Genomic DNA, 94,071 nt, shown 5'->3' on the forward strand with positions numbered 1-94,071 from the left:
AGTGGGTGTCGGTGGACACACCGTAGATTTCCACGCCCAGCTTCTGGAACTCGGCGTAGTTGTCAGCAAGGTCACCCAGTTCGGTCGGGCAGACGAAGGTGAAGTCGGCCGGGTAGAAGAACACGACGGACCACTTGCCTTTCAGGTCGGCTTCGCTGACCTGGACGAATTCGCCATTGTGGAAAGCAGTGGCGTTGAACGGTTTGACCTGGCTGTTGATGATTGGCATGAGAGACGCTCCTTCATGGGTTGAATTCGGTTGACGGAGAGAATCCTAACCGCTGGTCCCCTCGAAGGCTCATTGGCAAAGCTCATGCTGGTGATTGGTTTTGGCTATAAGGCGGGATTATTAATAGAAGGGATTGGGCTGAGCAAAGGATTGCGAGGGCAAAATGCATCGCGGGGCAAGCCCGCTCCCACGCCAGGAGGTTTTCAGGCGTGGGAGCGGGCTTGCCCCGCGATCTGGGATAACGCGTATCAGCGGGTGACGGTGCGCATGGTCACGAACTCTTCGGCGGCGGTCGGGTGCACGCCGATGGTCTCGTCGAACTGCTGCTTGGTCGCCCCTGCCTTCAGGGCGATCCCCAGGCCCTGGATGATCTCGCCAGCATCCGGCCCGACCATGTGGCAGCCCAGCACCTTGTCGGTGTCGGCATCGACCACCAGCTTCATCAGGGTCTTTTCCTGGATATCGGTCAGGGTCAGCTTCATCGCCCGGAAGCGGCTCTCGAAGATCTGCACCTTGTGCCCGGCGGCCAGCGCCTGCTCCTCGGTCAGGCCCACGGTGCCGATTGGCGGCTGGCTGAACACTGCGGTCGGAATGTTCTGGTAGTCGACCGTGCGGTACTGCTCGGGCTTGAACAGGCGGCGGGCCACGGCCATGCCTTCGGCCAGCGCCACCGGGGTCAGTTGCACGCGGCCGATCACGTCGCCGATGGCCAGGATCGACGGGGCGGTGGTCTGGTACTGCTGGTCCACGCGAATGTAACCGCGCTCGTCCAGCTCCACGCCGGTGTTCTCCAGGCCCAGGTTATCCAGCATCGGCCGACGGCCGGTGGCGTAGAACACGCAATCGGCGACCAGCTCGCGACCATCCTTGAGGGTGGCCTTGAGGCTGCCGTCCGCAAGCTTGTCGATACGCTGGATGTCGGCGTTGAATTGCAGGTCCATGCCGCGTTTTTCCAGTTCTTCCTTCAGGTGCGTGCGCACCGAGCCGTCGAAACCGCGCAGGAACAGATCGCCCCGATACAGCAGCGTGGTGTCGGCGCCCAGGCCCTGGAAGATCCCGGCGAACTCGACGGCGATGTAACCACCGCCCACCACCAGCACGCGTCGCGGCAGTTGCTTGAGGTAGAACGCCTCGTTGGACGTGATGGCCAGTTCCTTGCCCGGAATGTCCGGCACCTGCGGCCAGCCGCCGGTAGCGATGAGGATGTTGGCGGCACTGTAGCGCTGGCCCTCGACCTCCACCTCATTGGCGCCGGTGATGCGGGCGTGGCCCTGCAACAGGGTGACGCCGCTGTTGACCAGCAAGTTGCGGTAGATGCCGTTGAGGCGCTCGATCTCGCGGTTCTTGTTGGCGATCAGCGTGCCCCAGTCGAAGTGGCCCTCTTCCAGGGTCCAGCCGAAACCTGCAGCCTGTTCCAGTTCGTCGGCGACATGGGCGCCGTACACCAGCAGTTTCTTCGGTACGCAGCCGACATTGACGCAGGTGCCGCCGAGGTAGCGGCTCTCGGCCACCGCCACTTTTGCGCCGAAACCCGCAGCAAAACGCGCCGCGCGCACACCGCCGGAACCGGCGCCAATCACGAACAGATCAAAATCGTAAGCCATGTATTCAGTCTCCTGGGCAGGCGCCCAGCATAGCGCCGTTGGCCGCCGCAAACAAAAAAGCCACCCGAAGGTGGCTTTTTACAACGCCGGGGACTCAGTAAGCCTTGCCGGTCTTGTAGAAGTTCTCGAAGCAGAAGTTGGTCGCCTCGATGTAGCCTTCGGCGCCACCGCAGTCGAAACGCTTGCCCTTGAACTTGTAGGCGATGACGCAGCCGTCCTGGGCCTGCTTCATCAGGGCGTCGGTGATCTGGATTTCACCGCCCTTGCCCGGCTCGGTTTCTTCGATCAGCTTGAAGATGTCCGGGGTCATGATGTAGCGACCGATGATCGCCAGGTTCGACGGTGCATCTTCAGGCTTTGGCTTCTCGACCATGTTGCGTACGCGGTACAGGTCGTCACCAATCAGGTCACCGGCGATCACGCCGTACTTGCTGGTTTCCTGAGGGTCGACTTCCATGATCGCCACGATGGTGCAGCGGTACTGCTTGTACAGCTTGACCATCTGCTTGAGTACGCCGTCACCTTCGAGGTTGACGCACAGGTCGTCGGCCAGCACCACGGCGAACGGCTCGTCGCCGATCAGCGGACGACCGGTGAGGATCGCGTGACCCAGGCCTTTCATCTCGGTCTGGCGGGTGTAGGAGAACGAGCACTCGTCGAGCAGACGACGGATGCCGACCAGGTATTTCTCCTTGTCGGTACCCTTGATCTGGTTTTCCAGCTCGTAGCTGATGTCGAAGTGGTCTTCCAGGGCACGCTTGCCACGGCCGGTGACGATGGAGATCTCGTTGAGGCCGGCGTCCAGCGCTTCTTCAACGCCATACTGGATCAGTGGCTTGTTGACCACCGGCAGCATTTCCTTGGGCATGGCTTTGGTAGCGGGCAGGAAGCGGGTGCCGTAACCGGCTGCCGGGAACAAGCATTTCTTGATCATATACGTCCTTAACAAGGGCTTTGCGTACGAAATTCGGCGCAGTCTAATCAGGCGGCGGTCACCTTACAATGCCCCCCGCGCTGGCCGATGCCATCATAGAGACATTCCAGTGTAGATAGTTCCGCCAGGCCGTGAATTTCAGGCGACCGGCGACATCATCGCGGGGCGGGCCCGACCCCACGATCGTCCCTTGCTGGGCGTGGGAGCGGGCTTGCCCCGCGAGGGTTTCAGCTCAACCGCCGATCCCCTGCCCGATCAACACGCCATCAACTTTCTGCCCGTACAGGTTGACCCCGTCGTTGGCATGGAACTTAAGCCGGGTCTTCTCGATCGAGCCTTCGACCAGCCGCGGATCCTGCGGCCGCTCATGGCGGTTGATCCACGCCGCCACGTCCCACGCCTGCTGGTCGCTCAGGCTGCCGGGCTTGCCCAGTGGCATGTTGTATTTGATGAACGACGCCGCAGTATTGATCCGGTGCATGCCGGCGCCCCAGTTGTAGGAGTCCTTGCCCCACAGCGGCGGCATCACGTACTCCCCGGCCACCTTCTGCCCTTCGCCATTGCCGCCGTGGCAGATCGCGCATTGCTCGTCGTACACCTGCTTGCCGCGCTTGAAGTCGTAACCGCCTTCGGGCTTGGGCACTTCCGGGTAGCCGCGACCGGCAATCTCCACACCGGTCGGGGCCTGGGTCGACAGCCAGTAGGCGTAAACGCTCAAGGCGGTCATCTGCGGGCTGTCGGCCGCCGGCGGCTTGCCGTTCATGCTGAAGGTAAAGCAGCCCTGGATACGCTCGGCGAAGGTGTTGACCTTGTCGTTCTTCTTGCGATACGCCGGATACATCGGGTAGGCGCCCCACAGCGGCGCGGAATGCGCCAGGCGCCCCTGGTCAAGGTGGCAGTTGCTGCAATTCATGCCGTTACCGACCGCTTCGGGCATCAGCCGGCGGGTATCGACAAACAGGGCGTGGCCTTCACGAATCATCTTGCCGAAGGCGTTGTCCGGGATCGCGCTTTCCGCAGGTGGCACGAACTGCGGGGCAGCCTGCACACCCGGGACCTTGAGCTGGGACTGGTCTTCCATGGCAATGGGCGCGGCCTGGGCAGTGCCCATGGCCACCAGCAGCAGGGTTGGCATCAGGACTTTCATGGCTTGACCTCCTGGCTGGCCGGTTGGGCGAAGTAGTCGGCGACCGCCTTGACCTCGGCATCGGTCATCGCCTTGGCCACGTTGACCATCAACTGGTTGGGATCATTGCTGCGACTGCCATCGCGCCAGGCGTTGAGTTGCGCCACCAGGTAAGCGGCGGGTTGTCCGGCCAGTGGCGGGAAGTGCTCACCGACGCCACTGCCGCCCGGGCCGTGGCACTGCACGCAACCAGGTATCAGTCGACTCCAGTCGCCGTAGACGGCCAGACGGGTCACCGGATCGTTGGCAATCTGCTGGCGGCGCGTGTCCGCCGCGGCATCGGCCGGCAGCTTGGCCAGGTAGGCGCTGACCGCCTCGATCTCGGCATCGTCCAGGGCCTTGGCCAACGGTTCCATCACCGCCTGCTTGCGGCTGCCGTTACGAAAGTCATGCAATTGCTTGCTGAGATAGCCGGCAGGCAGGCCGGCAAGACGGGGAAAACCGGCGGCGGCGATACCCTTGCCGTCCGGACCATGGCAGCCCAGGCAGGCCATGGCGGCGGGGTTCTGCCCGCCCTGGTTGAAGATTTTCTGGCCATCGGCAGCGTGCGCCGAGGGCCAGGCCAAGATCAGCAGGCTGCCGATCACGACATGGCTCAGGGGTTTCATCACGGAGGCTCCATTTCCTTGTTATAAGCTTAGGCTTAAACGATATAAGCCCAGAAATACTAGGCCTATTCCCCGACGTGCGACAACGTGTCACCGGGAAGGAAAGTGGCAAACCGCCAGCTAATTGCCGATTAACTGAGCTGGATCAAGAACCGGAGATGCACTGGGTCGCCGAGGTGCGCACATCACCCAGGCGCAGCGGGAAGTTGTTCAACCGCTCGTACACCTTGATCGCGCTGCCACTGCCGCGCTTGTCGATATCGAGCAGCGCCGCAGGGCCGACGCCGGCCGACACCTTCTGCGGCACGGTCAGGCGCAAGCCATCGCCACGCACCTCTTCCTGCAAGGGATCACGCGTATCGGCCAGCTTGCGCTTGACGCAGTCGGCATACTCGCGCGGCGTCTTGCCGGAGATCACATCCAGCGTCGCGTGGGACTGCTCGAGCTCCGTCACGCTGACACAGCCACCCAACGTCAGCGCCACCGCTGCTGCTACCCATTTCATCTACATCGTCTCCAGCTTCTTCAAAGTCATCCTCTGACCACATCCAGGCGGTTTTGCTCCCACGTCTGGCAGAAATCTCCTTGGCTTGGCCAGCCCGGGCGCAAGTGTAACCTCACATCGTGGTATCTTTCGCGTTTGCTGAACCAATCCTTGCGGAGCACCCCATGAAATTCGTACACCAGCGCGAGCACCTGAACGAGGACGACATCGTCGTCATCGAGTGCTCCCAGCGCTGCAACATCCGCCTGATGAACGACGCCAACTTCCGCAGCTTCAAGAATGGCGGGCGCCACACCTACCACGGTGGTCACTTCGAGCGCTTCCCGGCGAAGATCACCGTGCCCAGCACCGGTTTCTGGAACATCACCATCGATACCGTGACCACTCGCCCGATCTCGGTGACGCGCAAGCCGGCCCTCAGCCACAAGATCAAGATCATCCGTCGCTCGTCGTCGAAACTCGGATAACACTCGGATAGCCGCATGACCCAGACCATCAAGTACGTGATCAAGTACAAGCTCGACGGTGAACGCCGCTGGGACTTCGCCCTGATGCCCGATGCCTCCCTCGGGCAGGCGCAGCAAGCCCTGCGCAAGATCCACGGCGACGACGCCGACAAGATCAGCGACATTCAGGTCAGCAAGGCCTTGTAACCACGCCGCACGCCCCGCACTCAAGGAGTCGCCCATGAGCCCCTGGCAAGACCGCCGCATCCTCGACCTGCTGGGTATCGAGTTGCCCATTCTCCAGGCGCCCATGGCCGGCGCCAGCGGTTCGGCCATGGCCATTGCCGTGGGCAACGCCGGTGGCCTGGGCGCCCTGCCCTGCGCCATGCTCACCGCCGAACAGGTGCGCGGCGAGATCGAGGCCTTTCGTGCCGCCTGCCAGGGCCCGCTCAACCTGAACTTCTTCTGTCACCAGCCGCCGGCGCCCGACCCCGAGCGCGACGCCCGCTGGAAGCAGGCGCTCAAGCCCTATTACGAGGAAGTCGGCGCGGACTTCGAGGCGCCAACGCCGGTGTCCAATCGTGCGCCCTTCGACGAACAGAGCTGCCGGCTGGTGGAGGAACTGCGCCCAGAGGTGATCAGCTTCCACTTCGGTCTGCCGACGCCCGAGCTGCTGCGGCGAGTCAAGGCGAGCGGGGCCAAGGTGCTGTCCAGCGCCACCACGGTGGAGGAAGCACTGTGGCTGGAGCAGCACGGCTGCGACGCGATCATCGCCATGGGCTACGAGGCCGGCGGCCATCGCGGCATGTTCCTCGGCAGCGACATCACCAGCCAGATCGGTACCTTCGCCCTGGTGCCCCAGGTGGTCGATGCGGTGCAGGTGCCGGTGATCGCGGCGGGCGGTGTCGGCGATCATCGCGGTCTGGTCGCCGCCCTGGCCCTGGGCGCTTCGGCGGTACAGGTGGGCACCGCCTACCTGTTCTGCCCCGAGGCCAAGGTGTCCCCGGCGCACCGCCACGCCCTGGACAGCGCGCCCGCCAGCGATACCGCCCTGACCAACCTGTTCACCGGTCGTCCGGCCCGCGGCATCAACAACCGCCTGATGCGCGAACTGGGGCCGATGAGTCCCCTCGCCCCACGCTTCCCGCTGGCCGGCGGCGCGCTGATGCCACTGCGGGCGATCACCGATCCACAGGGCAACGCCGACTTCAGCAACCTGTGGTCGGGACAGGCGCTGCGCCTCGGGCGGCATATGCCGGCGGGCGACCTGACTCGGGCCATTGCCGGGCAGACAGCAAAAAGCTGACCCATAGATCAGGAAATATTCGGACACCCTCTTCCCGACGGATGGCGTATCGCTATATAGTTCAAGCCATAACGATAACCCGCCGTCCCTAGGAGCCGTTTGCATGCGTATTCGCCTGTCCCACCTGGCCTTCAGTGCCCTGGCCACCCTGATCACCGTCAATGCCGCCCAGGCCGATGAAGTCCAGGTCGCTGTAGCGGCCAACTTTACAGCGCCGATCCAGGCCATCGCCAAGGACTTCGAAAAGGACACCGGCCACAAGCTGGTCGCCGCCTTTGGCGCCACCGGCCAGTTCTACGCACAGATCAAGAACGGCGCACCGTTCGAAGTGTTCCTCGCCGCCGACGACAGCACTCCGGCCAAGCTCGAGCAGGAAAAAGAGATCGTCGCCGGCTCGCGCTTCACCTACGCCATCGGCACCCTGGCGCTGTGGTCGGCCAAGCCGGGCTACGTAGACGCCAAGGGCGAAGTGCTGAAGAAGAACGAATACAAGCACCTGTCCATCGCCAACCCCAAGGCCGCGCCCTACGGCCTGGCCGCCACCCAGGTGCTGGACAAGCTGAAGCTGACCGAGGCCACCAAGGCGAAGATCGTCGAAGGCCAGAACATCACCCAGGCCTTCCAGTTCGTGTCCACCGGCAATGCCGAGCTGGGCTTCGTCGCCCTGTCGCAGATCTACAAGGACGGCAAGGTCAGCGAAGGCTCCGCCTGGATCGTGCCCGCCGACTTGCATGACCCGATCCGCCAGGACGCGGTGATCCTCAACAAAGGCAAGGACAACCCGGCCGCCAAGGCCCTGGTCGACTACCTCAAGGGTCCTAAGGCCGCCGCGGTGATCAAGTCCTACGGCTATGAGCTCTGATGCCGCTCGACGCCAGTGACCTGGGCGCGATCTGGCTGACCATCAAGCTGGCCAGCCTGACCACCGCCATCCTCCTGGTGCTGGGCACGCCCATCGCCTGGTGGCTGGCGCGCACCCGCTCCTGGCTGCGCGGGCCGATCGGCGCGGTGGTGGCTCTGCCCCTGGTGCTGCCACCGACGGTGATCGGCTTCTACCTGCTGTTGGCCCTTGGCCCTCATGGCTGGATCGGCCAGGCCACCCAGGCCATGGGCCTGGGCAGCGTGGTGTTCAGCTTCACCGGGCTGGTGATCGGCTCGGTGGTGTACTCCATGCCCTTCGTGGTGCAGCCGTTGCAGAATGCCTTCGGTGCCATCGGCCAGCGCCCGCTGGAGGTGGCCGCCACCCTGCGCGCCAGCCCCTGGGACACCTTCATCCACGTGGTGCTGCCACTGGCGCGTCCCGGCTTCGTCACCGCCAGCATCCTCGGCTTCGCCCACACCGTGGGCGAGTTCGGCGTGGTGCTGATGATCGGCGGCAACATTCCCGACAAGACCCGCGTGGTCTCGGTGCAGATCTTCGATCACGTCGAGGCCATGGAATACAGCCAGGCGCACTGGCTGGCCGGGGCCATGCTGGCATTCTCGTTCCTGGTGCTGCTGATGCTCTATGCAGGCCGCCGTGGCAAGGCTGGCTGGAGCTGACATGAGTGCATCGATACAGGCGCGCCTGAAACTGGCGCGCGACGACTTCACCCTGGACGTCGACCTGAACCTGCCCGGACGCGGCATCAGCGCCCTGTTCGGCCACTCCGGCTCGGGCAAGACCTCGTGCCTGCGCTGCCTGGCCGGCCTGGAGCGAGCCACCAGCGCCTACATCGAGGTCAATGGCGAGGTCTGGGAGGACAGCGCACGCGGGCATTTCACCCCGCCGCACCAACGCCCGGTCGGCTACGTGTTCCAGGAAGCCAGCCTGTTCCCGCACCTGTCGGTGCGCGGCAACCTCGAGTTCGGCTGGCGCCGCATCGCCCCCGAGGCGCGCAAGATCAGCCAGGAACAGGCCTGCCAGCTGCTGGGCATCGGCCACCTGCTGGCGCGCAAGCCGGCGACCCTGTCCGGTGGCGAGGCGCAGCGGGTCGGCATCGCCCGGGCCCTGCTCAGCAGCCCACGGCTGTTGCTGATGGACGAACCGCTGGCCGCGCTCGACAGCGCGCGCAAGCGCGAGATCCTGCCGTACCTGGAGCGCCTGCACGACGAACTGGATATCCCGCTGATCTACGTCAGCCATGCCCAGGACGAAGTGGCGCGCCTGGCCGACCACCTGGTCCTGCTCGAACAGGGCAAGGCCGTGGCCAGCGGGCCGATCGGCCAGACCCTGGCGCGCCTCGACCTGCCCCTGGCCCAGGGCGAAGATGCCGGCGTGGTGCTCGAAGGCGTGGTGGTGGGCCACGACCCGCATTACCAGCTGTTCGAGCTGCGCCTGCCCGGCGGTGACGGCCAGTGCTTGCGCATCGCCCACCCCGGGCTGCACATGGGCAGCACCCTGCGCCTCAAGGTACAAGCCCGGGATGTCAGCCTGGCACTGACCGCAGACAGCGCCTCGAGCATCCTCAACCGCCTGCCGGTGCGGGTCCGCGAGTGCCGCCCGGCGGACAACCCGGCCCATGTGCTGGTCAGCCTGGATGCCGCCGGCAACGCCCTGCTGGCGCGCATCACCCGCTATTCGGCGGACCAGCTCGCGGTGCAGCCGGGCCAGATGCTGTGGGCGCAGATCAAGTCGGTGGCGCTGCTGGGTTGAGCAATGCAGCAACGGACGCTGTCCATTGCAGCAACAGTGCCCTTGATGGACCGCGCCCATGTCCGACTGCCCGCTGCCTGCCGCCCTGCACTACGTCGATGACAGCCAGCCCGGCCTGACCCGGCGGCGCTGGCGCGATGGTTTTCAGTATTTCGACGCCGGCAACCAGCGGGTACGCGATACCGACACCCTGGCGCGCATCGCCGCCCTGGTGATCCCGCCGGCCTACACCGATGTATGGATCTGCGCCGACCCGCAGGGGCACCTGCAGGCCACCGGACGGGATGCCCGGGGGCGCAAGCAGTACCGCTACCACGCGCAATGGCGCGAGCTGCGCGACCAGCACAAGTACGGACGCATGCTGGCCTTCGCCGAAACGCTGCCAAGGCTGCGCAAGCAACTGGACAGGTACCTTGCCTGCCCGGGGCTGGGCCGGGAGAAGGTCATGGCGCTGGTGATCAGCCTGCTCGACAGCACGCTGATCCGCATCGGCAACCGCCAGTACCTGCGTGACAACCGCTCCTACGGGCTGACCACGCTCAATACCCGCCATGTGCAGGTCAAGGGCAGCCGAATCCGCTTCCAGTTCCGCGGCAAGCGCGGGGTCGAGCACAACGTCACCCTGACCGACCGGCGTCTGGCCGGGCTGGTCAAGCGCTGCATGGAGCTGCCCGGCCAGGCCTTGTTCCAGTATCTGGACGACCAGGGCCAGCGCCATGGCATCGGCTCGACCGAGGTCAACCAGTTCCTCCAGCAACTGACCGGCGCCGATTTCACCGCCAAGGACTACCGCACCTGGGCCGGCAGCAGCCTGGCCCTGAGCCTGCTACGGCCACTGGCCTGGGAGCCGGATAGCGAAGCGCGGCGCCAGGTCGCCGACACCGTCCGCCAGGTGGCGGCGCGCCTGGGCAACACACCCGCGGTGTGCCGGCGCTGCTACATCCATCCCGCGGTTCTCGAACACTTCCAGCTCGGACGCCTGGCGGACCTGCCCCGCGCACGGGCGCGCAAGGGCCTGGAACTCGAGGAAGTGTCGCTGCTGCGCTTCCTCCAGGCCCTGCAGGGCCAGAACGATCATTGAGCCCCACTATTTAGTTCATCGAGCAGAGAAATTTCCCATATGGCGCCAAGCACCCTATCCTTGCCACCGAGCACCTTGGCCAGTGGAATGCGTAGCACCCCCACTGGCACCTGCAACTAAAGATCGATAACAGAATTTGTCTGTCGGGGAATTACTATCCGCCGAAAGCGTCTTTAATGAGAAGGAAGAGGGACAGGCTCCCACCGCAGACCATCAGGCTCGGCGGTTTTCTACATCACCAAGGAGAACTACATGCTGATACTCACACGCAAGGTTGGCGAAAGCATCGTCATCGACGACGACATCAAAGTCACCATTCTGGGCGTCAAGGGGATGCAGGTGAGGATCGGTATCGATGCACCGAAGGATGTCCAGGTGCACCGTGAAGAGATCTACAAGCGGATCCAGGCCGGCAGCCCGGCGCCGGAAAAGAGCAACGACGAGTAATCCCAAGCCAACGCATCATGCCGCACGGATGCGCCTGATCGATTGCCCGCCCATGCGGGGAGCCTCTCCCGAACCTCAGGTGCCGAGCAGCTCGCGCACCGTGGCGATCATTCGGTCCATGTCGAATGGCTTGTCGAACACCGCCGCGAACCTTCCGGGGCAGGCCCGACCCTGGCTGGCCTGGGCACCGCTCATGAGAATCACCGGCAAGTCCGCCAGCTGCAGCTCTTCACGAATTGCGTTGAGCAACTCCTCGCCATTGAGCACCGGCATCATGTAGTCGGTGATCACCAGGTCCACGCGCTTTTCTTTCAGGGCCTCCAGGGCCTTGCGCCCATTGCTGGCCTTTTCCACCAGGTAGCCCTCGTCCTCCAGGGCGAAACCCAGGATATCGGCGATCAGGTACTCGTCATCGACGATCAGGATGCTGTTCATCCCATCAGCGGTCTCCTGGCGTTGTCGCCGAGCCGCTGAGCACGCCGCTGGCGCCATCGAACGCCCGCGCCAGGCTGATGCCCTTCGGTCCCAGGCTCAACGCCTGCAGGGCCGGATCGTGGTCGCTGTCGCGCACCTTGATGATCGACAGGGCACGGTGCAGTTGTGCATCAAGCTCGGCGAAGCGCATGAGAATCAGGTTGTCGACGATGCTAGACAGGTCCGGGGCCGGCGCGGTGATTTCCGAACCGAAGATGTCGCGCATCTCCCAGGTCAGCAGCACCGTGACGCCGCGGGCGCGCAGCTCGCCGGTCAGCGCGCGGAAGAACGCGTTCAGGCGGGCAGGCTCCAGCGCCAGGCGGCCGAAGGCGCCCAGGCTGTCGATCACCACGCGCCGCGCACCCAATGCCTCGACCTGCGCCAGCAGACGGGCGCCGAGCTGGTCCAGCAGGCCTTCGGTGGTCGGCTGCCAGCTCAGTTGCACCGCCCCCTCGCGCTCCAGCGCCGGCAGCTCAAAGCCCAGTGCAGAAGCCTTCAAGCGCAGCCGCGCCGGCGTCTCGTAGAAACCGAAATGCAGGCCCGGCGCGGCCTTCGTCGAAGCGGCGAGAAACGCGATGCCCAAGGCCGTCTTGCCCACACCGGAGGGTCCCATCAGCAGGCTCACCGAGGCCTCGGCCAGCCCGCCACCGAGCATGCCGTCCAGGTCGGCGACCCCGGTGGCGACCCGCGCCAGGGTTTGCGCATCCTGCTGGCTGGGCCGACTGTAGAGCGCTTCGAGGCGCGGATAGACCTGCAACCCCGACTCATCGATCTGGCATTCGTGGCGCCCGGATAGCGCGCTGCTGCCGCGGGTCTTGCGCAGCTGGACATGCCGCACCGCGGTACTGCCGACCAAGTGCTCGCCCAGCTCGATCACGCCATCGACCATGGTGTGCTCGGGGCTGCCCTCCTCCAGCCGGGCACTGGTCAGCAACAGCACCGTGCAACCGGCGAACGCCGCATGCCCCTGCAGCTCGGAGACGAACTTCTTGGTGTCCAGGCTGGTTTCCGCCCGCGAGCGTGCGTTGAGCAGGCCATCGACGACCAGCAAGGTGGCCTGCTGCCGGGCAATCTCCTGGCGCAACAGCCTGACCACCGCATCCAGGCCATCCTGCTCCAGGGTGTCGAAGGCGCTGACGAACTGGATGCTGTCACCGACCAGCGCCGGGTCGAAGAAACTCAGCGTCGACAGGTACTGGAACAGGCGCTCATGGGACTCGCTGAGCAGGGTCGCCACCAGCACCCGGCCACCGTCGCGCACATGGTTGCAGGCCAGCTGGTTGGCGAGGATGGTCTTGCCCGAGCCCGGGTGCCCCTGGACGATGTAGGAGGCGCCGACCACCAGCCCGCCCTTGAGCAGCGCATCGAGCCCTTCGATGCCGGTGGCCAGTCGCTTGAGTTGCTCGACCATGGTCGTCTATCCCTCGCTCGCAGGCGTATCGTCGCCCGTTCGGGCGGGCAGGTACAGGCTCATGCAGGTGCCTTCGCCAGGGCGGCTGGACACGCTGATCGCGCCCTCACTCTGGCGGGCGAAACCATAGGCCTGGCTCAGCCCCAGGCCGGTGCCCTTGCCGAAGGCCTTGGTGGTGAAGAACGGCTCGAAGATGCGCGGCAACACCTGAGGGTCGATGCCCTGCCCGTCATCACGCACATCGAAACGCACGAAGTGCCCATGCAGCCCCTCCACCTCGCCGGCCAGGCGAACCCTTTCGACTGCCAGGTGGATTTGCCCGGTCGCCGCGATGGCGTCGCGGGCGTTGAACACCAGGTTGAGCAGGACCATCTGCAACTGCCCGGCGTCCACCTCGATCAGCGGCAGGTCCGGCTGCACCTGCGGCAGCAGTTCGATGTCCCTGGGCAGCGCGTGCTCCGCCAGCCCGCAGGTGGTGTCGACCATCTGGGCCGGGGCGATGCGGGTGATGCTCAGTTGCCGATGCCGGGCAAAACTGAGCAGTTGCTGGGTCAGTTGGGTACCGCGCTCGCCGGCATCAAGAATATGCTCGAGCAGGCGTCGTACCCGTGCCGGGTCCTGGCTGCCAGAGGCCAGCCGGGCAGAGCTGAGGATGATGGTCAGCAGATTGTTGAAGTCATGGGCCAGGCCGCCGGTCAACTGCCCCAGGGCCTCGAGCTTCTGCGCCTGGAACAGCTGCGCACGCATGGCGTCCAGTTGCAGGGCGGACTCGCGGCGGTCGGTGATGTCGCGGGTGACCTTGGCCAGGCCGATGACCTCGCCAGTTTCGTCACGGATCACATCCAGCGCCGCCAGCGCCCAGAACTGCGTACCGTCCTTGCGCACGCGCCAGCCCTCGTCCTGCACCTTGCCCTCTTCCAAGGCCTGGTGCAGCAGCTGTTGCGGACGGCCTTCGGCACGGTCCTGGTCAGTAAAGAACAACGAGAAATGCCGGCCGATCACCTCGTCGGCGCGATAACCCTTGATCCGCTGCGCACCCGCGTTCCACGACACCACATGGCCGGTCGGATCGAGCATGTAGATGGCGTAGTCCACCACTGCCTGGACCAACTGCTCGTAGCGCGCTTCGGGCATCACCGAATGGGTGGGGCGGTCTGTCGACACCATGCAAGCTCCACAAGCACCGCGAAAGGACATATTGAGCGTAGTCAAAAGTCCCGCCGACACAGCCCTTCAGGCGACGATCGTCAGTGCTCGCGCTCCACCACCGTCGGCACCAGCCGGCGCGGCATCGCCACCTTCAACAGCCACAACCCCAGCAGCAGGATCGACGCCCCGCCGCCCAATGCCAGCACGCGCTGTGGTTCTGGGTGCTCCTGATCGAGCCCGAGCATCAGCAGGTAGCCGCCCAGGCTCATGAAACCGGCGTACAAGAATGCCGCCAGCAGGCAGACAAGCAGGAACAGCAGACGCCAGAACAGCTTCGGGCGCACACGCCGGATTGCCTCTGGGTCGGGGGAACGCGATGACATGGCGATACAACCCGTTGGATCCAATGCCTGGACAGTGGCGTAATGGCGGCATCCTGTCAATTGACCTATAGTGGCTGCGCCCCGATTTCACAAGGAAGCGACATGACTTCGAACCTTCGCATGCAAGGCCTGCAGGACGACCTGGTGCGCAGCGCCGGCGAACTCGACCAACTGTGCCAGGCCCTGGATGGTCATGCGCGGTTCCTGCGCCACTCGATCCACCAGGCCGATGCCCAGGCCATGGACGGACATGTCGATGACCTGCACCACTCGGCCTGCGAGATGCGTGAAATCGCCCGTAGCATCAGGCCCTGAACCCTGTGGCCGGTTGACGCTCCTATAACAATGGGTTATAAAGCGCGCCTGATTGCCTGGGCCCTGCTGCTATGAAGCATGCCGGTCAATCGCGCGAGTGTGGTGGAATTGGTATACACAGCAGACTTAAAATCTGTCGGCGTGAGCCTTGCGGGTTCGAGTCCCGCCACTCGCACCATCTTCTGTCGATCGAGGCGCCCTTGCGGCGCCTTTTTCATGCCCGCCGGAAAACCGCCGCGCAGCTGCTAGAGTGGAACCTGTCACTGTCCACTGGAGCGCCGCCATGCGCTATAGCCTGCTCGACGGTCAACGCGACGTCATCCTGCTGCTCGCCCGCATCCTGCTGATGATCCTGTTCGTGCTCTCCGGCTGGAGCAAGCTGAGCGGTTTCGAAGGCACGGTCGGCTACATGACCTCTCTCGGCGCGCCCGCGCCCATGCTGGCGGCGGCCGTTGCCGTGATCATGGAGCTGCTGGTCGGCATCCTGCTGATCCTGGGCTTCTACACTCGCCCGCTGGCCCTGCTGTTCGCCCTGTTCGTGCTGGGCACCGCGCTGCTCGGGCACCCGTTCTGGAACATGGTCGAGCCCGAGCGCAGCGCCAACATGACCCAGTTCCTGAAGAACCTCGCCATTGTCGGCGGGTTGCTGCTGCTGGCCCTCACCGGCGCCGGGCGCTTCTCCCTCGACCGTCGCTGAACGCGACTGCGGTGATTTCAATCATCGCAGTCGTCGTGCCAGGCCGGATGGTCATCTTCATCATCGAAGTCGTCGAGTGACTCTTCGTCCTCCTCGACTTCGTCCAGCGCCCCGTAGGCGTCCGCCTCGGGGTCGAAGTCTTCGTGGAATTCAGGGTCGAGCAGGTGGTCGTGCTCGGGTTCGGGCAGATCGTCTTCGTCGTGCATCGCAGGCTCCGGTAACAACGGCACGCCTGTATAGGCGCATCGACGCGGGCGGTCAATCCTCGCGGCGCTTAACCCCGGCTTAACCGACAAGGCGCATGGTGCAGGCTCTCCCTTCAAAAACGTTCTTTGCCCGCCGCCCTGGCGGGCTTTTTTTGCCCGGCCCTCCCCCGCACCACTGAACCGCCCGTCATTTCAGCGCTCGCATGGGTGCAGGATCTTTTTCACCAAGGAGCTTTCCCCATGGCCGTGAACATCGACCAACTGATCATTACCACCCCGGTGCCCAAATCCGCTACCAACCCTGTGGCCCTGGAGGTCACCGGCGCCCAGGCCCTCGCCAGCCTGCCCCAGGTTGTGAGCCGGCTGAGCAGTGGCGCAGTGCGCATGACCGCCCCGACCAAGGGCGCATCGAGCAAGAGTACCCATCGAACCCGCTGCGAGTGGAAGGAGGCCACCTATTGGGCCATGAGCAGCGCCAGCCGACATTTCAGCCACCAGCGCATGGTGCTGGAGCAGGTCAACTCGGCACAGAAGGTGGTGATCGCGCAGCTGCATGTGAAAGACGACGACAGCCCGGCGATCAAGGTGTTCTGGAACAAGGGCAAGATCACCCTCGGCTTTCGCCGGGACTTCAACCAGGCGACGCCGACCAACAGCACCCTCCTCGTCGATGTACCCCTGGGCACACCCTTCGACATCACCCTCGAAGTCTCTGCGGCCAGGGCCGCGACGGTGACCGCTGCCTGCAACGGCCGCAGCGGCGACTCCGGCCTGCTGCAGATGACCTCGGGCTGGCGGGACCACACCTTCAACTTCCATGGCGGTGTCTACAACCAGGTAGACTTCAGCGATGACACCCCGTCCACGGATGCGTCTGTCTGCGTGATCAGCCAGCTGGAGCTGCTGCACCGTTAGAGGCTCGGGAGCCGTTGCCGGGGAACGTTCGCCGGACTTATGAAAAACTCAGTAACGTTTACTGCACGATTACCCGGATGGCCTTCACGAAATTCTGACAAACGCCCAGGCAGACTGACCTGGCTTCGATACGTTCTGTTCAACCCGCCTTTTTGGCGGGTTTTCTTTTTTGCGCTTTCCGTACAAACCAGAGCGCGCCAATTGACAACTTTTTCACCTCTGCCGTGCCAAGGTAATGACTCATCCGTGAAACACTTGGCCCGCCCTCCCCAGCGGGCCTTTTCTTTGCCTGCGCGCTAGTCGAAAGCGCCGTTGAGTACTTCGTAGATCACCCCCGTGGCGACTGCCACCAGAATCAGGTCGACACCCGCCTGCATCCATTCATAACCGTCATAACGCGGCAGCTGGCCCAGCAACCGGCCATCGAGCTTCTTGGCGATGCCTGGGGGCAACGGCTTGCCACGCGCCAGGTTCTTCTGGATGCCGGGAGGCAATGCAGGCCCCGGGCTCCAGTAGTCGCGGTGCCCACCCAGGATACCGAGCACATCGCCCCGGTCGATCACGGGACCGCCATGACCGCCATCGTGCTTGCCCGCCCCTTGGTTGCCATGGTTCTGCTGGGATTGCCCCTTGCCGTGCCCCTTGCCATTACCCGGGTCGGCGAAAGATATGCAGGGCGCCAGTACCAGTGCGATGGATGTCAGTGTGGCAATGACTGTGCGGCGTTTGCTCATCGCTGCTTGCCTCTGAAGATTGGGGTCTGTGCAATCCTAGACCATGACAACGACATGGGGCTTCGCCATGACCCTGCTTGAGCAATCAGGCCTATCGGCACCACGGCGGGCGCGCATATTACCGTTGCGACTTGGTAAAGTGGCATCCAGCCGGTATTGAAGGACCACAGGTCAAAGGAACGACATGCTGAAACTGCTCACCGACATAGCCTTCCTGTGCGCGGGGCTATTGCTACTGATCGCCCTCTTCTGGGCATGCACCTTCGAGCGCAATCGCTGGCGCGCAGCCTTCGAAGCAGACTTCACGACCAGGCTGGGCAACCTGGGTATCGACGGCTATGAACTGGTGGTCGACAACGTCACGCTGCCAACCCCCCATAGAGCTGCCGATGTGTACCGGATCTTCCACGATCTGAAGGGCAACTATTTTCTTTACATCAAGAACGGCTACGCTGCGGGAGCACTCAAGCCCTTGACCAGCGAGCGGGCGCTGCAGGCCGCGAAAATGAGTGGATACCCCTGCAAAGGTCCGCAGGTCTAGAGGGCGCTGGCTGTGCTGCAAAATCTGGCAACACTTGCCGGCCACCCCGTCGATGAAACTCAATGGGATTGATGCTGTCCCATTGCCATCGGTTACTGCCGAGGCCGTCCGATAGCGCTCACAGACGTGGCAAGGTCCACATCGCGAAGCGATCCTGAAACGGCCTCGATATCCCGGTTTACCGGCGCGCGCATCCCACCTGTCGAGGATGCCGCCCTCATTTTTCAAGGCTGAAAGAGCGAACCATGAAACAGAACATTCTCCTCGTTGCCGTCTGCGCCGCCCTGCTCCAGGCATGTGCCCCGGCTTCCACCTCCCATGAAGGGACGCCTTCCATGCCCGCCACTGCCGCATCCAGCGCCACCCAGCCCAACCTCTCGGCCTACTACTGGAACCTGGTAGCGGCCAACGATGCGTCGGGCAAGCCCATCACCGCCATGGCCCCAGGCATCGAGGGCAAACTGCGGTTGAACTTCGCCGAACGCAAGCTGAACATCAGCGGCGGCTGCAACAACCAGTTCGGCGGCTATTCCTACCAGGACGGCGTACTGAAGGTGCAATCACTGGCCTCGACCCTGAAGGCCTGCGACAAGCCCCTGATGGAACTGGACGCCCAGGTCGGGCGCCTGTTCAAGGGCGACCTGCGTACCACCCTATCCGACGATGCCGGGGAGCCGATGCTGCAACTGACCACCCAGGACGGCTCTGTGCTGAAGTTCCAGGGTGAAGCCACCCCGGAGACCCGCTACGGCAGCAAGGGCGAGATCAAGTTCCTGGAAGTGGCCGCCAAGACCGTCAAGTGCAGCCATCCACTGATCCCCAACTACCAGTGCCTGCAAGTGCGCGAGCGTCGCTATGACGACGCCGGCCTGCAGTTGGCGACCCAGGACAGCTGGCACCCGCTGTACCAGTCCATCGAGGGCTTCGAGCACCGTGACGGCGTGCGCACCGTGCTGCGCGTGAAGCAATACGAATGGAAGAACCCGCCGGCCGACGCCCCGTCGCAGGTCTATGTGCTGGACCTGGTGGTCGAGCAGGACGCTTCGGGCAAGTAATTGCCAGTCGGCGCAGGCCGCCCTGCAGCGGCCTGCGCCTGGAACCGACAGCGACCTCAGGTGAGCGCCGCGTTGACCTGCGCACTGTCGACGTATTGCTCCATGCTGACGATCTTGCCGTTGTTCAGCCGGTACAGGTGGGCAAAGGTAGCCGTCATCGCCTTCCCGGTCTTGCGATAGGTCCCCGAGTAAACGCCAAAGGCGGCAACTCGGTCGTCCTCGGCCACATAGGTATGCACCTTGGCCTGGTAGCCATCCCATTCGGTGGCCAGGCGATGGAACACACCCTCCATGATCGCCCGGGGGCCGACATAGGTACCGGCATAAGGGAAACCGGCCGCCTCGGTCCAGGTCACGTCCGCTGCCAGCGCCGCCAGCAGGTTCTGGCCATTCTGTTCGGCTGAGCCTTCGTACGAGGCTCGGATGATGTCCAGGTTGCTCTTGCTCATGGCTTTACCCCCACGTTCAGCTCGCGAATGAAGGCCTGAAGATCTGAAAAGATAGCGCTGGCAGGTAACAACTGCAGGGCATCGTCCGCTTCTTGCAGGACAAATGTCGGAACGCCTCGGCCGCCCACGCGACCCAGCAAGGCACGCCCCTGCCCCACACGATCGTCATTAGCCTGCAGCAAAGCCGAATCCGGGCGCGTCAGCCGCTCGGCGGCGGCATTCAAGCCCAGGTTCGCCAGCACAGCTGCCAACGTCTCCAGTCGAGTCACATCCAGGCCATCGACATAGCGCGCCGCCTGAATCGCCTTGAGCGCTTCGAACTCGCGCTCAGGCGCAGTCAGGTTCACTGCGCTGAGCGCCAGGGTAGACGGACCACTGTCGAACGCCTGAAGGCGGTCGGCGAGTACCTGGTCGCGATAGCGCTCACTGAAGACCTGCCCGGTCAGCCGCTCGATGCGTTGGTCGTTGCTCCAGGCGTAGGCCGCAAAGTCATCATCCATGGCGCGAGCACCGCTGCCGGAAAACAGCCCCGTCGGTATCAGGCGCAACGCGAGGCCCGTGGATTCGAGAACCCGAGGCAGCGGTCCTCCTGCACCGTAGCACCAGCCGCACAGTGGGTCGAAGAGGTAAACCAGGGTCTTGTTCATGGTGAAACGCCTTGAATGGAATGCCTCGAATCTTATAGCGAGCGAATTGACATTTAAACGCATACGAAATAAACACACTGTATGCTACAAACATACATTAAAGGATATATCAATGACCGGCGCTTCCAGCCTGAACAGGCTTGCGTACTTCACCGCAGTGGTCGAAACCGGCTCCTTCACCGCAGCAGCAGAGCGCCTCGGCATCACCAAGGCCGTGGTCAGCCAACAGGTAGCGCGGCTGGAAAGCGACTGTCGTACCACACTGCTGGTTCGCAGCACGCGCAAAGTCCGCACCACCGAGGCGGGCCAACAGTTCTATCACCGCTGTGCATTGATCCTCAAAGAAGCTGAAGAGGCTTTCGAGGAATTGTCCGAAGCGGCCAGCGAGCCGACGGGCACCCTACGCCTGACCGCCCCTTTCGATTACGGCATCGGTGTCGTGGTGCCGGCCATCACCGCATTCTCGCAGCGATATCCGCAGTGCAAGGTCGAGGCACACTTCAGCGACCAGACCCTGGACCTGGGCGCCAACGATCTGGACCTTTCCATTCGCGTTGGCTGGATTACCGAGCAACATCTGCAGGCCCGGCGAATCGGCGAGTTTGCGCAACGGTTGGTGGCCGGCCCTCAGTGGCAAGCGCGAGCGGACAAACTGCAGGCCCCAGCGGAGGTGGCCGAGTTGCCGATCGTGGCGAACCTGGCGCTGCGAGAACCGACCCGGTGGGTATTTGCCAAGGACGCCACGCAGCGCGAAACAGTGGAGATGAAAGCCAGCCTGTCGCTCAACGCCACCTTGGCGGTGCGCGAAGCCACGCTGCTCGGGGCCGGGCTATCGGTCCTTCCGGACTATGTGGCGGAACCAGACCTGCAAGCAGGCCGGCTGATCGAGGTCCTGCCGCAATGGTCGCTGCCCCGAGGCGAGATCCATGCGGTCTTCCCGACGGCTCGCTTTCGACCGGTCAAGGTGCGTGCATTCATCGAGCTTCTGGCAAGCCGCCTGGCTTAATGAGACGGCACAGACCATCAGGTCAGGGCACGCCCGCGCAGCCGCCGACAATGCTACGCTCCTGGGATCACAGCCATCCAAGGGAATGAAGATGAGCTTCGACTGGCATGCTGGACCGATCACCCGCGCCACCCCACTGGACCGGCACTACCGGAACACACAGAAGGTCCGGCGGTTCCTGGTCGGTGAATGTGGCGAGGCCTTCAAGTTCGACCGCGCCTTCATGGCCTGGATCAAGAGCGCAGCGCCTGCCACCATGGGGGAAGTTGCGGATGAATGGCTGCGCAGACGCGGCTGATCCAGGCCGCTTGCTGTCCCACGCTGGCCGCCCGTACCCCCACCCCGGATGCTACCCGGTAGCCGCCTTCAGGATTGGCCTTTTTTAGCGTGGAACGGCGCGAAGGTCATACCGAAGAACCAGCCGCCGATCATTGCCAGCCAGATCGATTTGTATCCCTCTACGTTGTAGGCGCACCAATAGTTGATCGCCGTAATCACAACGAAAATCGAGAAAAACTGCTTGCGGGAGTACCTGCTCAGGTAACGGGTGGCTGCGGCGTCCAGTTCTTTGAGCTTTTTCATTGCGTTTCATCCTTGAATAACCAGTAGAAGCTCACAGCGGATCTACCGGCGGTCGCACACTTTCCTTCGTGGCCCACGATTGTCCCAGATGGCGGGGCGACGAACAATTCGCAGGCATTAAAAAACCGCAGCCACAGATCTGCGGGGTTTTGCCAATCTTCCAGCTTGTCCGCCAATGGGCTTGCAGCGCTGGCACCCAACTGAACCAGTCTCGCCGCACGTCCAGGCATCCCCCGAAGGGCCACCCTGGCTGTGGCGAGCCTGAATCAGAAATGAAAAAGCCCAGCGCGACGGCTGGGCTCCATTACGCAAGGAGATAGAAGATCATGGAGTCCAGTAAGCAATCTTGCCGGCTGCACCAACAGCTACAAAATTGCCGTTGCCGTAGGCGACGCTCCGGATATCGGTTCCTGCGAAAGTGTTGGCTTGCTGAACCCAGCCGATCCCATCCTCGGAAACGGCTGTCTTGCCGCCGTCGCCGACAGCTACATACTTGCCATTACCGTAAGCAATGTCGCGGATGATGGTTCCACCGAAACTGGTATCTTCAACAGCAGTCCAGCTAAGCCCATCGGATGAATATGCCATCTTGCCATCCGCACCAACGATAAACATTTTCCCGTTGCAAAGCTTCATGGAAAGGATGGTGCTAGTGCCGAAGGTGCTGGTTCTGGTCGCGAATGATTGCGGATTACCCGTTGGCATCTTCACAGCGCTAAGCAGCTTCCCATTCGATCCCGCAATCAACACAAAAACGCCAATGACGTTGACGCAGTGCACAGTCTCGCTAGAAGTGAAGGTCGTAGTGCGCTCCACCGTGCCTGACCAATCCTCATAACGGGAAAAGACTTTACCGTTAGACCCAACCAGTATCCAGGTCGCGATGTCGCCGTAAATTGGCTGATAATACACAATGCCATGCAAGTCTACATACGCGCGAGCAGCTGCCGTAAGGTCTGTCCAATCATTTAAAGGGCGTGCAATGCTGCCGTGGACCACATTGCCGGATTGAGAAAGGCCTTGAAGCGTTGTCCCAAGACCGTTCCAGTACAGCTCGTTGAGGACCTTTCCGCTATCAGAGGTGACGGCGCCCTTGAGCTTGGTCCACGCTGTACCAGTTGCGTCTCCGCTGATGAGCTGAGTGGTTGTGGGAAGACCGTTGCCACCAGCCGCATAAAACTTGCCTTGCGCAAAAACCACGCGCCTAAGCATGCCGGTGTTCTCCACCGGGTCTACTTGAGTCCAAAGATCTTGCAGGGTTTGAGACGCCGAGTTTGCGTTATCCATTTTAAACTCCGTTACTGAGCTGATTTAAGTTCAGGCCTCTGTATTGGGCGTATGGCGCTCATGGGCGATGGTTCGAGACTCGAGGTCCTCTGGCGAAGATCAGGGGTGATGAGGTTTCACCAACCTCAGACCTGTCGCTGATGTAGGAAATTATGCCACACGAATACTGTATATTCAACCAGTATTTTGAGGTTTTTATTCAGTGAACTTCGACGCATCCACCGCGCTTGAGTGGATTCGCTGATCGACATGCTCCGGTGTACCGGAAAGAGGGAATCACCGAGCGCGTTTACCGTCGAGTCGGTGCGATCGCCAAGCCCTCGAAGGGTTGAAGTTTCGGAACTCCATGCCTTTTGTTTCGGAACTCTTGGCATTTTCTGCGCACAAAGAAAAACCCCGCAGACCTAGATCTGCGGGGTTTCGAATGGTGGAGGCCGAGGTCGGAATCGAACCGGCGTAGACGGATTTGCAATCCGGAGCATAACCACTTTGCTACTCGGCCTCAAAGTCGGAGTCAGCTTTCGCTATCTCCTTGAAACCGCTGGGCTTTTTCAAGTCAGCTGCGTTTCGATGGACGCCATTATGTCGGCATTCGATGCACCTTGCAACCCCCTTGAAGAAAAAAATCTTCAAGGGGTTCAAGGTGTTAGCGCAGACGCCCGAGTTTGCTCCACAAACCGACCAGGGTGTTCTCCACTGCCCCGCTGGCGGCCACGCCGATACGCTCCTGCAGGCTCTTGCGCTCGGCGAAGCGCAGGTGGAACACATTGGCCTCGCGGGCGCTGCGGCTCAGGTACTCGTCGCTGGTGCCCAGTTCGTCGACCAACTGGCGATTGAGCGCGGCGATGCCCAGCCAGACTTCGCCAGTGGCCACCTCGTCTATATGAAGCTGCGGGCGGTAGCGGGCGACGAAGTCCTTGAACAGCTGGTGGGTGATGTCCAGGTCTTCCTGGAACTTCTCCCGGCCCTTGTCGGTGTTCTCGCCGAACACGGTCAGGGTGCGCTTGTATTCGCCGGCGGTCAGAACCTCGAAATCGATGTCGTGCTTTTTCAGCAGGCGGTTGACGTTGGGCATCTGCGCCACCACGCCGATCGAGCCCAGCACCGCGAACGGCGCACTGACGATCTTCTCGCCGATGCAGGCCATCATGTAGCCGCCGCTGGCGGCAACCTTGTCGATGCAGATGGTCAGCGGGATACCGGCCTCGCGGATGCGCGCCAGTTGCGAAGCCGCCAGGCCGTAGCTGTGCACCATACCGCCGCCGCTCTCCAGACGCAGCACCACCTCGTCACGCGGGGTGGCCAGGGTCAGTAGTGCGGTGATCTCGTTGCGCAGGCTCTCGGTGGCCGAGGCCTTGATGTCGCCGTCGAAGTCGAGGACGAACACCCGGCGCTTGTCCTCGGGCTTTTTCTTCTGCTGTTTTTCCGCCTTGGCCTGCTGCTTGCGCAGGGCCTTGAGTTGGGCCTTGTCGAGCAGGCCCGACTCAAGGCGCTCGCGCAGCTCCTTGTAGAACTCGTTGAGACGGGTAACCTGCAATTGCCCGCCCGGCTTGCGCCGCCCTTTGCCACGCAGGCCGGCGATGGCCGACAGCACCACCAGGATGGCGATCACCAGGGTGGCGGTTTTGGCGAGAAAGCTTGCGTATTCGGCAAGAAACTCCACATTGACTCCTTGATAAACCAGCGCCGCAACGGCGCGAACTGGATGCAAGCATACCGGGGCGCCAGGGCCGCTGCCAGCCGGTGAAAATGCTGGCAACACAGTTCAAACGACCTTTTCAAACGCTTGTATGTTTTTTCGTTGACAGCCCGCCTGGGGCAACCTAACCTCGCAGCAACCTCCAACCGGGCCGGACTTCAACGTGGGCAATCTCTACCTGATCCGACATGGGCAAGCCTCCTTTGGTGCCGCCGACTACGACGTGCTCTCGCCGGTCGGCGAGCGTCAGAGCCAGGCACTGGGCGAGCACTTCGCCCAATTGGGCCTGCGCCTGGACCGTTGCGTGGCCGGCACCCTGCGGCGCCAGCAGGACACCGCCCGCCTGGCCCTCGACGCGCTGCAGGCCCATGGCGAAGCAGCCCCGGCCATAGAGACCGACGCGGCCTTCAATGAGTTCGACGCCGACGGCGTGATCCGCGCCCTGCTCCCGGCCCTGCTGCCCGAAGAGCCCGAGGCCCTGCATGTGCTGCGCAACGGCGCCCAGCACCGCGGCGAGTTCCAGCGCCTGTTCGCCCTGATGGTGCAGCGCTGGCACGACGGCGAACATGCCCACGACGAACACCTGGAAACCTGGCAGGCCTTCACCGGCCGGGTCGGCGATGGCCTGCGGCGCCTGCTCGACAGCGCGGCCAGCGGCGACAACATCGCCCTGTTCACCTCCGGCGGCACCATCGCCGCCCTGCTGCACCTGGTAAGCGGAATCACGCCGGCTCAGGCGTTCACCCTGAACTGGCAGATCATCAACACGTCGCTCAGCCACCTGAAGTTCCGTGGCCGCGACGTCACCCTGGCTTCCTTCAACAGCCAAGCCCATGTGCGGCTGTTGCGGTTGCCGGAGCTCGTCACCTACCGATGAGCCCGGTCTGTTGTGTCCCTGCGGACGCGAATATCACTTAACAAGGAATACACCATGAGCGATGTAGCTAAAGCCGTCGAGGCGATGAAGGCAAAATTCAACCCATCCGCTGCCGCCGGCCTGGACCTGGTGTTCGGCTTCAACATCACCGACGAAGACAAGCACTACGCCCTGCTGGTCAAGGACGGCACCTGCGAGATCCAGGAAGGCGAGAACGCCGATGCCAACTGCACCCTGGTGATGGACAGCGAAACCCTCAAGGGCATCGTCAGCGGTGACACCGACGGCATGCAGGCCTTCATGGGCGGCAAGCTGCGCGTCGAAGGCGACATGATGCTGTCGATGAAGCTCAGCGAGCTGTTCCCGTCCTGATCGGCGCGGCGAATCGCCAATGAAAAAACCGAAGCCTGACGGGCTTCGGTTTTTTTTTGCCCGCTGCAAGGCCCGCCCATCAGGGCCATTGATCGCCCGGCAACACCCAGGCCAATAAACGTCTGGCACGCTTGTACCAGCTTTGACAGGAAATTAGATTAGCCAATAGTCCTTGCTACTGATCATAAGGAAATCGCATGACGCTCACCGACCAGTCCACCCAGGTACGCCCCGGCGAAGAACTCGACGCGGCCGTCATCGATCCGTACCTCAAGGATCACATTCCCGGCCTCGCGGGCACGCCGAGCATCAGCCAGTTCCCCGGCGGCGCCTCCAACCTGACCTACCTGGTCAGCTATCCGGACCGGGAGTTCGTGCTGCGCCGCCCGCCATTCGGCCACAAGGCCAAGTCGGCCCACGACATGGGCCGTGAGTTTCGCATCCTCAACCAGCTCAACGCTGGCTTCCCCTATTGCCCCAAGGCCTACGTGCACTGCACCGACGAGTCGCTGATCGGCGGCGAGTTCTATGTAATGGAACGGGTCAACGGCATCATCCTGCGCTCGGACATCCCCGCCGAACTGGACCTGGACGCCGGCCGCACCGAAGCCCTGTGCAAGAGTTTCATCGACCGCCTGGTCGAGCTGCACCAGGTGGACTACCAGGCCTGCGGCCTGGCCGACCTGGGCAAGCCGGAAGGCTATGTGCAGCGCCAGGTCGAAGGCTGGGCCAGCCGCTACGAAAAAGCCCTGACCCCCGACGCGCCGCGCTGGGAGCAGGTGATCGCCTGGCTGCGCGAGAAGATGCCCGCCGACCATCCGCGCCCGGGCATCGTGCACAACGATTACCGCTTCGACAACGTCATCCTCGACAGCGCCAACCCGATGCGCATCATCGGCGTGCTGGACTGGGAGATGGCCACCATCGGCGACCCGCTGATGGACCTGGGCAACAGCCTGGCCTACTGGATCGAGGCCGGCGACCCGGCGCCGGTGCAACTGATGCGCCGCCAGCCGAGCAACGCCCCCGGCATGCTTACTCGCCAGCAGTTCGTCGACTACTACGCCGAGCGCGCCGGCATCCGCATCGACAACTTCGACTTCTATTATTGCTACGGCCTGTTCCGCCTGGCCGGCATCGTCCAGCAGATCTACTACCGCTTCTTCCACGGCCAGACCCAGGACAAGCGCTTCGCCCAGTTCATCCACATGAACCGGCTGCTGGAGCAGATGAGCCTGCAACTGATCGGCAAATCCAGCCTGTAACTTCGGCAGACAACAAGGAATACGCGCATGTCCAAGACCCACCTGTTCGACCTCGACGGCAAGATCGCCTTCGTTTCCGGCGCCAGCCGCGGCATCGGCGAAGCCATCGCCCACCTGCTGGCCCAGCAGGGCGCCCATGTGATCGTCTCCAGCCGCAAGCTCGACGGCTGCCAGCAGGTGGCCGAAGCGATCGTCGCCGCCGGCGGCAAGGCCACCGCGGTGGCCTGCCACATCGGCGAGATGGAGCAGATCCAGCAGGTGTTCGCCGGCATCCGCGAGCAGTTCGGCCGTCTCGATATCCTGGTCAACAACGCCGCCACCAACCCGCAGTTCTGCAATGTCCTGGACACCGACCTGGGGGCGTTCCAGAAGACCGTCGACGTCAACATCCGCGGCTACTTCTTCATGTCGGTGGAGGCCGGCAAGCTGATGCGCGAGCACGGCGGCGGCAGCATCATCAACGTGGCCTCGATCAATGGTGTCTCGCCCGGGCTGTTCCAGGGCATCTACTCGGTGACCAAGGCGGCGGTGATCAACATGACCAAGGTCTTCGCCAAGGAGTGCGCGCAGTTCGGCATCCGCTGCAACGCCCTGCTGCCGGGGCTGACCGACACCAAGTTCGCCTCGGCGCTGGTGAAGAACGACAGCATCCGCAACGCCGCGCTGCAACAAATCCCGCTCAAGCGCGTGGCCGACCCGAGCGAGATGGCCGGCGCGGTGCTGTACCTGGCCAGCGATGCCTCCAGCTATACCACCGGCACCGCGCTCAATGTCGATGGTGGGTTCCTGTCCTGATCCGGATCCACGCACGCCCTGTGTAGGAGCGGCCTTGTGCCGCGAAAGGGCTGCGCAGCAGCCCCAGGATTTCAGCGCTGATGCAAAGATCGCGGGGCTGCTTTGCAGCCCTTTCGCGGCACAAGGCCGCTCCTACAGGGATGGCGCAACCCGCGGATCTATCCCTTGATCGCCTGCAACGTATAGCTCAGCGGCAACCGCCACGGCGCCTCGTTCAGGCGCCACTCGCCGTCATCGCCCAGCGTCATCTGCCCCGGCAGCGCTTCCCAGGGGATGCTCTGGTGCTCCTCCAGGCCAGTGATGCGCAGGCCGTTGTTCAGCAGCGCGGTGATCACCTCGCCCAGGCCATGGTTCCACTCATGGGTTTCGGTCTGGGTCAGTGCCTGGTCGGTTTCGACATAAGTCTCGTCACTGTGCCACACCGTCGGCGCCTCGCGCTCGAAGTACGGGTACTCCAGTTGCAGGCAGTCCTGATGGTCCTCGTTCACGGCCATCAGCATCGGGTGGCCGTCGCGCAGGAACAACCGCCCGCCCGGCTTGAGCAACGTCGCCACGGTCTGCGCCCAGCGCTCGATGCTCGGCAGCCAGCACAGCGCGCCGATGCCGGTGTAGACCAGGTCGAAAGCTCCCGCCGGCAATACCTGCGCGGCCTGATAGACGTCCGATTCGACATAGGCGATGCCCGCCCCACAACGCTCGGCCAGCTGGCGCGCCTGGGCCAGGGACGCCGCAGAGAAATCCAGGCCGCAGACCTCGGCGCCCAGGCGCGCCAGCGACAGGGTGTCGGTGCCGATATGGCATTGCAGATGCACCGCGCGCAGGCCGTGGATATCGCCCAGGCGTGGCAGGTCGAAGCGCACCACCTCGGACAGGTGCCCGGGCTCGGCGACGAAGCGCTCGACCTCGTAGTCCCCGGAGGCAGCGTGCAAGGGTGCGCGCTCGTCCCAACTGGCGCGATTGAGTTCCAGTGATCGGCTCATAGCGGTGCTTCCCTGTCCTGAGTGAGTCAGGCGCCACGTTAACCGGCCCTCGCCAACCCGGCAACCACCCCGTCAACCAGAAGTTGACGGCTCGGGTATACTGCCCGCTTCGTGCCCGCCCAAGGATCCAGCGCCCATGACCGAAAACAGCTTCGCCTTTCGCCTCAAGGAACTGCTCGAACACCACAAGCTGACCCTGCAGGCCGTGGGCACGGCGCTGGGGATCTCGCGCACGGCGGTGCACAAGTGGACCCGCGGCGGCGAGATCGACTACGACAACCTGCGCCGCCTGGCCGACCTGCTCAAGGTCAACTGGATCTGGCTGCGCTACGGCGAGGAGGCCCTGCACAACGTGCAGCAGGCCGAGGTGGTCGAGCTGCCAATGACCGACGTGCGCCGCCGCTACACCGCCGAGATCATGGAAAGCGAGACGCGCATGAAGCTGGCCCAGGAAGGCGCGCGCATCGTCACCTGGGAATGGAACCTGGTCACCGACGAGGTGACCTACTCGCCCAACGTCGAGGCGGTGTATGGCTGGCCGCTGCGCCGCAACGAGGACTTCTGGGAACACATCCACGCCGATGACGCCCGCCACATGCAGGGCATGTATGCCCAGGCGGTGGCCGACGGCACCGGCTGCGAATGCGATTTTCGCATCACTCGCCCCGATGGCGGCCAGCGCTGGATCGCCTCGCGCGCCACGGTGCTGCGTGACAGCGTCGGGCGCCCGGTGAAGATGGTCGGCATCAGCATGGACAACACCGAGCGCAAGGTCGCCGAAGAAGAGCTGCGCCAGAGCGAGGCGCGTTTTCGCACCATCTTCGAACTGGCCTGGGGCGCGCTGGCCTATATCGACCCGGATGGCAGCTGGCAGCGGGTCAACGGCAGCTTCTGCGAGCTGCTGGGCTACCGCGAGGACGAACTGTACGGCACGACCTTCCAGCAGATCACCCACCCCGACGACCTGCCGGGCAACCTGGCGTTGCTGCAGCGCATGCTGGCCGGCGAGATCGAGCGTTACGAGGTGCAGAAGCGCGTGCGCCACAAGGACGGGCGCTATATCTGGGTACGGGCGCGCACCTCACTCGAACGTCGCGCCGACGGGCAGCCGGAGCATCTGATCAGCGTGTTCGAGGACATCACTGCCGAGCGGGCGGCAGGGTAAGCATCACAGCGCCCCCCTGTGGGAGCGGGTTTACCCGCGAAGAATCCGACGCGGTGCTTGGCACCGGCTACGCCGGTGTTCGCGGGCAAGCCAGCTCCCACAGGTATCGCGCCAGACTCCAAAAATTGAGCAAGACAGTTGCTCCCACAGGGTGTCGATTTGCCTGTTCTAGTCCTGCACTGGCCTGGCTTCAAGTTATAGACAGGTGGCCGCCGCCGCCCGGCGCTGCAACGCCACGCCGTCATTCTTCTGCGCGTAATAGTCCACCCGCGTGCCTCCCGCCTGGGCGTAGACATCGACGAACGACTCCGCCTCCCGGGTATACACCGTGAACCCACCCTGCTTGCGCGCCTCCAGGTAGCCGCTGGCATCGACCCCGAAGGTGGTCTCTTCCTGCCAGCTGAACTGGATGCACTGGGCGACCAGGTCGGGCGTCTTGTGCGAATCCAGGCGTGCGGTGGGCGAGCCGTTGCGCGCCGCTTCCATGGTCGACGATGCACAGCCCGCCAGCAGCAGCGCCACGGTGATCGGCAGAATTGCTCGCATGTTCCATCCTCGGGACAAAAAAGAAGCAGACTCTAGCACTGCCGGGCCGGCCGGGGAATCGCCGCTACCGCTCATCGCCGCCGCGATAAAAGTTTGCGCGGCAAAGAACCAAATCGATCGCCACAGGTCACAGGAGGTACCGCGTAAACCGTTGCGGATCAAGGACCTATAACGTGATGAAACGCCTTGCAAGCCTTTCGATGGTCGCCACCCTGCTGCTGCTCGGTGGCTGCTACAGCAACCACTACCACGACGATGACGACGGCTGGCGCGACCGTGACCGCGGCCACCGTCATCACCATCGCCACGACCGTGACGATGACGACCGCCAGTACCGTGACCGCTACTACCGCTGAAGCGTCTTTCAAACCCTGACTCGCCGCCAACCACGCGGCACCCTCCCCCTGATGATTCCCCTGAGGTTCACAACATGCGTCTGACTCTGCCTTCCCTCGCCCTCGGCCTGCTGCTCTGCCAGGGCGCCTTCGCCGGTGACGGCACCGCTGCCATCGGCGGCGGCCTGGGCGGTGCCCTGGGCAACGTCGTCGGCAAACAGATCGGCGGCAGCACCGGCGCGGCCATCGGCGCGGGCCTGGGCGGCGCGGCCGGCAGCGCGGTGGGCGCACGCAAGGGCAACCGTGCCGAAGCCGCCATCGGCGGTGGCCTGGGTTCGGCCGGCGGCTCGCTGATCGGCGGCAAGCTCGGCGGCTCCACCGGCTCGACCGTCGGCGCGGGCCTGGGCGGCGCGGCGGGCGGCGCGATCGGCAACCACATGGGCGACAACAACCGCAAGCACAAGCATCGCCACTAACAAGTAACACGGGCGAGCCTGCGGGCCTTGTGGGAGCGGGCTTGCCCCGCGATGGCGGCTGACCTGGCGGTGATGTTGTCCAGGCTGGCTTCATCGCGGGGCAAGCCCGCTCCCACAAAATTGGCTCCCACACATCCGCCCCCAAGCACTCTGCCATCGCGCACCTGGTCACCCCCCGGCAAAACACTGCAGCACGTCAACGACGCATTCGCGTCAAGCTGCCACACTAGGGCCATCGCCTTTCGTGCCCCTGTGTGAAGGAACATCCCCTCCCCATGAACCATGAGCTGCTCTGGGTCCTAGGCCTGCTGGCCGTCGTCGTCGTCCTGTTCATCATCAACCGCCCGCGCATGGACGTGGTCGCCCTGCTGGTGATCCTCGCGCTGCCGCTGTCCGGCATTCTCACCATCGAGCAGGCCCTGGCCGGTTTCAGCGATCCCAACGTGGTGCTGATCGCCGCGCTGTTCGTGATCGGTGAAGGGCTGGTGCGCACCGGCATCGCCTACCGCATAGGCGAATGGATGAGCGAGCGCGCCGGCAACAGCGAGGCGCGCCTGCTGGTGCTGCTGATGGTGGCAGTGGCCGGCCTGGGCTCGGTGATGAGCTCCACCGGCGTGGTGGCGATCTTCATCCCGGTGGTGCTGAGCATCGCCGCGCGCCTGCAGCTCTCGCCCAGCCGGCTGATGATGCCGCTGAGCTTCGCCGGCCTGATCAGCGGCATGCTCAGCCTGGTGGCGACCCCGCCGAACGTGGTGGTGCACAGCGAGCTGGTGCGCCACGGCGAAAGCGGCTTCGGCTTCTTCAGTTTCACGCCCTTCGGCCTGGTGGTGCTGGTGCTGGGCATCGGCTACATGCTGCTGACCCGCCATTGGCTCAACGGCGAGGTGCGCAAGGACGGTCGCGTCGAGAGCCGCCGCACCCTGCTCGACCTGGTGCTGGACTACAAGCTCAGCGGCCGCGAGCGGCGCCTGCGTATCCGCCCCCATTCGCCGCTGATCGGCCATACCCTGGGCGAGCTGGAGCTGCGCACCCGCCACGGCGCCAACGTGATCGGCATCGAGCGCCAGCACAAGTTCACCACCCGGGTGATCACCGCCGACTCCGGCACCCTGCTGCAACAAGACGACGTGCTGCTGCTCGACCTGTTCGCAAACCGCGACGACCTGCGCAGCCTGTGCCAGTCGATGCTGCTCGAGCCCCTGCACTTCAAGGCGGCCTATTTCATCGACCAGTCCCAGGAAGTGGGCATGGCCGAGATCTCGCTGCCTCCGGGCTCGCAACTGATCGGCAAGACCCTTCTCGAGCTGACCTTCCGCACCCGCTATGACCTCAACGTGGTCGGCCTGCGCCGCGACCAGCAGGCGATCGAAGGGCAGCTGGTGGAAGAAAAGCTGCGCCTGGGCGACACCCTGCTGGTGGTTGGTCCGTGGAAGGCAGTGCGCCAGCTGCAGGGCAAGCCCCGCGACTTCCTGGTGTTGAGCCTGCCGGCGGAGATCGACCAGGTCGCCCCGGCCCGCGCCCGCGCGCCCTACGCGCTGATCAGCCTGGCGGTGATGGTCGTGTTGATGGTCAGCGGCCTGGTACCCAACGTCATCGCCGCCTTGATCGGCTGCCTGCTGATGGGCGCCGGCCGGTGCATCGACATGAACAGCGCCTACCGCGCCATCCACTGGCAGAGCCTGGTGCTGATCGTCGGCATGCTGCCCTTCGCCCTGGCCCTGCAGAAGACCGGCGGCATTGACCTGGCCGTCGGCGCCTTGGTCAGTACCCTCGGCGGCGCCGGGCCGAGCGTGATCCTCGCCTGCCTGTTCGCCCTTACCGCGCTGATCGGCCTGTTCATCTCCAACACCGCGACGGCGGTGCTGATGGCCCCAGTAGCGGTCAGCACCGCGCAGCAGCTGGGCATGTCGCCCTACCCATTCGCCATGACCGTGGCCCTGGCGGCGTCGGCGGCGTTCATGACGCCGGTGTCGTCGCCGGTCAACACCCTGGTGCTGGGCCCCGGCCAGTATCGCTTCGCCGACTTCGTCAAAATCGGGGTGCCCTTCACCCTGCTGGTGATGCTGGTCACCGTGCTGATGGTGCCGTGGGTGTTCGGCTTGTAGTCGGCGGCACGATCCAGGCGATTTGCGGCGAATTGACATCAATTGGCGACTTGAAAGACACTCTCAGACTATCGTCCCAGGTGCCTACGGCCGTTTTCCTGGATTTCGTCTTCGCTTGCCGGTCGAACCCATGGTGTCACCAGCCCCGTCGCGCCTGCTGCCCCTGCTGAGCCTGTTCGGCCTGACCCTGGCCTTGACCCTGGCCGGCATCCTCGCCCGCCCCATCGAATCGCTGTCGCTGTTCTGGCCGGTGAACGCGGTGCTCGCCGGGGTGCTGCTGCGCAATCCGCGCCAGGCCACCCCCTCCGGCTTCGCCCTGATCTACCTGGCCATGGTGGGCGCCGACCTGGCCTGCGGCAGCGCCTGGAAGCCAGCCTTGTGGTTCAACCTGTGCAACCTCGGCGCCATCGTCAGCATCTGGTACCTGATGGCCCGCCTGCCACGCGTGCACCGACGCCTGCGCACGCCCCACGGCACCCTGTACCTGTTCGGCGCCTGCGCGGTCGGCGCCGTGGTCGCCGCCAGCCTGGCCTGCGTGATGGCCACGCCCTGGTTCGAACAATCGCTGCGCGCCACCTGGCTTGCCTGGTTCAGCGAGCAGTTCTCCACCAGCGTGCTGGTCCTGCCCGTGCTGCTCACCGCGCCCTCGCCACGCGCCCTGAGCGGCCACGGCAGCGCCAGCCAGCCGATCCGCCTGGCGCCGCTGCTGGTGCTGCTCGCCTCGCTGGCGGTCAGCATCGTCTTCGGCGGCCCCGGGGCCATCGCCTTCCCGATCGCCGCGCTGCTGTGGTGCGCGCTCAGCTACTCGCCATTCCTGGTGGCGCTGCTGGCGCTCACCGCCGGCAGCACGCTGATCGTCGCCGTAGCGCAGAACCTCATGCACTTCAGCATCCCGCAGAGCGAATCGGGGGTCACCACCCTGATGTCGGCGCGCCTGGGCATCGCCATGCTGGTGCTCGGCCCGCTGGTGCTGGCCTGTGTCAGCAGCGCCAACCGCAGCCTGATGGCGCGCCTGGCGCATCAGGCGACCATCGACCACCTCACTGGCACCCTGTCCCGCAGCGCCTTCATCCGCCGCGCCCACGCCCTGCTCGACAACCGCCGGCAAGCGCCGCTGACCTTGATGATGCTCGACATCGATCACTTCAAGACCATCAACGACCAGCATGGCCACGCGGTCGGCGACCAGGTGCTGCGCCAGTTCGCCATGACCCTGCAGGACCAGTTGCACGACGGCGAGCTGTTCGCCCGCCTGGGCGGCGAGGAATTCGTCATCGTCGTGCCGGGGCTGGCGCCGGAACTGGCCAGGTTCACCGCCGAGCGCCTGCGTCGGGCGGTACAGGACCAGCACATCGCGCAGCCCGGGCAGGCGCTGCGGATCACCGTGAGCATCGGAGTAAGCGGCTGCACCGCCGACACCCCGGCGCCCAGCCTCGACGAACTGCTGGCCAGCGCCGACCAGGCGCTCTACCGGGCCAAGGCCCAGGGTCGCAACCGGGTCGAACAGGCCGAGGGACAGCGCCAGGTGGTGTGACTCAGCCGGCCAGCAGGTCCCAGCTCAGCTTGGCGATCAGCACGCACAGCAGCACCAGGAACAGCCCACGCACGAACCCCGCACCCTTGCGCACCGCCAGCCAGGTGCCAGTCAGCGCGCCGAGGATGTTGAACAGCGCCATCGGCAGCGCAATGGCCCACAGCACATTGCCCGACGGAATGAAGAACACCAACGCCGCCAGGTTGGTGGCGATGTTGACCAGCTTCGCCGAAGCCGAGGCATGCAGGAAGTCCAGGGCGAAGAAGCGGATGAACAGGAAGATCAGGAAGCTGCCAGTGCCTGGGCCGAACAATCCGTCATAGAAGCCGATGGCGCCGCCGATCAACACCGCCAGGCACTGTTCCTTGCGGCCGATCGCCATGGGTTTGTGCAAGGTGCCGAAGTCCTTCTTGCAGAAGGTGTAGATGGCCATCAGCACGATCAGCACCAGCACCATCGGCCGCATCACGCTGGCCGGCACCAGCGACACGGTGGCCGCCCCGCAGAACGACATCACGAAGGCGCTCAGCGCCGCCGGCACGATCAGCCCCCAGTCCAGCTTGACCTTGCGAATGAACGAACGCGCCGCAAAGCTGGTGCCGCACACCGAGGCCAGTTTGTTGCTGCCCAGCAACGCCGCTGGCTGGGCGTTGGGCAGCACGTTGAACAGCGCCGGGATCTGGATCAAGCCGCCGCCCCCAACGGCGGCGTCGATCAGGCCAGCGGCGAAGGCAAACAGCGAAAGCAGGGCGATATCCATCATTTCCAGGGTCCGGGCGGTACAAAACAGGCTGCCAGACTAATCAAAGCGCCGCGCGTGTGTTGAAATGCCATATTGCGAAAACTGCAATAAGGATCCTCGTGATGGCACTGGACATGCTGCGTGAAATACAGGCCTTCGTCAGCGTCGCGCACAAGCGCAGCTTCGTCAGCGCCGCCCGTGCCCTGGGGCGCTCGCCCAGCGCGGTAACCCGGGCGGTGCAGGCCCTGGAGGATAACAGCGGCGCCAAGCTGTTCAACCGCAGCGCCAGCTCGGTATCGCTGACCGAAGCTGGCGAGCGACTGCTGCCCCACGCCGAACGCTTGCTGGATGTGCAACGGGATGCCGCCGACGAACTGGCGGCGCTGACCGGCGACGCCCAGGGCTGGATCCGCCTGGCTGCGCCCGAGGTGCTGGCCCAGCAAGTGCTGCCGGCGGTGCTGGCCGAGTTTGCCCGACGCCACCCCCACGTCACCCTCGACGTACAGTACGGCGACCAAGCCTTCGACCCGCTGCAAGGCAAGCTGGACTTCGTGATCCGCGGGGCCTTCCCGCAGTCCAGCGAGCTGATCGGCTATCCCCTATGGCGTTACCGCCGCCATCTCTACGCCAGCCCTCAGTACCTGGCATTGGCCGGCACACCGCAGGTGCTGGAAGACCTCGAGCGGCATACGCTGATCCTGCACACCGCGCCGCGCATCCTGAAGGCCTGGCATTTCAGCAAGGACGGACACATCGTCAGCCTGCGCCCGCGACCACGGCTGCGCCTGGGCTCGGGGGTGGCGGTGCTGCAAAGTACCCTGGCGGGGGCCGGTATCGCCCGGCTGGCGGATTGGCTGGGGGAGCCGGAGGTACGTGCCGGGCGCCTGGTGCGGGTCTGCCCCGACTACCACCTGACATCCAGCACCGGGCAGGACCCGCAGATGCACGCCGTGTACCCGGCCGGCGACCTGCCGGCGAAGGTCCGTGAGCTGCTGCAGACCCTGCGCGAGGCAGGCGCGCGGAGTGTTGAACAGCCCTGAACAGGGCTGCTCAATTTCTGCTCAATCTAACAGAGGCCCTGAAAACCATGGCCTGTAGCGCTTTATCCACAGACCTACCCACGATTTTTGTGGACAGTTTCTGCAAGCCTTGAAGGAATTTTTACAAGCGCAGCAAGGCCGCATTGGCCAGCTTGACCAACTCGATCCATTCGCTTGCGCTGATCACACCGGAACGCTCCAACTCTTCGGCACGGCGCAGTGCCTGATCGTAGTCCGCTTCGTGAAGGATGCCCTCACCGAGAAAACGACCGCGCCACTCCAGCATCGCTGCAGTGCCTTTCTTGCATTCCATAGTGTGTATTGTCTCCAAGGCAAGTAAACGGCCCGTGTGCCCGGGCCCTGGGATTGGGGGCGGGAGATTACACGAGCGACTTGTACTTGAGAACGACTTGCAGCTACCGCTTGTCTAGACGACTGCGGCCAGGAGGCGGGAAAAACTTGGGGAAGGGTCTGGCCCGCCATTGTGCCAGGCGGGCCGGGACAGGAAAAAGTTGCGGCTCAGCTTGGCGGAATGGTGCCCAGCAGGCCAATCATGATAGTCAGCAGCAGAAAACCACCCAGAAACAGCGCGAGCTTGCCCATCGGAACCTCTACAGTGTGATGACGTAACGGCGGGGCTGGCCGCTGCGGCAGTGCAGCGGGGCAGCCTGCCCAGCGCACACCGGGTTGGAAGGCTGGGCCTGGGTGTATTTTCCGGCAGCGGCTGATACGGTTACAGATTCAGGTTCGTGGAAAAAAAGCGGATCAGATGGTGATTCCTCCCATCGCGGGGCGCATACCTTGAGGCCAACGCGATCGGCGTGGGAGCGGGCTTGCCCCGCGATGACCTCCGCGCAGGCAACACACCTGTTACGGTCCGAAGCCCAGACAAGGAGAACTCCCGGAGATGACCGCGCTCGCCAGCAACGCCGCCCTGCTGATCATCGACATGCAGAACGGCATCAACCACCCTCGCCTGGGCCGTCGCAACAACCCCGAAGCCGAACAGCGCATCAATGAGCTGCTCGCCGCCTGGCGTGCAAGCACGCGTCCGGTGATACACGTGCGCCACATTTCCCGCGATCCGGATTCGGTGTTCTGGCCGGGCCAGCCCGGTTGCGAGTTCCAGCCCGCCTTCACCCCGCAGGCCAGCGAGACCGTGTTCGAAAAACACGTGCCCGACGCCTTCTGCAACAGTGGCCTTGAACGCTGGCTGCACCAGCGCGGCATCAGCCAGCTGGTCATCGTCGGCGTGATCACCAACAACTCGGTGGAGTCGACCGCACGCTCGGCGGGCAACCTGGGGTTCGATACGCTGGTGGTGCCCGATGCCTGCTACACCTTCGACCAGCACGACCTGCAGGGCCGACTGTGGCCGGCGGAAGACGTCCATGCCCTGGCCCTGGGCAACCTGGCCATGGACTATGCGCGGATTCTCGACAGCGCGGCCTTGCTGGCTGCGGTCTGATCTCAGTCCAGCTGGCGCAGCTTCGCCAGCGGTACCCAGCCCAGTTCCCCGTTGCCAGCCCGACGGCACCAGAGCCAGCCGTTCAGGGGGCGCAGGCCCTCCAGCGACTGGCCGGGGTCAACGTCCAGCTCATGGGCCGAATAGGCTTCCACCGCCCTGCCCCGGCCGACGCCAAGCCGCTCGATGAGCTGGCCGGGCACCCAGCCTGGCTCCTGGCCCTGGCAACTGCACAGGTACCAGTCCTCCCAGTGCTCGTCACCCTCGTAACGCTGGCCGATGTCCAGCAGCGTGCCTCGGGCGAAGGTGATGGGCGCAGGATACTCACTGCGGTGTGCGGCAATCACGACGTAGTTCACAGGCCTCTCCCTGGCTGCGAAAAGCGTCGATGCTAGTCGAAGGCCATTCAGAGCACCATGATCATTTCGTGCCAGGCCATGCCGCCATGATCGGAGGCCGACGGGCGTACATAGGCGTAGCCCATCCTCTCGTACAGCCCGACATGCCGCTCCTTGCACATCAGGTGAATGGTCGCCTTGCCGCGCTCGCGCATCTGTTCGACGAAACGCGCCATCAGCCGGCTGGCATGGCCCAGGCCCTGGTACGCAGGGTCGAGCACCACCGACATGATCACCACGTTGGGTGCCAGCGGATCATGCCCGACCAACTCCTTGAAGGCTTCGTCCGACATCACCACCTGGTCAGCGCAGCCGCTGTTGATGAAGCCGATCACCTGGCCATCGGCCTCCAGCACCAGGAAGCCCTCCGGGTACTGGGCGATGCGCGTGGCGATCTTCTCCCGGGTGGCGGCCTCGTCGCCTTCGTAGGCGCTGGTTTCGATCTGGTAGCAACGGTCCACGTCGGTTGCCGTGGCCTGGCGGAACATCGGGGTGCTCATGGGGCGGATCCGGATAGCGGGAAACAGGGGCGACATGCTAACGGAAGTCGTCGCCCAGCTGTATGCCCGCCATGCCAGTTAGACCGAACGGGTGATACCCCCATCGACCCGCAGGTTCTGCCCGGTGATATAGCCCGCGCCCTCGGAGGCCAGGAAGGCGACGGTGGCCGCGATCTCCTCGGCCTTGCCGTACCGCTCCATGGGAATCCGGCTACGGAATTCCGCTTTCTCCGGCAGGCTGTCGATAAAGCCCGGCAGCACGTTGTTCATGCGGATGTTCTCGGCCGCGTAACGGTCGGCGAACAGCTTGGTGAAGGCCGCGAGCCCGGCGCGGAATACCCCGGAGGTGGGGAACGCCGGATCCGGCTCGAAGGCGGCGAAGGTCGAGATGTTGATGATGGCGCCGCCGCCCTGGCGCTGCATGATCGGCGTCACCAGGCGGGTCGGGCGCACCACGTTGAGGAAGTACACCTCCATGCCACGGTGCCAGTCGTCGTCGCTCAGCTCGAGAACCGGCGCACGCGGGCCGTGGCCTGCGCTGTTCACCAGCACATCGACCCGCCCCCATTGCTGCATCACGGTATCCACCAGACGCTGCAGGTCTTCTACCGACTGGTTGGAGCCGGTCACGCCGATGCCACCCAGCTCGGCCGTCAGCGCCTCGCCCTTGCCGGACGACGACAAAATGGCCACCCTGAAGCCATCGGCGGCCAGCCGCCGCGCGGCCTCGGCCCCCATGCCACTGCCACCTGCGGTAATGATTGCGACTTTCTGCGAAGACATATGCTGCTCCTTCGGGGAGTTGATCAAGTAGGCCCATGAAGCCAGAATCCGGCTTATCGCACCAATCACAAATACTGGCAGCAGCCTGCAGGAAATCTACTGGATGAGCGCGCCCAAGCGACGCAACGCCCCCGCCATCGTCAACCACCTGGTGGCCTTCGAGGCCGCCGCCCGCCTGGGCAGCTTCCGTGCCGCCGCCGACGAACTGCACGTCACCCCCGGCGCCGTCGCCCAGCAGGTGCGCACCCTCGAGGACAAGCTCGGCCGCCCGCTGTTCGAGCGCCTGCCCCGAGGCCTGCGGCCCAACCCGGACGGCGCCGACTACCTGACCCGCGTGCGCCTGGCCCTGGACATCATCGAGGACGCCACCGGCGAACTGCTGGAGCGCGACAGCCAGCGCGATCCCCGGCAGATCCTGCTCAGCACCACCCCCGCCTTCGCCAGCCGCTGGTTGATCCCGCGCCTGGGCCTGCTGGCCCAGGCCCACCCGCCGGTGGCGCTGATGATCGATGCCTCCGACAGTACCCGCCCGTTGAGCGGCAAGGGCGCCGTGGACCTGGCGGTGCGCTGGGGAGCCCCGCCCTTCGCCGACGCCTATGCCCTGCCCCTGCTGCCCGGCGTGGCGGTGCCGGTGTGCGCGCCGGCATTGCGCGGTGAACACCCTTGGCGGCAAGCCGCGGATCTTGCGCAGCAGCCGCTGATCTCCGACAGCCACAACAACTGGAAGCGCTGGTTCGATCACTACGCGCTGCCCGGCACGCGCTTCAGCGGCCCGGTGTTCTCCCAGACCATCCTCGCCATCGAGGCCGCCGAGCAAGGCATGGGCATCGCCCTGGTGCCCCGCCTGCTGGTGGAAAATGCCCTCAAGGCCGGCACCCTGGTACTGGCCCTGAAAGGCCATGAACTGCACAGCGATGCAGGCTTCCATCTGCTCGCCGGGCATGCTCCGCAGGCAGGCTCAGCCGCCGAGCAGGTGGTGCGCTGGCTGCAGGCCCAGGCGAACGATGAAACCCACGGACGCCCAAATCTCAACACTCTGATGTAGCAAACTAGCGAGATCTGCGTGGGAGCGGGCTTGCCCCGCGATCACCGGCCTGGCCGGTGCCATCCACTGCATCCCGGGCCAAGCCCGCTCCCACGCCGATAGCTGAAACTGCTCACGAAGCCCTGCCCTTTTGTAGCTTTCTGTGTACCAACCGCCTCCCGATACACACGAACGCCCACCCCACCAGCACCCGACACACCCCGGACACAGCCACCTCCTTAACTACACGCCATCCCGCCCACACCGATGGCCCGCCAAGGAGATGCACCATGTTCGCCAGCGCCAACCGCCTCAACCGCTCAGCCCTGCTCGCCTGCGCCCTGCTGCCTCTGGCCCTGCTGACCACCACCCCCGGTCAGGCCGAGGAAACCCGCTCGCCTGCCGCAGCCCGCCAGTCCACCCCCTTCGGCCCGCTCAAGCATGTCCAGGCCGGCGTGCTGGACGTCGCCTACGTGGAACAAGGCCCCGCCGACGGCCCGGTAGTGATCCTCCTGCACGGCTGGCCCTACGACATCCACAGCTACGAGCAGGTGGCGCCGCAACTGGCCGCCCAGGGTTACCGGGTGCTGGTGCCCTACGCCCGCGGCTACGGCGACACCCGCTTCCTCTGCGCGAACACCCCGCGCAATGCCCAACCCGCCGCCCTGGCCAGCGACGTCATCGCCTTCATGGACGCCCTGGGGATCAAGCGCGCCGTGCTCGGCGGCTTCGACTGGGGCGCGCGCACCGCCGATATCGTCTCGGCCCTGTGGCCCGAGCGGGTCAAGGCGCTGGTGTCGGTCAGCGGCTACCTGATCAGCAGCCAGGAAGCCGCCAAGGCCCCGCTGCCGCCCAGCGCCGAACTGCAGTGGTGGTACCAGTACTACTTCGCCACCGAGCGCGGCCGCGCCGGCTACGACAGCAACCGCCACGCCTTCGCCCGGCTGATCTGGCAGACCGCCTCGCCGCAGTGGAAGTTCGACGACGCCACCTTCGAGCGCAGCGCCAAGGCCCTGGACAACCCCGACCAGGTCGCCATCACCGTGCACAACTACCGCTGGCGGCTCGGCCTGGCCCAGGGCGAGACCCGCTACGACCCGCTGGAGGCGAAGCTGGCCACCTTCCCCGCCATCGGCGTACCCACCATCGCCCTCGAAGGCGATGCCAACGGCGCGCCGCACCCACCGGCCGAGGCCTACGCCAAGCGCTTCACCGGCAAGTACGCCTACCGCCTGGTGAGCGGTGGCATCGGCCACAACCTGCCGCAGGAAGCGCCCGAGGCATTCGTCAAGGCCGTGGTGGATGCGGACCATCTGTAAGGGCAATTGCAACATATCGTTTCGGCAGCGCATGTCGGGTGCCGGGAGACGCGGATTGCCTCTGCAACCCGTCTGTTCCGTGGCAGGCCTTATACTCCGGGGCCTGCCGCAGAATGAGCGGACGCATGCCGAAACATTCACCCCGGCCATCCTGTAAGACGCCTCTTTTGTTGCTGTAGGACGTTTCTACGGGTTTGTGATCCGGTGTATGAATAATCAGTATTGGCTGGGGAATTGACCTGATACCGTCGAGCCTTTCCTACAACGGCACGGATGCCCACGGCCAGTGAGAACGACATGGACAACTACGACAGCTCGGCGCTTGGACTGCAGAAATGCCTGCTGAACCTGCGCCGGGATCATGCACGGATGAAAGCGTCGGGAGAGCTGGAAAGAGCAGCGATACTGGCGCAGGTAATTGGGCGGATGGAGCAGGGATTGAAGGAGGCCTCCCAGGGAAGGAAGCCCGAAACACTGCAGTGAAGTGATGCCAGCAAGATGGTGATGGATTTGCGGCTCGCCCTGGTGAGGCGCCGCAAGCCCATCGCGTACACCGCCCACGCTCAATATAAGACCCACTCCCTCATTTTTCGTCGCTACCCGCAGCATGACTGCCCCAAGCTCGCGCCCGCCCCCATCCCACGCCCAGCTCCAGTGCAACTTTCTAACCGAAAGGTCAGCTAAAACCCCGAGTTCGGCTTTTATTTCAAACACCTCTGGCAGGTTGGTACAGAGTATGCAAACGTTTGCTCAAAACAATTAAGCGAACAATCGCCGAAGCTTTCGCTCACCTCAGCCTCTCGGGGCTACCACCGCATGAACAAGGACTTTCAATGCGTCAACCTGCATCCCTGCGCCCAGCAGCTCGCTCCCCCCTGGCTGTCTCCTTGCTACTGGGCGCTGTTACGGGACTACTCAGCGTCACCACCCAGGCCCAGGAAAATCCCCCCAGCGAGTCAGCCCAGGGCGAGGCCCTGAGCCCGGCCGCCGCACCGGCCAAATCGGGGCCCTACCTGTCGAACTGGTACAACCAGAACTTCACCCTGATCGGCACCAAGGACATCAGTTTCGGCCCCCGCCCTGTCGACGATATCTACCTCGAATACGAGTACTTCGGCCGCAAGGGGCCGTTCGAGCTGTACGGCTACATCGACATCCCGAAGATCCTCGACATCGGCAACAGCCATGACAAAGGCGCGTGGGACCACGGCTCACCGCTGTTCATGGAGCACGAGCCGCGGATCTCCATCGACTACCTGGCCGGCCGCAGCCTGGCCGTCGGCCCGTTCAAGGAGTGGTACGTAGCCTTCGACTGGATCTACGACCACGGCAGCAACAGCGCCAACCGCGCCAACACCCTGTACAGCGGCCTGGGCACCGACATCGACACCCATTCGCGGGTCAATCTGTCGGCCAACTTCTACGGCCGCTACCAGTGGGAGAACTATGGCGCCAGCAACGAGTACTCGTGGGACGGCTACCGGGCCCAGCTCAAGTACATCGTGCCCCTCGGCAAGTTCGACAACGGCGCCTCGCTGACCTATATCGGCTTCACCAACTTCGATTTCGGCTCGGACCTGCACAAGAACAACCCCAACCGCACGGCCAATGCCACGGTATCCACCAACGTGCTGCTGTACGCCTTCACCCACCTGCGCTTCACCCTGGTGGGCCGCCATTTCCACAATGGCGGCAACTGGCAGGATGGCAGCCAGCTGAATTTCGGCGACGGCGATTTCCGCGGTAGGTCCGATGGCTGGGGGTATTACGCCGGGGTCGGCTACCAGTTCTGATCGCTTGCGCCATGGAGGCTTGCATGCACCCGATGCACCGTCTTTCCCTCGCCGCGGGCCTGGCCTGCGGCATCCTGCTCACCTCGACGGCCCAGGCCGGCGAGACGGCTGCGCCGCCGATCAGGCCCAAGGTGATGCTGATCGCCATGTTCGCCCCCGAGGCCCAGCACTGGATCGAGCGCCTGGAACTGAAGCAGGAGGTGCGTGTGCCGGGCCTGTCGGCGGAGTATCCGGTGATACGTTGCAACAGCCAGGATGTCTGCCTCCTGGTGACCGGCATGGGCCAGACCAACGCCGCGGCCTCGACCCTGGCACTGGCGCTGTCGCCGAAGTTCGACCTGCGCAAGAGCTACTTCCTGGTCGCGGGGATTGCCGGGATCAACCCGAAGCACGGGACCCTCGGCACCACCGCCTGGGCCCATTACCTGGTGGAGTTCGGCACCCAGTGGGAGCTGGACTCGCGGGATGCGCCCAAGGACTGGCCGACGGGCTACCTGGGGATCAACACCAAGGGCCCGAACGAGAAGCCGCCGCTGGACTACAAGACCGAGGTCTTCGAGCTCAATCCGAAGCTGCAGGCCAAGGCCTATGCCCTGTCACGCGGGGTGAGCCTGAGCGAGAGCAAGGAGTCGGCGGCCTGGCGGCTCAAGTACCCGATGGCACCGGCCAACCAGCCGCCGGTGGTGACCCGGTGTGACACCGTGGCGGGCAACACCTGGTTTTCCGGGACGCGCTTGAGTGAGCGGGCCGAGGTCTGGACTCGGTTGCTGACGGATAACAAAGGGGAGTACTGCACGACCCAGCAGGAAGATAACTCCACCTATGAAGCGCTGCTGCGGGCCAGTCGTGAAGGGTTGGTGGATGTGCAGCGGGTGGCGGTGGTGCGGGCGGGGTCTGACTTTGATCGGCCTGAACCGGGGGGCAGCGAGGTTGAGAACCTGCTCAAGTATGCCGACCAGGGCGGTTTTGTTCCGGCGCTGGAGAACCTCTATCGGACTGCCAATCCGCTGGTGCAGGAGATTCTGAAGAATTGGGCGGTTTGGGAGAAAGGGGTTCCGGAGGTTTGAGCATCACCCCAGGCCGGCTAGAAGGACGCTCTGGGGCTCGACTCAATAGCTTGCCCCAACCTACCGTCCTCAAGCCCAGTCCTTTCGAGGTCTTTGCGTTTTTTCGGATATGGCCGCTTCAATTCAAGATTGCCGGGGCCGCTTTGCAGCCCTTTCGCGGCACAAGGCCGCTCCTACAGGATGGCGCGGTCACCTGTAGGAGCGGCCTTGTGCCGCGAAAGGGTCGCAAAGCGACCCCGGCAAGTCCAAGTCGAACACCCATTCCCAACACCTTGAAAGAGCTGGTCCTCAAGCCCAAATGGTGGTCGCCCAACCCTTCCCTCTTTTGCATCTGCCGCTATCGCTTCCTGGATTCGGGAAAGGCCATAAGGCTCCACGCCTGGCGGTGGTGAACAACCACGCTCTCGCAACAAGGACGGCCAAGTCCGTGATAAGCGCAGTGATGCTGGCAAGCCTCGCGGTAAGTAACGCCAGACAGGGCAGCGGCGAAAAATGCCTGCTGCCCTCCTTCGACTCGCTGCACTGCCCGTCAGCGCCTCATTGTCTCCTGGTCGCCTCGGGCATGAGGCCGCCTATGAGGAAAACGGCTGCTGGCCCTATCAGCCAATCCACCGTCGCTCCTGAGCTGACTGCCGGAATCAAAAAAAACGCGGCTAACAGGCCTACACCTGCCCAGATGCGCCTGCGTGGCGTGAGCCACTCTCGGACCTTTTCCAACCTTCTGCCCACTGGCACTCACTCTCCTTGTTTGTTCTGCGGTGAAGCGAATCGCCTGCGGTGCTGCGAGGCACCAGCGAACCAAAATTGCTAGACACATCCACCCGGCGCCAACTCAAGCCTGAGCCACTCCAGGTACTCGAGAATCTCGGCATCGTTACGCTTGCAGTACGACCATTTTTGCTGCTTTGAAACCGAGATGAACCTCGCCTGCCTGAGGATCTCAAGGTGCCGGCTCGCTGTTGGCTGGGCGATACCCAGCGCACTTGCGATAAGGGTCATGCAGACACCGAACTCGACGGGGTCTGCCGACCATTGCTCGGCGAAGTGGTCACGAGGTGCTGCGAGCAGGCGAAGGATCACCATGCGAACCTCACTGCTCATCGCTTTCATCTGTATTGATCTGTCCATGCCTGCATCATATAGTCATTTAGCTAAATGACAATGTGAGGTGAGCCCATGTTGGATCTACCCTACGCATCGAGCATCGAAGGCAACACCGTCAGATGGGGAAAAACGGGGACAGGCGCGCCGCTGGTCGCCATCCATGGCACCCCCTTCTCTTCACAGGTATGGCGGCGCGTCATACCTCATCTCACTGACCGCAGAACCGTGTATTACTTCGACCTGGTTGGCTATGGCCTGTCTGAAATGAGAGAAGGCCAGGACGTTTCATTGGCGATTCAGAACAACGTCATGGCTGCGCTTTTCGAGGAATGGGGCATCGAGCGCCCTGAGGTCCTGGCCCATGACTTTGGAGGCGCGACAGCGCTGCGCGCTTACTACCTGAACGGTCTGCGCTATGCGTCCCTCACCATTTTCGATGCCGTAGCCCTGGCCCCCTGGGGCTCTCCTTTCGTTCAGCATGTCCGTCAACATGAGGCCGCCTTTGCCGGGATGCCCGACTACATGCACCGGGCGCTGCTGGCAGCCTATCTGCAAACCGCTGCGGCCAATCCCCTCAGTGACGAAGCCCTGCAAGCGTACAGCGCTCCATGGCTGGGGCCGATTGGCCAGGCGGCCTTCTACAGGCAGATCGCACAGATGGATCAGCGCTACACCGACGAAATCGAACCGCTCTACGGGAAGCTGGATTGCCCCGTATCGGTGCTTTGGGGCTCGGAGGACGCCTGGATTCCCTATTCCCAAGGGGAGCGTCTTGCTGGGCTTATCTCCCAACAGCCCTGCGTCCGAGTAGTGAACTCAGGCCACCTGATGCAGGAAGACATGCCGGAAGCGATTGTGGCGGCAGTCTTGAAGCAGCTTGGCCCCTGAGGCAGGTTCGCTGGACTGTCTGTATGTCCAAATTCCCAGCGGTCTGTGCCTATCGACAGAGCGATTTCATCGGTACGGTTCAGGCCTCACTGTTTCTGCGAGGTTGTCATGGAGCTGACAGCAATCCCGTTTGGTACTACGGACTGGTCAAAAATCGATCCTGTCGCCTATCCAGGTGAGAACGGTACGGCGTATTGGCGTACCTGTCTGTTTGGGGACGTTCGGGTTCGATGGGTTGAGTACACCCCAGGATATGTGGCCGATCATTGGTGCCGGAAGGGTCATATCCTGTTCTGCCTGGAAGGTCGGCTGGACACCGAGCTGGAGGATGGTCGGACTTTCACCCTGCAGCCGGGCATGAGCTATCAGGTGGGGGACAATGCGGAGGCGCACCGGTCGTCGACGGCTACTGGAGCCAAGCTCTTTATAGTGGACTGAGCCTGAACTATCTGGACTCAGACTCTACGCTTGCGCTTCGGTATGAACCCATCCGGCAACGCCGGGATTAGCTTGGGACGAAAGGATCGAAATCCCCAAGTAATTCCCGGGCAACGGGCACTGCGTACTCAAGCAGCTCCAAAGGAACGTCACGCTCGAACAGCGTCACCTCGAATCTGAGTGTCTCGTCGTTACGAAAGATCTCGAAAATGATCTGGTCGCCGCGGGTACACTCAAGCCCTAGGCCATCGTGGCCTAGCGTGACACAAGAGGCTGTGCAGAAATGGTACTCAACTCCATGAACAATCACGTGGGGTTCTCCTGAAAAACGGGAAAGTACCCGGAAACACTCCTGCTGTAACCCCCTTCTATATCACTGCGGCGATTTGGCTTTGAGGGAAAGCAAGCAGGGAAGCGAATGTCTGCCGAAGAGGGGCTTTTGTCAGCATCCCGCAATGGCAGGCACTTCGAAGTCGTATCGCTGACGCTTGCATCGCAGCTCTGATGTAGGCCACTCCATCAACGCCAGCCCGCTGCATGCGCCGGCTAGGGTTTCGGGCTTGCCAAGCCTTTCAGGTAAGTCAGCGCATCACTAAATCGCTGTGCTCGTTCCAGGCTACCGGTCCTGATTGAGCCAAGCTCTCTGCCGTCTTCGCCACGAATGACCACTGTGAAGCGGTTAGACCTGCCACGCTTCTGATAGATGGAGATTTCATCAATAGAGCTCAGATAGATGCGCCTGCTGGCGTCTTTGGTGACACTCCTGCTGCTCCCGGCAGCGATTGCGCCCGAACCTAGCGGTGCAGCAGAAGCAAAACCCGTAGCTTCAGAGATCACCCCGTCGGACAAAATGATGACCTTGTCGGTGATCAGCACGGACTGCGGCCGAAATTTCTTTCCGTAATCTTCGAAAAACGCTTGCTCGACGAAATCAACGGCGTGTTGACGATCATCGAAGTGTGCAGCAGATGGCGAGTAGATCAACCGCTGACTACCGCAGCCTGTCATTAGGAAGCCCAGAAGGATTACTGCACACAACTTGATTCCGTTCGACATGTGGCCCTCCGGCCCTGAAAAACAAGCCGAGGGTACGCGGGGTTTCATGAATTTTCCATATCCCGACCTGCCGGCGGCGACGGCAGGGGACAATCCATAAAAACTGGAACTCCTTCAGATGAAGAATTAGCCGAACTGAACGGTTACAAGACCAGAGAGTCTTGTGCTGCGGGCTCGAAGTCTGAGTTGAATAGGCCATGTCGGGAGCACTTATTCGTCACCAGAGTACGCCCGAGAGGAGCAGCAGCTTACGTTTCGCGGGTCGCCCCATAGTTCAGGCCTCCCGATTTTCTGGAATGCGATTCTTTTAAATTTCGCGGGTGCCTGAAAAAGGCTGGGCGATCGGTGGAGAACGGCCGAAGCTGCAGAAATTTTACCCCCCCCTTTCGACCGTTTTTTGACCGACTTTAGCCTCCTGATTGCGTCAAGTTCGGCGGCGAGCCTCCATGGCTTCACGCTCCGTTTTCGCCTTGTGGCAGTCGTGATTTATCGCCCGGAGATTGCCTGGATCGTCGGTTCAGCCGTGGTTTTTCGGCAAAATGTGGTCAACTTCCGATGCTGTAAGCCGTCTTCCACCACAGTTTTCCCACTGGCATAGGTACCCCCGGTGTACAGCTGAGGCTGGTACGCCACCAGCCACGCCAGGGCGGCGGCCCATAGGCCAGGGTCCTTGGTGAGCATGTTTGATATCTCGATTCCTCCCTTAGTGGGAGCAGTAAAGAAAAAACCCGCACAGGGCGGGGCTTCGTGGAAAGCTGTTTAAGCTATGGCGATAAGGGTCACATCAGCTTTCGATCTGACATCTTTAAAAGAAAGCTAATACCTGCCAATGCCGTCGGGGTAAAACCGCGTATTACCGAAGCCTCTGAGACTGGCAGATCCATGTCGAACAACTCGTCTTTTGACACCAGCTGAAAGGTTTCGAATAGGGCTTTCGCGTACAAGGCGTGCTGAGGGTCGGTATGCCGCCCAGGACAAACGTCATCAAGGTACTGCCCCACAGTTAGAGGGGCATTTTTCTGCACAAATTCGTACATATTGATCAGGTTATGCTTTGTGTTGCTACCGCTGTCGCGCGACATTTGAGAAAGCCTTATGTGAAGGAGACACTGCGGTCGACTGTACTCACTTACCTTGAGAACACACAAGCAAAAAGCCCCGCACGATGGCGGAGCTCACAGACACACACTCGTGGTCAGCCGATGCTGATCACCTTACGCATGGCGTCCAGCTGATCGTGGCCGCTCCAAGATAACTGATAATACGTTTCATCAGACTGGTCCCCGAAAGGCTCGACTTCTTCCTTAGCTACGAAGCCACCGATTTCGAGGATTTGCAGCTGGTACATGATTTCCTGGACCAGCACATCCTCCGCATCACTGTTATCCCAAACACCGCGCTTGGTACACAGTTCTTGCAGTATCTCAAGACGAGTCGGGCCGCAATCGGTGACAGTGGACTCAATGAACTGCAAAATATCGAAAACCAACTTCATGTCGCGCTTCATGGATAGCCTCAGGTCTGACGGGAGTGGATCTAACCAGGTCGACGATTAGCAAAAACCCCGGCACAGTGGCCGGGGCTGCATCAGAATGCTTGCACTTGAGACAGTTCGGCCCTGGAAAAGCTTCCAGTCGCGGGAGCGGAAAACTTCCAAGTCTCACCTGGACCAATATCCTGTCCGTGCGCGATGGTGTTGCCCACTACCTGACCGGCAGGGTTATACAGCTTGAATTTCACGAATACGTTCGCCAGCGTGGCGTTCGTATTGTTTCGCGCCAGGCCCTCTACCGCTGGATAGCCCGCCGCGTTCGAGACATTAAGCCCTGACACAGTGACCTTATCAGCTGCAACAGCAGAGAACGCGAACAGCGAAGCAGCAAAAGCAAGCACCTTGATCATAATGGGATCCAAAAAAAGTGGAGCCCTACCATCGCTTTCAGCCGTATCGATGTCAAGACGATAGCGCCATGCTGCTGTCACCTAACGCAAGAAGCCCCGGCTCAATGGCTCGGGGCTTCTCGGTGTCACTCTACGTTGCAAGCTGGACATGGCCACTGCCGAGTTCTACGAACTGATTGGTCACCCTGCCCCAACGCCCGAACCTCTGTTCCAGGCAGTCGCCAAGGGCAAGGCTTGGCACATCATCGAGATTACCACCGGCAAGACCAAGAGATTCTGCTTTAGCCACCGTGCGGCTATGCGCCTTATTGAGGCAATGGAAGCAGGCAAGCGAACCCTCATTTCTCGCACCACAGATTAACGGAGGTACTGTATAGCTCGACCGGCGCCGTCGCGAGAAGGCCGAGCGACTGCAGGAAGAAGATCTTCGCTTGAAGGTCTGACCAGGGACTAAACAGGCCCTGCTGGAACTGATGGAATGGGCTGGTATCGAGGAACAGGGCGAGGCGATGACGCTGATGATTCATCACCTGCATGCGCTGGCCCGGGCGGAGCGCTGCCGCTACTGACACCTCCGCGCCACGAAATCACGCTGTCACCGTCTGTGGTGCGGAAGCTCAAGAACTTCCGTCAGTACAAGTGATCAAAATATCTGATGTTGGGGGTCACGCTTGGACTCATTGAGCGTCCATAGGTCAGGATTGGTTCCTGTGGATAGGTGGATGCGGGTATCAACGCTACAAAGCTGACGAACCCTTTCTTCAGTCAAATTTGCATTGCTTGCGATAGCTCGGGTTGATCGGTAGTCCGGTGCCCCTGGGATCTTGGATTCACTCTCCAGCCATTGATAGATGGCCTGTGAATCTCTTCGATCTGACCAGAAACTGACGCCCTTCTGAACGGCAAGAACCACCAATGCTCCTACTGCACCGGAAAAAATCTCACTCCAAACCGACATAAACGACTCCTGAACCGCCCCATGCGGTTGCTATGGATTACCTCACTTCACCTGACGATTAAAAGTCGCTTTGCGAGAGCAACACGTTTCCAGCGCTGCCCGCCAGCACTTCTCCCTATTCAACGATAGCGCCTCCCCGGCGAGGGCGGCGCCACCATCCAAAGCCGCTTTGCTACAAAACTTGCATCCATGAAGGATTATTTTGAAGTGCCTCGTTGCACTCATCCCAGAATTGAATTAACGCCGCTTTCGCATCTTCTACGGTATCGAAAAGGCCAGATGGTATGGCTACTCCCCTCACCACATGATCAACTTCGATTCCGTATTGCTTTGCATCATGAAGGCGAATCACTCACGCACGGGTTCCCCGCCCCACATTGATGAATCCGTCAGCTTTGAATTCCGTGATGATTTCAACTACTTGGACCATCTCTACCCCCTTTGTTGGTAAGTGATGAAACTCTAGCATGTGCCAGAGAATTTCCCATGACCACAGCAATCGACCTGTTCGCCGGCCTCGGCGGATGGAGCAACGGCGGGGCGCTGCTCCCTCTGGGTCAACGGGGAGCTGACTCCAGTCGCCATCTTGCAGCTTGGAGCAGTTGCCCATTGAAGAGAGAAGTAAACTCAGGCCTAAGCATGATCGACTCAACTGTCAAATGCACCCTCCCCTCCCGCAGCAACTTTTTGAATCCATCTTGAAAATCTGGGGATTGAACCAGCTTTATCGACGCTTCAACCGGATGTTGCGCACGGTTCATGGCTTCCCACTTTTTAGGATGATAGCCGAACTCGTGACACTCGCGGATCGCCTCGAAGATGGCATCAGCAAAGGCTGCTCTTACCTGCTCCATGTAACACTCCTTTTTACCGAATCGATTGCTTCTGCGGCGACTAACATAAGGATTGTCAAGAGGCGCCTATTAACCAATCCATGGGTTTATAGTCACTTCTTGAGCTCGCCGTAGCCTCAATCTCATCAAACAAAGTACCGATAAAGATTCGCAAAGCATAATTGTCGTGACTTGTATTCAGACAACGCACACCATGTAGCGCGTGCCCTTCCTCAAATTTCACTCCACAAACCTGCCCATTATCTATATAGATGGGATTGCTCTTATACTTTAATACTTCGTGCGCACAAATTTTTTCAGCCAAATCACCAAAAGCAGATTCGAAACCAAATAAAGCACAAACTGGATAATAGCTCTGACCGTCATCAAGTTTGCCTGCGCTAGCCATTTTTAAGCCCATTGGGTTTTTCGGATCAAGAGCTGATACCAGCTTAGCGAACTGATCAAGCGACGACGTGTTCACGACACTCTTGACCTCTACCACGCGAAGCACCGAGTCCATTGGATATATGCCTCTCGCACCTCTCTCAAAAATCGGAGGCAGCGTACGCTTATCGAAAATTATTATATCGACCTGTGGACTCTGCCGACCCCACTTATCCACTACAACACCAGAGCCAAGCCCAAAGTGAGCAGGCAAAAATTGTTGTAGCAAGCTGACTACAAACGCCTCCCTAAAGCTTCCTTTCTCCCCGTTATGGCTAACATCCTTTGTCGCCAGAAAAAGAGACCTCAACTCATCAACCTTTGCCTTAAACATCACTTCAAACATAAGTTCACCACCGTCAATTTCTATGTATGAGAGTGGACCATAATTGAGGAGGAATTACCATGCCACAGAAAACCGTTCCAGCAACACCGAGATGCCGCGTGAGCTGACCCAAATGGCGGTAGTGCTTGATGGTGTGGACAGTCAGCCCACCGTACTGGTCGTCAAATCATAAAGAGAACACTTGCACTCCATTCGACTGTAACCCCTCTCCCCTCTATTCACTGCCGCGATATGGCGGCCAAGGAATCGTCATGCTTGAAGAAATCAAGCTGATCCAGCCGGCGTCGGTTGAGCGCGATGAGTACGGAATGTTCCAGCAACCCGACCTGCCCGACTTCGACGATGACGACGTCGAGAGATGCAAGGCCTGGGTCGCGCAACAGGGCCTGCAACTCGTCATGCGCCACCTTGAGACCGACGCGCCGGATGAGATCGTCGATCGTTACTTCGAGGCTGGCGAGCCTCATTGCGACTACTGGGAGCCAAACAATCCTGAGGGCGATGGCTGGTTTTGCCTGGCCATCCACGACACCGACGACGGCCCTGTTTGCTGGTGGGGGCGGCGCAAATAGTCGGGAAACCGACACCACAACCTCTTGACCATAGCATTCCAAAACCAACGAGGAAAACCTCATGAGGCAGTTTGCAGAGTTAATGCTTGCACTTGTACCGATCACATCCCGCAAGGCTAGAAATCGATTTCTCAGAGGCTGCGATCAGTGGGCTGGGCGCCTGTGGAAGAAGGGACTTATCAGTATCCAAGAGAGGCAGGCGCTGCGAAGCCGTATCGCTGATGCATGCATCGCATGCCTTGATGTAAACCATTCCATCAACTCCAGCCCGCTATATGCGGGCCTTGGGAGATTCAACCATGTTCATTCCCCTAGCCTACATGGCCTACCTGATCCGGAAGGCGCCGCGATGATCAACATCTTCAGAATCACCGATGAGGAGTGTTTCGAGATCATGCGAGCGGCCGACGAGGCCCAGACCTAAGACCTATCAGTTCAGTAGCAACCGACAGCCTTAGAAAACCCCTCGAAATATCGAAGAACAACAACATCACCATACCCCCACAACAGAGCACTAAGAATCAAAACAGATGTGATAAATACATTGCACCTCTTTACCACAACTCGAAGCTCAAGAATCATCTTGTTAAGCTCCTGACTAGCTGATGCATTATTCCAGTGAGAAAATTCGGCAGCAATGGAGTCCAGACGATGTTTCCCGAAGACAAGCAAAATAGTCATGACGGCTCCTGCTCTCGCCACTGAATCTGAATACTTATCAGGACAGAAAGTAAGCACCCCCGTCAATCCCAAAATAAAAACGACACAGGCCAACAAGCACATCAAAAATGCCAACCCTAATTCATATCCAATACGCACATCCCTCCCATTTATCGACCAGCCAAATGGATGAGCAAAAAATGAAATTAGTGCTTTAACTATAAACCCTAAGACCCACATAGCCCCTCACCAGAAACAATTGCAAGATAACCAATAAAAGAAACTCTTTACATCACCTCATGAAATCCTGGAATCCCACCACTAAAATAAAGGCAGCACGCACCAAAAACATGACCTTCAATACACAACAGTCGCAGAGACGCATACTTCCTTTATCGTTGACCTGGATCCTATCAGCATCTTCCCGGGCTTCTCAGAAAAAGAGGGCGAAAGAGCCAGCAGCTTAAGCCTTACGACGATTGCGCCTTAAACCGATAATCAGCAGGACAGCTCCGCTAACTATCATCGCTGCACCGCTATACCCAAAAGCAGGCTGCGCCATGGCTCCAGCTGCTGCGAAGCCAGCTCCGGTGGATAGCAATGGGATGGCTGCGTAGGTGAATGGGTTCCTGGCTGAATTACTCATTTCGATCCTCCTGACTGAGGATCCATCTAATCACATCCGGCTGGCAGCGCGACTTAGCCAAGCCAAGGGTCAGCCTTTCGAGGTGTTCGCCGAGAGGGATGCAGCGCCGATGAGATCGAGCGCCGCCCGCGCGGCGCATCGCGGGACAAGCCCGCTCCCACATCTGTTTCGGGCCAGTTATGCCTGTGCCGCCGCGGCTGTACGCCTTGGCGCATGCCTCAAGTCAGGTGAGACGGCTGCAGCGACCATGCGGAAGCAGCGTCGTGCAAACAGGGCGGACCAGGCAACGGCACAGGAGTGATTGGCCCGAAATAGATGTGGGAGCGGGCTTGTCCCGCGATGCGCCGCGCGGGCGGCGCTCGATCTTGAGAACGCTGCAAGGCTATCGCCAGGCACCTGCCCGCCCACATGCGATAAAAAGCCCCTCACCCGCCCCTCCAAGAACGCCCTCCCGGACAATTCCCAACCCCAAAAACGCAAAAAGCCCTGACAATGTCAGGGCTTCAAATATGGCGGAAGCGTAGAGATTCGAACTCTAGGATAGTTGCCCATCGACGGTTTTCAAGACCGTTGCCTTAAACCACTCGGCCACGCTTCCAGCTTGTTTTGCGGCGGCAATCATACCGTAATGTAACAAGCTGTCAAACTCTCTGTGTCGCGCCCTGCGACAGCTCTGATATGCTCTGCCTCATACGTTCCACTACCGCCGGTCCCGGACCGCGGTTTCACCCCAAAGGAGTGCGCCATGCGCGAACAGGATTACGCCGTCCAACACGGCCAGCAGGTCGAGCAGCAGGAGGTCAGCAAGGTCCTGCGTAACACGTACAGCCTGCTGGCCCTTACCCTCGCCTTCAGCGGCATCATGGCCTTCGTCGCCCAGCAGATGCGTGTCGGCTACCCGAACATCTTCGTGGTGCTGATCGGCTTCTACGGCCTGTTCTTCCTCACCAACAAGCTGCGTGACTCGGCCTGGGGCCTGGTGTCCACCTTCGCCCTCACCGGCTTCATGGGCTTCATCCTCGGCCCGATCCTCAACCGCTACCTGGGCATGGCCGGTGGCGCCGAAGTGGTCAGCTCGGCCTTCGCCATGACCGCCCTGGTGTTCGGCGGCCTGTCGGCCTACGTGCTGATCACCCGCAAGGACATGAGCTTCCTCAGCGGCTTCATCACCGCCGGCTTCTTCGTCCTGCTGGGTGCCGTGGTGGCCAGCTTCTTCTTCCAGATCAGCGGCCTGCAACTGGCGATCAGCGCTGGCTTCGTACTGTTCTCGTCGGTCTGCATCCTGTTCCAGACCAGCGCCATCATCCATGGCGGCGAGCGCAACTACATCATGGCCACCATCAGCCTGTACGTGTCGATCTACAACCTGTTCGTCAGCCTGCTGCAGCTGTTCGGCATCATGGGCCGCGACGACTGATCGAATCGGTCGACAGCGCCTCACAAAAAGCCCGCTTCGGCGGGCTTTTTCGTGCCTGCTGAACAGAGGCTTTACGGTCTTGGGGGGGCTCGGATGGGGCGCGACCGCGTTAGGGCCGCCAGGTGCTCGTCACAGCCCTTGCAGCGGCTGTGAGATCGAGCGCCGCGCGGGCGGCGCTCGATCTGATAGGCGCTGAAGCTCTAACGTCGAACACTTTGGAAGGCCTGACCGCAAAGCCGGCAAAGATTGACTTAAAAGTCAGCTTATTACCCCATTCCCCTTCGATTGTGCCGCCATCGTGCTTGCCTCTACCCCTATGGCCTTTCTGCCCGTAGAATGCGCTCCTTTTTTCTTCCGGGGCGGCATTTTCCCATGAGTTCACACGAACACGGCCCAGGCGCGGCGGCGCCTGCCAATGAACTGGTCCTTGGCCTCGAGGACAAGCCTCGCCTGCTGATCGGCCTGCTGGCGGCGCTGCAGCACCTGCTGGCGATCATCGTGCCGATCGTCACGCCGGGCCTGCTGATCTGCCAGGCGCTGGGCGTGTCGGCGCGTGACACCAACCTGATCGTGTCGATGTCGCTGGTGATCTCGGGTATCGCCACCTTCGTCCAGTGCAAGCGCTTCGGGCCGTTCGGCGCCGGGCTGCTGATCGTCCAGGGCACCAGCTTCAACTTCGTCGGCCCGCTGATCGCCGGCGGCGCGCTGATGGTCAAGCAGGGCACACCGGTCGAGAGCGTGATGGCGGCGATCTTCGGCGTGGTCATCGCCGGCTCGTTCGTGGAAATGGGCGTGTCACGCATCCTGCCCTTCGTCAAGCGCCTGATCACCCCGCTGGTGACCGGCATCGTCGTGCTGATGATCGGCCTGACCCTGATCAAGGTCGGCCTGATCAGCATGGGCGGCGGCTTCGGTGCCATGGCCAACGGCACCTTCGCCGATGGCGAGAACCTGCTGCTGTCAGGCGTGGTACTGGCGATCATCGTCATCCTCAACCGCATTCCGGTGGTGTGGATGCGCAGCTGCGCCATCGTCATCGCCCTGGCCGTGGGCTATGCCCTGGCCGGCTACCTGGGCCGCCTGGACTTCACCGGCATGCACCAGGCCGCGCTGTTCCAGGTGCCGACGCCGCTGCACTTCGGCCTGGGCTTCTCCTGGTCGCTGTTCATCCCGATGCTGGTGATCTACCTGGTCACCTCGCTGGAGGCCATCGGTGACGTGACCGCCACCAGCAAGGTCTCGCGCCAGCCGGTGGAAGGCCCGGTGTGGATGCAACGGATCAAGGGCGGGGTGCTGGTCAACGGCGCCAACTCGCTGCTGGCCGGCCTGTTCAACACCTTCCCCAGCTCGATCTTCGCCCAGAACAACGGCGTGATTCAGCTGACCGGCATCGCCAGCCGCCATATCGGCATCTGGATCGCCGCCATGCTGATCCTGCTGGGCCTGTTCCCCAGCGTCGCCGGGGTGATCCAGGCGGTGCCGGAGCCGGTGCTCGGTGGCGCGGCCATGGTGATGTTCGGCGCCGTGGCGGCCTCGGGCATCAATATCCTCGCCAGCACCCGCCTCGACCGCCGCGCCCTGCTGATCATCGCCGTGTCGCTGTCGCTGGGCCTGGGCGTGGCCCAGGTGCCGGAGTTCCTCGCACACATGCCGGCGGCGCTGCGCAACGTGCTGGAGTCGGGCGTCGCCACCGGCGGCATCTGTGCCCTGCTGCTCAACTGGTTCCTGCCCGAGGGCAAGGAACAGGCCTGAGCCGCGCCCGCCAGAGCACAAAGCCCGCGCCCACCAGCGCGGGCTTTTTGCTTTATCATGGCCGCATTCATTTGCACGAGCCTTCCATGAAATTCGCCATCGCGGTCTTTTCCCCGGCCCATGCGCCCTCCTCGCGCCGCGCCTTGCGCTTTGCCGAGGCGGTGCTGGCCGGCGGGCATGAAATCGCCCGATTGTTCTTCTACCAGGACGGGGTGCACAGCGCCTCGGCCAACATCGTCACGCCCCAGGACGAACTCGACGTGGCCGCGCAGTGGCGCGCCTTCGTCAGCGACCACCGCCTGGACGCCGTGGTGTGCATCGCCGCGGCCCTGCGCCGGGGCGTGCTCGACGACACCGAGGCCAACCGCTACCAGCGCCCGGCGGTGAACCTGCCGATGCCATGGGAGCTGTCCGGCCTGGGCCAGCTGCACGAAGCCGCGCAACTGGCCGACCGCCTGGTCTGCTTCGGAGGTGATTGAGATGGCCAAGTCCTTGCTGATCATTAGCCGCCAGGCGCCAGGGAGCGGCCCGTCCGCCCGCGAGGCGCTGGACATCGCCCTGGCCGGTGGCGCCTTCGACCTGCCGCTGGGCATGCTGTTCCTCGATGACGGTGTGTTCCAGCTCGCCGCCGGGCAGCAACCTGATGCCCTGCAGCAGAAGAACCTGACCGCCAACCTCCAGGCCCTGCCGATGTTCGGGGTCGAGGAACTGTTCGCCTGCGGCCACAGCCTGGCCCGTCGTGGGCTGGATGGCGACGCCCTGGCGCTGCCGGTCGAGGTGCTCGACGCAACCGCGCTGGCCGCGCTGATTGCCCGTTTCGACCAGGTGGTGACGCTCTGATGACGACCCTGCATGTAATCGCCCACTCGCCCTTCGGCGACGAGCGCCTGGCCAGCTGCCTGCGCCTGCTGGGCCCGCAAGACGCGCTGCTTTTGTGCGGCGACGCCACCTACGCGCTCAAGGCCGGCAGCGAGCCGTTCGCCGCCCTGCAGGCCGCCAACCTCGGCGCGCGCCTGTTCGCCCTCGACGAAGACCTGCAGGCCCGCGCCCTCGACAGCCAGTTGGCCGAGGCCGTGGACTACGCCGCCTTCGTCGCACTGTCCCTGCGCCACGACAAGGTCAACAGCTGGCTATGAGTACCCTGACTGTCGGCGATCGCCACATCGCCCTGGACAAGGACGGCTTCCTGGTCGAGCTGCAGGACTGGTCCCACGAAGTCGCCGAGGCCCTCGCCACGCGCGAAAGCATCGCCCTGACCGCGGACCACTGGGAAATCCTCGAGCTGCTGCGTCAGTTCTACCAGGAATACCAGCTGTCGCCGGCCACCCGTCCGCTGATCAAGTACACCGCGCTCAAGCTCGGGGCGGAAAAAGGCAACAGCCCGCACCTGAACCGCCTGTTCAATGGCACCCCCGCCAAACTCGCCGCCAAGCTTGCGGGCCTGCCCAAGCCGACCAACTGCATATGACCGAGCCACAGCTGAACGACGTCCACCCGCTGACCCTGGAAACCCCGGCCGAACACCCGTTCGCCGAATTCGTGCGCATCCTCGGCAAGGGCAAGCGCGGCGCCCGCGGCCTGACCCGCGAGGAGGCCCGCGCCGCCATGACCCTGCTGCTCGAAGGCAAGGTCGAAGACACCCAGCTGGGCGCCTTCCTGATGCTGCTGCGGCACAGGGAAGAAAGCGCCGAGGAGCTGGCCGGCTTCACCGAGGCCCTGCGCGCCCACCTGCAAGCGCCGCGCATCGCCGTCGACCTCGACTGGCCGAGCTACGCCGGCAAGAAGCGCCACCTGCCCTGGTACCTGCTGGCGGCCAAATGCCTGGCAGGCAACGGCGTGCGCATCCTGATGCACGGTGGTGGCGCCCATACGGCAGGAAGACTGTACACCGAGCAACTGCTCGACCTGCTGGACATCCCGCTCTGCCGTGACTGGACGGCCGTGGAGCAGTCCCTGGACAGTCGCCGGCTGGCCTTCTTCCCGTTGCAGGACTGGGCGCCGCAACTGCAACGCATGATCGACCTGCGCAACACCCTGGGCCTGCGCTCGCCCATCCACTCGCTGGCCCGGGTGCTCAACCCGCTTGCCGCCCGCTGCGGCCTGCAGAGCATCTTCCACCCCGGTTACCAGGCCGTGCACCGCGAAGCCAGCCGCCTGCTCGGCGATCATGTCGTGGTCATCAAGGGCGACGGTGGCGAGATCGAGGTCAACCCGGATGTCATCAGCCACCTGTACGGCACCTCGGCCGGCGAGGCCTGGGACGAAGAGTGGCCGGCGCTCAGCGCCCAGCGCCATGTGAAGCCGGCCAGCCTGCAGCCCGAGCACCTGCTGGCGGTGTGGCGCGGCGAGGCGCAGGACAGCTACGGCGAACTGGCCGTGGTCGCGACCATGGCCCTGGCCCTGCGCGGGCTCGGCCAGGAACGCGAGCAGGCGTTCGGCAATGCCCGCGCCTACTGGGCCGCCCGTAAAGACATCGAATAAACCGATAGGAATAGGGCAGTCTTTGCGCTATTTCTTCGAACGCTTTGCCCTAGACTGAGCTCCAACGACAAACGATTGTGTTTCGAGGAGCTCCGAGATGGGCCTTTTGATCGATGGCCGCTGGCATGACCAGTGGTACCAGAGCAGCAAGGACGGCGCCTTCCAGCGCGAGAACGCGCAGCGGCGCAACCCGCTGCCCGCCGCCGAGGCCGGCCGCTATCACCTGTACGTGTCGCTGGCCTGCCCGTGGGCGCACCGCACCCTGATTTTCCGCGCCATCAAGGGCCTGGAGCCATTGATCGATGTCTCGGTGGTCAGCTGGTTGATGGGCGAGCACGGCTGGACCTTCGACCAGCAGCAAGGCTCCAGTGGCGATCAACTGGATGCGCTGCAGTACCTGCACCAGCGCTACACCCAGGACGACCCGCACTACACCGGGCGAGTGACCGTGCCGGTGCTGTGGGACAAGCAGGAGAAACGCATCGTCAACAACGAGTCGGCCGAGATCATCCGCATCTTCAACAGCGCCTTCGACGAGCTGACCGGCAATACCCTGGACCTCTACCCCGAGCCGCTGCGGGCGACCATCGATGGGCTCAACGAGCGTATCTATCCGGCGGTGAACAACGGCGTGTACCGCGCCGGCTTCGCCACCTCGCAGGACGCCTACGAGACTGCCTTCGACGAGGTGTTCAATGAGCTGGATCATCTGGAGGGGCTGCTGGGTCGCCAGCGCTACCTGGCCGGCGAGTACCTGACCGAGGCCGATGTGCGCCTGTTCACCACGCTGGTGCGTTTCGACGCGGTGTACCACGGGCACTTCAAGTGCAACCTGCGCCGGTTGAGCGACTACCCGAACCTGTCCAACTGGCTGCGCGAGCTGTACCAGTGGCCGGGGGTGGCGGGCACGGTGAACATGGAGCATATCCAGAAGCACTATTACATGAGCCACAAGACCATCAACCCGAATGGGATCGTGCCCAAGGGGCCGTTGCAGGACTTTGGCTTGCCGCATGATCGGGAGCGGTTGTCGGGGAAAGGGATCTGGCAGGCTTGAGAAAGCCGGGGCTGCTTTGCAGCCCTTTCGCGGCACAAGGCCGCTCTTACAGAGGGTATGCGATCCCTGTAGGAGCGGCCTTGTGCCGCGAAAGGGCCGCAAAGCGGCCCCAGCAATTTCAGCTGTCCTGCGCCCCTTCAAACCACGCCAGCTTCTCGCGCAGCTGCACCACTTCCCCAACGATCACCAGGGTCGGCGCATGCACTTCATGCCGCGCCACCAGCTCCGGCAGGTCAGCCAGGGTACCGGTGAACACCCGCTGATTGCGCGTGGTCCCTTGCTGCACCAAGGCTGCCGGCGTGCTCGCCGCGCGACCATGGCGGATCAACTCGGCGCAGATGGTCGGCAACCCGACCAAACCCATGTAGAACACCAGGGTCTGGGCCGGCGCCACCAGGTCATCCCAGGGCAGGTTGCTGGTGCCATCCTTAAGGTGACCGGTAACGAAGCGCACCGATTGGGCGTAATCGCGGTGGGTCAGCGGAATCCCGCCATACGCGGAACAACCACTGGCCGCAGTGATGCCCGGCACCACCTGGAACGGAATACCCTCGTCAGCCAGCTCCTCGATCTCCTCGCCACCCCGACCGAAGATGAATGGATCGCCACCCTTGAGCCGCAGCACGCGCTTGCCCTGACGGGCCAGGTCGACCAGTAGCCGATTGATCTTGTCCTGTGGCACGGCGTGATCGGCGCGGCGCTTGCCGACATAGATACGCTCGGCGTCACGCCTGCACATCTCGATGATGGCCGGGGCCACCAGGCGGTCGTACAGCACCACGTCGGCCTGCTGCATCAGACGCAGGGCACGGAAGGTCAGCAGGTCCGGATCGCCCGGCCCCGCGCCCACCAGGTACACCTCGCCGCCCTGCTGCACCGGCGCGCCATCGACCATCGCCTGCAAAAGGCGCTCGGCCTCGGCGCCCTGCCCGGCCAGTTGGCGCTCGGCGACCGGGCCCTGGAACACACTCTCCCAGAAGCCACGGCGCTGGTTGACGTCCGGGTACAAGGCCTTGACCTTGTGCCGGAAACGCGCCGCCAGCCCGGCCAGCTCGCCGTAGGCGGACGGGATCCAGGCTTCCAGCTTGGCGCGGATCAAGCGCGCCAGCACCGGGGCGTCGCCACCGCTGGAGACCGCCACCACCAGGGGTGAACGGTCGACGATGGCGGGGAAGATCACCGTGCACAGGGCCGGGGCATCCACCACATTGACCGGCAGGCTGCGCGCCTGGGCCTCGGTCGAGACCTGGGCATTGAGCGCCGAGTCGTCGGTGGCCGCGATCACCAGGCGGCAGCCCTCCAGGTCACTCGCCTGGTAGCCACGCACCAGCACCTCGCCACCGCCCTCGCGTGCCAGCGCGGCCAGCTGGCCGTCGACCTCCGGCGCCACCACCCGCAGCGCGGCGCCGGCATCGGCCAGCAGGCGCGCCTTGCGCAAGGCGATCTCGCCGCCACCGACGACCAGCACCCGGCCGCCCTGCAGCTTATGGAAAAGCGGCAGGTAGTCCATTCAGCGAATGACCTCGACGCCACCCATGTACGGCTTGAGCACGTCCGGCACGCGGATCGAACCGTCGGCCTGCTGGTAGTTCTCCAGCACCGCCACCAGGGTCCGGCCGACAGCCAGGCCCGAACCGTTGAGGGTGTGTACCAGCTCCGGCTTGCCGGTTTCCGGGTTGCGCCAGCGGGCCTGCATGCGCCGCGCCTGGAAATCACCGCAGTTGGAGCAGGAGCTGATCTCGCGGTACTTGTCCTGGCTCGGCACCCACACTTCCAGGTCGTAGGTCTTCACCGCGCCGAAGCCCATGTCGCCGGTGCACAGCGCCAGAACGCGGTACGGCAGTTCCAGCAGCTGCAGCACGCGCTCGGCGTTGGCGGTAAGGCCTTCCAGGGCTTCCATGGATTTCGCCGGTTCGACGACCTGCACCATCTCGACCTTGTCGAACTGGTGCTGACGGATCATGCCGCGGGTGTCGCGGCCCGAGGCACCGGCTTCGCTGCGGAAGCACGGGGTGTGGGCGACCAACTTCAGCGGCAGCTGCTTGGCGTCGAGGATCTCGCCGGCCACCAGGTTGGTCAGCGACACTTCGGCGGTCGGGATCAGGTAGAAGTCGGCCTCGCCTTCGCGGCTGATCTTGAACAGGTCTTCCTCGAACTTCGGCAGCTGGCCGGTGCCCTGCAAGGCCGGAGCCTGCACCAGGTACGGGGTGTAGTGTTCCTCGTAGCCGTGCTCGCCGGTGTGCAGGTTGATCATGAACTGCGCCAGGGCGCGGTGCAGACGGGCGATCGGGCCGCGCAGCACGGCGAAGCGGGCGCCGGACAGCTTGGCCGCGGCCTCGAAGTCCAGGCCACCGCTGACTTCGCCCAGGGCGACGTGGTCCTTGATCTCGAAGTCGAAGGTGGTCGGGGTGCCCCAACGGCGCACTTCGACGTTGTCGTCTTCACTGGCACCGACCGGCACGCTGGCGTCCGGCAGGTTGGGGATGGTCAGCAGGATGCCGTCCAGCTCGGCCTGGATACCGTCCAGCTCGGTCTTGCCGGCGGCCAGCTCATTGGCCATGCGCTCGACGTCAGCCATCAGCGGCGCGATGTCCTCGCCCTTGGCTTTGGCCTGACCGATCGATTTGGAACGGGCGTTACGCTCGGCCTGCAGCTGCTCGGTGCGGGTCTGCACCGCCTTGCGGCGCTCTTCCAGCGATTCGATGCGCGCGACATCCAGGCTGAAGCCACGGGAGGCCAGGCGGTCCGCCACTTCCTGAAGTTGGCCGCGTAACAGTTTGGAATCGAGCATATCGTTCTCTCGTTATAAGTAGGTGTTGGTTCAGAATCGGGTCAGGGACAGGCCGGCCCAGGTCGCGAGCAGGCCGCCTACCACGCTGATAATGGTATAGCCCAAGGCCAGCGGGACCTGCCCGCTTTCCATCAGGCGCACGGTATCGAGCGAGAAGGAGGAAAAAGTGGTCAGGCCGCCGAGAAAGCCGACGATCAGCCCGGCGCGCAGCTCGACCGGCACCAGCGGCTTGTGCAGGAACAAGCCGTAGAGCAGGCCGATCAGCAGGCAGCCAACCAGGTTGACCGCCAGCGTACCGGCATAGAAGTGCCGTGGCCAGTGGGCCGCGACCCAGTTGGCGGTGGCGAAGCGCAGCAGCGTGCCGGCAACCCCGCCGGCGCTGACGGCAGCGATAAGTGCAATCACGGTTTTCTCCGCTGGCGGGGGCTGTTGCGGTCGAGCTCGGCCAGGTGCTTGAGCTTCTCGCCGATCTTCAGCTCAAGCCCTCGCGGCACCGGCTGGTAATACTGGCGCGGCTCGAGCTGCTCGGGGAAATAGTCCTCGCCGGCGGCGTAGGCATCCGGCTCGTCATGGGCGTAGCGGTACTCCTCGCCATAGCCCAGTTGCTTCATCAACTTGGTCGGCGCGTTGCGCAGGTGCAGCGGCACTTCCAGCGAGCCGTGCTCGGCGGCCTCGCGCATGGCCGCCTTGAAGCCCATGTACACCGCGTTGCTCTTCGGCGCGCAGGCAATGTAGGTGATGGCCTGGGCCACCGCCAGCTCGCCTTCAGGGCTGCCCAGGCGCTCCTGCACATCCCATGCCGCCAGGCACAGGCTCAGGGCGCGGGGGTCGGCGTTGCCGATGTCCTCGCTGGCCATGCGCACCACTCGGCGGGCGATGTACAGCGGGTCACAGCCGCCGTCGAGCATGCGCGCGTACCAGTACAGCGCGCCGTCCGGATTGGAGCCGCGCACCGATTTGTGCAGCGCGGAAATCTGGTCGTAGAAGGCCTCGCCACCCTTGTCGAAGCGCCGGCGGCTGTCGCCGAGCAGGCTCTGCAGCAGCTCGACGCCGATCTCGCCGCCGTCTTCGGCCAGGTCCGAGGCATTCTCGAGGAAGTTGAGCATGCGCCGGCCATCGCCGTCGGCGGCGGCCATGAGCATCTTGAACGCCTCATCGCCCACCCGCAGGTTGCGCTTGCCCAGGCCGCGCTCCTCGTTCAGGGCGCGATCGACCAATTTGCGCAGCGCGGCCTCGTCCAGGCTCTTGAGCACGTAGACCCGCGCCCGCGACAGCAGCGCGTTGTTCAGCTCGAACGACGGGTTCTCGGTAGTGGCGCCGATGAAGATCAGCGTGCCGTCCTCCACGTAGGGCAGGAAGGCGTCCTGTTGCGACTTGTTGAAGCGGTGCACCTCGTCGACGAACAGGATGGTGCGCCGGCCATACTGGCCGGCCTGCTGTTTCGCCACCTCGACCGCCTGGCGGATCTCCTTGACCCCGGCCAGCACCGCCGACACCGTTTCGAAGTGGGCGTCGCAGAACTGCGCCAGCAGCCGCGCCAGGGTGGTCTTGCCCACCCCAGGCGGCCCCCAGAAGATCATCGAGTGCAGCGCACCCTGCTCCAGCGCCTCGCGCAGCGGCTTGCCACGCGCCAGCAGGTGCTCCTGGCCGACGTACTCGCCCAGGTTGGACGGACGCAGGCGGGCGGCCAGGGGCTGGGCGACGGGTTCGCTTCGAAACAGGTCCATCACAGGCTCCGCTTACTCCTTGATGACGTCAGCGCCCTTGGGGATGTCGAACTGGAACTTGCTGTCCGGCACCGCCTGGTTGGCCTTGACGCCATTGAACAGGATGTTGGTGCGCTGGCCGACGCTGTCGATCAGCTGCATGTCATTGATCAGGCCCCTGCGGAACGACACGCGCAGCGAGTCGAACAGGGTGTCCTTGGTCTTGGGCTTCAAGGTGAAGTCCATCACTTCGCCCTGCTCCTTGGAGGTGATGTCGAAGCTCTGGCTGATCTTCGAAACATCGCCGGACAGCAGCAGCGCCGGGGTCTGGTTCAGGCGCACGTCGAGCTTCTTGACGGTGGCCTGCTCCAGGTCCGGGTCCCACAGGGTGACGTTCTTGCCGTCGGACACCACTACCTGCTCCTGGGGCGCATCGGTGTGCCAGTAGAACAGGCCCGGGCGCTTGACGGTCATCTTGCCGTTGGTCTCCTGCAGGCTTGTGCCGCCGGCATCCAGGGTCAGCTGGGAGAAATTGGCTTCGATGGTCTGCGACTTTTCCAGCAATTGCGTCAGGCGCTGGACGTCCTGTTCGCCGGCCTGGGCCGACAGGCTGGCCGTAGCCAGGGCAGAAACCAACAGCATGCGAATCGCGCGCATGGAAATCCTCATTGCACAGTGAAGGGGCCGGACGCCGTCAATGGTGCCCGGCAGGTTGTTCATCAGTCGCGCGGGCCGCCCGGGGCAATCACTTCCCGCGAGCCGTTGCTGTTCATCGGCGTGACCACGCCGGCCATCTCCATCGACTCGATCATCCGCGCGGCGCGGTTGTAGCCGATCTTGAGCTTGCGTTGTACCGCCGAGATCGACGCCCGGCGGCTTTCCAGCACGAACTGCACGGCTTCGTCGTAGAGCGCGTCGGCTTCCGGGTCGTCGCCATCGCCGCCGCCACCGCCGCCTTCGAAGCCACTGCCGGCCTCCTCGACGCCGTTGAGGATGTCATCGTTGTAGTCCGGCGCGCCGCGCAGCTTCCAGGCCTCGACCGTACGATGCACCTCGTCGTCGGAAACGAACGCGCCATGCACGCGGATCGGCAGGCTGGTGCCCGGCGGCATGTAGAGCATGTCACCGTGGCCGAGCAGCTGTTCGGCGCCGCCCTGGTCGATGATGGTCCGCGAGTCGATCTTGCTCGACACCTGGAACGCCATGCGGGTCGGGATGTTGGCCTTGATCAGGCCGGTGATCACGTCCACCGACGGGCGCTGGGTGGCCAGGATCAGGTGGATACCGGCGGCACGGGCCTTCTGGGCGATACGCGCGATCAGCTCTTCGACCTTCTTGCCGACGATCATCATCATGTCGGCGAATTCGTCGACCACCACCACGATGGTCGGCAGGGTCTTCAGCGCCGGCGGCTCGTCGTCCATGCTCTCGCGACGGTACAGCGGGTCGTGGATGATCTCGCCGGCTTCCTGGGCGTCCTTGATCTTGCGGTTGAAGCCCGCCAGGTTGCGCACGCCCATGGCCGCCATCAGCTTGTAACGGCGCTCCATCTCGGCCACGCTCCAGCGCAGGGCGTTGGCGGCGTCCTTCATGTCGGTGACCACCGGGCACAGCAGGTGCGGGATGCCTTCGTAGATAGACAGCTCGAGCATCTTCGGGTCGATCATGATCAACCGCGCGTCTTCCGGGCCCGATTTGAACAGGATCGACAGGATCATCGCGTTCACACCCACCGACTTACCGGAACCGGTGGTACCGGCCACCAGCAGGTGCGGCATCTTGGCCAGGTCGGTGATCACCGGCTTGCCGCCGATGTCATGGCCCAGGGCCAGGGTGACCGGCGACTTGTTCTCGTCGAACTGCGGCGACGACAGCACCTCGGAGAAGCGCACCATCTGGCGGTTCTCGTTGGGGATCTCGATACCCACGGTGGTCTTGCCGGGAATGACCTCGACCACGCGCACGCTGGTGACCGCCAGCGAGCGCGCCAGGTCCTTGGCCAGGTTGGCGATACGGCTGACCTTGACGCCTGCGGCCGGCTGGATCTCGTAGCGGGTGATCACCGGGCCCGGGTGGATCGAGTCGACCGCGACTTCCACGCCGAATTCCTTGAGCTTGATCTCCAGCAACTGGCCGACGCCGGCCAGGGATTCCGGCGAATACTCGATCTTTTTCTGCTCGGCCGGGTCAAGGATGGAAATCGACGGCAAGGTGCCTTCCACAGCGCTGTCGATGAACAACGGCGCTTGTTTTTCCTTCATGACACGCTTGCTCGGCTCCGGCGCCTTGTCCGCGGTCGGCGGGATGATCACCGGGGTGGCGGGCTGCGGGCGAGCTACCACGGTTTCGCGCGGTGCGACCGGACGGGCCGGCGGCTCCTCGCGCATCACCACGGGCTCGGCGCGTTCACGCGGCTGCGGCTTGGCCGGCTCGCGCTTGTCGCCCAGGTCGAAGACCGGGTCGTCGACTTCACGCAGTTGGGCTTCCAGGCGCTTGCGCTCGTTGCGCGCCTCCCACCAGCGGTTGGCGGCGCCCTGCACCAGTTCGAACAGGTCGAGGGTGATCTTGCCGGTGAGGTCCATCACCTTGAACCACGACAGGTCGGTGAACACGGTCAGGCCGAACAGGAACAGGGCGATGAACATCAGCGTGCTGCCCTGCACGTTGAGCAGGTTGCGCGCCAGATCGCCGAGGCTCTCGCCCAAGGCGCCACCGGCGGAGAACGGCATGCTCGCCGGCGGGTGGAAGTGGATATGCGCCAGCGCCGCGCCCGACAACACCAGGAACACCAGGCCGATCAGGCGCCAGGAGAACAGCCAGCCGCTCCACTGCCAGGGCTGGTGGCGCTCGCGGAAGATCTGCCAGGTCTTGATCGCCAGCAGCAGCGGGAAGATATAGGCGAAGTAGCCAAGCACCATGAACAGGATGTCGGCGAAGTAGGCCCCGGCGCGGCCGGCGGCGTTCTGCACCTGCTCGGCATTGCTGGTGTGGCTGAAGCCCGGGTCGGCGGTGTCGTAGGTCACCAGTGCCATCCACAGGTACAGGCACAGGGCACCGACGGCAATCAGCGCACCTTCCTTCAGGCGGTAATGCAGCTGTTGCCGCCACAGGGGCACTGGCAAGGGGGCTGGAGTTGCGGTGGATTTCTTCAAAACGCGTCTATTCCTGCGCGTGCTGCGCGTCCAATAGTGATTGGCCGGTCACTGGCCAATGAACCACTACTTTTAACATTACTGCCCGCCAGCCGCCATGGCGGCACGCCGTGTGGGGCGTGAACGGGGGCTACTTTCATATAGCTGCAATTTGAGCATGCATTTTCTTTTGTGACAAAGGCTTATGCTGTGTTTTTGCACAGGTGTGACAGCAAAAGCGCCAGATGGTGCCAAGTGACCTGTCAATGGCAGGGCAATTACCAAGGGTTTCGCCTGATCCGGCGCCTTCGCGGGTAAGCCCGCTCCCACAGGGTTATCGGCACGCCTGTGGGAGCGGGTTTACCCGCGAAGGCGCCACAGCAGTTGACCCTGCCAGGCACGCACGCCATGCTGCCCTCTCCCCTCCCCCGCCGCTCAAGAACCCCATGCTCACCTGGCTGACCCGCGATTCGCTGACCTTCCCGCCCCTGGAAAAGGCCCTGCATGACCCCAATGGCCTGCTTGCCGCCGGCGGCGACCTGACCCCGGACCGCCTGGTCGCGGCCTATCGCCATGGCTGCTTCCCCTGGTACCAGGATGGCCAGCCAATCCTCTGGTGGTCACCCGACCCGCGCACCGTATTGTTCCCGGACGAGCTGCACGTTTCGCGCTCGCTGGCCAAGCTGATTCGCCAGGGCCGCTACCAGGTGAGCTTCGACAGCGACTTCAGCGCCGTGATCGACGCCTGCGCCGCGCCACGGGACTATGCCGACGGCACCTGGATCACCGACAACATGCGCGCCGCCTACTGCGAGCTGCACCGGCGCGGCATCGCCCATTCGGTGGAGGTGCGCCGCGACGGCGAGCTGGTCGGCGGCCTGTACGGCCTGGCCATGGGCCGGCTGTTCTTCGGCGAGTCGATGTTCAGCCGCGCCGACAACGCCTCCAAGGTGGGCTTCGTGACCCTGGTCGAGCACCTCAGGCAGGCCGGCTTCGTGCTGATCGACTGCCAGATGCCCACCGACCACCTGCACAGCCTGGGGGCCCGCGCCATCAGCCGGGTCGACTTCGCCAGCCATCTGGCGCAATACCTGGACCAGCCCAGCGGCGCCCGCTGGGTTGCCTAGGCGAGTTCCCGGAGCTGGCTTACACTTAGAGACAACGTCTCACCTAAGGGGTTGATCATGACAGAGCTGGCGCGGTTGAAGTTCTATGCCACTCAACCCCACTCCTGCAGCTACCTGCCGGATGAACAGGCGACCACGCTGTTCCTCGACCCGAGCCAGCCGATGGACGTGCACGTCTACGCCGACCTGTCGGAAATGGGCTTTCGCCGCAGCGGCGACCACCTTTATCGCCCGCATTGCCAGCAATGCAACGCCTGCGTTCCGGCGCGCATCCCGGCGGCGCGCTTCATTCCCAACCGCCAGCAGCGGCGCATCCTCAAGCGCAATGCCGACCTGACCGTCACTGCCGCCCGCCCGTCCTTCAAGGAAGAATACTTCGACCTGTACCGGCGCTATATCGAGCAACGCCACGCCGACGGCGACATGTACCCGCCCAGCCGCGACCAGTTCTCCACCTTCCTGGTCCGCGACCTGCCGTTCTGCTGGTTCTACGAGTTTCGCCTGGAGGGCCGGCTGCTGGCCGTGGCGGTGTGCGACCTGCTGCCCAACGGCCTGTCGGCGGTGTACACCTTCTATGAACCCGAGGAGGAACGCCGCAGCCTGGGGCGCTACGCCATCCTCTGGCAGATCACCGAGGCCCTGCGCCAGGACCTCGAGGCGGTGTACCTCGGTTACTGGATCAAGAACTGCAAGAAGATGAACTACAAGACCCAGTACCGCCCCATCGAACTGCTGATCAACCAGCGCTGGGTCAGCCTCAACTGAAAGACATTGGCTTGAAACACAAATTTCGGGCATAATCCACGCCACTTTTTTGCCCGGTGCAGTCGTGCGTCGGGCCATCACTGGATACCGAGGGCTTTACTGCATGTCGAAAGAAGACAGCTTCGAAATGGAAGGCACTGTCGTCGACACCCTGCCCAACACCATGTTCCGCGTGGAGTTGGAAAACGGGCACGTCGTTACCGCGCACATCTCTGGCAAGATGCGCAAGAACTACATCCGTATTCTCACTGGCGACAAGGTCCGCGTCGAACTGACGCCGTACGACCTGAGCAAGGGCCGCATCACCTACCGTGCGCGCTAAGCTCAAGCCATGAAAAAGCCCGGCCAATGTGCCGGGCTTTTTTGTGGGCCTTCATAAAGCGGGGCTGCTTTGCAGCCCTATTCGCGGCACAAGGCCGCTCCTACAGGGGAATGCATATTTCTGTAGGAGCGGCCTTGCCGAGGCGTCGGACCGGCCGGAAAGGGCCGCACAGCGGCCCCAGCCTTACGCGACTTCAGCCGTGGTCTCGTAATCGAACACCAGCTCGCCATCGCGCAGGTCGATGTGCACCACACCACCGTGCTCGGCCAGCTCGCCGAACAGGATCTCCTCGGCCAGCGGCCGCTTGATCTTGTCCTGGATCAGCCGCGCCATCGGCCGCGCGCCCATCTGCACGTCGTAGCCCGAGGCCGCCAGCCAGCCGCGGGCGGCGTCGGTGACCTCCAGCAGCACACGCTTGTCTTCCAGCTGCGCCTGCAGTTCGATGAGGAACTTGTCGACGATGCTCTTGATCGTCTCGTGGGACAGGCGGCCGAACTGGATGATGGTGTCCAGGCGGTTGCGGAACTCCGGCGTGAAGCTCTTGCGGATGACCTCCATCGCATCGGACGAGTGGTCCTGGTGGGTGAAGCCGATCGACGCCCGCGCGGCGGTTTCGGCGCCGGCGTTGGTGGTCATGATCAGGATCACGTTGCGGAAGTCCGCCTTGCGCCCGTTGTTGTCGGTCAGGGTGCCGTGGTCCATTACCTGCAGCAGCAGGTTGAAGACTTCCGGGTGGGCCTTCTCGATCTCGTCGAGCAGCAGCACGCAGTGCGGTTGCTTGGTGATGGCCTCGGTCAGCAGACCACCCTGGTCGAACCCGACATAGCCGGGCGGCGCACCGATCAGGCGCGACACGGTGTGCCGCTCCATGTACTCGGACATGTCGAAGCGCACCAGTTCCACGCCCAGGGCCTTGGCCAGCTGGCGGGCGGCCTCGGTCTTGCCCACGCCGGTGGGGCCGGCGAACAGGAACGAGCCGACCGGCTTGTCCGGTGCCTTGAGGCCGGCACGGGACAGCTTGATGGCGGTGGCCAGCGAGTCGATCGCCGCATCCTGGCCGAACACGGTCAGCTTCAGGTCACGCTCGAGGTTGCGCAGCAGCTCCTTGTCGGAGCTGGTGACGTGCTTCGGCGGAATCCGCGCGATCTTGGCGACGATGTCCTCGACCTGCGGCACGTCGATGCGCTTGACCCGATTGGCTTCCGGCTGCAGGCGCTGGTAGGCGCCAGCCTCGTCGATCACGTCGATGGCCTTGTCCGGCATGTGCCGGTCATTGATGTAGCGCGAGGCCAGTTCGGCGGCGGCGCGCAGGGCCTCGTCGCTGTACTCGATGTTGTGGTGGCTCTCGAAGCGGCCCTTGAGCCCGCGCAGGATGCCCACGGTGTCCTCCACCGACGGTTCGGTGACGTCGACCTTCTGGAAGCGCCGCGCCAGGGCGCGATCCTTCTCGAAGATGCCGCGGAACTCCTGGAAGGTGGTGGAACCGATGCAACGGATCTCACCGGATGACAACAGTGGCTTGAGCAGGTTGGACGCATCCATCACACCACCGGAAGCCGCGCCGGCGCCGATGATGGTGTGGATCTCGTCGATGAACAGGATGGCCTGCGGACGTTTTTTCAGCTCGCCGAGCAGCGCCTTGAAGCGCTTCTCGAAGTCGCCGCGGTACTTGGTACCGGCCAACAGCGCGCCCAGATCGAGCGAGTAGACCACGCTCTGGGCCAGCAGGTCGGGCACCTGGCCATCGACAATGCGCTTGGCCAGGCCTTCGGCGATGGCGGTCTTGCCCACACCGGCCTCACCGACCAGCAGCGGGTTGTTCTTGCGCCGGCGGGCGAGGATCTGCGCCACGCGCTCGACTTCCTGCTCACGCCCGACCAACGGGTCGATGCGCCCGGCCCGGGCCAGTTCGTTGAGGTTGCTGGCATAGGCGTCCAGCGGGTTGCTGGAAGACGACGCTTCGCCGCCCTCCTCGTCCTGCATGTCCTGCTCGCTCTCGCTGTGCGAACCGTGGCCCGGCACCTTGCTGATGCCGTGGGCGATGTAGTTGACGACGTCGATGCGCGCCACGCTCTGCTGCTTGAGCAGGAACACCGCCTGGCTTTCCTGTTCGCTGAAGATCGCCACCAGCACGTTGGCGCCGGTCACTTCGCGCTTGCCGGAACTCTGCACATGGAACACGGCACGCTGCAGCACACGCTGGAAGCCCAGGGTCGGTTGCGTCTCGCGGTCCTCGTCATGCACGGGGATCAGCGGGGTGGTCGAATCGATGAACTCCTGCAGGTCGTGCTTGAGTTTGTCGAGATTGGCGCCACAGGCGCGCAGAACGGTCGCGGCAGCCTCATTGTCAAGGAGTGCCAGCAGCAGATGTTCGACGGTCATGAACTCATGACGCTTCGAACGAGCCTCCTTGAAGGCCAGATTGAGGGTGACTTCGAGCTCGCGGTTTAACATAGCTTCACCTCATACCCAAGTGGTCGGCGATTAACCGTCCTTCTCGATTTCACAGAGTAGCGGATGCTGGCTTTCCCTGGCGTATTGGTTGACCTGCATGGCCTTTGTCTCGGCGATGTCACGGGTAAACAATCCGCATACTGCCCGCCCTTCGGTATGGACGGTCAGCATGATCTTCGTTGCCAGCTCGCGGTTCAGATTGAAGAACGTCTCGAGCACTTCGACGACGAAATCCATTGGCGTGTAGTCATCGTTGAACAAAACCACCTTGTACATCGGTGGCGCCTGCAGGATCGGCTTGGCCTCCTGGACCGCAAGGCCGGAACCATCGTCCTCATGCCCGTCCTCGTTCGACTGCGGGCGATCCTGATTGAATGTTAGTCGAATCTCACTGGGTACATGCATGGAAAGAATTTCATCATGAGCGACAGGTTAAGGTTGTGGGTTGACCGCGCAGGCCACTTCCGGCGCGGGCGCCGGCTGACCTTGACTATCGGCAAAACGGTGTTACAACCAATAAGAACCCACCGTGGTCGATAAAGATCCGCGCAGTCAACCAGATTTTCTCGCAAGGTTCGTATGCGGATGAAGTGGATGATACTCCAGTGATGGAGTCCTTTGCAGAGGGACATAGGGATGGCAAGCGGTAAAGTCAAGTGGTTCAACAATGCCAAGGGCTACGGATTCATCAACGAGGACGGCAAGACTGATGATCTGTTCGCCCATTATTCAGCGATCCAGATGGACGGTTACAAGACGCTGAAAGCAGGCCAAGCCGTGAACTTCGAGATCATCCAGGGCCCCAAAGGGCTGCACGCGACCGACATCAGAAGCGCCACCAGCAGCGTCCAGGCCAGCGCGACGAACCCGGGCAACACCGTCGAAGTCTGATCCCCGACCTGCCTGCCGGTAAACGAAAAAACCGGTCGCCCCTTTAATAAAAGAGGCGACCGGTTTTTTTGCCCCGCTTACATGTGCTTGATCAGCGCCTCGCCAAAGCCCGAGCTACCGACCAGGGTCGCGCCGTCCATCAGGCGCTCGAAGTCGTAGGTCACGGTCTTGGCCGCGATGGCGCCATTGGTGCCCTTGATGATCAAGTCGGCCGCCTCGGTCCAGCCCATGTGCCGCAGCATCATTTCGGCCGACAGAATCACCGACCCCGGGTTGACCTGGTCCTTGCCGGCGTACTTCGGCGCGGTGCCGTGGGTGGCCTCGAACATGGCCACGGTGTCCGACAGGTTGGCCCCCGGCGCGATGCCGATCCCGCCCACTTCCGCCGCCAGGGCGTCGGACAGGTAGTCGCCGTTGAGGTTGAGGGTGGCGATCACATCGTAATCGGCCGGACGCAGCAGGATCTGCTGGAGCATGGCGTCGGCGATGGCATCCTTGACGACCACCTCACGGCCGGTTCTCGGGTTCCTGAACTTCATCCACGGGCCGCCATCGAGCAGCTCGGCGCCGAACTCGTCGCGCGCCACCTCGTAGCCCCAATCCTTGAAGGCCCCTTCGGTGAATTTCATGATGTTGCCCTTGTGCACCAGGGTCAGCGACTTGCGGTCGTTGTCCACCACATACTGCAACGCCTTGCGTACCAGGCGCTTGGTGCCCTCCTTCGAGACCGGCTTGACGCCGATGCCGCAGTCCTGGTCGAAGCGGATCTTGGTGACGCCCATCTCCTCCTTGAGGAACTTGATCACCTTGTTCGCCTCGGGCGAGCCGGCCTTCCACTCGATGCCGGCATAGATGTCCTCGGAGTTCTCGCGGAAGATCACCATGTCGACGTCACCCGGCTTTTTCACCGGGCTCGGCACGCCCTGGAACCAGACCACCGGACGCAGGCACACATAAAGGTCGAGCTGCTGGCGCAGGGCCACGTTGAGCGAACGGATGCCACCACCGACCGGGGTGGTCAACGGCCCCTTGATCGACACGACATAATCCTTTACCGCATCCAGGGTCTCCTGGGGCAACCAGGTGTCCTGGTCGTAGACCTGGGTGGCTTTCTCGCCGGCGTACACTTCCATCCAGGCAATCTTGCGCTTGCCGCCGTAGGCTTTCTGCACTGCGGCATCAACCACCTTGATCATCACCGGCGAGACATCCACGCCGATACCGTCGCCTTCGATGTAGGGAATGATGGGGTTGTCGGGAACATTGAGCGAATGGTCTGCATTGACGGTGATCTTGGCACCATCAGACGGAACCTTGATTTTCTGGTATCCCATGCTGCACTACTCCGCTTTTCCTGGGGTGATTGGAAATCGTGCGATCCACTGAGCCTAAACCACATCTGCCGACCTGCAAGGTACGCTCGCCGATCTGGATCGCCATCCCTGCAAGCACCACGTGGGAGCGGGCTTGCCCCGCGAACACCGGCGAAGCCGGTGCCACGCACTGCGGCGCACGCATCGCGGGTCAAGCCCGCTCCCACGTCGACCACCAAAGAACTGGGTGTGTTTCACCGCCCAAGCCTGCGGCAACACGCCACATTGCTCCTACGTCTTTGGTCTTATAAATGCGCTGATACCACTTCGCCTTGCTGAATAGCCCAAAGGGTTTGATATACTCCGGCGCGACCATGGGGTCATCGGGGCGAACCCTAGGAAAATGCGGCTCGCCCTTGGTCATGAATGACCACAAAGCCTGGGTTGTTACCGCGGCCCAGCACTTGACGCTCGACTGATGCATCCACCATCACCGCTCGCAGCCTCTCGACTTTCCGCTCATGGCGTCGCCAGGGCGAAGCGCCTACCCTGCGCACCTCGAGACTCGAGTACGCTCAGCACATAGAGAGTTAACCCGCATGCCCACCCGTTCCAAGATCATCTACACCTTCACCGACGAAGCCCCCGCCCTCGCCACCTACTCGCTGCTGCCGATCGTCGAGGCCTTCACCGCTTCGGCCGATATCGCCGTCGAAACCCGCGACATCTCCCTGGCCGGCCGTATCCTTGCCGCCTTCCCGGAGCAACTGGGCGCAGGTAAGCAGGTAGGCGATCACCTGGCGGAACTGGGCCAGCTGGCCACCACCCCTGAAGCCAACATCATCAAGCTGCCGAACATCTCCGCATCGGTTCCACAGCTGAAGGCCGCGATCAAGGAGCTGCAAGCCAAGGGCTTCAACATCCCCGACTACGCCGACGAGCCAGCCAGCGCCGAGGAAAAAGAATCCCGCGCCCGCTACGACCGCATCAAGGGCAGCGCCGTGAACCCGGTCCTGCGCGAAGGCAACTCCGACCGCCGCGCCCCGCTGTCGGTCAAGAACTACGCCCGCAAGCACCCGCACAAGATGGGCGCCTGGGCCGCCGACTCCAAGTCGCACGTTGCCCACATGACCCAGGGCGACTTCTACGGCAGCGAAAAAGCCGCGCTGATCGAGGCTGACGACAGCCTGCGCATCGAACTGGTCGGTAAAGACGGCAGCACCACCGTCCTGAAAGAAAAAACCGCAGTCAAGGCCGCCGAAGTCATCGACTGCGCCACCCTGAGCCGCAAGGCCCTGAAAGCCTTCATCGCCGAGCAGATCGCCGATGCCAAGGCCTCCGGCGTGCTGCTGTCGGTGCACCTGAAAGCCACCATGATGAAGGTCTCCGACCCGATCATGTTCGGCGTGATCGTCGAAGAGTTCTACAACGACGTGCTGGCCAAGCACGCCGCCGCCCTGGCCGAAGTCGGCTTCAACGCCAACAACGGCATCGGCGACCTGTACGCCCGCATCAAGGACCTGCCTGCTGAAAAGCAAGCCGAGATCGAAGCCGACATCCAGGCCCTGTACGCCGTTCGCCCGGCCCTGGCCATGGTCAATTCGGACAAGGGCATCACCAACCTGCACGTACCGAGCGACGTCATCGTCGACGCCTCGATGCCTGCGATGATCCGCGACTCGGGCAAGATGTGGAACACCGCCGGTGAACTGCAGGACGCCAAGGCGATCATCCCGGACCGCTGCTACGCCGGCATCTACCAGGCCACCATCGAAGACTGCAAGGCCAACGGCGCCTTCGACCCGACCACCATGGGCAGCGTGCCGAACGTCGGCCTGATGGCGCAAAAAGCCGAAGAATACGGTTCCCACGACAAGACCTTCCAGATCAAGGCCGACGGCGTCGTGCGCGTGGTCGATGGCAAGGGCCAGGTCGTGCTGGAGCAGAACGTCGAAGCCGGTGACATCTTCCGCATGTGCCAGACCAAGGACGCGCCGATCCAGGACTGGGTCAAGCTGGCCGTCAACCGCGCCCGCCTGAGCAGCACCCCGGCGGTGTTCTGGCTGGACCCGGCCCGCGCCCACGACGGCGTGATGATCGAGAAGGTGCAACAGTACCTTAAGGATCACGACACCTCCGGCCTGGACATCCGCATCCTGGCCCCGGTCGACGCCATCAAGTTCTCCCTGGCCCGCATCCGCGAAGGCAAGGACACCATCTCGGTGACCGGCAACGTGCTGCGCGACTACCTGACCGACCTGTTCCCGATCATGGAGCTGGGCACCAGCGCCAAGATGCTGTCGATCGTCCCGCTGATGAACGGCGGTGGCCTGTTCGAGACCGGTGCCGGCGGTTCGGCACCGAAGCACGTGCAGCAGCTGGTCGAAGAGAACTTCCTGCGCTGGGACTCGCTGGGTGAGTTCCTGGCCCTGGCCGCCTCCCTGGAGCACCTGGGCAACACCTACGACAACCCGCGCGCCAAGGTCCTGGCCAACACCCTGGACCAGGCTACCGGCAAGTTCCTCGACACCAACAAGTCGCCTTCGCGCAAGGTCGGCGGTATCGACAACCGTGGCAGCCACTTCTACCTGACCCTGTACTGGGCAGAAGCACTGGCCGCCCAAACCGACGACGCCGCCCTGCAGGCGCGCTTCGCCCCGCTGGCCAAGACCCTGAGCGAGAACGAGGCGACCATCGTCGCCGAGCTCAACGCCGTCCAGGGCAAGCCGGCCGACATCGGTGGCTACTACGCCCCGGATGCCGAGCTGACCGCCAAGGTGATGCGCCCAAGCCAGACCCTGAACAGCGCCATTGCCGCACTGTAAGGTTCGCTTGACGTAACAGCACAGACCCCGGCCACGCACCGGGGTTTGTGCTTTCTGCAGCGCAGAAACGGCCCCTTGTAGGAGCGGCCTTGTGCCGCGAATGGGCTGCGAAGCGGCCCCGGATTTTCAGCTTCGCAACAAACATTGCCGGGGCCGCCTTGCGGCCCATTCGCGGCACAAGGCCGCTCCTACAAGGCCCGCGCCTACCATAGGAATCGCACATGACCTGGCAACCCCACATCACCGTCGCCACCATCGTCGAACACGACGGCAAGTTCCTCTTCGTCGAGGAATTCAAGGCCGGCCAGCACGTATTCAATCAACCCGCCGGCCACCTCGAAGCCAACGAAACCATCACCCAGGCCGCCCTGCGCGAAACCCTCGAAGAAACCGCCTGGGAGGTCGAGCTCACCGGCGTGGTCGGCATCTACCTCTATACCGCCCCGAGCAACGGCGTCACCTACCAGCGCATCTGCTTCGCCGCCCGCCCAGTGCGCCATCATGCCGACCTGGCGCTGGACAGCGACATTGTCCGCGCCGCCTGGCTGACCCGCGACGAACTGCTGGCCGAGCCGTCGCGCTGGCGCAGCGAGCTGGTACCGCGCTGCCTCGACGACTACCTGGCAGGCCCGCTGCACAGCCTCGATCTGCTGCGCGACTGACGCCAGCCCGCGGGTTTGATAGAATCGGCGTTTTTCCCCTCTGATACACACCGGTAGCCATGACCAGCCCAGCACTCAAAGACCCCGCCAAGACCCGCGTCATCGTCGGCATGTCCGGCGGCGTGGACTCTTCCGTCTCCGCCCTTCTGCTCATCGAGCAGGGCTACCAGGTGGAAGGTCTGTTCATGAAGAACTGGGAAGAGGACGACGGCACCGAATACTGCACCGCCCGCGAAGACCTGGCCGACGCCCAGGCCGTGTGCGACCGCATCGGCATCAAGCTGCACACCGCCAACTTCGCCGCCGAATACTGGGACAACGTGTTCGAGCACTTCCTCGAGGAGTACAAGGCCGGCCGCACGCCCAACCCGGACATCCTCTGCAACCGCGAGATCAAGTTCAAGGCATTCCTCGACTACGCCCTGTCCCTGGGCGCCGACCTGATCGCCACCGGTCACTACGTGCGCCGCCGCGACACAGGCGCGCTTACCGAGCTGCTCAAGGGCCTGGACCCGAACAAGGACCAGAGCTACTTCCTGCACGCCGTTGGCGGCAAGGAAATCGCCCGTACCCTGTTCCCGGTCGGCGAGCTGGAAAAGCCCGAGGTGCGCGCCATCGCCGAGAAACACGGCCTGGCCACCGCCAAGAAGAAGGACTCCACCGGTATCTGCTTCATCGGCGAGCGCCGCTTCAGCGATTTTCTCAAGCAGTACCTGCCGGCCCAGCCCGGCGAGATCCAGACCACCGAAGGTGAAGTGATCGGCCAGCACCATGGCCTGATGTACCACACCATCGGCCAGCGCCAGGGCCTGGGCATCGGTGGCCTGAAAGACGCCGGCGACGAGCCGTGGTACGTGCTGGAAAAAGACCTCTCGCGCAACGTGCTGGTGGTCGGCCAGGGCAACGAGCACCCGTGGCTGTTCTCCCGCGCCCTGCTGGCCTCGGAGATCTTCTGGGTCAACCCGATCGACCTGTCCAGCCCGCGCCACCTGACTGCCAAGGTGCGTTACCGCCAGGGCGACCAGCAATGCACCCTGGAACGCACCGAAAGCGGCTACCGCGCCGTGTTCGACGAGCCGCAGCGCGCCGTGACCCCGGGTCAGTCGGTGGTGTTCTACGACGGCGAGGTGTGCCTGGGCGGCGGCGTGATCGAGATCGCCGAGCCGTGGAGCCCGCGTCGATGAACAACCTCCAGGAGCAGTTGATCGCCCTGGGCGGCGTATTCCAGGCCGCGGTGCTGGTCGACCGCATCGCCCGCACCGGCCAGGCCAGCGAAGCCAATATCGGCTGCATGCTCGGCAGCCTGCTGGTGCGCGACCCGAAGGACACCCTGGAGGTGTTCGGCGGCGACGACCTCAACCTGCGTGACGGCTACCGCGCGCTGGTCGGCGCCCTGGAGCGCGACCCCAGCAGCCTGCAACGCGAACCGCTGCGCTATGCCCTGTCGATGCTGGGCCTGGAGCGCCAGTTGAACAAGCGTGGCGACATGCTCGACACCATCGGCAACCGCCTGCCGCAGATCCAGTCCCAGGCCGAGCATTTCGGCCTGGCTCACGAAAACGTCATCGCTTCCAGCGGAGCCTTGTACCAGGACACCCTGAGCACCCTGCGCCAACGCATCCAGGTACACGGCGACATGCGTTTCCTGCAGCAGGCCAGCAATGCCTCGAAGATCCGCGCCCTGCTGCTGGCCGGCATCCGTGCCGCGCGCCTGTGGCGACAGCTGGGCGGACACCGCTGGCAGCTGGTGTTCAGCCGGCGCAAGTTGCTCAATGAACTGTACGGGATGATGCGTACCGCTGATTGAAACTGCGCCCTGTGTAGGAGCGGCCTTGTGCCGCGAAAGGGCTGCGCAGCAGCCCCGGCAATCTGTGCCGGGGCGAAGGTTCTGGGGCCGCTGCGCGCCCCTTTCGCGGCACAAGGCCGCTCCTACACAGGGTATTGCGACATGATTCACAGGCCCGACCTTTGGTCAGCCACCCGACTCGGGCGCGTTTTTCATGTATGATATGCGCCCTTCCAAAAGCCTGACTGTCCGAGAACACCCCATGCAGCTCTCCTCGCTCACTGCGGTTTCCCCTGTAGACGGCCGTTATGCCGGCAAAACCCAGGCCCTGCGCCCCATCTTCAGCGAATTCGGCCTGATCCGTTTCCGCGCCCTGGTCGAAGTACGCTGGCTGCAGCGCCTGGCCGCCCACCCGCAGATCGGCGAAGTGCCGGCGTTTTCCGCCGAAGCCAACGCCGTGCTGGACAGCCTGGCCACCGATTTCAAGCTCGAGCACGCCGAACGCGTCAAGGAAATCGAGCGCACCACCAACCACGACGTCAAGGCCATCGAGTACCTGCTCAAGGAGCAAGCGGCTCAACTGCCTGAGCTGGCCAAGGTCAGCGAGTTCATCCACTTCGCCTGCACCAGCGAGGACATCAACAACCTGTCCCACGCCCTGATGCTGCGCGCCGGCCGTGACGACGTACTGCTGCCGCTGATGCGCCAGATCGCCGAATCCATCCGCGCCCTGGCCCACGCCCACGCCGACGTGCCGATGCTGTCGCGCACCCACGGCCAGCCGGCCTCGCCGACCACCCTGGGTAAAGAGCTGGCCAACGTCGTCTACCGCCTGGAGCGCCAGATCGCCCAGGTGGCCGCCGTGCCGCTGCTGGGCAAGATCAACGGCGCCGTGGGCAACTACAACGCCCACCTGTCGGCCTACTCGCAGATCGACTGGGAAGCCAATGCCCGCGCCTTCATCGAGGACGAGCTGGGCCTGGTGTTCAACCCCTACACCACCCAGATCGAGCCGCACGACTACATCGCCGAGCTGTTCGACGCCATCGCCCGCTTCAACACCATCCTCATCGACTTCGACCGTGACGTCTGGGGCTATATCTCGCTGGGCTACTTCAAGCAGAAGACCGTCGCCGGCGAAATCGGCTCCTCGACCATGCCGCACAAGGTCAACCCGATCGACTTCGAGAACTCCGAAGGCAACCTGGGGATCGCCAACGCACTGTTCCAGCACCTGGCCAGCAAGCTGCCGATCTCGCGCTGGCAGCGCGACCTGACCGACTCCACCGTGCTGCGCAACCTGGGCGTGGGCTTCGCCCACAGCGTCATCGCCTATGAAGCCAGCCTGAAGGGCATCGGCAAGCTGGAAGTCAACGCCGCCCGTATCGCCGCCGACCTGGACGCCTGCTGGGAAGTCCTGGCCGAGCCGATCCAGACCGTGATGCGCCGCTTCAACATCGAGAACCCCTACGAGAAGCTCAAGGAGCTGACCCGTGGCAAGGGCATCACCCCTGAAGCGCTGCTGACCTTCATCGACGGCCTGGACATGCCGGCCGAAGCCAAGGCCGAGCTCAAGCAACTGACTCCTGCCACCTACATCGGCAACGCGGTAGCCCAGGCCAAACGCATCTGACCTGCGCCCCGCGCCTAACGCCCGGCCTGGCCGGGCGTTTTTATTCCCGTACGAAAACCAAGTTTTTTCAATAGGTTGAACATGAATTCTGATACTCCACTGCAACTGCTGGGCGGCCTCACGGCCCGTGAATTCCTGCGCGACTACTGGCAGAAGAAGCCACTGCTGGTGCGTCAGGCCTTCCCCGACTTCGTCAGCCCCATCGACGCCGACGAGTTGGCCGGCCTGGCCCTGGAAGAAGAAGTCGAGTCGCGCCTGGTGCTCGAGCACGGCGAGCGCCCGTGGGAGCTGCGTCGCGGCCCGTTCGCCGAGGACGCCTTCGCCGACCTGCCCGAGCGCGACTGGACCCTGCTGGTGCAGGCGGTTGACCAGTTCGTGCCGGAAGTCGCCGAGCTGCTCGAAGAGTTCCGTTTCCTGCCCAGCTGGCGCATCGACGATGTGATGATCAGCTACGCGGCGCCCGGCGGCAGCGTCGGCCCGCACTTCGACAACTACGACGTGTTCCTGCTGCAGGGCGACGGCACGCGCAACTGGAAAGTCGGGCAGATGTGCAACAGCGACAGCGCGCTGATCGACCACGCCGACCTGCGCATCCTGGCCGACTTCGAGCAGAGCGAGGAGTGGACCCTGGAGCCGGGCGACATGCTCTACCTGCCGCCGCGCCTGGCCCACTACGGCGTTGCCGAGAGCGAGTGCCTGACCTACTCCGTGGGCTTCCGCGCCCCGAGCGCCGCCGAAGTGCTGACCCACTTCACCGACTTCCTCGGCCAGTTCCTGCCCGATGAAGAGCGCTACAGCGACGCCGACGCCCAGCCGGTCAGCGACCCGCACCAGATCCAGCATGATGCCCTCGACCGCCTCAAGGCGCTGATCGACAAGCACATGGCCGACAAGGACCTGCTGCTGACCTGGTTCGGCCAGTTCATGACCGAGCCGCGTTATCCCGAGCAGGTTGTCGGTGAAGAGCTGAGCGAGCAGGACCTGATCAACTATCTCGAACAGGGCGCCGTGCTGATCCGCAACCCAAGCGCACGCATGGCCTGGTCCGAGCTCAACGACGACCTGATGCTGTTCGCCAGCGGGCGCAGTTGCCCGCTGCCAGCCAAACTGCGCGAACTGCTTAAGCTGGTGTGCGCCGCCGATGCCTTGCACATCGACAACCTTGGCCAGTGGCTGCAGGACGAAGACGGTCTGATGCTGGTACAACAGCTGGTCATGCAAGGCAGCCTGGGATTCGCCGATGAATAAGATCAGTGTTCGACTGGCCGACTGGCACAAGGACAACGCCGACATCCACCGCATCCGCAGCGCCGTGTTCGTCGCCGAGCAGCACGTGCCGCCGGAGCTGGAATTCGACGCAGAAGACCCGACCGCCGTGCACTTCCTGGCCATGGAGGGCGACTACCCGATCGGTACCGCCCGCCTGCTGCCCGACGGCACGATTGGCCGGGTCTCGGTGCTCAAGGACTGGCGCGGCCTGAACGTGGGCGACGCGCTGATGCGCGCGGTGATCGTCGAGGCGCAGAACCGCGACCTCAAGCAGCAGATGCTCAGCGCCCAGGTACACGCCACGCCGTTCTACGAGCGCCTGGGGTTCCGCGTGGTCAGCGAGGAGTTCCTCGAGGCCGGCATCCCGCACGTGGACATGGTTCGCGACTCGCGCGAGATGGCCTGAGCCACCAGGTTGGCTGCCTACTCTTTGTAGGAGCGGCCTTGTGCCGCGAAAGGGCTGCATAGCAGCCCCAGGATTTCAGCGTTGGCGCAAAGATCGCCGGGGCCGCTATGCGGCCCTTTCGCGGCACAAGGCCGCTCCTACAGGGTTACGCCCGCCCCCTCAGGCAATCACGATCTGCCCATCCCCCACCCCCTGAGCAGAGATCCCCACCAGCGTCACGCTGTCCCCGCCGAACTTCAGCACCAGGTCATCGCCAACCTGGCTGGCATGGGCACGCCAGTCCGGCGTCGCCGTACCACCATCCACACCGATGAACACCAGCCGGTCCTGCCCGGTGAAGTCCAGCACCCGGTCCTGGCCGAAATGCTCACTGAACAGGAAGGTGTCGCGCCCCGCGCCGCCAATGAGCACATCGTTGCCCGCGCCACCCACCAGCACGTCATTGCCGGCGCCGCCCTGCAGCCGATCGTCACCGCCCAGGCCGAACAACCATTGGCCCTGATTGCCCGCCACCAGCTGATCGCCGGCCTGGGTACCATTGAGCGAGGACGCATAGGGCGTGACCTTGCCGCTCTCGAACAGACCTTGCGCCGCCACCCCGTGGCTGACCTCCTTGCTGAAGATCAGCAGGCTCGACTCCTTGCTCACCAGGTTCTCGACATTGCGCACCAGGCTGATGCCGCCCTGGCCATCGCGCACGTACAGCGTGCCCTCGCCGTCCCGGGCGATGCTCAGGTTGGCCAGGGCGTCCTGCAGCTTCAGGGTGTCATGACCGGCGCCGCCATCGATCAGGTTGAAGCCGCCGTCATCGCGGAAGGTGTCGTTGCCGGCCCGCCCTTCGAGGTAGTCGTTGCCGCGCCCGCCATGGATCAGATCGTCCTGCTCTGAGCCGATGATGAAGGTGCTGCCCTTGTGCGGCTCGGCATTGCGGTTGAGGTCCTCGACCCAGGTCGAGCCACGGGTGACATCGGACAGGTTGCTGACCACGATGGTCGAGTCGCGGCTGGTCCATTGATAGAACGACGAGCCCAGCACCCGGCCAAGGCCATCGGCATAGGCCGTCGGCAGGTGCGACAGCCAGGTGGCGATGTTGCCGATGGAGAACGGCAGCAGGTTCCAGGCGTCGGAGGCGTAGTGGTCGTTGAAGTTGACGATGTTGTTGGTGGCCGAGGCCTTGGCGCCGTCGTGCACGCCCAGGGTGCCCCAGGTTGCCGAGGTGCCATCGAGCACGCGGAATACCGGGTCGTTCTCATAGCCGATATTGAGCACCTTGCTGGCATCGGCGGCCTGGGTCGGCGAGGCGAAGGCGACGTAGCGCGCATCCTGGTAGAAACCGCCCCAGCGCGAGCCGCTCAGGTCGGCCAGGCTGTTGACCGCCAGGCCGCCGAGGCTGTGACCACTGACGGTAACATCGGCGCCACTCAGACCGTTGGCCTTGGCAAAGGCCGCCACATCGGCAAGCAACTTGCCAAAGGCGTTGCCGGCGTAATCACGGGCATAGCCAGCCGGGCCGATCGCCGCCAGCAGGTCGTTGATGGCATCGCCGATGGTGTCGCCCAGCAGGTTCTCGCGCGGGCCGCTGGTGCCGCGGAAGGCGATGCCGATGCCGCTGAGCTGGCCGGCGGCATCGTAGCGGCCGAGGATTTCCACCTGCGCCGATGTGTAGCCCGGCGCTTCGCCGTGGAAGGTGCCACGGCCGTCGGTCTTGCCCTGGTAGCCCAGCTGCGCCGCGCTGATCGGCGTCCAGCCGGCGGCCTTGACCTGGGCCAGGGCGCGGGCTTCGGAGTCGGGGTTCCAGGGGATGCCGGGGATCACGCCCTGGCTGTCGGTGCCGCCGATCAGCGCCTTGACCAGGGTGGCCGGCAGGCCCAGACCGAAGCCGTACTTCTGGTAGCCGGCGCTGAAGCCATCGTCGATACCATGGTAGGCATAGGTGGCCAGGGCCATGGCATCTTTATAGAGCGAGGAAGAGGCAGTGCTGTCGAGCTGTCGGTAATCGAAAACGGGCATTGGTTTACATCCCTGTTGTTATTGTAGGAAGGACACCCCAGCGACATCGTCCAGTGACACGACTGGCGGGCGAAAGGCAAAGCTGGCACGCATTTGCCGACTCGTCCAACCCCAAGGGGTGGCTACCCTGCCAAACATGCGGGCGAAAAACCTGTACATGCATACAGATAAAGCTTGCCTGCACGCCCTGGCTTGCGCATCCTAGTGCCCATCTTCCGCGATCAAGCGTTTCGGCCATGCGCCTCTTCCTCTGCGAAAAACCCTCCCAGGCAAAAGACATCGCCAAGGTCCTCGGCGCCCAGCGTCGTGGCGACGGCTGCTGGCAAGGAACCGATGTCTGCGTGACCTGGTGCATCGGCCACCTGCTCGAGACCGCGCCGCCGGACAGCTACGACGAGCGCTACAAGCGCTGGGCCCTCGAGGACCTGCCGATCATCCCGGAGAAGTGGAAGATGACGGTCAAGCCCAAAACCGCCAGCCAGTACAAGGCAGTCAAGCGTCTGCTCGGCGAGGCCCGCGAGCTGGTGATCGCCACCGACGCCGACCGCGAGGGCGAGATGATCGCCCGGGAGCTGGTCGAGCATTGCCGCTACCGGGGACCGATCCAGCGCCTGTGGCTGTCGGCACTGGACGACGCCTCGATCCGCAAGGCACTCGGCCGCCTGCTGCCGGGCCAGGAGACCTTCAGCCTGTACCATTCGGCCCTTGGCCGCTCACGCGCCGACTGGCTGATCGGCATGAACATGAGCCGCCTGTTCACCCTGCTCGGCCGCCAGTCCGGCTACCAGGGCGTGCTGCCGGTGGGACGGGTGCAGACACCGACGCTGCGCCTGGTGGTGGACCGCGACCGCAGCATCGCCGACTTCGTGCCGGTGCCCTTCTGGGCCATCGAGGTGCAGCTGGAAAGCGCCGGCAGCGTGTTCAACGCCCAGTGGCGTGCGCCGGAAGACGCCTGCGACGACCAGGGCCGCTGCCTGAAGCAGGACCTGGCCCAGCAGGCCGCCGCCGACATGCAGGCGGCCGCCAGCGCCCGGGTGCGCAAGATCGCCACCGAACGAGTACGCGAGGCGGCTCCCCTGCCCTTCGACCTCGGCACCCTGCAGGAAGTGTGCTCGAAGAAGCTCGGCCTCGGCGCCCAGGAGACCCTGGATATCGCCCAGGCCCTGTACGAAACCCACAAGCTCATCACCTACCCACGCAGCGACAGCGGCTACCTGCCCCTCAGCCAGCACGGCGAGGCTGCCGGTATCCTCGCCGCCCTGCAACGGGCCGACAACAGCCTCGCGCCGCTGCGGGCGCACCTGGATCCGGTCCGCCGCTCACGGGCATGGAACGACCAGAAGGTCAGCGCCCACCACGGCATCATCCCCACCGCCGCCGCCAGCGATCCGGCGCGCCTGCCGCCCAAGTACAAGGCGGTGTATACCCTGATCCGCGCCCGCTACCTGGCGCAGTTCCTGCCCAACCACGAGTACGACCGCACCCAGGCCGAGTTCGATTGCGCCGGCCATGCGCTGCGGGCGGTGGGCAAGCAGATCGTCGAGCCGGGCTGGCGCCGGGCGCTGCCCGAGGCACTGACCCCAACCAAGGGCCGTGAGGCGCCACCGGCCCAGGTGCTGCCGGCGCTGCGCGAAGGCCAGGACTGCGCAGTGCGGGACCTGCAACTGAAGGACCTGTGGACCCAGCCACCCAAGCCCTTCACCGAAGGCGACCTGATCAAGGCAATGAAGAACGTCGCCAAACTGGTGGACGACCCTCGGCTGAAACAGAAGCTCAAGGAAACCACCGGCATCGGCACCGAGGCCACCCGCGCCAGCATCATCCAGGGCCTGCTCGACCGTGGCTATCTGGTCAAGAACGGCAAGGCCCTGTCGGCCACGCCCGCCGCCTTCAGCCTGATCGACGCCGTGCCTCGGGCCATCGCCGACCCTGGCACCACGGCGATCTGGGAACAGGCGCTGGACATGGTGCAGAGCGGCGAGATGAGCCTGGACGAGTTCGTCACCCGCCAGTCGGCCTGGATGGGCAAGCTGGTGCAACGCTGCAGCGGCCTGCGCCTGACCATCAGCGGGCCGGCAGCGGGCAAGGCGGCGGCGCCGTGGAAGAAGAAGCGCAAGGGTGCTGCCAAGGGCAAGACAGTAGCCGGCAAGCCTCGGCAGCCGCGGCGCAAGGCAGCGACCTAGCGCGTTCCAATCGCGGGGCAAGCCCGCTCCCACGCCTGTTTGTATTCGGCGCGTGGGAGCGGGCTTGCCTCGCGATGGCGCCATCTACTGGCGCAATGAAAATCCTCTGCTATTTTTTCATGAAAATAATCATAAAAAATTTCACGAGGCCCCGGCATGTTCAAGCAATCCGCCCAGCACGTCGCCAGCTACTACGCCCGCACCTACCCCGCCACCATCCCCCTGCGCCCCACCCTGCAGGGCGCCCATGACACCGACATCCTGATCGTCGGTGCCGGTTTCAGCGGCCTGCACACGGCCCTGCGCCTGACACTGGCCGGCCAGCGCGTGACCCTGCTGGAAGCCAGCCGGGTGGCCTGGGCCGCCTCGGGCCGCAACGGTGGCCAGGCACTGCTGGGCTGGTCGTGCGACATGCCCCCACTTGAGCGAGCCCTGGGCCTGGAGCGCAGCCGACGCCTGTGGGACAGCATGTGCTGGGCCGCCCGCGAGCTGCGCGAACTGCCCCAGCGTCATGGCTTCGATGTCGACTATCACCTGGGCAGCCTGTGGACCGCCGTGCTGCCGCGCCGGGTAAAACTGCTGGAGGAAGCCCAGCGTGAAGCACAGGAGAAATTCGACTACGACTGCCTGCGCCTGATCGGCCACGACGAGCTACCCGAGTGGATCGACAGCCCCCGTTACCAGGCCGCGCTGTACGACCCCAATGGCGCCCACCTCAACCCGTTGAAGCTGGCCCAGGGCCTGGCCGGGGTGATCGAGGCGAACGGCGGGCGGATCTACGAGCAGAGCCAGGTGCTCGACTACCACGAACACGCCGACGGCTTCGTTGCACGCACCGATCAGGGCGAAGTGCGCAGCCGCGTACTGGTGCTGGCCTGCAATGCCTATATCGACCGCCTCGACCGCACGCTCTCGCGCCGGCTACTGCCGGTGGGCTCCTACCAGGTGGCCACGGCCCCCCTGGACGCCGAGTTCGCCGCCTCGCTGCTGCCGCGCAACAGCTGTGTGATCGACAACCAGTTCGTTCCCGACTACTTCCGCCTGACGCCCGACCACCGCCTGCTGTTCGGCGGCGGCTGCACCTACCTGGGCGGCATCCCCAAGGACGTCGCCAGCGCCACCCGGCCCTATCTGGAGCGGGTGTTCCCACAGCTGCGCGGGGTGGCCATCGAACATGCCTGGGGCGGCCACATCGACTGCAGCATCCAGCGCACCCCGGATATCGGCCGTCAGGGCCAACGCTACTGGCTGCAAGGATTCTCCGGCCACGGCGTGCTGCCGACCCTGGCCGGCGCACGCGCCGTCAGTGACGCGATTCTGGGTGACGACGACCTGCTCGCGCTTTATCAGGGCATCGAAAATGGCCGCTTCCCCGGCGGCGACCTGCTGGCCGCGCCGCTGGAAGCGGCCGCCAAGGCCTGGTACAGGATGCGCGACCATGCCTGAGCAGATCGACGACAACCAGGGCCTGGCGCGGCTGGTGCGCGACCTGCGCAAGCACCGCGGGCTGACCCTGGACGAGCTGGCCGGGCGGGTCAAGCGCTCGCTGGGCTTTCTCTCGCAGGTCGAGCGCGGCCTGTCGCGTCCCACGGTGGCCGACCTCACCGCCATCAGCGAGGCGCTGCAGGTTCCCACCACCTACTTCTACCAGGCCGTGCCGCCCCGGGCGCTCGACTGGGTCACCCGCCCCGGCGAGCGGCGTACCCTGTACTACGCCGCCGGGGTCACCGACGTGCTGGTCTCGCCGACCCTCACCGGCCGCTTCGCCATGCTCGAAAGCCACCTGGCGCCCGGCGCCAGCAGCGGCGAAGGGCATCTGGACGACAGCTCGGAACAGGGTGGCTTCGTCCTCGAGGGCGAGCTGACCCTGTGGCTCGAAGGCCAGGATGACGCTATTACCCTGCACCCCAACGACAGCTTCCAGCTGCCGCCCCACAGCCAGTTCCGCTACGCCAACCTGACCGCCCGAACGACCCGGGTTCTCTGGGTCTTCCGTTGAGAGCATGCCAATGACAAGTACAACAGGCTTCCCCGATCTGCTCAGCGAAGTACGCGCCTTCCGCGCCCGACACCCGCAGGTGCGCTACGTCGACCTGATCAGCCTGGACATCCCCGGGCACTTCTACGGCAAGCGCTACCCCATCGACATGCTGGAGAAGGTGGCCGCGGGCAGCCCGCTCAAGCTGCCGCAGAACTGCGTGCTGCTCGGCGTGCAGGGTGGGCTGTTCCCCATCGGCGACTACTGCTTCAACGACGGCGACCCGGACGCCCCGCGCCGCCTGGTACCCGGTACGCTGAAACCGGTGAGCTGGGAGCGTGAGCCGCTGGGGCAGATGTTGATCACCTCGGACGGTACCGCGGCGCCTATCGAATTCGAGCCCCGCGAGGTGCTGGCCCGTGTCCTGCAACGCCTGGAGCGCCGGGGCATCCGCCCGGTGGTGGCGTTCGAACTGGAGTTCTACCTGTTCGACCGGGCGCTGAAAGAGGGCCTGCCGCAGTTCCCCCGCGACCCGGCCAGTGGCGATGCCGACGACCAGCCGAACATGCATATCGAGCGCCTGTCACGCTTTTCCGATGTGCTGCGCGAAATGGTCGAGACCGCCAACGCCCAGGGAGTGGACGCCAATGTCATCACCGCCGAGCTGGGCCCTGGCCAGTTCGAGATCAATTTCGGCCACTGCGACGACGGCCTGCGCGCCGCCGACTGGGCGGCGCTGTTCTGCCGCAGCACCCGTGGCGTGGCGCTCAAGCATGGGCTGCGTGCCTCGTTCATGAGCAAACCCTACCTGCACGCGCCGGGCAGCGGCATGCATGTGCATGTCAGCCTCTACGACCCGGCCGGCAACAACCTGCTCGCCGCCGACGCCCAGCGCCCGCTGCGCCACGCCGTGGCCGGCTGCCTGGCGCTGCTGCCGCACTGCATGCCGGTGTTCGCCGCCAACCACAACGCGTTTCGCCGCTACGGCGCCATGGTCAATGCCGCCAGCCGTGCGAGCTGGGGCTTCGAGGACCGCGACGCGTGCATCCGCATTCCAGAGTCGGATCCGCGCAACCTGCGGATCGAGCACCGGCTGGCCGGGGCGGATGCCAATCCGTATCTGGTACTGGCGGCGATCCTCTGCGGGATGGAGCATGGGCTGGACACCGCGCAGGAGCCGATTGCACCGCTGAACGAGGATCGTGGCAGCGGGATCGACTTTCCCAAGGACATGCTCGGCGCGGTGGCGGCGATGCGCGGGCATCCGGCCGTCAACGAAGGGTTGGGTGCGGAATTCGTGATGGTCTATTGCGAGAACAAGCGCCAGGACCATCTGGCGTTCCTGCAGGAGGTCAGTGCGCGGGAATATCGCTGGTTCCTGTGACATCCATCGCGGGGCAAGCCCGCTCCCACGCAACGATCCCGAACTGGCGTGGGAGCGGGCTTGCCCCGCGATGAGGCCGGCACTGGCAACCCCTACCGTCCGGGATTACCATGTGCCCCCTCTAGCGCGGCCTTTTGCCGCACCCACCCCCTCGCCAGCCAAACTCCATGCCCTTCGAACTCACCGTAGAACCGCTCACCCTGCTGATCCTCGCCCTGGTCGCCTTCGTCGCTGGCTTCATCGACGCCATTGCCGGCGGCGGTGGCCTGCTGACCACTCCCGCGCTGCTCACCGCCGGCATGCCGCCGCACCTGGTGCTGGGCACCAACAAGCTCAGCTCGACCTTCGGCGCCGCCACCGCCAGCATCACCTACTACCGGCGCAAGCTGTTCCACCCGGCGCAGTGGCGCCTGGCGATCGTCGGCACCTTGGTGGGCGCGCTGATCGGCGCGGTGGTGGCCCACTACATGCCCGCCGAATGGCTGAACAAGATGTTGCCGGTGATCGTCTTCGCCTGTGGCGTCTACCTGCTGTTCGGCGGCACGCCCAAGGCGCCTCTGGACGCCGAGGCGCCGATCAGGAAGAAGTGGCAGTTCCCGCAAGGTTTTACCCTGGGCTTCTATGACGGCGTCGCCGGGCCGGGCACCGGTGCCTTCTGGACCGTTAGCACATTGCTGCTCTACCCGATCGACCTGGTTCGCGCCAGTGGCGTGGCGCGCAGCATGAACTTTGTCAGCAATATCGCGGCGCTTACGGTGTTCATCATTTCCGGGCAGGTGGATTACATCGTTGGGCTGTGCATGGGGGTGTCGGTGATGGTCGGGGCGTTCTTTGGGGCGCGTACGGCGATCAGCGGGGGGAGCAAGTTTATTCGGCCGGTGTTTATTGCCGTGGTGTTGGCGTTGACTGTGCGGTTGGCTTGGCAGCATTGGTTTGGGTAGGGGTCGGGCTTGGGCTTGGACTCTGGTGAGCGTTTTGATTTTTGTAAGCACATTCGTAGAAGATATCGACATTTAGTCACCTTTCCGCCTTTACGGCGGCCTACTTTTCTCTTGGGAAAAGTAGGCAAAACCGTTCCGCTCCGTTCATCCGGCCCCTACGCTGCGCTCCGGGGTCCCCTCGCTCCGTTCTTGCTCCCGGGAGGACCGCGCTGAACGCCCCATCCTGGGGCGCAGCGCTTGACGGCCATCCATGGCCGTCACCTCCCTCCGCAAGAACTCCGCTCGGCCTCCTGAAGTCGCAATTGGTGTTGCCTGGACTATCGCGCGCTTAGAAGCAAGAGCAAGAGCAAGAGCAAGAGCAAGAGGCGCGAAGTTAGTTGTTTTACCATTAGTTATGTATTGGCTGTTCCGGCCCTTTCGCGGGGCAAGCCCGCTCCTACAGGGTTATATATAGCGGCGACTATTGCGTGGGAGCGGGCTTGCCCCGCGATGTGATCGAGAGATTAATTAAGCTCCCACTAGCGACAGCTGCGCCAGTCCAGGCGCCGCCCGTAACTTCGCGACTTCAGGAGGCCGAACGCAGGACTTGCGGAGGGAGGTGACGGGCATGGATGCCCGTCAAGCGCTGGGGCCCAGGATGGGCCCTGCAGCGCGGTCCTCCCGGGAGCAAGGCCGGAGTGAGGGAACCCGGAGCGAAGCGTAGGGCCGGATGAATGGAGCGAGGCGGCTTTGGTTACTTTGGCCAAGATGTAGAGACCGGACACATGGTGGACACGTGTACGGAGACATGGTTGACACTTCCTGGCAGCCCCCTTTGCCAGGATT

102 protein-coding genes, 3 tRNA genes and 1 pseudogene (1 of these 106 running past the window's edge) are annotated in these 94,071 nt (G+C 63.5%); 61 read left to right on the plus strand and 45 right to left on the minus strand.

Translation table 11 applies throughout. The features are described from left to right. The 6 genes from ahpC to LU671_RS10150 form a co-directional block, all read right to left on the minus strand. Nucleotides 1–229, minus strand: partial view of an alkyl hydroperoxide reductase subunit C gene (ahpC, locus tag LU671_RS10125; RefSeq protein WP_008090543.1) — the 5' end (the start) only. 335 nt of this gene lie to the left of the window's left edge; 229 of the gene's 564 nt are visible here — the first part of the coding sequence; it begins with the start codon at nt 227–229; its stop codon lies beyond the left edge, outside the window. 248 nt (nt 230–477) lie between these two features. Next, a complete protein-coding gene (gene gorA, locus LU671_RS10130) occupies nt 478–1,833 on the minus strand; it encodes a glutathione-disulfide reductase (protein ID WP_203652310.1) in 1,356 nt (451 codons plus the stop codon). 94 nt (nt 1,834–1,927) lie between these two features. After that, nucleotides 1,928–2,767 carry a UTP--glucose-1-phosphate uridylyltransferase GalU gene (galU, locus tag LU671_RS10135; protein ID WP_010223914.1) on the minus strand — a complete coding sequence of 280 codons (840 nt, stop codon included), beginning with the start codon at nt 2,765–2,767 and terminating at the stop codon, nt 1,928–1,930. A 232-nt stretch (nt 2,768–2,999) separates the two neighbouring features. After that, a complete protein-coding gene (locus LU671_RS10140) occupies nt 3,000–3,914 on the minus strand; it encodes a c-type cytochrome (protein ID WP_232855598.1) in 915 nt (304 codons plus the stop codon). After that, complete coding sequence (locus LU671_RS10145) at nt 3,911–4,561, minus strand: c-type cytochrome (protein WP_232855599.1); 651 nt, start codon at nt 4,559–4,561, stop codon at nt 3,911–3,913. The genes LU671_RS10140 and LU671_RS10145 overlap by 4 nt, the downstream gene beginning before the upstream one ends. 145 nt (nt 4,562–4,706) lie before the next feature. Then, complete coding sequence (locus LU671_RS10150; protein ID WP_050706248.1) at nt 4,707–5,066, minus strand: hypothetical protein; 360 nt, start codon at nt 5,064–5,066, stop codon at nt 4,707–4,709. Between the two features lie 164 nt (nt 5,067–5,230). Between LU671_RS10150 and LU671_RS10155 the strand changes: the two genes are divergently transcribed. The 8 genes from LU671_RS10155 to csrA all read left to right on the plus strand — a co-directional run bounded on the left by LU671_RS10155 (nt 5,231) and on the right by csrA (nt 10,981). Beyond that, the gene (locus LU671_RS10155; RefSeq protein WP_050706249.1) at nt 5,231–5,533 is read left to right on the plus strand and encodes a DUF1883 domain-containing protein; all 303 of its coding nucleotides are present in this window, start codon (nt 5,231–5,233) and stop codon (nt 5,531–5,533) included. Between the two features lie 15 nt (nt 5,534–5,548). Beyond that, nucleotides 5,549–5,719, plus strand: coding sequence for a hypothetical protein (locus LU671_RS10160; RefSeq protein WP_232855600.1), 171 nt, complete (start codon nt 5,549–5,551; stop codon nt 5,717–5,719). A 34-nt stretch (nt 5,720–5,753) separates the two neighbouring features. Beyond that, complete coding sequence (locus tag LU671_RS10165) at nt 5,754–6,818, plus strand: NAD(P)H-dependent flavin oxidoreductase (RefSeq protein WP_232855601.1); 1,065 nt, start codon at nt 5,754–5,756, stop codon at nt 6,816–6,818. A gap of 103 nt (nt 6,819–6,921) precedes the next feature. Beyond that, nucleotides 6,922–7,680 carry a molybdate ABC transporter substrate-binding protein gene (modA, locus tag LU671_RS10170; RefSeq protein ID WP_232855602.1) on the plus strand — a complete coding sequence of 253 codons (759 nt, stop codon included), beginning with the start codon at nt 6,922–6,924 and terminating at the stop codon, nt 7,678–7,680. Next, nucleotides 7,680–8,360, plus strand: a complete 681-nt coding sequence (modB, locus tag LU671_RS10175) for a molybdate ABC transporter permease subunit (protein ID WP_232855603.1) — start codon at nt 7,680–7,682, stop codon at nt 8,358–8,360. The genes modA and modB overlap by 1 nt, the downstream gene beginning before the upstream one ends. A 1-nt stretch (nt 8,361) precedes the next feature. Further along, nucleotides 8,362–9,453 (plus strand): molybdenum ABC transporter ATP-binding protein, encoded by a 1,092-nt coding sequence (modC, locus tag LU671_RS10180; protein ID WP_232855604.1) that lies wholly within the window; start codon nt 8,362–8,364, stop codon nt 9,451–9,453. A gap of 58 nt (nt 9,454–9,511) precedes the next feature. Further along, nucleotides 9,512–10,534, plus strand: a complete 1,023-nt coding sequence (locus LU671_RS10185) for a DNA topoisomerase IB (RefSeq protein WP_203652302.1) — start codon at nt 9,512–9,514, stop codon at nt 10,532–10,534. A 252-nt stretch (nt 10,535–10,786) separates the two neighbouring features. After that, a complete protein-coding gene (gene csrA, locus LU671_RS10190) occupies nt 10,787–10,981 on the plus strand; it encodes a carbon storage regulator CsrA (RefSeq protein WP_023628788.1) in 195 nt (64 codons plus the stop codon). A 75-nt stretch (nt 10,982–11,056) separates the two neighbouring features. On the opposite strand, the gene LU671_RS10195 is transcribed toward csrA, so the two are convergent. The 4 genes from LU671_RS10195 to LU671_RS10210 all read right to left on the minus strand — a co-directional run bounded on the left by LU671_RS10195 (nt 11,057) and on the right by LU671_RS10210 (nt 14,398). Then, entirely contained in the window at nt 11,057–11,416 is a 360-nt protein-coding gene (locus tag LU671_RS10195) for a response regulator (protein ID WP_203652301.1), read from the minus strand. 4 nt (nt 11,417–11,420) lie between these two features. Further along, nucleotides 11,421–12,866, minus strand: coding sequence for an ATPase domain-containing protein (locus tag LU671_RS10200; protein WP_203652300.1), 1,446 nt, complete (start codon nt 12,864–12,866; stop codon nt 11,421–11,423). A gap of 6 nt (nt 12,867–12,872) precedes the next feature. Continuing rightward, nucleotides 12,873–14,033 (minus strand): two-component system sensor histidine kinase NtrB, encoded by a 1,161-nt coding sequence (locus LU671_RS10205; protein ID WP_203652299.1) that lies wholly within the window; start codon nt 14,031–14,033, stop codon nt 12,873–12,875. Nucleotides 14,034–14,113: 80 nt separating this feature from the next. Further along, complete coding sequence (locus LU671_RS10210) at nt 14,114–14,398, minus strand: hypothetical protein (protein WP_203652298.1); 285 nt, start codon at nt 14,396–14,398, stop codon at nt 14,114–14,116. A gap of 102 nt (nt 14,399–14,500) precedes the next feature. Between LU671_RS10210 and LU671_RS10215 the strand changes: the two genes are divergently transcribed. The 3 genes from LU671_RS10215 (at nt 14,501) to LU671_RS10225 (ending at nt 15,410) form a co-directional block, all read left to right on the plus strand. Continuing rightward, entirely contained in the window at nt 14,501–14,713 is a 213-nt protein-coding gene (locus tag LU671_RS10215) for a hypothetical protein (RefSeq protein WP_203652297.1), read from the plus strand. 93 nt (nt 14,714–14,806) lie between these two features. Beyond that, nucleotides 14,807–14,891, plus strand: a tRNA-Leu gene (locus LU671_RS10220). A 105-nt stretch (nt 14,892–14,996) separates the two neighbouring features. Next, entirely contained in the window at nt 14,997–15,410 is a 414-nt protein-coding gene (locus LU671_RS10225) for a DoxX family protein (protein ID WP_028692439.1), read from the plus strand. A gap of 17 nt (nt 15,411–15,427) precedes the next feature. Here LU671_RS10225 and LU671_RS10230 read toward each other — a convergent pair whose 3' ends face one another. Next, entirely contained in the window at nt 15,428–15,616 is a 189-nt protein-coding gene (locus LU671_RS10230; RefSeq protein WP_050706261.1) for a hypothetical protein, read from the minus strand. A 240-nt stretch (nt 15,617–15,856) separates the two neighbouring features. Between LU671_RS10230 and LU671_RS10235 the strand changes: the two genes are divergently transcribed. Further along, nucleotides 15,857–16,531, plus strand: coding sequence for a polysaccharide lyase family 7 protein (locus tag LU671_RS10235; protein WP_232855605.1), 675 nt, complete (start codon nt 15,857–15,859; stop codon nt 16,529–16,531). A 296-nt stretch (nt 16,532–16,827) separates the two neighbouring features. On the opposite strand, the gene LU671_RS10240 is transcribed toward LU671_RS10235, so the two are convergent. Further along, entirely contained in the window at nt 16,828–17,265 is a 438-nt protein-coding gene (locus LU671_RS10240; RefSeq protein WP_046856214.1) for an anti-virulence regulator CigR family protein, read from the minus strand. Between the two features lie 184 nt (nt 17,266–17,449). On the opposite strand from LU671_RS10240, the gene LU671_RS10245 reads away from it, so the two are divergent. Both LU671_RS10245 and LU671_RS10250 read left to right on the plus strand, forming a co-directional pair. Then, on the plus strand, nt 17,450–17,806 hold the full coding sequence (locus tag LU671_RS10245) for a hypothetical protein (protein ID WP_203652295.1): 357 nt from the start codon (nt 17,450–17,452) through the stop codon (nt 17,804–17,806). A 335-nt stretch (nt 17,807–18,141) separates the two neighbouring features. After that, complete coding sequence (locus LU671_RS10250; RefSeq protein ID WP_232855606.1) at nt 18,142–18,861, plus strand: META and DUF4377 domain-containing protein; 720 nt, start codon at nt 18,142–18,144, stop codon at nt 18,859–18,861. 56 nt (nt 18,862–18,917) lie between these two features. On the opposite strand, the gene LU671_RS10255 is transcribed toward LU671_RS10250, so the two are convergent. Both LU671_RS10255 and LU671_RS10260 read right to left on the minus strand, forming a co-directional pair. After that, nucleotides 18,918–19,310, minus strand: coding sequence for a nuclear transport factor 2 family protein (locus tag LU671_RS10255; protein WP_232855607.1), 393 nt, complete (start codon nt 19,308–19,310; stop codon nt 18,918–18,920). Then, nucleotides 19,307–19,957 carry a DsbA family protein gene (locus tag LU671_RS10260; RefSeq protein WP_232855608.1) on the minus strand — a complete coding sequence of 217 codons (651 nt, stop codon included), beginning with the start codon at nt 19,955–19,957 and terminating at the stop codon, nt 19,307–19,309. The genes LU671_RS10255 and LU671_RS10260 overlap by 4 nt, the downstream gene beginning before the upstream one ends. Nucleotides 19,958–20,069: 112 nt before the next feature. Here LU671_RS10260 and LU671_RS10265 point away from each other — a divergent pair, with 112 nt between their 5' ends. Both LU671_RS10265 and LU671_RS10270 read left to right on the plus strand, forming a co-directional pair. Beyond that, nucleotides 20,070–20,963, plus strand: coding sequence for a LysR family transcriptional regulator (locus LU671_RS10265; protein WP_232855609.1), 894 nt, complete (start codon nt 20,070–20,072; stop codon nt 20,961–20,963). Between the two features lie 91 nt (nt 20,964–21,054). Beyond that, nucleotides 21,055–21,261 carry a DUF6434 domain-containing protein gene (locus LU671_RS10270; protein ID WP_198742680.1) on the plus strand — a complete coding sequence of 69 codons (207 nt, stop codon included), beginning with the start codon at nt 21,055–21,057 and terminating at the stop codon, nt 21,259–21,261. 68 nt (nt 21,262–21,329) lie between these two features. Here the strand turns inward: LU671_RS10270 and LU671_RS10275 are convergent, their stop codons facing one another. The 4 genes from LU671_RS10275 to sohB all read right to left on the minus strand — a co-directional run bounded on the left by LU671_RS10275 (nt 21,330) and on the right by sohB (nt 24,495). Next, the gene (locus LU671_RS10275; protein WP_028692450.1) at nt 21,330–21,545 is read right to left on the minus strand and encodes a hypothetical protein; all 216 of its coding nucleotides are present in this window, start codon (nt 21,543–21,545) and stop codon (nt 21,330–21,332) included. Between the two features lie 324 nt (nt 21,546–21,869). Next, nucleotides 21,870–22,832: a hypothetical protein gene (locus LU671_RS10280; protein WP_232855610.1), complete on the minus strand. Its 963-nt coding sequence runs from the start codon at nt 22,830–22,832 to the stop codon at nt 21,870–21,872. A gap of 428 nt (nt 22,833–23,260) precedes the next feature. Continuing rightward, nucleotides 23,261–23,334 (minus strand) — tRNA-Cys (locus LU671_RS10285). A gap of 144 nt (nt 23,335–23,478) precedes the next feature. Next, nucleotides 23,479–24,495 (minus strand): protease SohB, encoded by a 1,017-nt coding sequence (gene sohB / locus LU671_RS10290; RefSeq protein ID WP_232855611.1) that lies wholly within the window; start codon nt 24,493–24,495, stop codon nt 23,479–23,481. 199 nt (nt 24,496–24,694) lie between these two features. Between sohB and LU671_RS10295 the strand changes: the two genes are divergently transcribed. The 4 genes from LU671_RS10295 to LU671_RS10310 all read left to right on the plus strand — a co-directional run bounded on the left by LU671_RS10295 (nt 24,695) and on the right by LU671_RS10310 (nt 27,840). Further along, nucleotides 24,695–25,408, plus strand: coding sequence for a histidine phosphatase family protein (locus LU671_RS10295; RefSeq protein ID WP_232855612.1), 714 nt, complete (start codon nt 24,695–24,697; stop codon nt 25,406–25,408). 54 nt (nt 25,409–25,462) lie between these two features. Continuing rightward, complete coding sequence (locus tag LU671_RS10300; RefSeq protein WP_203652286.1) at nt 25,463–25,780, plus strand: SCP2 sterol-binding domain-containing protein; 318 nt, start codon at nt 25,463–25,465, stop codon at nt 25,778–25,780. Between the two features lie 197 nt (nt 25,781–25,977). Continuing rightward, on the plus strand, nt 25,978–27,045 hold the full coding sequence (locus LU671_RS10305) for a phosphotransferase family protein (protein ID WP_186715188.1): 1,068 nt from the start codon (nt 25,978–25,980) through the stop codon (nt 27,043–27,045). Between the two features lie 27 nt (nt 27,046–27,072). After that, nucleotides 27,073–27,840: an SDR family oxidoreductase gene (locus tag LU671_RS10310; RefSeq protein WP_046856224.1), complete on the plus strand. Its 768-nt coding sequence runs from the start codon at nt 27,073–27,075 to the stop codon at nt 27,838–27,840. Nucleotides 27,841–27,998: 158 nt separating this feature from the next. Here LU671_RS10310 and LU671_RS10315 read toward each other — a convergent pair whose 3' ends face one another. Further along, nucleotides 27,999–28,820 carry a class I SAM-dependent methyltransferase gene (locus tag LU671_RS10315; RefSeq protein WP_232855613.1) on the minus strand — a complete coding sequence of 274 codons (822 nt, stop codon included), beginning with the start codon at nt 28,818–28,820 and terminating at the stop codon, nt 27,999–28,001. A 136-nt stretch (nt 28,821–28,956) separates the two neighbouring features. On the opposite strand from LU671_RS10315, the gene LU671_RS10320 reads away from it, so the two are divergent. Continuing rightward, complete coding sequence (locus tag LU671_RS10320; RefSeq protein ID WP_232855614.1) at nt 28,957–29,985, plus strand: PAS domain-containing protein; 1,029 nt, start codon at nt 28,957–28,959, stop codon at nt 29,983–29,985. A gap of 195 nt (nt 29,986–30,180) precedes the next feature. Here the strand turns inward: LU671_RS10320 and LU671_RS10325 are convergent, their stop codons facing one another. Further along, a complete protein-coding gene (locus LU671_RS10325; protein ID WP_232855615.1) occupies nt 30,181–30,531 on the minus strand; it encodes a hypothetical protein in 351 nt (116 codons plus the stop codon). A 176-nt stretch (nt 30,532–30,707) separates the two neighbouring features. Here LU671_RS10325 and LU671_RS10330 point away from each other — a divergent pair, with 176 nt between their 5' ends. From LU671_RS10330 to LU671_RS10345, 4 genes are all read left to right on the plus strand, one after another. Beyond that, nucleotides 30,708–30,887, plus strand: a complete 180-nt coding sequence (locus tag LU671_RS10330) for a hypothetical protein (protein WP_046855050.1) — start codon at nt 30,708–30,710, stop codon at nt 30,885–30,887. 74 nt (nt 30,888–30,961) lie between these two features. Beyond that, on the plus strand, nt 30,962–31,342 hold the full coding sequence (locus LU671_RS10335; RefSeq protein ID WP_203652278.1) for a glycine zipper domain-containing protein: 381 nt from the start codon (nt 30,962–30,964) through the stop codon (nt 31,340–31,342). Nucleotides 31,343–31,617: 275 nt separating this feature from the next. Then, nucleotides 31,618–33,447, plus strand: coding sequence for an SLC13 family permease (locus LU671_RS10340; RefSeq protein WP_232855616.1), 1,830 nt, complete (start codon nt 31,618–31,620; stop codon nt 33,445–33,447). Nucleotides 33,448–33,562: 115 nt separating this feature from the next. After that, complete coding sequence (locus LU671_RS10345; protein ID WP_232855617.1) at nt 33,563–34,981, plus strand: GGDEF domain-containing protein; 1,419 nt, start codon at nt 33,563–33,565, stop codon at nt 34,979–34,981. Nucleotide 34,982: 1 nt separating this feature from the next. Here the strand turns inward: LU671_RS10345 and LU671_RS10350 are convergent, their stop codons facing one another. Next, nucleotides 34,983–35,744, minus strand: a complete 762-nt coding sequence (locus LU671_RS10350; protein ID WP_232855618.1) for a sulfite exporter TauE/SafE family protein — start codon at nt 35,742–35,744, stop codon at nt 34,983–34,985. A gap of 101 nt (nt 35,745–35,845) precedes the next feature. On the opposite strand from LU671_RS10350, the gene LU671_RS10355 reads away from it, so the two are divergent. Continuing rightward, a complete protein-coding gene (locus LU671_RS10355; protein ID WP_232855619.1) occupies nt 35,846–36,763 on the plus strand; it encodes a LysR family transcriptional regulator in 918 nt (305 codons plus the stop codon). Nucleotides 36,764–36,884: 121 nt separating this feature from the next. Here the strand turns inward: LU671_RS10355 and LU671_RS10360 are convergent, their stop codons facing one another. Beyond that, nucleotides 36,885–37,076, minus strand: coding sequence for a hypothetical protein (locus LU671_RS10360; protein ID WP_028691846.1), 192 nt, complete (start codon nt 37,074–37,076; stop codon nt 36,885–36,887). Nucleotides 37,077–37,670: 594 nt separating this feature from the next. Between LU671_RS10360 and LU671_RS10365 the strand changes: the two genes are divergently transcribed. Beyond that, nucleotides 37,671–38,231 carry a cysteine hydrolase family protein gene (locus tag LU671_RS10365; protein WP_232855620.1) on the plus strand — a complete coding sequence of 187 codons (561 nt, stop codon included), beginning with the start codon at nt 37,671–37,673 and terminating at the stop codon, nt 38,229–38,231. Nucleotides 38,232–38,233: 2 nt separating this feature from the next. Here the strand turns inward: LU671_RS10365 and LU671_RS10370 are convergent, their stop codons facing one another. The 3 genes from LU671_RS10370 to LU671_RS10380 all read right to left on the minus strand — a co-directional run bounded on the left by LU671_RS10370 (nt 38,234) and on the right by LU671_RS10380 (nt 39,909). Then, the gene (locus LU671_RS10370; protein ID WP_203652265.1) at nt 38,234–38,587 is read right to left on the minus strand and encodes an SH3 domain-containing protein; all 354 of its coding nucleotides are present in this window, start codon (nt 38,585–38,587) and stop codon (nt 38,234–38,236) included. Between the two features lie 47 nt (nt 38,588–38,634). Beyond that, nucleotides 38,635–39,126, minus strand: a complete 492-nt coding sequence (locus LU671_RS10375) for a GNAT family N-acetyltransferase (protein ID WP_232855621.1) — start codon at nt 39,124–39,126, stop codon at nt 38,635–38,637. 78 nt (nt 39,127–39,204) lie between these two features. Continuing rightward, a complete protein-coding gene (locus tag LU671_RS10380) occupies nt 39,205–39,909 on the minus strand; it encodes an SDR family oxidoreductase (protein ID WP_232855622.1) in 705 nt (234 codons plus the stop codon). Between the two features lie 103 nt (nt 39,910–40,012). On the opposite strand from LU671_RS10380, the gene LU671_RS10385 reads away from it, so the two are divergent. The 5 genes from LU671_RS10385 to LU671_RS10405 all read left to right on the plus strand — a co-directional run bounded on the left by LU671_RS10385 (nt 40,013) and on the right by LU671_RS10405 (nt 45,112). After that, nucleotides 40,013–40,954 carry a LysR substrate-binding domain-containing protein gene (locus LU671_RS10385; protein WP_232855623.1) on the plus strand — a complete coding sequence of 314 codons (942 nt, stop codon included), beginning with the start codon at nt 40,013–40,015 and terminating at the stop codon, nt 40,952–40,954. 269 nt (nt 40,955–41,223) lie between these two features. After that, nucleotides 41,224–42,252, plus strand: coding sequence for an alpha/beta fold hydrolase (locus LU671_RS10390; protein ID WP_232855624.1), 1,029 nt, complete (start codon nt 41,224–41,226; stop codon nt 42,250–42,252). A 297-nt stretch (nt 42,253–42,549) separates the two neighbouring features. Further along, nucleotides 42,550–42,735, plus strand: coding sequence for a hypothetical protein (locus tag LU671_RS10395; protein WP_102682584.1), 186 nt, complete (start codon nt 42,550–42,552; stop codon nt 42,733–42,735). A gap of 350 nt (nt 42,736–43,085) precedes the next feature. Beyond that, the gene (locus LU671_RS10400) at nt 43,086–44,045 is read left to right on the plus strand and encodes a nucleoside-specific channel-forming protein Tsx (RefSeq protein WP_232855625.1); all 960 of its coding nucleotides are present in this window, start codon (nt 43,086–43,088) and stop codon (nt 44,043–44,045) included. 23 nt (nt 44,046–44,068) lie between these two features. Beyond that, on the plus strand, nt 44,069–45,112 hold the full coding sequence (locus LU671_RS10405; protein ID WP_232855626.1) for a purine-nucleoside phosphorylase: 1,044 nt from the start codon (nt 44,069–44,071) through the stop codon (nt 45,110–45,112). An 807-nt stretch (nt 45,113–45,919) separates the two neighbouring features. Here the strand turns inward: LU671_RS10405 and LU671_RS10410 are convergent. Continuing rightward, nucleotides 45,920–46,222 carry an ArsR/SmtB family transcription factor gene (locus tag LU671_RS10410; RefSeq protein WP_232855627.1) on the minus strand — a complete coding sequence of 101 codons (303 nt, stop codon included), beginning with the start codon at nt 46,220–46,222 and terminating at the stop codon, nt 45,920–45,922. A 66-nt stretch (nt 46,223–46,288) separates the two neighbouring features. On the opposite strand from LU671_RS10410, the gene LU671_RS10415 reads away from it, so the two are divergent. Together LU671_RS10415 and LU671_RS10420 are read left to right on the plus strand one after the other, a co-directional pair. Next, complete coding sequence (locus tag LU671_RS10415; protein WP_232855628.1) at nt 46,289–47,104, plus strand: alpha/beta fold hydrolase; 816 nt, start codon at nt 46,289–46,291, stop codon at nt 47,102–47,104. A 108-nt stretch (nt 47,105–47,212) separates the two neighbouring features. Then, nucleotides 47,213–47,542 (plus strand): DHCW motif cupin fold protein, encoded by a 330-nt coding sequence (locus tag LU671_RS10420; RefSeq protein WP_232855629.1) that lies wholly within the window; start codon nt 47,213–47,215, stop codon nt 47,540–47,542. Nucleotides 47,543–48,088: 546 nt separating this feature from the next. Here LU671_RS10420 and LU671_RS10425 read toward each other — a convergent pair. The 4 genes from LU671_RS10425 to LU671_RS10440 form a co-directional block, all read right to left on the minus strand. Continuing rightward, nucleotides 48,089–48,598, minus strand: a complete 510-nt coding sequence (locus tag LU671_RS10425) for a hypothetical protein (RefSeq protein ID WP_232855630.1) — start codon at nt 48,596–48,598, stop codon at nt 48,089–48,091. 779 nt (nt 48,599–49,377) lie between these two features. Further along, nucleotides 49,378–49,680 carry a hypothetical protein gene (locus LU671_RS10430; RefSeq protein WP_232855631.1) on the minus strand — a complete coding sequence of 101 codons (303 nt, stop codon included), beginning with the start codon at nt 49,678–49,680 and terminating at the stop codon, nt 49,378–49,380. Between the two features lie 113 nt (nt 49,681–49,793). Continuing rightward, nucleotides 49,794–50,105, minus strand: coding sequence for a DUF2513 domain-containing protein (locus LU671_RS10435; protein ID WP_232855632.1), 312 nt, complete (start codon nt 50,103–50,105; stop codon nt 49,794–49,796). A gap of 80 nt (nt 50,106–50,185) precedes the next feature. After that, complete coding sequence (locus tag LU671_RS10440) at nt 50,186–50,500, minus strand: FxLYD domain-containing protein (RefSeq protein ID WP_232855633.1); 315 nt, start codon at nt 50,498–50,500, stop codon at nt 50,186–50,188. Nucleotides 50,501–50,648: 148 nt separating this feature from the next. On the opposite strand from LU671_RS10440, the gene LU671_RS10445 reads away from it, so the two are divergent. Together LU671_RS10445 and LU671_RS29690 are read left to right on the plus strand one after the other, a co-directional pair. Continuing rightward, nucleotides 50,649–50,861, plus strand: coding sequence for a hypothetical protein (locus tag LU671_RS10445; protein ID WP_232855634.1), 213 nt, complete (start codon nt 50,649–50,651; stop codon nt 50,859–50,861). Nucleotides 50,862–50,910: 49 nt separating this feature from the next. Continuing rightward, a pseudogene (locus LU671_RS29690) lies at nt 50,911–51,143 on the plus strand (hypothetical protein). Here LU671_RS29690 and LU671_RS10455 read toward each other — a convergent pair. The 3 genes from LU671_RS10455 to LU671_RS10465 form a co-directional block, all read right to left on the minus strand. Continuing rightward, complete coding sequence (locus tag LU671_RS10455; RefSeq protein ID WP_232855635.1) at nt 51,144–51,458, minus strand: hypothetical protein; 315 nt, start codon at nt 51,456–51,458, stop codon at nt 51,144–51,146. It abuts the pseudogene before it with no gap. A 557-nt stretch (nt 51,459–52,015) separates the two neighbouring features. Beyond that, the gene (locus tag LU671_RS10460) at nt 52,016–52,312 is read right to left on the minus strand and encodes a hypothetical protein (RefSeq protein ID WP_232855636.1); all 297 of its coding nucleotides are present in this window, start codon (nt 52,310–52,312) and stop codon (nt 52,016–52,018) included. Between the two features lie 55 nt (nt 52,313–52,367). Next, the gene (locus LU671_RS10465) at nt 52,368–53,084 is read right to left on the minus strand and encodes a DUF6602 domain-containing protein (protein ID WP_232855637.1); all 717 of its coding nucleotides are present in this window, start codon (nt 53,082–53,084) and stop codon (nt 52,368–52,370) included. Between the two features lie 251 nt (nt 53,085–53,335). Between LU671_RS10465 and LU671_RS10470 the strand changes: the two genes are divergently transcribed. Continuing rightward, complete coding sequence (locus LU671_RS10470) at nt 53,336–53,656, plus strand: hypothetical protein (RefSeq protein ID WP_232855638.1); 321 nt, start codon at nt 53,336–53,338, stop codon at nt 53,654–53,656. A gap of 435 nt (nt 53,657–54,091) precedes the next feature. Here LU671_RS10470 and LU671_RS10475 read toward each other — a convergent pair whose 3' ends face one another. Both LU671_RS10475 and LU671_RS10480 read right to left on the minus strand, forming a co-directional pair. Further along, a complete protein-coding gene (locus LU671_RS10475) occupies nt 54,092–54,556 on the minus strand; it encodes a hypothetical protein (RefSeq protein ID WP_232855639.1) in 465 nt (154 codons plus the stop codon). 916 nt (nt 54,557–55,472) lie between these two features. Then, a tRNA-Ser gene (locus tag LU671_RS10480) sits at nt 55,473–55,560 on the minus strand. Between the two features lie 147 nt (nt 55,561–55,707). Between LU671_RS10480 and LU671_RS10485 the strand changes: the two genes are divergently transcribed. The 8 genes from LU671_RS10485 (at nt 55,708) to LU671_RS10520 (ending at nt 61,669) form a co-directional block, all read left to right on the plus strand. Continuing rightward, the gene (locus LU671_RS10485; protein WP_028692373.1) at nt 55,708–56,379 is read left to right on the plus strand and encodes a Bax inhibitor-1/YccA family protein; all 672 of its coding nucleotides are present in this window, start codon (nt 55,708–55,710) and stop codon (nt 56,377–56,379) included. Between the two features lie 372 nt (nt 56,380–56,751). Further along, nucleotides 56,752–58,131: a nucleobase:cation symporter-2 family protein gene (locus LU671_RS10490; RefSeq protein WP_062573555.1), complete on the plus strand. Its 1,380-nt coding sequence runs from the start codon at nt 56,752–56,754 to the stop codon at nt 58,129–58,131. 86 nt (nt 58,132–58,217) lie between these two features. Beyond that, complete coding sequence (gene tusD, locus LU671_RS10495; RefSeq protein ID WP_028692375.1) at nt 58,218–58,610, plus strand: sulfurtransferase complex subunit TusD; 393 nt, start codon at nt 58,218–58,220, stop codon at nt 58,608–58,610. A gap of 1 nt (nt 58,611) precedes the next feature. Continuing rightward, on the plus strand, nt 58,612–58,971 hold the full coding sequence (gene tusC, locus LU671_RS10500; protein ID WP_232855640.1) for a sulfurtransferase complex subunit TusC: 360 nt from the start codon (nt 58,612–58,614) through the stop codon (nt 58,969–58,971). Beyond that, nucleotides 58,971–59,267, plus strand: a complete 297-nt coding sequence (tusB, locus tag LU671_RS10505) for a sulfurtransferase complex subunit TusB (protein WP_232855641.1) — start codon at nt 58,971–58,973, stop codon at nt 59,265–59,267. The genes tusC and tusB overlap by 1 nt, the downstream gene beginning before the upstream one ends. Next, nucleotides 59,264–59,599 carry a TusE/DsrC/DsvC family sulfur relay protein gene (locus tag LU671_RS10510; RefSeq protein WP_028692378.1) on the plus strand — a complete coding sequence of 112 codons (336 nt, stop codon included), beginning with the start codon at nt 59,264–59,266 and terminating at the stop codon, nt 59,597–59,599. The genes tusB and LU671_RS10510 overlap by 4 nt, the downstream gene beginning before the upstream one ends. Next, nucleotides 59,596–60,612, plus strand: a complete 1,017-nt coding sequence (locus LU671_RS10515; RefSeq protein ID WP_232855642.1) for a glycosyl transferase family protein — start codon at nt 59,596–59,598, stop codon at nt 60,610–60,612. Before LU671_RS10510 ends, LU671_RS10515 begins: the two co-directional genes overlap by 4 nt. A gap of 97 nt (nt 60,613–60,709) precedes the next feature. Continuing rightward, entirely contained in the window at nt 60,710–61,669 is a 960-nt protein-coding gene (locus LU671_RS10520; RefSeq protein WP_232855643.1) for a glutathione S-transferase family protein, read from the plus strand. 118 nt (nt 61,670–61,787) lie between these two features. Here LU671_RS10520 and cysG read toward each other — a convergent pair whose 3' ends face one another. From cysG to LU671_RS10550, 6 genes are all read right to left on the minus strand, one after another. After that, the gene (gene cysG / locus LU671_RS10525; RefSeq protein ID WP_203652241.1) at nt 61,788–63,179 is read right to left on the minus strand and encodes a siroheme synthase CysG; all 1,392 of its coding nucleotides are present in this window, start codon (nt 63,177–63,179) and stop codon (nt 61,788–61,790) included. Beyond that, nucleotides 63,180–64,460: a serine--tRNA ligase gene (gene serS, locus LU671_RS10530; protein ID WP_232855644.1), complete on the minus strand. Its 1,281-nt coding sequence runs from the start codon at nt 64,458–64,460 to the stop codon at nt 63,180–63,182. Between the two features lie 30 nt (nt 64,461–64,490). Then, nucleotides 64,491–64,865 carry a fluoride efflux transporter CrcB gene (gene crcB, locus LU671_RS10535; protein ID WP_110733660.1) on the minus strand — a complete coding sequence of 125 codons (375 nt, stop codon included), beginning with the start codon at nt 64,863–64,865 and terminating at the stop codon, nt 64,491–64,493. Further along, nucleotides 64,862–66,187 carry a replication-associated recombination protein A gene (locus LU671_RS10540; protein ID WP_232855645.1) on the minus strand — a complete coding sequence of 442 codons (1,326 nt, stop codon included), beginning with the start codon at nt 66,185–66,187 and terminating at the stop codon, nt 64,862–64,864. Before LU671_RS10540 ends, crcB begins: the two co-directional genes overlap by 4 nt. A gap of 12 nt (nt 66,188–66,199) precedes the next feature. Then, nucleotides 66,200–66,823, minus strand: coding sequence for an outer membrane lipoprotein chaperone LolA (gene lolA, locus LU671_RS10545; protein ID WP_232855646.1), 624 nt, complete (start codon nt 66,821–66,823; stop codon nt 66,200–66,202). Nucleotides 66,824–66,885: 62 nt separating this feature from the next. Further along, nucleotides 66,886–69,318 (minus strand): DNA translocase FtsK, encoded by a 2,433-nt coding sequence (locus LU671_RS10550; protein ID WP_203652230.1) that lies wholly within the window; start codon nt 69,316–69,318, stop codon nt 66,886–66,888. Between the two features lie 425 nt (nt 69,319–69,743). Here LU671_RS10550 and aat point away from each other — a divergent pair, with 425 nt between their 5' ends. From aat to infA, 3 genes are all read left to right on the plus strand, one after another. Further along, nucleotides 69,744–70,424, plus strand: coding sequence for a leucyl/phenylalanyl-tRNA--protein transferase (aat, locus tag LU671_RS10555; protein WP_203652222.1), 681 nt, complete (start codon nt 69,744–69,746; stop codon nt 70,422–70,424). Nucleotides 70,425–70,481: 57 nt separating this feature from the next. Further along, entirely contained in the window at nt 70,482–71,189 is a 708-nt protein-coding gene (locus tag LU671_RS10560; protein WP_203652220.1) for an arginyltransferase, read from the plus strand. Between the two features lie 103 nt (nt 71,190–71,292). Beyond that, entirely contained in the window at nt 71,293–71,511 is a 219-nt protein-coding gene (gene infA / locus LU671_RS10565; protein ID WP_002553999.1) for a translation initiation factor IF-1, read from the plus strand. Nucleotides 71,512–71,694: 183 nt separating this feature from the next. On the opposite strand, the gene clpA is transcribed toward infA, so the two are convergent. Further along, nucleotides 71,695–73,965 carry an ATP-dependent Clp protease ATP-binding subunit ClpA gene (gene clpA / locus LU671_RS10570; protein ID WP_203652218.1) on the minus strand — a complete coding sequence of 757 codons (2,271 nt, stop codon included), beginning with the start codon at nt 73,963–73,965 and terminating at the stop codon, nt 71,695–71,697. A 30-nt stretch (nt 73,966–73,995) separates the two neighbouring features. Further along, nucleotides 73,996–74,370: an ATP-dependent Clp protease adapter ClpS gene (gene clpS, locus LU671_RS10575; protein WP_011533429.1), complete on the minus strand. Its 375-nt coding sequence runs from the start codon at nt 74,368–74,370 to the stop codon at nt 73,996–73,998. A 231-nt stretch (nt 74,371–74,601) separates the two neighbouring features. Here clpS and cspD point away from each other — a divergent pair, with 231 nt between their 5' ends. Then, entirely contained in the window at nt 74,602–74,856 is a 255-nt protein-coding gene (gene cspD, locus LU671_RS10580; protein WP_186716100.1) for a cold shock domain-containing protein CspD, read from the plus strand. Between the two features lie 77 nt (nt 74,857–74,933). Here cspD and icd read toward each other — a convergent pair whose 3' ends face one another. Continuing rightward, the gene (icd, locus tag LU671_RS10585) at nt 74,934–76,190 is read right to left on the minus strand and encodes an NADP-dependent isocitrate dehydrogenase (RefSeq protein WP_232855647.1); all 1,257 of its coding nucleotides are present in this window, start codon (nt 76,188–76,190) and stop codon (nt 74,934–74,936) included. Nucleotides 76,191–76,768: 578 nt separating this feature from the next. On the opposite strand from icd, the gene LU671_RS10590 reads away from it, so the two are divergent. From LU671_RS10590 to LU671_RS10620, 7 genes are all read left to right on the plus strand, one after another. Next, nucleotides 76,769–78,994 carry an NADP-dependent isocitrate dehydrogenase gene (locus tag LU671_RS10590; protein ID WP_232855648.1) on the plus strand — a complete coding sequence of 742 codons (2,226 nt, stop codon included), beginning with the start codon at nt 76,769–76,771 and terminating at the stop codon, nt 78,992–78,994. Nucleotides 78,995–79,215: 221 nt separating this feature from the next. Beyond that, nucleotides 79,216–79,656 (plus strand): NUDIX hydrolase, encoded by a 441-nt coding sequence (locus LU671_RS10595; protein WP_232855649.1) that lies wholly within the window; start codon nt 79,216–79,218, stop codon nt 79,654–79,656. A 59-nt stretch (nt 79,657–79,715) separates the two neighbouring features. Continuing rightward, complete coding sequence (gene mnmA, locus LU671_RS10600; protein ID WP_232855650.1) at nt 79,716–80,840, plus strand: tRNA 2-thiouridine(34) synthase MnmA; 1,125 nt, start codon at nt 79,716–79,718, stop codon at nt 80,838–80,840. After that, complete coding sequence (gene hflD / locus LU671_RS10605; RefSeq protein WP_232855651.1) at nt 80,837–81,463, plus strand: high frequency lysogenization protein HflD; 627 nt, start codon at nt 80,837–80,839, stop codon at nt 81,461–81,463. Before mnmA ends, hflD begins: the two co-directional genes overlap by 4 nt. 241 nt (nt 81,464–81,704) lie before the next feature. Beyond that, on the plus strand, nt 81,705–83,075 hold the full coding sequence (gene purB, locus LU671_RS10610; RefSeq protein WP_062359667.1) for an adenylosuccinate lyase: 1,371 nt from the start codon (nt 81,705–81,707) through the stop codon (nt 83,073–83,075). 81 nt (nt 83,076–83,156) lie between these two features. Next, on the plus strand, nt 83,157–84,323 hold the full coding sequence (locus LU671_RS10615; RefSeq protein WP_232855652.1) for a ribosomal protein uL16 3-hydroxylase: 1,167 nt from the start codon (nt 83,157–83,159) through the stop codon (nt 84,321–84,323). Beyond that, nucleotides 84,316–84,750 (plus strand): GNAT family N-acetyltransferase, encoded by a 435-nt coding sequence (locus LU671_RS10620; RefSeq protein ID WP_050706370.1) that lies wholly within the window; start codon nt 84,316–84,318, stop codon nt 84,748–84,750. The genes LU671_RS10615 and LU671_RS10620 overlap by 8 nt, the downstream gene beginning before the upstream one ends. A gap of 159 nt (nt 84,751–84,909) precedes the next feature. On the opposite strand, the gene LU671_RS10625 is transcribed toward LU671_RS10620, so the two are convergent. Beyond that, complete coding sequence (locus LU671_RS10625) at nt 84,910–86,760, minus strand: polyurethane esterase (protein ID WP_232855653.1); 1,851 nt, start codon at nt 86,758–86,760, stop codon at nt 84,910–84,912. 236 nt (nt 86,761–86,996) lie between these two features. On the opposite strand from LU671_RS10625, the gene LU671_RS10630 reads away from it, so the two are divergent. The 5 genes from LU671_RS10630 (at nt 86,997) to LU671_RS10650 (ending at nt 93,246) form a co-directional block, all read left to right on the plus strand. After that, nucleotides 86,997–88,943, plus strand: coding sequence for a DNA topoisomerase III (locus LU671_RS10630; RefSeq protein WP_232855654.1), 1,947 nt, complete (start codon nt 86,997–86,999; stop codon nt 88,941–88,943). A gap of 156 nt (nt 88,944–89,099) precedes the next feature. Further along, nucleotides 89,100–90,389, plus strand: a complete 1,290-nt coding sequence (locus LU671_RS10635) for an NAD(P)/FAD-dependent oxidoreductase (protein WP_232855655.1) — start codon at nt 89,100–89,102, stop codon at nt 90,387–90,389. Then, nucleotides 90,382–90,942, plus strand: a complete 561-nt coding sequence (locus LU671_RS10640) for a helix-turn-helix domain-containing protein (RefSeq protein ID WP_232855656.1) — start codon at nt 90,382–90,384, stop codon at nt 90,940–90,942. Before LU671_RS10635 ends, LU671_RS10640 begins: the two co-directional genes overlap by 8 nt. 10 nt (nt 90,943–90,952) lie before the next feature. After that, nucleotides 90,953–92,305 carry a glutamine synthetase family protein gene (locus LU671_RS10645; RefSeq protein WP_232855657.1) on the plus strand — a complete coding sequence of 451 codons (1,353 nt, stop codon included), beginning with the start codon at nt 90,953–90,955 and terminating at the stop codon, nt 92,303–92,305. 167 nt (nt 92,306–92,472) lie between these two features. After that, nucleotides 92,473–93,246 (plus strand): TSUP family transporter, encoded by a 774-nt coding sequence (locus LU671_RS10650; protein WP_203652198.1) that lies wholly within the window; start codon nt 92,473–92,475, stop codon nt 93,244–93,246. Nucleotides 93,247–94,071: the final 825 nt, after the last annotated feature.

Origin of the sequence: Pseudomonas sp. NMI760_13 (genome assembly GCF_021283245.1) — a bacterium.
GTDB classification, from domain to species: domain Bacteria; phylum Pseudomonadota; class Gammaproteobacteria; order Pseudomonadales; family Pseudomonadaceae; genus Aquipseudomonas; species Aquipseudomonas peradeniyensis.

Excerpts from the sequence above, each read along its gene's own strand:
- gorA (WP_203652310.1), bottom strand. The coding sequence starts at position 1,833 with ATGGCTTACGATTTTGATCTGTTCGTGATTGGCGCCGGTTCCGGCGGT.
- galU (WP_010223914.1), bottom strand. The coding sequence starts at position 2,767 with ATGATCAAGAAATGCTTGTTCCCGGCAGCCGGTTACGGCACCCGCTTC.
- LU671_RS10140 (WP_232855598.1), bottom strand. The coding sequence starts at position 3,914 with ATGAAAGTCCTGATGCCAACCCTGCTGCTGGTGGCCATGGGCACTGCC.
- LU671_RS10145 (WP_232855599.1), bottom strand. The coding sequence starts at position 4,561 with ATGAAACCCCTGAGCCATGTCGTGATCGGCAGCCTGCTGATCTTGGCC.
- LU671_RS10150 (WP_050706248.1), bottom strand. The coding sequence starts at position 5,066 with ATGAAATGGGTAGCAGCAGCGGTGGCGCTGACGTTGGGTGGCTGTGTC.
- LU671_RS10155 (WP_050706249.1), top strand. The coding sequence starts at position 5,231 with ATGAAATTCGTACACCAGCGCGAGCACCTGAACGAGGACGACATCGTC.
- LU671_RS10160 (WP_232855600.1), top strand. The coding sequence starts at position 5,549 with ATGACCCAGACCATCAAGTACGTGATCAAGTACAAGCTCGACGGTGAA.
- LU671_RS10165 (WP_232855601.1), top strand. The coding sequence starts at position 5,754 with ATGAGCCCCTGGCAAGACCGCCGCATCCTCGACCTGCTGGGTATCGAG.
- modA (WP_232855602.1), top strand. The coding sequence starts at position 6,922 with ATGCGTATTCGCCTGTCCCACCTGGCCTTCAGTGCCCTGGCCACCCTG.
- modB (WP_232855603.1), top strand. The coding sequence starts at position 7,680 with ATGCCGCTCGACGCCAGTGACCTGGGCGCGATCTGGCTGACCATCAAG.
- modC (WP_232855604.1), top strand. The coding sequence starts at position 8,362 with ATGAGTGCATCGATACAGGCGCGCCTGAAACTGGCGCGCGACGACTTC.
- LU671_RS10185 (WP_203652302.1), top strand. The coding sequence starts at position 9,512 with ATGTCCGACTGCCCGCTGCCTGCCGCCCTGCACTACGTCGATGACAGC.
- csrA (WP_023628788.1), top strand. The coding sequence starts at position 10,787 with ATGCTGATACTCACACGCAAGGTTGGCGAAAGCATCGTCATCGACGAC.
- LU671_RS10195 (WP_203652301.1), bottom strand. The coding sequence starts at position 11,416 with ATGAACAGCATCCTGATCGTCGATGACGAGTACCTGATCGCCGATATC.
- LU671_RS10200 (WP_203652300.1), bottom strand. The coding sequence starts at position 12,866 with ATGGTCGAGCAACTCAAGCGACTGGCCACCGGCATCGAAGGGCTCGAT.
- LU671_RS10205 (WP_203652299.1), bottom strand. The coding sequence starts at position 14,033 with ATGGTGTCGACAGACCGCCCCACCCATTCGGTGATGCCCGAAGCGCGC.
- LU671_RS10210 (WP_203652298.1), bottom strand. The coding sequence starts at position 14,398 with ATGTCATCGCGTTCCCCCGACCCAGAGGCAATCCGGCGTGTGCGCCCG.
- LU671_RS10215 (WP_203652297.1), top strand. The coding sequence starts at position 14,501 with ATGACTTCGAACCTTCGCATGCAAGGCCTGCAGGACGACCTGGTGCGC.
- LU671_RS10225 (WP_028692439.1), top strand. The coding sequence starts at position 14,997 with ATGCGCTATAGCCTGCTCGACGGTCAACGCGACGTCATCCTGCTGCTC.
- LU671_RS10230 (WP_050706261.1), bottom strand. The coding sequence starts at position 15,616 with ATGCACGACGAAGACGATCTGCCCGAACCCGAGCACGACCACCTGCTC.
- LU671_RS10235 (WP_232855605.1), top strand. The coding sequence starts at position 15,857 with ATGGCCGTGAACATCGACCAACTGATCATTACCACCCCGGTGCCCAAA.
- LU671_RS10240 (WP_046856214.1), bottom strand. The coding sequence starts at position 17,265 with ATGAGCAAACGCCGCACAGTCATTGCCACACTGACATCCATCGCACTG.
- LU671_RS10245 (WP_203652295.1), top strand. The coding sequence starts at position 17,450 with ATGCTGAAACTGCTCACCGACATAGCCTTCCTGTGCGCGGGGCTATTG.
- LU671_RS10250 (WP_232855606.1), top strand. The coding sequence starts at position 18,142 with ATGCCCGCCACTGCCGCATCCAGCGCCACCCAGCCCAACCTCTCGGCC.
- LU671_RS10255 (WP_232855607.1), bottom strand. The coding sequence starts at position 19,310 with ATGAGCAAGAGCAACCTGGACATCATCCGAGCCTCGTACGAAGGCTCA.
- LU671_RS10260 (WP_232855608.1), bottom strand. The coding sequence starts at position 19,957 with ATGAACAAGACCCTGGTTTACCTCTTCGACCCACTGTGCGGCTGGTGC.
- LU671_RS10265 (WP_232855609.1), top strand. The coding sequence starts at position 20,070 with ATGACCGGCGCTTCCAGCCTGAACAGGCTTGCGTACTTCACCGCAGTG.
- LU671_RS10270 (WP_198742680.1), top strand. The coding sequence starts at position 21,055 with ATGAGCTTCGACTGGCATGCTGGACCGATCACCCGCGCCACCCCACTG.
- LU671_RS10275 (WP_028692450.1), bottom strand. The coding sequence starts at position 21,545 with ATGAAAAAGCTCAAAGAACTGGACGCCGCAGCCACCCGTTACCTGAGC.
- LU671_RS10280 (WP_232855610.1), bottom strand. The coding sequence starts at position 22,832 with ATGGATAACGCAAACTCGGCGTCTCAAACCCTGCAAGATCTTTGGACT.
- LU671_RS10300 (WP_203652286.1), top strand. The coding sequence starts at position 25,463 with ATGAGCGATGTAGCTAAAGCCGTCGAGGCGATGAAGGCAAAATTCAAC.
- LU671_RS10305 (WP_186715188.1), top strand. The coding sequence starts at position 25,978 with ATGACGCTCACCGACCAGTCCACCCAGGTACGCCCCGGCGAAGAACTC.
- LU671_RS10310 (WP_046856224.1), top strand. The coding sequence starts at position 27,073 with ATGTCCAAGACCCACCTGTTCGACCTCGACGGCAAGATCGCCTTCGTT.
- LU671_RS10315 (WP_232855613.1), bottom strand. The coding sequence starts at position 28,820 with ATGAGCCGATCACTGGAACTCAATCGCGCCAGTTGGGACGAGCGCGCA.
- LU671_RS10320 (WP_232855614.1), top strand. The coding sequence starts at position 28,957 with ATGACCGAAAACAGCTTCGCCTTTCGCCTCAAGGAACTGCTCGAACAC.
- LU671_RS10325 (WP_232855615.1), bottom strand. The coding sequence starts at position 30,531 with ATGCGAGCAATTCTGCCGATCACCGTGGCGCTGCTGCTGGCGGGCTGT.
- LU671_RS10330 (WP_046855050.1), top strand. The coding sequence starts at position 30,708 with ATGAAACGCCTTGCAAGCCTTTCGATGGTCGCCACCCTGCTGCTGCTC.
- LU671_RS10335 (WP_203652278.1), top strand. The coding sequence starts at position 30,962 with ATGCGTCTGACTCTGCCTTCCCTCGCCCTCGGCCTGCTGCTCTGCCAG.
- LU671_RS10340 (WP_232855616.1), top strand. The coding sequence starts at position 31,618 with ATGAACCATGAGCTGCTCTGGGTCCTAGGCCTGCTGGCCGTCGTCGTC.
- LU671_RS10350 (WP_232855618.1), bottom strand. The coding sequence starts at position 35,744 with ATGATGGATATCGCCCTGCTTTCGCTGTTTGCCTTCGCCGCTGGCCTG.
- LU671_RS10355 (WP_232855619.1), top strand. The coding sequence starts at position 35,846 with ATGGCACTGGACATGCTGCGTGAAATACAGGCCTTCGTCAGCGTCGCG.
- LU671_RS10360 (WP_028691846.1), bottom strand. The coding sequence starts at position 37,076 with ATGGAATGCAAGAAAGGCACTGCAGCGATGCTGGAGTGGCGCGGTCGT.
- LU671_RS10365 (WP_232855620.1), top strand. The coding sequence starts at position 37,671 with ATGACCGCGCTCGCCAGCAACGCCGCCCTGCTGATCATCGACATGCAG.
- LU671_RS10375 (WP_232855621.1), bottom strand. The coding sequence starts at position 39,126 with ATGAGCACCCCGATGTTCCGCCAGGCCACGGCAACCGACGTGGACCGT.
- LU671_RS10380 (WP_232855622.1), bottom strand. The coding sequence starts at position 39,909 with ATGTCTTCGCAGAAAGTCGCAATCATTACCGCAGGTGGCAGTGGCATG.
- LU671_RS10385 (WP_232855623.1), top strand. The coding sequence starts at position 40,013 with ATGAGCGCGCCCAAGCGACGCAACGCCCCCGCCATCGTCAACCACCTG.
- LU671_RS10390 (WP_232855624.1), top strand. The coding sequence starts at position 41,224 with ATGTTCGCCAGCGCCAACCGCCTCAACCGCTCAGCCCTGCTCGCCTGC.
- LU671_RS10395 (WP_102682584.1), top strand. The coding sequence starts at position 42,550 with ATGGACAACTACGACAGCTCGGCGCTTGGACTGCAGAAATGCCTGCTG.
- LU671_RS10400 (WP_232855625.1), top strand. The coding sequence starts at position 43,086 with ATGCGTCAACCTGCATCCCTGCGCCCAGCAGCTCGCTCCCCCCTGGCT.
- LU671_RS10405 (WP_232855626.1), top strand. The coding sequence starts at position 44,069 with ATGCACCCGATGCACCGTCTTTCCCTCGCCGCGGGCCTGGCCTGCGGC.
- LU671_RS10410 (WP_232855627.1), bottom strand. The coding sequence starts at position 46,222 with ATGAAAGCGATGAGCAGTGAGGTTCGCATGGTGATCCTTCGCCTGCTC.
- LU671_RS10415 (WP_232855628.1), top strand. The coding sequence starts at position 46,289 with ATGTTGGATCTACCCTACGCATCGAGCATCGAAGGCAACACCGTCAGA.
- LU671_RS10420 (WP_232855629.1), top strand. The coding sequence starts at position 47,213 with ATGGAGCTGACAGCAATCCCGTTTGGTACTACGGACTGGTCAAAAATC.
- LU671_RS10425 (WP_232855630.1), bottom strand. The coding sequence starts at position 48,598 with ATGTCGAACGGAATCAAGTTGTGTGCAGTAATCCTTCTGGGCTTCCTA.
- LU671_RS10430 (WP_232855631.1), bottom strand. The coding sequence starts at position 49,680 with ATGTCGCGCGACAGCGGTAGCAACACAAAGCATAACCTGATCAATATG.
- LU671_RS10435 (WP_232855632.1), bottom strand. The coding sequence starts at position 50,105 with ATGAAGCGCGACATGAAGTTGGTTTTCGATATTTTGCAGTTCATTGAG.
- LU671_RS10440 (WP_232855633.1), bottom strand. The coding sequence starts at position 50,500 with ATGATCAAGGTGCTTGCTTTTGCTGCTTCGCTGTTCGCGTTCTCTGCT.
- LU671_RS10445 (WP_232855634.1), top strand. The coding sequence starts at position 50,649 with ATGGCCACTGCCGAGTTCTACGAACTGATTGGTCACCCTGCCCCAACG.
- LU671_RS10455 (WP_232855635.1), bottom strand. The coding sequence starts at position 51,458 with ATGTCGGTTTGGAGTGAGATTTTTTCCGGTGCAGTAGGAGCATTGGTG.
- LU671_RS10460 (WP_232855636.1), bottom strand. The coding sequence starts at position 52,312 with ATGGAGCAGGTAAGAGCAGCCTTTGCTGATGCCATCTTCGAGGCGATC.
- LU671_RS10465 (WP_232855637.1), bottom strand. The coding sequence starts at position 53,084 with ATGTTTGAAGTGATGTTTAAGGCAAAGGTTGATGAGTTGAGGTCTCTT.
- LU671_RS10470 (WP_232855638.1), top strand. The coding sequence starts at position 53,336 with ATGCTTGAAGAAATCAAGCTGATCCAGCCGGCGTCGGTTGAGCGCGAT.
- LU671_RS10475 (WP_232855639.1), bottom strand. The coding sequence starts at position 54,556 with ATGTGGGTCTTAGGGTTTATAGTTAAAGCACTAATTTCATTTTTTGCT.
- LU671_RS10485 (WP_028692373.1), top strand. The coding sequence starts at position 55,708 with ATGCGCGAACAGGATTACGCCGTCCAACACGGCCAGCAGGTCGAGCAG.
- LU671_RS10490 (WP_062573555.1), top strand. The coding sequence starts at position 56,752 with ATGAGTTCACACGAACACGGCCCAGGCGCGGCGGCGCCTGCCAATGAA.
- tusD (WP_028692375.1), top strand. The coding sequence starts at position 58,218 with ATGAAATTCGCCATCGCGGTCTTTTCCCCGGCCCATGCGCCCTCCTCG.
- tusC (WP_232855640.1), top strand. The coding sequence starts at position 58,612 with ATGGCCAAGTCCTTGCTGATCATTAGCCGCCAGGCGCCAGGGAGCGGC.
- tusB (WP_232855641.1), top strand. The coding sequence starts at position 58,971 with ATGACGACCCTGCATGTAATCGCCCACTCGCCCTTCGGCGACGAGCGC.
- LU671_RS10510 (WP_028692378.1), top strand. The coding sequence starts at position 59,264 with ATGAGTACCCTGACTGTCGGCGATCGCCACATCGCCCTGGACAAGGAC.
- LU671_RS10515 (WP_232855642.1), top strand. The coding sequence starts at position 59,596 with ATGACCGAGCCACAGCTGAACGACGTCCACCCGCTGACCCTGGAAACC.
- LU671_RS10520 (WP_232855643.1), top strand. The coding sequence starts at position 60,710 with ATGGGCCTTTTGATCGATGGCCGCTGGCATGACCAGTGGTACCAGAGC.
- cysG (WP_203652241.1), bottom strand. The coding sequence starts at position 63,179 with ATGGACTACCTGCCGCTTTTCCATAAGCTGCAGGGCGGCCGGGTGCTG.
- serS (WP_232855644.1), bottom strand. The coding sequence starts at position 64,460 with ATGCTCGATTCCAAACTGTTACGCGGCCAACTTCAGGAAGTGGCGGAC.
- LU671_RS10540 (WP_232855645.1), bottom strand. The coding sequence starts at position 66,187 with ATGGACCTGTTTCGAAGCGAACCCGTCGCCCAGCCCCTGGCCGCCCGC.
- lolA (WP_232855646.1), bottom strand. The coding sequence starts at position 66,823 with ATGCGCGCGATTCGCATGCTGTTGGTTTCTGCCCTGGCTACGGCCAGC.
- aat (WP_203652222.1), top strand. The coding sequence starts at position 69,744 with ATGCTCACCTGGCTGACCCGCGATTCGCTGACCTTCCCGCCCCTGGAA.
- LU671_RS10560 (WP_203652220.1), top strand. The coding sequence starts at position 70,482 with ATGACAGAGCTGGCGCGGTTGAAGTTCTATGCCACTCAACCCCACTCC.
- infA (WP_002553999.1), top strand. The coding sequence starts at position 71,293 with ATGTCGAAAGAAGACAGCTTCGAAATGGAAGGCACTGTCGTCGACACC.
- clpA (WP_203652218.1), bottom strand. The coding sequence starts at position 73,965 with ATGTTAAACCGCGAGCTCGAAGTCACCCTCAATCTGGCCTTCAAGGAG.
- clpS (WP_011533429.1), bottom strand. The coding sequence starts at position 74,370 with ATGCATGTACCCAGTGAGATTCGACTAACATTCAATCAGGATCGCCCG.
- cspD (WP_186716100.1), top strand. The coding sequence starts at position 74,602 with ATGGCAAGCGGTAAAGTCAAGTGGTTCAACAATGCCAAGGGCTACGGA.
- icd (WP_232855647.1), bottom strand. The coding sequence starts at position 76,190 with ATGGGATACCAGAAAATCAAGGTTCCGTCTGATGGTGCCAAGATCACC.
- LU671_RS10590 (WP_232855648.1), top strand. The coding sequence starts at position 76,769 with ATGCCCACCCGTTCCAAGATCATCTACACCTTCACCGACGAAGCCCCC.
- LU671_RS10595 (WP_232855649.1), top strand. The coding sequence starts at position 79,216 with ATGACCTGGCAACCCCACATCACCGTCGCCACCATCGTCGAACACGAC.
- mnmA (WP_232855650.1), top strand. The coding sequence starts at position 79,716 with ATGACCAGCCCAGCACTCAAAGACCCCGCCAAGACCCGCGTCATCGTC.
- hflD (WP_232855651.1), top strand. The coding sequence starts at position 80,837 with ATGAACAACCTCCAGGAGCAGTTGATCGCCCTGGGCGGCGTATTCCAG.
- purB (WP_062359667.1), top strand. The coding sequence starts at position 81,705 with ATGCAGCTCTCCTCGCTCACTGCGGTTTCCCCTGTAGACGGCCGTTAT.
- LU671_RS10615 (WP_232855652.1), top strand. The coding sequence starts at position 83,157 with ATGAATTCTGATACTCCACTGCAACTGCTGGGCGGCCTCACGGCCCGT.
- LU671_RS10620 (WP_050706370.1), top strand. The coding sequence starts at position 84,316 with ATGAATAAGATCAGTGTTCGACTGGCCGACTGGCACAAGGACAACGCC.
- LU671_RS10625 (WP_232855653.1), bottom strand. The coding sequence starts at position 86,760 with ATGCCCGTTTTCGATTACCGACAGCTCGACAGCACTGCCTCTTCCTCG.
- LU671_RS10630 (WP_232855654.1), top strand. The coding sequence starts at position 86,997 with ATGCGCCTCTTCCTCTGCGAAAAACCCTCCCAGGCAAAAGACATCGCC.
- LU671_RS10635 (WP_232855655.1), top strand. The coding sequence starts at position 89,100 with ATGTTCAAGCAATCCGCCCAGCACGTCGCCAGCTACTACGCCCGCACC.
- LU671_RS10640 (WP_232855656.1), top strand. The coding sequence starts at position 90,382 with ATGCCTGAGCAGATCGACGACAACCAGGGCCTGGCGCGGCTGGTGCGC.
- LU671_RS10645 (WP_232855657.1), top strand. The coding sequence starts at position 90,953 with ATGACAAGTACAACAGGCTTCCCCGATCTGCTCAGCGAAGTACGCGCC.
- LU671_RS10650 (WP_203652198.1), top strand. The coding sequence starts at position 92,473 with ATGCCCTTCGAACTCACCGTAGAACCGCTCACCCTGCTGATCCTCGCC.